The organism is Streptomyces sp. NPDC042102 (assembly GCF_055582305.1).
In genome coordinates this window covers 804,806-920,148 of the sequence record NZ_JBVJDL010000002.1, presented here as the reverse complement: position 1 = coordinate 920,148, position 115,343 = coordinate 804,806, and the positions used below count along the sequence as shown (strand labels likewise).

Annotated in this window: 91 protein-coding genes, 1 tRNA gene and 1 pseudogene (1 of these 93 cut by a window edge); 42 read left to right on the top strand and 51 right to left on the bottom strand. The window is 73.0% G+C overall.

All coding sequences use genetic code 11. From position 1 onward, the window contains the following. Positions 1-969: the 3' portion of a serine hydrolase domain-containing protein gene (locus tag ACZ6KO_RS12155; protein ID WP_469303351.1), read on the top strand. The gene continues 231 nt to the left of window position 1, outside the view; the window shows 969 of its 1,200 coding nt (coding positions 232-1,200); its start codon lies beyond the left edge, outside the window; it ends in the stop codon at positions 967-969. On the opposite strand, the gene ACZ6KO_RS12150 is transcribed toward ACZ6KO_RS12155, so the two are convergent. Then, positions 959-2,575 carry a helix-turn-helix domain-containing protein gene (locus ACZ6KO_RS12150; RefSeq protein ID WP_469303349.1) on the bottom strand — a complete coding sequence of 539 codons (1,617 nt, stop codon included), beginning with the start codon at positions 2,573-2,575 and terminating at the stop codon, positions 959-961. The two genes, ACZ6KO_RS12155 and ACZ6KO_RS12150, sit on opposite strands and share 11 nt — an antisense overlap. A 110-nt stretch (positions 2,576-2,685) precedes the next feature. Here ACZ6KO_RS12150 and speB point away from each other — a divergent pair, with 110 nt between their 5' ends. The 5 genes from speB to ACZ6KO_RS12125 all read left to right on the top strand — a co-directional run bounded on the left by speB (position 2,686) and on the right by ACZ6KO_RS12125 (position 11,658). After that, positions 2,686-3,660, top strand: coding sequence for an agmatinase (speB, locus tag ACZ6KO_RS12145; protein WP_319724128.1), 975 nt, complete (start codon positions 2,686-2,688; stop codon positions 3,658-3,660). Between the two features lie 6 nt (positions 3,661-3,666). Continuing rightward, positions 3,667-5,337: a thiamine pyrophosphate-binding protein gene (locus tag ACZ6KO_RS12140; protein ID WP_469303344.1), complete on the top strand. Its 1,671-nt coding sequence runs from the start codon at positions 3,667-3,669 to the stop codon at positions 5,335-5,337. Between the two features lie 286 nt (positions 5,338-5,623). After that, positions 5,624-9,481 (top strand): ABC transporter ATP-binding protein, encoded by a 3,858-nt coding sequence (locus ACZ6KO_RS12135; protein ID WP_469303342.1) that lies wholly within the window; start codon positions 5,624-5,626, stop codon positions 9,479-9,481. A 255-nt stretch (positions 9,482-9,736) separates the two neighbouring features. Further along, the gene (locus ACZ6KO_RS12130; RefSeq protein WP_469303338.1) at positions 9,737-10,087 is read left to right on the top strand and encodes a hypothetical protein; all 351 of its coding nucleotides are present in this window, start codon (positions 9,737-9,739) and stop codon (positions 10,085-10,087) included. Positions 10,088-10,224: 137 nt separating this feature from the next. Next, a complete protein-coding gene (locus ACZ6KO_RS12125) occupies positions 10,225-11,658 on the top strand; it encodes a S28 family serine protease (protein ID WP_469303335.1) in 1,434 nt (477 codons plus the stop codon). 88 nt (positions 11,659-11,746) lie between these two features. On the opposite strand, the gene ACZ6KO_RS12120 is transcribed toward ACZ6KO_RS12125, so the two are convergent. Beyond that, a complete protein-coding gene (locus tag ACZ6KO_RS12120) occupies positions 11,747-13,543 on the bottom strand; it encodes a glycoside hydrolase family 3 protein (protein WP_469303333.1) in 1,797 nt (598 codons plus the stop codon). A 9-nt stretch (positions 13,544-13,552) separates the two neighbouring features. Further along, the gene (locus ACZ6KO_RS12115; protein ID WP_469303331.1) at positions 13,553-14,503 is read right to left on the bottom strand and encodes a LysR family transcriptional regulator; all 951 of its coding nucleotides are present in this window, start codon (positions 14,501-14,503) and stop codon (positions 13,553-13,555) included. An 83-nt stretch (positions 14,504-14,586) separates the two neighbouring features. Between ACZ6KO_RS12115 and ACZ6KO_RS12110 the strand changes: the two genes are divergently transcribed. Then, on the top strand, positions 14,587-15,567 hold the full coding sequence (locus ACZ6KO_RS12110; RefSeq protein ID WP_469303329.1) for an EamA family transporter: 981 nt from the start codon (positions 14,587-14,589) through the stop codon (positions 15,565-15,567). On the opposite strand, the pseudogene ACZ6KO_RS12105 reads toward ACZ6KO_RS12110, so the two are convergent. Then, a pseudogene (locus tag ACZ6KO_RS12105) lies at positions 15,473-15,976 on the bottom strand (GNAT family N-acetyltransferase); the annotation flags it as partial. The gene ACZ6KO_RS12110 and the pseudogene ACZ6KO_RS12105 overlap by 95 nt on opposite strands. Positions 15,977-16,073: 97 nt before the next feature. Beyond that, the gene (locus ACZ6KO_RS12100; RefSeq protein ID WP_469303328.1) at positions 16,074-16,589 is read right to left on the bottom strand and encodes a DUF937 domain-containing protein; all 516 of its coding nucleotides are present in this window, start codon (positions 16,587-16,589) and stop codon (positions 16,074-16,076) included. Between the two features lie 290 nt (positions 16,590-16,879). Here ACZ6KO_RS12100 and recD2 point away from each other — a divergent pair, with 290 nt between their 5' ends. Together recD2 and ACZ6KO_RS12090 are read left to right on the top strand one after the other, a co-directional pair. Continuing rightward, positions 16,880-19,123 (top strand): SF1B family DNA helicase RecD2, encoded by a 2,244-nt coding sequence (recD2, locus tag ACZ6KO_RS12095; RefSeq protein ID WP_469303326.1) that lies wholly within the window; start codon positions 16,880-16,882, stop codon positions 19,121-19,123. 182 nt (positions 19,124-19,305) lie between these two features. Next, positions 19,306-20,595 (top strand): citrate synthase, encoded by a 1,290-nt coding sequence (locus ACZ6KO_RS12090; protein ID WP_469303324.1) that lies wholly within the window; start codon positions 19,306-19,308, stop codon positions 20,593-20,595. Positions 20,596-20,935: 340 nt separating this feature from the next. On the opposite strand, the gene ACZ6KO_RS12085 is transcribed toward ACZ6KO_RS12090, so the two are convergent. The 3 genes from ACZ6KO_RS12085 to ACZ6KO_RS12075 form a co-directional block, all read right to left on the bottom strand. Further along, a complete protein-coding gene (locus tag ACZ6KO_RS12085) occupies positions 20,936-23,221 on the bottom strand; it encodes a heavy metal translocating P-type ATPase (RefSeq protein WP_469303322.1) in 2,286 nt (761 codons plus the stop codon). Between the two features lie 92 nt (positions 23,222-23,313). Beyond that, positions 23,314-23,547 (bottom strand): heavy-metal-associated domain-containing protein, encoded by a 234-nt coding sequence (locus tag ACZ6KO_RS12080; protein WP_401450278.1) that lies wholly within the window; start codon positions 23,545-23,547, stop codon positions 23,314-23,316. 103 nt (positions 23,548-23,650) lie between these two features. Continuing rightward, positions 23,651-24,427, bottom strand: a complete 777-nt coding sequence (locus ACZ6KO_RS12075) for a TetR/AcrR family transcriptional regulator (protein WP_469303320.1) — start codon at positions 24,425-24,427, stop codon at positions 23,651-23,653. 127 nt (positions 24,428-24,554) lie between these two features. Between ACZ6KO_RS12075 and ACZ6KO_RS12070 the strand changes: the two genes are divergently transcribed. Beyond that, positions 24,555-26,831, top strand: a complete 2,277-nt coding sequence (locus ACZ6KO_RS12070) for an MMPL family transporter (protein ID WP_469303318.1) — start codon at positions 24,555-24,557, stop codon at positions 26,829-26,831. 24 nt (positions 26,832-26,855) lie between these two features. Here ACZ6KO_RS12070 and ACZ6KO_RS12065 read toward each other — a convergent pair whose 3' ends face one another. The 3 genes from ACZ6KO_RS12065 to ACZ6KO_RS12055 form a co-directional block, all read right to left on the bottom strand. Next, positions 26,856-27,056: a helix-turn-helix transcriptional regulator gene (locus tag ACZ6KO_RS12065; RefSeq protein WP_401450272.1), complete on the bottom strand. Its 201-nt coding sequence runs from the start codon at positions 27,054-27,056 to the stop codon at positions 26,856-26,858. A gap of 218 nt (positions 27,057-27,274) precedes the next feature. Further along, the gene (locus ACZ6KO_RS12060; protein WP_469303316.1) at positions 27,275-28,288 is read right to left on the bottom strand and encodes a Gfo/Idh/MocA family protein; all 1,014 of its coding nucleotides are present in this window, start codon (positions 28,286-28,288) and stop codon (positions 27,275-27,277) included. A gap of 105 nt (positions 28,289-28,393) precedes the next feature. After that, positions 28,394-29,305, bottom strand: coding sequence for a sugar phosphate isomerase/epimerase family protein (locus tag ACZ6KO_RS12055; RefSeq protein WP_469303315.1), 912 nt, complete (start codon positions 29,303-29,305; stop codon positions 28,394-28,396). 78 nt (positions 29,306-29,383) lie between these two features. Between ACZ6KO_RS12055 and iolC the strand changes: the two genes are divergently transcribed. The 4 genes from iolC to ACZ6KO_RS12035 are packed head-to-tail and all read left to right on the top strand — an operon-like array spanning position 29,384 to position 34,542. Continuing rightward, positions 29,384-30,316: a 5-dehydro-2-deoxygluconokinase gene (gene iolC / locus ACZ6KO_RS12050; protein WP_469303898.1), complete on the top strand. Its 933-nt coding sequence runs from the start codon at positions 29,384-29,386 to the stop codon at positions 30,314-30,316. Next, entirely contained in the window at positions 30,307-31,170 is an 864-nt protein-coding gene (gene iolB / locus ACZ6KO_RS12045; RefSeq protein WP_469303313.1) for a 5-deoxy-glucuronate isomerase, read from the top strand. The genes iolC and iolB overlap by 10 nt, the downstream gene beginning before the upstream one ends. Further along, the gene (gene iolD, locus ACZ6KO_RS12040; protein WP_469303311.1) at positions 31,158-33,032 is read left to right on the top strand and encodes a 3D-(3,5/4)-trihydroxycyclohexane-1,2-dione acylhydrolase (decyclizing); all 1,875 of its coding nucleotides are present in this window, start codon (positions 31,158-31,160) and stop codon (positions 33,030-33,032) included. The genes iolB and iolD overlap by 13 nt, the downstream gene beginning before the upstream one ends. Positions 33,033-33,042: 10 nt before the next feature. Beyond that, the gene (locus tag ACZ6KO_RS12035; RefSeq protein WP_469303309.1) at positions 33,043-34,542 is read left to right on the top strand and encodes a CoA-acylating methylmalonate-semialdehyde dehydrogenase; all 1,500 of its coding nucleotides are present in this window, start codon (positions 33,043-33,045) and stop codon (positions 34,540-34,542) included. Positions 34,543-34,693: 151 nt separating this feature from the next. Here the strand turns inward: ACZ6KO_RS12035 and ACZ6KO_RS12030 are convergent, their stop codons facing one another. The 6 genes from ACZ6KO_RS12030 to ACZ6KO_RS12005 all read right to left on the bottom strand — a co-directional run bounded on the left by ACZ6KO_RS12030 (position 34,694) and on the right by ACZ6KO_RS12005 (position 40,508). Then, positions 34,694-35,740 carry a WxL protein peptidoglycan domain-containing protein gene (locus tag ACZ6KO_RS12030; protein WP_469303306.1) on the bottom strand — a complete coding sequence of 349 codons (1,047 nt, stop codon included), beginning with the start codon at positions 35,738-35,740 and terminating at the stop codon, positions 34,694-34,696. 116 nt (positions 35,741-35,856) lie between these two features. Then, the gene (locus ACZ6KO_RS12025) at positions 35,857-37,152 is read right to left on the bottom strand and encodes a hypothetical protein (protein WP_469303304.1); all 1,296 of its coding nucleotides are present in this window, start codon (positions 37,150-37,152) and stop codon (positions 35,857-35,859) included. Positions 37,153-37,387: 235 nt separating this feature from the next. Further along, positions 37,388-38,650: a S8 family peptidase gene (locus ACZ6KO_RS12020; RefSeq protein ID WP_469303302.1), complete on the bottom strand. Its 1,263-nt coding sequence runs from the start codon at positions 38,648-38,650 to the stop codon at positions 37,388-37,390. Positions 38,651-38,781: 131 nt separating this feature from the next. Further along, the gene (locus ACZ6KO_RS12015; protein ID WP_469303300.1) at positions 38,782-39,195 is read right to left on the bottom strand and encodes a GNAT family N-acetyltransferase; all 414 of its coding nucleotides are present in this window, start codon (positions 39,193-39,195) and stop codon (positions 38,782-38,784) included. Between the two features lie 28 nt (positions 39,196-39,223). After that, positions 39,224-39,925: a 4'-phosphopantetheinyl transferase family protein gene (locus ACZ6KO_RS12010; RefSeq protein ID WP_469303297.1), complete on the bottom strand. Its 702-nt coding sequence runs from the start codon at positions 39,923-39,925 to the stop codon at positions 39,224-39,226. A gap of 88 nt (positions 39,926-40,013) precedes the next feature. Then, entirely contained in the window at positions 40,014-40,508 is a 495-nt protein-coding gene (locus tag ACZ6KO_RS12005) for a hypothetical protein (RefSeq protein WP_469303295.1), read from the bottom strand. A 318-nt stretch (positions 40,509-40,826) separates the two neighbouring features. Here ACZ6KO_RS12005 and ACZ6KO_RS12000 point away from each other — a divergent pair, with 318 nt between their 5' ends. Then, entirely contained in the window at positions 40,827-41,300 is a 474-nt protein-coding gene (locus ACZ6KO_RS12000; RefSeq protein WP_469303293.1) for a phospholipase, read from the top strand. Between the two features lie 67 nt (positions 41,301-41,367). On the opposite strand, the gene ACZ6KO_RS11995 is transcribed toward ACZ6KO_RS12000, so the two are convergent. The 9 genes from ACZ6KO_RS11995 to ACZ6KO_RS11955 all read right to left on the bottom strand — a co-directional run bounded on the left by ACZ6KO_RS11995 (position 41,368) and on the right by ACZ6KO_RS11955 (position 50,441). Continuing rightward, on the bottom strand, positions 41,368-41,904 hold the full coding sequence (locus ACZ6KO_RS11995; RefSeq protein WP_469303291.1) for a DUF4240 domain-containing protein: 537 nt from the start codon (positions 41,902-41,904) through the stop codon (positions 41,368-41,370). Positions 41,905-41,960: 56 nt separating this feature from the next. Continuing rightward, the gene (locus ACZ6KO_RS11990) at positions 41,961-44,504 is read right to left on the bottom strand and encodes a DUF4118 domain-containing protein (protein ID WP_469303288.1); all 2,544 of its coding nucleotides are present in this window, start codon (positions 44,502-44,504) and stop codon (positions 41,961-41,963) included. A 90-nt stretch (positions 44,505-44,594) separates the two neighbouring features. Next, positions 44,595-45,317: a response regulator gene (locus ACZ6KO_RS11985; protein ID WP_469303285.1), complete on the bottom strand. Its 723-nt coding sequence runs from the start codon at positions 45,315-45,317 to the stop codon at positions 44,595-44,597. A 67-nt stretch (positions 45,318-45,384) separates the two neighbouring features. After that, entirely contained in the window at positions 45,385-46,101 is a 717-nt protein-coding gene (locus ACZ6KO_RS11980) for a potassium-transporting ATPase subunit C (protein ID WP_469303283.1), read from the bottom strand. A gap of 5 nt (positions 46,102-46,106) precedes the next feature. Next, a complete protein-coding gene (kdpB, locus tag ACZ6KO_RS11975) occupies positions 46,107-48,218 on the bottom strand; it encodes a potassium-transporting ATPase subunit KdpB (RefSeq protein ID WP_469303281.1) in 2,112 nt (703 codons plus the stop codon). Further along, a complete protein-coding gene (kdpA, locus tag ACZ6KO_RS11970; RefSeq protein WP_469303279.1) occupies positions 48,215-49,879 on the bottom strand; it encodes a potassium-transporting ATPase subunit KdpA in 1,665 nt (554 codons plus the stop codon). Before kdpA ends, kdpB begins: the two co-directional genes overlap by 4 nt. A gap of 8 nt (positions 49,880-49,887) precedes the next feature. Continuing rightward, positions 49,888-49,977, bottom strand: a complete 90-nt coding sequence (gene kdpF / locus ACZ6KO_RS11965) for a K(+)-transporting ATPase subunit F (protein WP_350233201.1) — start codon at positions 49,975-49,977, stop codon at positions 49,888-49,890. Beyond that, positions 49,974-50,117, bottom strand: coding sequence for a hypothetical protein (locus ACZ6KO_RS11960; RefSeq protein WP_401448335.1), 144 nt, complete (start codon positions 50,115-50,117; stop codon positions 49,974-49,976). The genes kdpF and ACZ6KO_RS11960 overlap by 4 nt, the downstream gene beginning before the upstream one ends. Positions 50,118-50,368: 251 nt before the next feature. Next, positions 50,369-50,441 (bottom strand) — tRNA-Arg (locus ACZ6KO_RS11955). A gap of 333 nt (positions 50,442-50,774) precedes the next feature. Here ACZ6KO_RS11955 and ACZ6KO_RS11950 point away from each other — a divergent pair. From ACZ6KO_RS11950 to ACZ6KO_RS11935, 4 genes are all read left to right on the top strand, one after another. Beyond that, positions 50,775-52,391, top strand: coding sequence for a dynamin family protein (locus ACZ6KO_RS11950; RefSeq protein ID WP_469303277.1), 1,617 nt, complete (start codon positions 50,775-50,777; stop codon positions 52,389-52,391). A gap of 4 nt (positions 52,392-52,395) precedes the next feature. Then, positions 52,396-54,339 (top strand): GTPase, encoded by a 1,944-nt coding sequence (locus tag ACZ6KO_RS11945; RefSeq protein ID WP_469303275.1) that lies wholly within the window; start codon positions 52,396-52,398, stop codon positions 54,337-54,339. 90 nt (positions 54,340-54,429) lie between these two features. After that, a complete protein-coding gene (locus tag ACZ6KO_RS11940; protein ID WP_401448341.1) occupies positions 54,430-54,831 on the top strand; it encodes a single-stranded DNA-binding protein in 402 nt (133 codons plus the stop codon). A gap of 74 nt (positions 54,832-54,905) precedes the next feature. Continuing rightward, a complete protein-coding gene (locus ACZ6KO_RS11935; protein WP_469303895.1) occupies positions 54,906-56,171 on the top strand; it encodes a thioester domain-containing protein in 1,266 nt (421 codons plus the stop codon). 19 nt (positions 56,172-56,190) lie between these two features. Here ACZ6KO_RS11935 and ACZ6KO_RS11930 read toward each other — a convergent pair whose 3' ends face one another. Then, positions 56,191-56,730 (bottom strand): hypothetical protein, encoded by a 540-nt coding sequence (locus ACZ6KO_RS11930; protein ID WP_469303273.1) that lies wholly within the window; start codon positions 56,728-56,730, stop codon positions 56,191-56,193. Between the two features lie 111 nt (positions 56,731-56,841). Here ACZ6KO_RS11930 and ACZ6KO_RS11925 point away from each other — a divergent pair, with 111 nt between their 5' ends. From ACZ6KO_RS11925 to ACZ6KO_RS11905, 5 genes are all read left to right on the top strand, one after another. Next, the gene (locus tag ACZ6KO_RS11925; RefSeq protein WP_469303270.1) at positions 56,842-58,338 is read left to right on the top strand and encodes a phosphatase PAP2 family protein; all 1,497 of its coding nucleotides are present in this window, start codon (positions 56,842-56,844) and stop codon (positions 58,336-58,338) included. Between the two features lie 107 nt (positions 58,339-58,445). Continuing rightward, entirely contained in the window at positions 58,446-59,444 is a 999-nt protein-coding gene (locus ACZ6KO_RS11920) for a hypothetical protein (protein WP_469303268.1), read from the top strand. A 167-nt stretch (positions 59,445-59,611) separates the two neighbouring features. Then, complete coding sequence (ettA, locus tag ACZ6KO_RS11915) at positions 59,612-61,276, top strand: energy-dependent translational throttle protein EttA (protein WP_031145507.1); 1,665 nt, start codon at positions 59,612-59,614, stop codon at positions 61,274-61,276. A gap of 2 nt (positions 61,277-61,278) precedes the next feature. After that, a complete protein-coding gene (locus tag ACZ6KO_RS11910) occupies positions 61,279-61,719 on the top strand; it encodes an acyl-CoA thioesterase (protein WP_469303266.1) in 441 nt (146 codons plus the stop codon). Beyond that, on the top strand, positions 61,716-62,426 hold the full coding sequence (locus tag ACZ6KO_RS11905; RefSeq protein WP_469303264.1) for a DUF8010 domain-containing protein: 711 nt from the start codon (positions 61,716-61,718) through the stop codon (positions 62,424-62,426). Before ACZ6KO_RS11910 ends, ACZ6KO_RS11905 begins: the two co-directional genes overlap by 4 nt. A 78-nt stretch (positions 62,427-62,504) precedes the next feature. Here ACZ6KO_RS11905 and ACZ6KO_RS11900 read toward each other — a convergent pair whose 3' ends face one another. Further along, positions 62,505-62,909, bottom strand: a complete 405-nt coding sequence (locus ACZ6KO_RS11900; protein ID WP_401448359.1) for a globin — start codon at positions 62,907-62,909, stop codon at positions 62,505-62,507. Positions 62,910-62,994: 85 nt separating this feature from the next. Here ACZ6KO_RS11900 and ACZ6KO_RS11895 point away from each other — a divergent pair, with 85 nt between their 5' ends. Continuing rightward, positions 62,995-63,987, top strand: a complete 993-nt coding sequence (locus ACZ6KO_RS11895; protein ID WP_469303260.1) for a methyltransferase domain-containing protein — start codon at positions 62,995-62,997, stop codon at positions 63,985-63,987. Here the strand turns inward: ACZ6KO_RS11895 and ACZ6KO_RS11890 are convergent. The 14 genes from ACZ6KO_RS11890 to ACZ6KO_RS11825 all read right to left on the bottom strand — a co-directional run bounded on the left by ACZ6KO_RS11890 (position 63,968) and on the right by ACZ6KO_RS11825 (position 83,475). After that, positions 63,968-65,044, bottom strand: a complete 1,077-nt coding sequence (locus tag ACZ6KO_RS11890; protein WP_469303258.1) for an FHA domain-containing protein — start codon at positions 65,042-65,044, stop codon at positions 63,968-63,970. The two genes, ACZ6KO_RS11895 and ACZ6KO_RS11890, sit on opposite strands and share 20 nt — an antisense overlap. 45 nt (positions 65,045-65,089) lie before the next feature. After that, entirely contained in the window at positions 65,090-66,421 is a 1,332-nt protein-coding gene (locus ACZ6KO_RS11885; RefSeq protein ID WP_469303256.1) for a vWA domain-containing protein, read from the bottom strand. Positions 66,422-66,444: 23 nt separating this feature from the next. Then, a complete protein-coding gene (locus tag ACZ6KO_RS11880) occupies positions 66,445-68,172 on the bottom strand; it encodes a protein phosphatase 2C domain-containing protein (RefSeq protein WP_469303254.1) in 1,728 nt (575 codons plus the stop codon). A 3-nt stretch (positions 68,173-68,175) separates the two neighbouring features. Beyond that, positions 68,176-71,466, bottom strand: coding sequence for a serine/threonine-protein kinase (locus ACZ6KO_RS11875; protein ID WP_469303893.1), 3,291 nt, complete (start codon positions 71,464-71,466; stop codon positions 68,176-68,178). Positions 71,467-71,471: 5 nt separating this feature from the next. Further along, positions 71,472-72,731, bottom strand: a complete 1,260-nt coding sequence (locus ACZ6KO_RS11870; protein WP_469303253.1) for a hypothetical protein — start codon at positions 72,729-72,731, stop codon at positions 71,472-71,474. Positions 72,732-72,789: 58 nt separating this feature from the next. Next, positions 72,790-73,746 (bottom strand): glutamate ABC transporter substrate-binding protein, encoded by a 957-nt coding sequence (locus ACZ6KO_RS11865; RefSeq protein WP_469303891.1) that lies wholly within the window; start codon positions 73,744-73,746, stop codon positions 72,790-72,792. Positions 73,747-73,889: 143 nt separating this feature from the next. Further along, positions 73,890-75,257: a hypothetical protein gene (locus tag ACZ6KO_RS11860; protein WP_469303250.1), complete on the bottom strand. Its 1,368-nt coding sequence runs from the start codon at positions 75,255-75,257 to the stop codon at positions 73,890-73,892. A 173-nt stretch (positions 75,258-75,430) separates the two neighbouring features. Continuing rightward, positions 75,431-76,423: an N-acetylglucosamine kinase gene (locus ACZ6KO_RS11855; RefSeq protein WP_469303247.1), complete on the bottom strand. Its 993-nt coding sequence runs from the start codon at positions 76,421-76,423 to the stop codon at positions 75,431-75,433. Further along, positions 76,414-77,679: a 6-phospho-beta-glucosidase gene (locus ACZ6KO_RS11850; RefSeq protein WP_469303889.1), complete on the bottom strand. Its 1,266-nt coding sequence runs from the start codon at positions 77,677-77,679 to the stop codon at positions 76,414-76,416. Before ACZ6KO_RS11850 ends, ACZ6KO_RS11855 begins: the two co-directional genes overlap by 10 nt. 5 nt (positions 77,680-77,684) lie before the next feature. After that, positions 77,685-78,596 carry a carbohydrate ABC transporter permease gene (locus ACZ6KO_RS11845; protein ID WP_469303245.1) on the bottom strand — a complete coding sequence of 304 codons (912 nt, stop codon included), beginning with the start codon at positions 78,594-78,596 and terminating at the stop codon, positions 77,685-77,687. After that, positions 78,593-79,546, bottom strand: a complete 954-nt coding sequence (locus ACZ6KO_RS11840) for a carbohydrate ABC transporter permease (protein ID WP_469303242.1) — start codon at positions 79,544-79,546, stop codon at positions 78,593-78,595. The genes ACZ6KO_RS11845 and ACZ6KO_RS11840 overlap by 4 nt, the downstream gene beginning before the upstream one ends. Before the next feature lie 6 nt (positions 79,547-79,552). Beyond that, positions 79,553-80,887, bottom strand: a complete 1,335-nt coding sequence (locus tag ACZ6KO_RS11835; protein WP_469303241.1) for an ABC transporter substrate-binding protein — start codon at positions 80,885-80,887, stop codon at positions 79,553-79,555. 116 nt (positions 80,888-81,003) lie between these two features. Then, positions 81,004-82,245, bottom strand: coding sequence for an ROK family transcriptional regulator (locus ACZ6KO_RS11830; RefSeq protein WP_469303239.1), 1,242 nt, complete (start codon positions 82,243-82,245; stop codon positions 81,004-81,006). A 135-nt stretch (positions 82,246-82,380) separates the two neighbouring features. Then, positions 82,381-83,475 (bottom strand): mechanosensitive ion channel family protein, encoded by a 1,095-nt coding sequence (locus ACZ6KO_RS11825; RefSeq protein ID WP_469303237.1) that lies wholly within the window; start codon positions 83,473-83,475, stop codon positions 82,381-82,383. A 270-nt stretch (positions 83,476-83,745) separates the two neighbouring features. On the opposite strand from ACZ6KO_RS11825, the gene ACZ6KO_RS11820 reads away from it, so the two are divergent. The 4 genes from ACZ6KO_RS11820 (at position 83,746) to ACZ6KO_RS11805 (ending at position 86,853) form a co-directional block, all read left to right on the top strand. Continuing rightward, positions 83,746-84,291, top strand: coding sequence for an HNH endonuclease (locus ACZ6KO_RS11820; RefSeq protein ID WP_469303234.1), 546 nt, complete (start codon positions 83,746-83,748; stop codon positions 84,289-84,291). A 132-nt stretch (positions 84,292-84,423) separates the two neighbouring features. After that, complete coding sequence (locus ACZ6KO_RS11815) at positions 84,424-84,636, top strand: hypothetical protein (protein ID WP_469303231.1); 213 nt, start codon at positions 84,424-84,426, stop codon at positions 84,634-84,636. Between the two features lie 7 nt (positions 84,637-84,643). Next, the gene (gene malQ / locus ACZ6KO_RS11810; protein WP_469303229.1) at positions 84,644-86,596 is read left to right on the top strand and encodes a 4-alpha-glucanotransferase; all 1,953 of its coding nucleotides are present in this window, start codon (positions 84,644-84,646) and stop codon (positions 86,594-86,596) included. A 20-nt stretch (positions 86,597-86,616) separates the two neighbouring features. Then, complete coding sequence (locus tag ACZ6KO_RS11805) at positions 86,617-86,853, top strand: hypothetical protein (RefSeq protein ID WP_469303228.1); 237 nt, start codon at positions 86,617-86,619, stop codon at positions 86,851-86,853. 80 nt (positions 86,854-86,933) lie between these two features. Here the strand turns inward: ACZ6KO_RS11805 and ACZ6KO_RS11800 are convergent, their stop codons facing one another. Beyond that, complete coding sequence (locus ACZ6KO_RS11800) at positions 86,934-87,440, bottom strand: MarR family winged helix-turn-helix transcriptional regulator (protein WP_469303226.1); 507 nt, start codon at positions 87,438-87,440, stop codon at positions 86,934-86,936. Positions 87,441-87,664: 224 nt separating this feature from the next. Here ACZ6KO_RS11800 and ACZ6KO_RS11795 point away from each other — a divergent pair, with 224 nt between their 5' ends. From ACZ6KO_RS11795 to ACZ6KO_RS11775, 5 genes are all read left to right on the top strand, one after another. Next, a complete protein-coding gene (locus ACZ6KO_RS11795; protein WP_469303224.1) occupies positions 87,665-88,597 on the top strand; it encodes an EamA family transporter in 933 nt (310 codons plus the stop codon). 107 nt (positions 88,598-88,704) lie between these two features. After that, the gene (locus ACZ6KO_RS11790) at positions 88,705-89,595 is read left to right on the top strand and encodes a DMT family transporter (RefSeq protein WP_469303886.1); all 891 of its coding nucleotides are present in this window, start codon (positions 88,705-88,707) and stop codon (positions 89,593-89,595) included. Between the two features lie 10 nt (positions 89,596-89,605). Next, on the top strand, positions 89,606-90,493 hold the full coding sequence (locus ACZ6KO_RS11785) for a LysR family transcriptional regulator (protein WP_469303222.1): 888 nt from the start codon (positions 89,606-89,608) through the stop codon (positions 90,491-90,493). Positions 90,494-90,620: 127 nt separating this feature from the next. Then, positions 90,621-91,073, top strand: a complete 453-nt coding sequence (locus ACZ6KO_RS11780; RefSeq protein WP_469303220.1) for a hypothetical protein — start codon at positions 90,621-90,623, stop codon at positions 91,071-91,073. Between the two features lie 35 nt (positions 91,074-91,108). Continuing rightward, positions 91,109-93,898, top strand: a complete 2,790-nt coding sequence (locus tag ACZ6KO_RS11775; protein WP_469303218.1) for a tetratricopeptide repeat protein — start codon at positions 91,109-91,111, stop codon at positions 93,896-93,898. A gap of 88 nt (positions 93,899-93,986) precedes the next feature. On the opposite strand, the gene ACZ6KO_RS11770 is transcribed toward ACZ6KO_RS11775, so the two are convergent. Then, a complete protein-coding gene (locus tag ACZ6KO_RS11770) occupies positions 93,987-94,814 on the bottom strand; it encodes a helix-turn-helix domain-containing protein (RefSeq protein ID WP_469303884.1) in 828 nt (275 codons plus the stop codon). A gap of 104 nt (positions 94,815-94,918) precedes the next feature. Between ACZ6KO_RS11770 and ACZ6KO_RS11765 the strand changes: the two genes are divergently transcribed. The 4 genes from ACZ6KO_RS11765 to ACZ6KO_RS11750 all read left to right on the top strand — a co-directional run bounded on the left by ACZ6KO_RS11765 (position 94,919) and on the right by ACZ6KO_RS11750 (position 98,455). Further along, positions 94,919-95,461, top strand: a complete 543-nt coding sequence (locus ACZ6KO_RS11765) for an ATP-binding protein (RefSeq protein WP_469303216.1) — start codon at positions 94,919-94,921, stop codon at positions 95,459-95,461. A gap of 112 nt (positions 95,462-95,573) precedes the next feature. Continuing rightward, a complete protein-coding gene (locus ACZ6KO_RS11760; RefSeq protein WP_469303213.1) occupies positions 95,574-96,146 on the top strand; it encodes an RICIN domain-containing protein in 573 nt (190 codons plus the stop codon). A gap of 198 nt (positions 96,147-96,344) precedes the next feature. After that, positions 96,345-97,541 (top strand): NAD(P)/FAD-dependent oxidoreductase, encoded by a 1,197-nt coding sequence (locus ACZ6KO_RS11755; protein WP_469303210.1) that lies wholly within the window; start codon positions 96,345-96,347, stop codon positions 97,539-97,541. Beyond that, on the top strand, positions 97,538-98,455 hold the full coding sequence (locus ACZ6KO_RS11750; RefSeq protein WP_469303207.1) for an RNA polymerase sigma-70 factor: 918 nt from the start codon (positions 97,538-97,540) through the stop codon (positions 98,453-98,455). Before ACZ6KO_RS11755 ends, ACZ6KO_RS11750 begins: the two co-directional genes overlap by 4 nt. A 136-nt stretch (positions 98,456-98,591) precedes the next feature. Here the strand turns inward: ACZ6KO_RS11750 and pepN (ACZ6KO_RS11745) are convergent, their stop codons facing one another. Further along, positions 98,592-101,174: an aminopeptidase N gene (gene pepN, locus ACZ6KO_RS11745; RefSeq protein ID WP_469303205.1), complete on the bottom strand. Its 2,583-nt coding sequence runs from the start codon at positions 101,172-101,174 to the stop codon at positions 98,592-98,594. Between the two features lie 151 nt (positions 101,175-101,325). Beyond that, entirely contained in the window at positions 101,326-102,357 is a 1,032-nt protein-coding gene (locus ACZ6KO_RS11740; protein WP_469303202.1) for an aspartate-semialdehyde dehydrogenase, read from the bottom strand. A 281-nt stretch (positions 102,358-102,638) separates the two neighbouring features. Between ACZ6KO_RS11740 and ACZ6KO_RS11735 the strand changes: the two genes are divergently transcribed. Beyond that, on the top strand, positions 102,639-104,144 hold the full coding sequence (locus tag ACZ6KO_RS11735; protein ID WP_469303200.1) for a M28 family peptidase: 1,506 nt from the start codon (positions 102,639-102,641) through the stop codon (positions 104,142-104,144). A 78-nt stretch (positions 104,145-104,222) separates the two neighbouring features. Here the strand turns inward: ACZ6KO_RS11735 and ACZ6KO_RS11730 are convergent, their stop codons facing one another. Together ACZ6KO_RS11730 and ACZ6KO_RS11725 are read right to left on the bottom strand one after the other, a co-directional pair. Further along, the gene (locus ACZ6KO_RS11730; protein WP_469303197.1) at positions 104,223-107,540 is read right to left on the bottom strand and encodes a S8 family serine peptidase; all 3,318 of its coding nucleotides are present in this window, start codon (positions 107,538-107,540) and stop codon (positions 104,223-104,225) included. A 272-nt stretch (positions 107,541-107,812) separates the two neighbouring features. After that, entirely contained in the window at positions 107,813-108,373 is a 561-nt protein-coding gene (locus tag ACZ6KO_RS11725; RefSeq protein WP_469303194.1) for a CGNR zinc finger domain-containing protein, read from the bottom strand. 137 nt (positions 108,374-108,510) lie between these two features. Between ACZ6KO_RS11725 and ACZ6KO_RS11720 the strand changes: the two genes are divergently transcribed. Together ACZ6KO_RS11720 and ACZ6KO_RS11715 are read left to right on the top strand one after the other, a co-directional pair. After that, entirely contained in the window at positions 108,511-108,969 is a 459-nt protein-coding gene (locus ACZ6KO_RS11720) for a VOC family protein (RefSeq protein WP_469303191.1), read from the top strand. A 12-nt stretch (positions 108,970-108,981) separates the two neighbouring features. Beyond that, on the top strand, positions 108,982-109,893 hold the full coding sequence (locus ACZ6KO_RS11715; protein WP_469303881.1) for a pyridoxamine 5'-phosphate oxidase family protein: 912 nt from the start codon (positions 108,982-108,984) through the stop codon (positions 109,891-109,893). Here the strand turns inward: ACZ6KO_RS11715 and ACZ6KO_RS11710 are convergent. Both ACZ6KO_RS11710 and pepN (ACZ6KO_RS11705) read right to left on the bottom strand, forming a co-directional pair. Further along, entirely contained in the window at positions 109,869-110,834 is a 966-nt protein-coding gene (locus tag ACZ6KO_RS11710; RefSeq protein WP_469303189.1) for a hypothetical protein, read from the bottom strand. The genes ACZ6KO_RS11715 and ACZ6KO_RS11710 overlap by 25 nt on opposite strands. A 180-nt stretch (positions 110,835-111,014) precedes the next feature. Continuing rightward, on the bottom strand, positions 111,015-113,570 hold the full coding sequence (gene pepN / locus ACZ6KO_RS11705; protein ID WP_469303187.1) for an aminopeptidase N: 2,556 nt from the start codon (positions 113,568-113,570) through the stop codon (positions 111,015-111,017). Positions 113,571-113,703: 133 nt separating this feature from the next. On the opposite strand from pepN (ACZ6KO_RS11705), the gene ACZ6KO_RS11700 reads away from it, so the two are divergent. Then, positions 113,704-114,348: a mycothiol-dependent nitroreductase Rv2466c family protein gene (locus ACZ6KO_RS11700; RefSeq protein ID WP_469303185.1), complete on the top strand. Its 645-nt coding sequence runs from the start codon at positions 113,704-113,706 to the stop codon at positions 114,346-114,348. 124 nt (positions 114,349-114,472) lie between these two features. Here ACZ6KO_RS11700 and ACZ6KO_RS11695 read toward each other — a convergent pair whose 3' ends face one another. Continuing rightward, positions 114,473-115,129, bottom strand: a complete 657-nt coding sequence (locus ACZ6KO_RS11695) for a superoxide dismutase (protein ID WP_469303183.1) — start codon at positions 115,127-115,129, stop codon at positions 114,473-114,475. Positions 115,130-115,343 lie beyond the last annotated feature (214 nt).

Here is a 115,343-nt window from a genome sequence, read left to right as displayed (position 1 = left end):
CAGGACGCGACCGCCGCGCTGATCCGCGTCGGCGGGGAGGGCCGCTGGACGGGCAGCGCGGGCGTACGCGACCTGCGGACCGGTGCCCCGGCCCTGTCCGACGCCCGCTTCCGGGCCGGCTCCACCACCAAGATGGTCACGTCCGCCCTCGTCCTCCAGCTCGCCGCCGAGGGGAAGGTCGACCTGAACGCCCCCGTCGGCGCCTACCTTCCCGGCCTGCTCCCGGCCTCGTTCACCGAGCCGGTCACCGTCCGGAACCTGCTCAACTTCACCAGCGGCATCCAGGGCGGGCTCACCTTCGGCGACACCGTGGAGGAGGAGTTCCCGCACCGCTTCGAGACGATCACGCCGGAGCAGTCGGTCGCCGCCGGGGTGGCCAAGGGCCCGGCCTTCGCCCCGGGCACGCAGCAGGACTACAACAACATCAACTACACGATCCTGGGCATGCTGATCGAGAAGGTCACCGGCGACAAGTACGCCCACCAGGCCGAGGTGCGGATCTTCCGCCCCGTCGGCATGACCGCCACCTCCTTCCCGCGGGGCACCGATCCGCGCATCCACGGCCCCCACAACCGCGGCTACCAGCTGATCGGCGGCAAGACCGTCGACGTCACCGAATGGAACATGTCCGACCGCTTCGCCGCCGGCGACATGATCTCCACCACCCGCGACCTCGAACGCTTCGTCGTCGCCCTCTTCCGCGGCCGGATCGTCCCCGGACCGCAGCTCCAGGAGATGTTCACGGTCCCCGACGTCCCGGGCGCCACGCGCGGCGCGGGCCTGCAGCGGCTGGAGGTGAACGGCAAGGAGATCTGGGGCAAGACCGGTGCCCGCCCCGGCTACCACACGGTCGTCGCCGCCACCCGCGACCTGTCCCGGACCCTCGTCTACTCGGTCAACAGCACGGACGCCAAGGGCGACGGCCTGAAGATAGCCCAGCGCTTCGCGTTCCCCGCCTTCAACCGCTGAGCGGCCGGCGCAGGGCGAACCACAGCTCCATGCGGACGTCGGCGTCGTCGACGTCCCGGTCCAGGAGGGCCGCCGCGCGGGCGATCCGCTGGCGGACCGTGTTGCGGTGCACCCCCAGGGCGGCCGCCGTGCGGTCCCAGCTGCCATGGTGGGCCAGCCAGGCGCGCAGGGTGTCCCGCAGCACGGGGGAGAGCGGCCCGAGCAGGGCCTCGGCGTGGGCGCGGGCCTCGGCCTCGCCGACCAGGCCCGAGAGGCCGGGGTCGGTGTGCCGGGCGACCGGGGCGCGGGCGGACTCGGCCCGCTCCAGGGCGCGGCGGGCCTGCGCGTCGGCGGCCGACAGTGCGTCGGGCCCGGCCGGGGCGCTGACCCCCAGCCGCCATCCGGGCTGGGGGACCGGCTCGCGGTCGGTGAGGAGCCGGACGACGGGGCCCGCCGGATCCGCCAGTACGGTCCCCAGCGCGGCGGCGAGGGCCTGCGGGTCGGCGCCGCCGCGGGCATGGACGGCGTACCAGGGGCCGGGCCGGCCCAGCGCCTCGGCGGGCGAGCCGCCCAGCAGCAGCCGGGCGAGCGAGGCGGCCTCGGCGCCGGCCGGCCGGTCGGCGGTGAGCAGGGTCAGCAGGACCGCCGCGACCGAGGCGATGGTGTGGTCACCCGGGGCGCGGGCCGGGGTGGCGGTGCCCAGGGCGGCGTGCCGCCCGAGGGCGTAGGCGGCCAGGTGCCAGCCGCCGGCCTGGTCGGTGGCGGTCGCCGGGCCCTGGGCCGGGCCGCCGACCCGGCCCAGCAGGGCGTCGAGGGCGGGCAGCGCGCCCGACGCCTCGGGCGGTGGCGCGGCACCCGCCGACCGGCCGCCGGGCCGCAGCACGACGTGGCCGCCGAGGCTCGCCGCGAGGCGGGTCAGCACCGCCGGGACGGGGTCGGGGCGGGCCGCGGCGGCCGCGAGGGCCTGCTGGGCCTCGGTCACCCGGCGCAGCTCGCGGGTCCGGGCCTCGGCCATCAGCCGCCAGACGGCGCGGGCGACCGCGGTGAACGGGGTGCGCGGCGGGACCTCGAGCAGCGGCAGCCCGTGCCGCGCACACGCCTCGACCAGCCCGGCCGGCACCTCCTCATGAACGGGCGCCACGCCGAACCCGAGAGCGGCAACCCCGGCCGCCACCAGCCGAGCGACGTACAGGTCGTACCCCCCGTCCCCGCCACCCCCGGGGCCCCCAGCAGCGCCGAGCCCCCCGCCGGTTCCGGGGCGGCTGCCCGCCTCGTGGGCGCCGGTGGTGCCGGCTCCGGCGGTCAGGAGCAGCTCGCCGCCGAGCAGGTACGGGGAGGGGTCGGCCATCTCGGAGGCATGCACCCCGTGCACCCCGCCCCCGACGGGCCCGGCCAGCTGCCGCAGCCCCAGCTCCCGGTCCCCGACCAGCGCCGCGAGCGCCACGGGCGTCCCGGGCACCCCCGTGGCCCCGATGCCCACGGACCCTCCGGACGGCACCGGCCCTCCGACCGTCACACCCGCCGTACCCGGCACGGCAGCCGGGCCCGCGCCGGTCGGCGGCGCAGGGCCGGGGCCCGGGCCGGACGGGGCGGGCCGGGGCCCGGGGCGGGGGCGGGAAGGGGGCATGGATGCTCCGTACACAACAGCAGGACCGTATGGATAAAACGTACCCTTCGTGCCGCCCGCCCCGCGGCTTACGCTCGAAACACCGCACACCCCACAGGAAGGCCACCCCGATGAGCACGCAGCCGCGCGGCCCCGTCGACTCCTCCCGCATCCCGCGCTACGCGGGCCCCGCCACCTTCGCCCGGCTGCCCCGCCTCGACGAGGTCGGTTCCGCCGACGTCGCCGTCGTCGGCGTGCCCTTCGACTCGGGTGTGTCCTACCGTCCCGGCGCCCGCTTCGGCGGCAACGCCATCCGTGAGGCCTCGCGCCTGCTGCGCCCGTACAACCCCGCGCAGGACGCCTCCCCCTTCGCCCTCGCGCAGGTCGCCGACGCCGGTGACATCGCCGTGAACCCCTTCAACATCAACGAGGCCGTCGAGACGGTCGAGGCCGCCGCCGACGAGCTCCTCTCCGCCGGCTCCCGCCTCATGACCCTCGGCGGCGACCACACCATCGCCCTCCCCCTCCTCCGCTCGGTCGCCAAGAAGCACGGCCCGGTCGCGCTCCTCCACTTCGACGCGCACCTGGACACCTGGGACACCTACTTCGGCGCCGAGTACACCCACGGCACGCCGTTCCGCCGTGCCGTCGAGGAGGGCATCCTCGACACCGAGGCGCTCTCCCACGTCGGCACCCGCGGCCCCCTCTACGGCAAGCAGGACCTCGACGACGACGCCAAGATGGGCTTCGGCATCGTCACCTCCGCCGACGTCTACCGCCGCGGCGCCGACGAGATCGCCGACCAGCTGCGCCAGCGCATCGGCGACCGCCCGCTGTACATCTCCATCGACATCGACGTGCTCGACCCGGCCCACGCGCCCGGCACCGGCACCCCCGAGGCGGGCGGCATGACCTCCCGCGAGCTGCTGGAGATCATCCGCGGGCTCTCCTCCTGCAACCTGGTCTCCGCCGACGTGGTCGAGGTCGCCCCGGCGTACGATCACGCCGAGATCACCTCGGTCGCGGCCTCGCACACCGCGTACGAGCTGACCACGATCATGAGCCGCCAGATCGCGGCGGCGAAGGCGAACCCGAAGGGCGAGTAGGCGCACGTGACGCACGACCACGACCTGGTACTCCGTCCCACCGAGGCCCAGACGGCGGCCGCCCTGGCGCCGCCACCGGGCCGTACGGGCGGGGACCTGGTCGTGGAGACGCTGTGCGGCCTCGGCGCGACCACCGTCTTCGGTCTGCCGGGGCAGCACGCGCTCGCCCTGTTCGACGCGGTCGGCCGTTCCGACCTGCGCCTGGTCGGGCTCCGCGTCGAGAACAACGCGGGCTTCGCCGCCGACGCGTACGGCCGGATGACCGGCGAGGCGACCCCGCTGCTGCTGTCCACCGGCCCGGGCGCCCTGACCGCCCTGCCGGCCCTGATGGAGGCGGCGGCCGCCTCCGCCCCGGTCCTCGCGATCGCCTCCCAGGTGCCGAGCGCCGGTCTCGGCGGCGGCCGGCGCGGCCACCTGCACGAGCTGCGCGACCAGGCCGCCTCCTTCCGCGACGTGGTCAAGTCCGTCCACGTCGCCCGAACGCCGTCCCAGATCCCCACGGCGGTCGCGCAGGCCTGGGAATCGGCCCTCACGGCCCCGCACGGCCCGGTGTGGGTGGAGATCCCGGAGGACGTACTCCGCGCCGAGACCGTGATCCCGCAGGTCACGGGCATGGACGCGACCCCGCACGAGCTGGCGCCGCGCCCGGAGCTCACCGCGCTCGCCGCGCACTGGCTGCAGAACGCCGCCCGCCCGGTGATCATCGCGGGCGGCGGCGTGGTCCGCGCGGACGCGGCGGGCAAGCTCAGGCAGCTCGCCGAACGCCTGGACGCCCCGGTGGTCACCACCTTCGGCGGCAAGGGCGCCTTCCCCTGGACGCACCCCCTCTCCCTCCAGTCCTGGCTGGAGGACCGCCACATGACCGACTTCCTGGAGGACGCGGACGTCCTGCTGGTCGTCGGCAGCGGTCTGGGCGAACTCTCCTCGAACTACCACACGTTCGTCCCCGGGGGCCGGGTCGTCCAGATCGAGGCCGACCTCGGCAAGCTGGAGTCCAACCACGCGGCGCTCGGCATCCACGCCGACGCCCGCCTGGCGCTCCAGGCCCTGCTGGAGACGGTCGGCGAGCGCCGGGACCCCGACGCGCCCGCGCGCGTCGCGGCGGTCCTCGCGGAGATCGCGGAGCGCCTCTCCACGCAGGACGTCGCCCTGGAGCGGTCCCTGCTGGCCTCGGTCCGCGCGGCCCTGCCGCCCCGCTCGCCGTCCTTCTGGGACATGACGGTCCTGTCGTACTGGGCCTGGTCCGCGTTCGACGCCCGCCACCCCAACACGATGCACTCCGCCCAGGGCGCCGGCGGCCTCGGCTACGCCTTCCCGGCGGCGCTGGGCGCCTGCGTCGCGGAACCGGGCACCCCGGTCCTGGCCGTCTCGGGCGACGGCGGCGCGATGTACTCGATCGCCGAACTGGCCACCGCCCGCCAGCACGACCTGGACGTCACCTGGCTGATCGTGGACGACGGCGGCTACGGCATCCTGCGCGAGTACGGCTGCGCGACGGGCACCGACCTCACCCGCCCGGACTTCGCGGCCCTGGCCGCGTCCTTCGGCATCCCGTCGACCACGACCACGCCCGAGTCCCTGACGGCGGACCTGAAGAAGGCCCTGACCACCCCCGGCCCCTCGGTGGTCGTCCTCCCGGCCACCCTCAAGATGTTCGCCCCGACCCACCTGCCGTAGTCGCGTTGCTACCGGCGGTGAGTCCGGTCACCGCCTGATCGACACGTCGGCCGTGGTCCGCGTCCCGACCGATCCGGCCGTCCGCAAAGCCGGGCCGGCCGGGCGCCCGGCCCGGGCCGGGCCGCGTGCTCGGACGTGATGGGGTGGCGTACCCATACGGCCGTCCGCCGCTCGCCCGGGGGCACGGGAAATCGTTCGATTGTGTCAGCGGGATGAAAACCGCCGGTCGGGGCGTTGGGGCTTCCGGCAGGACGCACGGACGACACAGACGGACGGGGAGGCCCACGTGGCTGCGGCTGGGGCGAAGACGGGCGGGAAACAGGGCTGGGCCAGGAGGCTCGCGGGGTACGCCTGGCGGTACAAGGCCAACGTGCTGCTCGCGCTCGGGTCGTCGCTCGGCGGGATGGCCGTCATGGCCCTCGTGCCGCTGGTCACCAAGGTGATCATCGACGATGTCATCGGGGACCATTCGAAGAGCATGGCGGTCTGGGCCGGCCTGCTCATAGGCGCGGCGGCGGCCGTGTACGTGCTGACGTACATACGCCGGTACTACGGCGGACGCCTCGCCCTCGACGTGCAGCACGACCTGCGCACCGAGATGTACGACACCGTCGCCCGCCTCGACGGCCGCCGCCAGGACGAGCTGTCCACCGGCCAGGTCGTCGGCCGCGCCACCAGCGACCTCCAGCTCATCCAGGGCCTGCTCTTCATGCTCCCGATGACCATCGGGAACTTCCTGCTCTTCGGCATCTCGCTGGGCATCATGCTGTGGCTCTCGCCGCTGCTGACCCTGGTCGCCCTCCTCATGGCCCCCGCCCTGTGGTTCATCGCCCAGCGCAGCCGGATCAAGCTCTTCCCGGCCACCTGGTACGCGCAAGGGCAGGCCGCCGCCGTCGCGACCGTCGTCGACGGCGCCGTCACCGGCGTCCGCGTGGTCAAGGGCTTCGGCCAGGAGGAGCAGGAGACCGGCAAGCTCCGCGAGACCGGCCGCCGGCTCTTCGCCGGCCGGATGCGCACCATCCGGCTGAACTCCCGCTACACCCCCGCCCTCCAGGCCGTCCCGGCCCTCGCCCAGGTCGCCATGCTCGCCCTCGGCGGCTGGATGGCCACCAACGGCCGGGTCACCCTCGGCACGTTCGTCGCCTTCTCGACGTACCTCGCGCAGCTCGTCGGCCCGGTGCGCATGCTCGCCATGGTCCTCACCGTCGGCCAGCAGGCCCGCGCCGGCGTGGAGCGCGTGCTGGAGCTCATCGACACCGAACCGGTGATCGAGGAGGGCGCCACCGAGCTGCCGGCCGACGCGCCCGCCACCGTCGAGTTCGACGACGTCTCCTTCGGGTACGACCCCGCCCGGCCGGTCCTCGACGGCTTCAGCCTGAGCATCGCGCCCGGCGAGACCGTCGCCGTCGTCGGCGCCTCCGGCAGCGGCAAGTCCACCGTCTCCCTCCTCCTGCCCCGCTTCTACGACGCCACCGGCGGCACCGTCCGCGTCGGCGGCCACGACGTGCGCGAGCTGACCTTCGACTCGCTGCGCGCGGCCATCGGACTCGTACCGGAGGATTCGTTCCTCTTCTCCGACTCCATACGCGCCAACGTCGCCTACGGCCGCCCCGGCGCGACCGAGGAGGAGATCCGGGCCGCCGCCCGCGCCGCCCAGGCCGAGGGCTTCATCGAGGCCCTGCCCGCCGGCTACGACACCAAGGTCGGCGAGCACGGCCTCACCCTCTCCGGTGGCCAGCGCCAGCGCATCGCGCTGGCCCGCGCCATCCTCACCGACCCCCGGCTGCTGCTCCTCGACGACGCCACCTCCGCCGTCGACGCCCGCGTCGAGCACGAGATCCACGAGGCCCTGCGGTCGGTGATGGCCGGGCGGACCACCCTGCTGATCGCCCACCGCCGGTCCACCCTGGCGCTGGCCGACCGGATCGCCGTCCTCGAGCACGGCCGGCTCGCCGCCGTCGGTACGTACGAGGAGCTGGAGCGCGGCTCCGCGCTCTTCCGGCGGCTGCTGACCGACCCCGACGCGCTGGCCGCGGGCTCGCCCCGGCTGCCCGAGGCGGACGCCGAGGCCCTCGCCGAGCTCGACCGGGAGCTCGACCGCGAACGTGACCTCGAACGGGACATGGAGATCGAGGCCGAGATCGACTCCGAGCCGGTCAGCGCCAAGCGCCGGGCCGTCGACGGGGTCACCCCCGAGCTGTGGCGGCGCCAGGAACAGGACACGGTCCTGGCCCCCGCCGCCGGCACCGGCGCCCCCGCGGGCGGGCCGCCCTCCATGGCCGGCGCGGTCGCCGGCATGCCGGCCACCCCCGAACTCCTGGCCCAGGTGGCCGCGCTGCCGCCCGCCACCGACACCCCCGATGTCGACGAGGACCGGGCCGCGGCCGCCGAGAAGAACTACACGCTGCGCCACCTCCTGCGCGGCTTCTGGGCCCCGCTCGCCATCAGCCTCGGCCTGGTCGCGGTCGACGCGGCCGCCGGGCTGCTGCTGCCGATCCTGATCCGCAACGGCATCGACCAGGGCGTGGAGCGCGGCCTGCTCGCCGCGGTCTGGGCCGCGGCCGGCCTGGCCCTGGGCGTGGTCGTCGCCCAGTGGGCGGCGCAGTTCGCCGAGACCCGCATGACCGGCCGCACCGGCGAGCGCGTGCTCTACGCCCTGCGCGTGAAGATCTTCGCCCAGCTCCAGCGGCTCGGACTCGACTACTACGAGCGCGAACTGACCGGCAAGATCATGACCCGGATGACCACGGACGTGGACTCCCTGTCCACCTTCCTCCAGACCGGTCTGGTCACCGCCGTCGTCTCCGTCTTCACCTTCTTCGGCATCCTCGTCGCGCTCCTCGTCCTCGACGTCGAGCTCGCGCTGATCGTCTTCGCGACCCTGCCCGTGCTGGTCATCGGCACGATCGTGTTCCGCCGCAAGTCCGTCGCCGCGTACGAACTGGCCCGCGACCGCGTCAGCGTGGTCAACGCCGACCTCCAGGAGTCCGTCTCGGGCCTGCGCATCGTCCAGGCCTTCCGGCGCGAGCGCTCCGGCGCCGAGCGGTTCGCCGCGCGCAGCTCCTCGTACCGCGAGGCCCGCGTGCGCGGCCAGTGGCTGATATCGGTCTACTTCCCCTTCGTCCAGCTGCTGTCCTCCCTCGCCGCGGCCGCCGTGCTCGTCGTCGGCGCGGGCCGGGTCGAGGCGGGCACGCTGACCACCGGCGCGCTGGTGGCGTACCTGCTCTACATCGACCTGTTCTTCGCGCCCGTCCAGCAGCTCTCGCAGGTCTTCGACGGCTACCAGCAGGCCACCGTCTCCCTCGGCCGCATCCAGGACCTGCTGCGCGAGCCGACCAGCACACCGCCGGCGGCCCGCCCCCGCGAGGCCGGCGCGCTGCGCGGCGAGATCGCCTTCGAGGACGTCCACTTCGCGTACGGCACCGCCGCCGAACGCGGGGAGAAGGGCGAGGCGCTGGCCGGCATCGACCTGCGGATACCGGCGGGCCAGACCGTCGCCTTCGTCGGCGAGACCGGAGCGGGCAAGTCCACCCTGGTCAAGCTCGTCGCCCGGTTCTACGACCCCACCGCCGGCCGGGTCACCGCCGACGGCACCGACCTGCGCGAACTGGACCTGACGGGGTACCGCCACCGGCTGGGCGTCGTCCCCCAGGAGGCGTACCTCTTCCCGGGGACGGTGCGCGACGCCATCGCGTACGGGCGCCCCGGCGCGAGCGACGCGGAGGTGGAGGCGGCCGCCCGCGCGGTCGGCGCCCACGACATGATCGCCACCCTCGACGGCGGTTACCTGCACGCCGTCACCGAGCGCGGCCGCAACCTCTCGGCCGGCCAGCGCCAGCTGATCGCCCTGGCCCGCGCCGAGCTCGTCGACCCGGACGTGCTGCTGCTCGACGAGGCCACCGCCGCCCTGGACCTGGCCACCGAGGCCCAGGTCAACCAGGCCACCGACCGGCTCGCGGGCAAGCGCACCACCCTCGTCGTCGCCCACCGGCTGACCACCGCCGCCCGCGCCGACCGGGTCGTGGTCATGGACCGCGGCCGGGTCGTCGAGGACGGTACGCACGCCGAGCTGCTGGCCCTCGGCGGCCGCTACGCCGAGCTGTGGCGCACGTTCGTCGGCGAGGACGAGCGGGCGGCCGCCTGACCCGGCCCGCCGCCCGGCGGAACCCCGGGCGGGGCCGGTGGCAGCCGGCGGCCGTCGCGGAACGCAACCTTCCCGGGGGCTGACGCGTCGTACGGACGTACGTACGACGGTGTTCGTACGACCGACAGCGGGGGAGTCGTGGTGCACAGGTGCGGGAGGTCGGGTCGGCGGGCGGACCGGTGGGCGGGTCGACGGCCGGGCCGCCGGGCGGGCCGGTTCCTCGGGGTAGGCGCGGCCGGCCTGGCCCTGGCCCTGGTGGGCCTGCTGACGGCACCGTCGGCCCAGGCCGCGCGCCGCGGCTGCGAGGGCCGGCTGGTGCACACCATGACCGTCTCCGCCGGTGAGGTGCGGCTGTACAAGACCCGGACCCACGCCTGTGCAGTAACGATTGCGCACCGGCCGGTCCCGCGCGGCCAGCTGGGGGTGAGCATCCAGCCGCGCGGCGGCGTGCCCGTCCAGGCCTCGGGCGGATTCCGCGCGGACGGCCGCCAGCGCCCCGTCGGGCGGTTCGCGGGCCCCGTCACCGTCCACGCGATCAGCCGCTGCGTGTTCGTGCGCGGGCACGTGGGGGCGGAGCCGGTCTCCTCGGGCTGGATCCTGTGCTGATCCCCGCAGCCCGCCCCAGACGGGTTGCCCGCCCCTGACCGGTTGCGTGGCCGATTTCCGGCCCAACTTCCTCTGTTCACCAGCGTGTTCACACCGCTAGGTTCACGGCGACCGCAGTGAACTCCAGGGGAGGGTGAATGCGCAAGGCGTTCAGATGGCTGCTGGCGCTCGTGGTGCTCATCGGCACCATGGGCGCGGCCGGTGCGTCGGCACAGGCGGCGACCGCCGCCGGTCCCGCCGCCGGCCCGGACATCAAGGACCAGATCCTCGCCGTGCCGGGGATGAGCCTGATCGAGGAGAAGCCGTACTCCGGCTACCGGTTCTTCGTACTGAACTACGAGCAGCCGGTCGACCACCGGCAGCCGTGGAAGGGCACCTTCCGGCAGCGGCTCACCCTGCTGCACAAGGACACGTCCCGGCCCACGGTGTTCTTCACCTCCGGCTACAACGTCAACACCAACCCGCGCCGCAGCGAGCCGACGACCATCGTCGACGGCAACCAGGTGTCCCTGGAGTACCGGTTCTTCACGCCCTCGCGGCCCGATCCGGCCAACTGGGCCCACCTCGACATCTGGCAGGCCGCCAGCGACCAGCACCGCCTCTTCACCGCCCTGAAGAAGATCTACCCCGCGAACTGGCTGGCCACCGGCGGCAGCAAGGGCGGCATGACGGCCACCTACTACGAGCGCTTCTACCCGGACGACATGGACGGGGTCGTCGCGTACGTCGCGCCCAACGACGTCGTCAACAACGAGGACTCGGCGTACGACCGGTTCTTCAAGAAGGTCGGCACCAAGGAGTGCCGCGACAGGCTGAACGCGGTGCAGCGCGAGGCGCTGGTGCGCCGTGAGCCGCTGGAGGCCAGGTACGCGGCCTACGCGGCCGACAACGGCTACACCTTCACCACCGTCGGCGACCTGGACAAGGCCTACGAGGCGGTCGTCCTGGACTACGTGTGGGCCTTCTGGCAGTACAGCCTGGTCGCCGACTGCGCTTCGGTCCCGGTCGCCGCGACCGCGACCGACCAGCAGATCTGGGACTCGGTCGACGCGATCTCCGGCTTCTCCGCCTACACCGACCAGGGGCTGGCGACGTACACGCCGTACTACTACCAGGCGGGCACCCAGCTCGGCGCGCCTGACATCAAGCAGCCGCACCTGGGCAACCTGAGCCGCTACGGCTACCAGCCGCCGCGCAACTTCGTGCCCCGCGACATCCCCATGACCTTCCAGCCGTGGGCCATGGCCGACGTGGACCGGTGGGTCCGTGACAACGCCGACCGGATGCTGTTCGTGTACGGGCAGAACGACCCGTGGGGAGCCGAGCCGTTCCGGATCGGCTACAACGCCCGCGACAGCTACGTGATGACCGCCCCGGGCGCCAACCACGGGGCGAACGTCGCCAAGCTGATGGAGGGCGAGAGGGCACTGGCCACCGCGAAGATCCAGCAGTGGGCGGGGGTCGCCCCGGCGGCCGCCAGGCTGGACCCGGCCGGAGCGGCGCCGCTGGCGGCGCCGGACGCCGTCCTGGACCAGCAGGACCTCAGGCAGGAGCGGCAGCTGCGGCCGTAGGCCCGGCGTTCCTGCCCCCCCGGGCCTCCGCGCCGTGAACGGCGGCGGGGGCCCGGCGGGACCGCCTTGCAACATGGCGGGGGCCGCTCTAGTAGTCCAGGCCGTGGTCCAGCGGGTAGCGGCCCGGGACCGGGACGGGGAGGCGGCCCGCGGGGCGGACCGTGCCCGTCAGGACCCGGGCCGCCGCCCGCATCTCCACGTCCGTCCAGGCGTACGTCGCCACCTCGGCCGCGCACGCCGGCAGCCGGGCCGGGTCGTACGGGTTGCGCACGGCCACGACCACCACCGGGACGCCGGTCGCGACCAGGTCCGCCACCAGCGTGCGCTGCGGACTCCCGCCCTCCGGGACGTTGTACGTGCACACCAGCACCGCCTCGTGGTCCGGCGCCGCGGCCACCGCCCGGCCCGGCGGCACGGCCGTCGCCGCGCAGCCCAGTGCCGTGAGTTCCCGGGCCAGGACGGCCGTCGGCGGCCCCGTCGTGCCGCTGGGGGAGACCGGGTCGGCGCCGGTGACCAGCAGCTTCGGGCTCCCGGACGGGTCCAGTGGCAGCAGCCCCTGCGGGTTGGCCAGCACGGTGGTGGTGCCGGCCGCGATCTCGTCGGCGGCGGCCAGGTGTTCCGGGGTCCCGACGGTGGCCGCGACCCGTTCCGCCGTGGTGGAGGCGTCCTCGAACAGGCCCCGGCGGGCTTTCAGCAGCAGGATCCGCGTCACCGATTCCTCGATCCGCCGCTCCGTCAGCTCCCCCGACCGCACCGCCGCCAGCACGCTGCGGTACGCCAGCGGCAGGTCCGGCGGGTTCAGCAGCTGGTCGCAGCCGGCCAGCAGGGCCAGCACCGGCACCCGGTCGTCCCCGTACTTCTGGCGTACGCCGGCCATGTCGAGCGCGTCGGTGACCACCACCCCGCGGAAGCCGAGCCGTTCGCGCAGGACGCCCGTGATGATCGGCCGCGACAGGGTGGCGGGGTCCCCGGACGGATCCAGCGCGGGGACGACCATGTGCGCGGTCATGACGACGTCGATGCCCGCCTCGACCGCCGCCCGGAACGGCGGCTCGTCCAGCTCCTCCCACTGCGCGCGGCTGTGCCGCATCACCGGCAGCCCGACGTGGCTGTCGGTCTCGGTGTCCCCGTGCCCGGGGAAGTGCTTGGCCGTGGCGGCGATCCCGGCCCCCTGATAGCCCGCCACCTGGGCCGCCACCAGCGCGGCGACGGCCCGCGGGTCGGAGCCGAAGGACCGGACGCCGATCACCGGGTTCGCCGGGTTCACGTTCACGTCGGCGACCGGCGCGTAGTCCTGCCGGATGCCCATGGCCGCCAGCTCCGCGCCCGCGATCCGCGCGGCCCGGCCGGCGGCGGCCGTGGACCCGGCGCCGCGGGCCTGCGCGCCCAGCGCCATCGCGCCGGGGAACAGGGTGGCCGGCTTGCCGATCCGGGCGATGATCCCGTGCTCCTGGTCGGTGGAGAGCAGCAGCGGGATTCCTGCGCCGGCGCTCGCGGCCGCCCGCTGGAGCCCGTTGGACAGCTCGGCGATCTGGAGGGGGGAGCGGGTGTTGTGGGCCCAGGCGAAGTAGATGATCCCGCCGAGGTGGTAGCGGCCGATGAGCTCGGCGGCCGTGCGGACCCCGAAGTGGGTCAGGTTCGTCTGCGCGTCGGCCGGGTCCGGAGCGGTCGCCGAATGCCCGTACACCCGGCTGACGAAGAGCTGCCCGACCTTCTCCTCCAGGCTCATCCGGGCCACCAGCTCCCGGGTGCGGGACCGGGCGTCCGGGGGGTGCGCGGAGCCGTGCACATGGTGCCGCAGGGCCGCGGCGGAGGCGCCGACGGCCGATACGGCGGCCACGGCGGCCGCGGTCAGCAGGGTGCGGCGGGATGCGGGAGTCGGCATCCGGGCACGCTACTGCGCGCCGTCCGCCGCGGCTCCGGGGACACTCGCCGGGTCCCCCGTACGAGGCTGGGGCCAGTGCGCCCGGAGGATACGGACTGCCTCGGTGATCGCCGGCCGGCGGGCGGCGCCGGTGCGCCACAGGGCGTACAGGCGGCGTACGGGCGCCGGTTCGAGGCGGACGGCGGCCACCCCCGACGGCAGCGCGCCGGTGCCCAGCCGCGGTACGACCGCCACTCCGAGCCCGGCCGCGACCAGGGCGACGATCGTGTGGTTCTCCTCGGCGACGTGCGCGATGTCGGGTTCGAGGCCGGCGGCGCGCAGGGTGCGCATCAGCCAGTCGTGGCAGACCCGCCCGGGCGGCTGGCACACCCAGCGCTGCCCGCCCAGGTCGGCGCGGTGGACGACCGGCCGGGCGGTGAAGGGGTGCCCGGCCGGCACCAGGAGGTCGCACAGGTCGTCGCCGATGACCGCCTGCTCGATGCCCTCGGGGGCCGGCAGCGGGGCGATGTCCCAGTCGTGGGCGACGGCGAGGTCGGTGACGCCCTTGGCCACGAGGTCCACCGACAGGTGCGGGTCCACCTCGGTCAGCCGGACGTCCAGCGCGGGGTGCTCGCGGGCCAGCTCCGCCAGGACGCCGGGCAGCAGTCCGCGGGCGGCGGAGGCGAACGCGGCCACCGTCAGCAGCCCGCTCGGCCGCCCGCGCCGCTCCTCCAGGGTGGTCTCGGCCCGCTCCACGATCGCCAGCAACTCTTGGGCGGTCGAGGCGAGGTGGCGGGCCTCCTCGGTGAGCTGGACCCCGCGCCCGCGCCGCTCCAGCAACGTGGTGCGGGTCTCGCGTTCCAGCTTGGCGATCTGCTGGGAGACGGCCGAGGGGGTGTAGCCGAGGGCGGCCGCCGCGCCCGCGACCGAACCGTGGACGGCGACGGCGTGCAGGGCGCGCAGCCGGGACAGGTCGAGCATGGCCCAATCGTAAGCACTGCTTCATCCAACACGGAAGAGATCCGCGCTGGTGCTACATGGTCGGCGGGGCCGATGCTCGGAGCATGCGTCCCGCACACACCGCACTCGCCGTTCTCGTCGCCGCCGTCTGGGGAGTCAACTTCGTCGTCATCGAGATCGGGCTCGACCACTTCCCGCCGCTGCTGCTGTCCGCCCTGCGCTTCCTGGTCGCGGCCCTGCCCGCGGTGTTCTTCGTCGGACGGCCCAGGGCGGCCTGGAAGTGGATCATCGGGGTGGGGCTCGCCCTCGGGGTCGCCAAGTTCGGACTGCTGTTCACCGGTATGGCCGCCGGGATGCCGGCCGGACTGTCCTCGCTGGTGCTCCAGGTCCAGGCCGTCTTCACGGCCCTGTTCGCGGCGTGGGTGCTGCGCGAGCGCCCCGGTCCGGTCCGGCTGGCGGGCATGGCGCTGGCGCTCGCCGGGATCGCGGTGGCCGCCGTGGACGGCGGCGCGTCCGGGCCGGTGCTCGGCTTCGCCCTGGTGGTCGCGGCCGCCGCCTGCTGGGGCGTGTCCAACGTGCTGACCCGCAAGGCCGCCCCGCCCGACGCGCTCAACTTCATGGTGTGGGTGTGCACGGTGCCGGTGGTGCCGCTGCTGCTGCTCTCGCTGGTGCTCGAGGGTCCCGAGCGGGACCTGGCCGCGCTGCGCGCCCTGGACTGGTCGGGGGCGGCCGTCATCGGCTACGTCGCCTGGGTCTCCACCGTGTTCGGCTTCGCGGCCTGGGGCTATCTGCTGCGCCGTTACCCGGCGTCCTCGGTGGCGCCGTTCAGCCTGCTGGTGCCGGTCTTCGGGATGTCCTCGGCGGCGCTGCTGCTGGGGGAGCAGATTTCCGGGCTGCGCTGGGCGGCGGCCGTGCTGCTGGTCGGCGGGGTCGCGGTGACCTCGCTGGCGCCGGCGCGCGGCGCCCGTACGTCCGACGGGGGCCGCCCGGTCAGCGTGGTGAGTCCTCCTGGAGCGGGAGCCGCCAGTCCTGCCCGGTCAGGCTCGCTCCGAACGAGCGGTGCGGCCGCTCGGCGACCAGGATGAACCCGGCCCGCTGGTAGACCGCGCGGGCGGACTCCAGTACGTCGTTGGTCCACAGCACCAGTTCGCGGTAGCCGACGGAGCGGGCGAACTCCACCACCGTGTCCACCAGGAGGGCGCCGACGCCCAGGCCCCGGACCTCCGGCTCGACCAGCAGCAGCCGCAGCCGGGCGGTGCCCGGCGCGCCCTCCTCGCGCACGCACATCACCGAGCCGACCGGCCGGCCGTCGAGCTCGGCGATCCACACGCGTTCCAGGTACGGGTCGTGGTCCTGTGCGAAGTCGGCTACGAGCCGGGCCACCAGGCCCTCGAAGTCGGTGTTCCAGCCGTACTCGGCGGCGTACAGGGCGCCGTGGCGCTGGACGATCCAGCCCAGGTCGCCCGGCTCGGGATCGCGCAGTCGTACGTTCTCCAGGCCCGCCATGGCCGCAGTGTAGGCGGACCGCGGGCGGACCGGGCACCCGTACCGCCGACTTCCCGCCGTGGGTGGGGGGTTGCCTTCCCGGGGGCTACTTCCTGGCGCCGCCGAGGACGTCGCCCAGCAGGTCGCCCAGACCGCCCTGGCCGCCCTGGGCCCCTGGGGCGGCGGCGCCCGGGGCGGCGCCCGTCTTCCGGGCGGCCGCGCGCCTGGCGAAGACGGCCAGCACCACCGGGATCACCATCTCGATCACGCGGGAGACGGTGGGCGCTGGGATGCCGGTCTTCTTCGCGACGGCCGTGGCCACGGGCTTGCTCACCTTGGCGAGCACCCCGGCGAGCAGCCCGCCGCCCAGCAGCCCGCCGCCGAGCGTGGCGATGCCCTGCGGGGGCGGCTCGGCCGCCGCCGAGAGGGCCTGGCGGACCGCCTCGCCGTCGGCGTCGTCGGCGCCGGCCTTCTGCTGGAGGTCGACGGTCATGGCGTCGACGGTGGTGGCGACGGTCTCGCGGGCACCGGCTTCGTCGGTGCCGAGCAGCGAGGCGATCTCGACCAGCCTTTCGTCGTCGAGTTCGCCCACCACGTCGTCCTGGAAGGAGGTTTCGCTCATGCCCGAAACGCTAAGGCCCGGGGGGTGTGTCGGCACCTCGGACTCCGCTTTGGTAACAGAAAGATAAAGTCCGGCTCCGGCGTGCAACCGTCCGCGGGGGCCGCGGGTCGTATGTGGCGTCGGTACTTCCGGGAGGGGATCTGGGGGGATCGGGAAGTCCGACGAGGGAGGGGTAACCGTGAGGGGGTCCGGCCGCGAGGCCGGGCCCCCTTCATCGTGCTCCCGTGCCCGTTCCGCGGGTTGTCCACAGGGCCGACCCGGCTGTCGGAGCGCGGCGGTAACGTCGGGGCATGTCCTTGGAAGGCACAGTCAGTCTTGCGGTGGTCGAAGGGGTCCTGGAGCGGATCACCTACGCCAATGAGGAGAGCGGCTACACCGTCGCGCGGGTCGACACCGGCCGCGGCGCCGGCGACCTCCTGACGGTCGTCGGCTCCCTGCTGGGCGCGCAGCCCGGCGAGTCGCTGCGGATGCAGGGCCGCTGGGGCTCCCACCCGCAGTACGGCCGCCAGTTCACGGTCGAGAACTACACGACGGTGCTGCCGGCCACCATCCAGGGCATCCGCCGCTACCTCGGCTCGGGACTGATCAAGGGCATCGGCCCGCGGATCGCCGACCGCATCGTGGAGCACTTCGGCACCGACACCCTCGATGTCATCGAGAGCGAGCCCGAGAGGCTGATCGAGGTGCCGGGTCTGGGGCCCAAGCGCACCAAGCTGATCGGGGCCGCCTGGGAGGAGCAGAAGGCCATCAAGGAGGTCATGGTCTTCCTCCAGGGCGTCGGCGTCTCCACCTCCATCGCCGTGCGCATCTACAAGAAGTACGCCGACGCCTCCATCTCGGTGGTCAGGAACCAGCCCTACCGGCTCGCCGCCGACGTGTGGGGCATCGGCTTCCTGACCGCCGACCGGATCGCCCAGGCCGTCGGCATCCCGCACGACAGCCCCGAACGGGTCAAGGCGGGGCTGCAGTACGCGCTGTCGCAGTCCACCGACCAGGGGCACTGCTTCCTGCCCGAGGAGCGGCTCATCGCCGACGGGGTCAAGCTGCTCCAGGTGGACACGGGCCTGGTCATCGAGTGCCTGGCGGAGCTCGCCGCCGACCCGGAGGGGGTCGTGCGCGAGCAGGTGCCCGACCCGGACGGCGGTGATCCGGTCACGGCCGTCTACCTGGTGCCCTTCCACCGGGCCGAGTTGTCCCTGACGGGACAGCTGCGGCGGCTGCTGCACGCCGAGGAGGACCGGCTGCCGTCCTTCCAGGACGTGGACTGGGACAAGGCGCTGACCTGGCTGGCCGGCCGGACCGGGGCCGACCTCGCCCGCGAGCAGCGGGACGCGGTACGCCTGGCGCTGACCCGCAAGGTGGCGGTCCTGACCGGCGGTCCGGGCTGCGGCAAGTCCTTCACGGTGCGCTCCATCGTGGAACTCGCGCGGGCCAAGAAGGCCAAGGTGGTGCTCGCCGCGCCCACCGGCCGGGCCGCCAAGCGGCTCGCGGAGCTGACGGGTGCCGAGGCGTCCACCGTGCACCGGCTGCTGGAGCTCAAGCCGGGCGGGGACGCGGCGTACGACCGCGACCGGCCGCTCCAGGCCGATCTGGTGGTCGTCGACGAGGCCTCGATGCTCGACCTGCTGCTGGCGAACAAGCTGGTCAAGGCGGTGGCACCGGGCGCCCACCTGCTGCTGGTCGGGGACGTGGACCAGCTGCCGTCGGTCGGTGCCGGGGAGGTGCTGCGGGACCTGCTGGCCGAGGGCGGGCCGGTGCCCGCCGTCCGGCTCACCCGGATCTTCCGGCAGGCGCAGCAGTCCGGCGTGGTCACCAACGCCCACCGGATCAACACCGGGGTGCCGCCGATCACGGACGGCCTGCCGGACTTCTTCCTCTTCCCCGAGGAGGACACCGAGGCGGCCGGCCGGCTCGCCGTGGACGTCGCCGCCCAGCGCATTCCGGCCAGATTCGGCCTCGACCCGCGCCGGGACGTCCAGGTGCTCGCCCCCATGCACCGCGGCCCGGCCGGCGCCGGAAACCTCAACGGGCTGCTCCAGCAGGCCATCACCCCGGCCCGGCCGGACCTGCCCGAGAAGCGGTTCGGCGGCCGGGTCTTCCGGGTGGGGGACAAGGTCACCCAGATCCGCAACAACTACGACAAGGGCGCCAACGGCGTCTTCAACGGCACCGTGGGCGTGGTCACCGGTCTCGACCTGGTCGAACAGCGCCTGACGGTGCGCACGGAGGAGGACGAGGAGATCGGCTACGACTTCGCGGAGCTCGACGAGCTGGCGCACGCGTACGCCGTCACCATCCACCGTTCCCAGGGGAGTGAATACCCGGCGGTAGTGATCCCGGTCACCACCGGGGCTTGGATGATGCTCCAGCGGAATCTGCTCTACACCGCCGTGACCAGGGCGAAGAAACTGGTCGTGCTGGTCGGGTCCCGCAAGGCGCTCGGCCAGGCGGTGCGTACCGTTTCCGCAGGCAGGAGGTACACGGCGGTCGCGTCCAGGCTTTCCGGCCGTATACCGGTGGGAAACATCACCTAGATGATCGATCATTTTGGGTTCCTGCACCGGTGCGGAGGGGGCAGGATGAGCAGGTTGGCGGCACTCAGTGCCGTCAGTAGCACCAAAGGCCGACCCCGAGTGCACTCTCCTGCGCCAAATGGGGGAAGGTAGAGGCAGTCAGGGCACCTCGAAGAAGAGGCACTACGTCGGTGAGGGATGACGTGAGCGACAACTCTGTAGTACTCCGGTACGCGGACGGTGAATACACCTACCCGGTGGTCGACAGCACCGTAGGCGACAAGGGCTTCGACATCGCGAAGCTGCGGGCCCAGACCGGTCTGGTCACCCTGGACAGCGGCTACGGGAACACCGCGGCCTACAAGTCCGCAATTACCTACCTCGACGGTGAGCAGGGCATCCTGCGCTACCGCGGCTACCCGATCGAGCAGCTGGCGGAGCGCTCGACCTTCATCGAGGTCGCGTACCTGCTGATCAACGGGGAGCTGCCGACCGTCGACCAGCTCGCGTCGTTCCGCAACGAGATCACCCAGCACACGCTGCTGCACGAGGACGTCAAGCGCTTCTACGACGGCTTCCCGCGCGACGCGCACCCGATGGCGATGCTGTCCTCCGTGGTCAGCGCGCTGTCGACGTTCTACCAGGACAGCCACAACCCGTTCGACGAGAAGCAGCGCCACCTCTCGACGATCCGGCTGCTGGCCAAGCTCCCGACGATCGCCGCGTACGCGTACAAGAAGTCGGTCGGCCACCCGGTGGTCTACCCGCGCAACGACCTCGGCTACGTCGAGAACTTCCTGCGCATGACCTTCTCCGTGCCGGCCCAGGAGTACGAGCTCGACCCGGTGGTCGCCTCCGCGCTCGACAAGCTGCTGATCCTGCACGCGGACCACGAGCAGAACTGCTCGACCTCCACCGTCCGTCTGGTGGGCTCCTCGCAGGCGAACATGTTCGCCTCGATCTCCGCCGGCATCAGCGCCCTGTGGGGCCCGCTGCACGGTGGCGCCAACCAGTCGGTGCTGGAGATGCTCGAGGGCATCCAGGCCACCGGCGGCGACGTCGACTCCTTCATCCGCAAGGTGAAGAACAAGGAGGACGGCGTCCGCCTGATGGGCTTCGGGCACCGCGTCTACAAGAGCTTCGACCCCCGGGCGAAGATCATCAAGGCTGCGGCGCACGACGTCCTCTCGCAGCTCGGCAAGAGCGACGAGCTGCTGGACATCGCGCTCAAGCTGGAGGAGCACGCGCTGGCCGACGACTACTTCGTCGAGCGCAACCTCTACCCGAACGTGGACTTCTACACCGGCCTGATCTACCGGGCCATGGGCTTCCCCACCGAGATGTTCACCGTGCTCTTCGCGCTCGGCCGCCTTCCCGGCTGGATCGCCCAGTGGCACGAGATGATCAAGGAGCCGGGTTCCCGCATCGGCCGTCCGCGCCAGATCTACACCGGCGAGGTCCTGCGCGACTTCGTGCCCGTAGAGGCCCGCTGATCCGTCCCGGTCGAGCCCCGCTGAGCGGCTGAGACCAGCGAAAAGCGCCCCGCCGTCGATCCCCCCACGGGTCGACGGACGGGGCGCTTTCCTTTCCCCGGAACGGATTCCCCCCACGGGACCCGGACCAGGGCGTCGGTGTCTGCCGGGACCCGTACGGATCGGGAAGGCCGCTCAAAGCTTCCCTCGGGCACGTGCCCCGGCCTGCGGTGCCAGACGTCCCCCAAGACTTCCTGGCATCGACCCATTAGACCCATACCGGCCCCGGATGGTTACGTTCACATCACTGTGATCTGCGTCTCCTGTGAAGGAGATGTGGATGGATAGAGAAGGTGAACCCCTACCGGAACGACCTCAACCGCAGGCTGTTGGTCACCACGAACACCGATGAGAAGGCCATCGCCGCCCCCGCGATCATCGGGTTGAGCAGTCCGGCGGCCGCCAGGGGCAGCGCCGCCACGTTGTATCCGAAGGCCCAGAACAGGTTGCCCTTGATGGTGGCCAGGGTCCGCCGGGAGAGCCGGATCGCGTCCGCCGCCACCCGCAGGTCGCCGCGGACCAGGGTCAGGTCGCCCGCCTCGATGGCGGCGTCCGTGCCGGTGCCCATGGCCAGCCCCAGATCGGCCCGCGCCAGCGCCGCCGCGTCGTTGACCCCGTCGCCGACCATGGCGACCGTACGGCCCTGCTCCTGCAGGCGGCGTACGACGGCCACCTTGTCCTGCGGGAGCACCTCGGCGATCACCTCGTCGATGCCGACCTCGCGCGCCACGGTCTCGGCCACGGCCCGGTTGTCGCCCGTGAGCAGGACCGGGGTGAGGCCGAGGGCGCGCAGCCGGGCCACCGCCTCGGCGCTGGTCTCCTTGACCGCGTCGGCGACCGTCAGCAGCCCGCGTGCCGCGCCGTCCCAGGCGGCCAGGACCGCCGTGGCGCCGGAGGTCTCGGCGGCCTTCAGGGAGGCCGTCAGGTCCTCGGGGAGGGCGATCCCCGCGTCCGTCAGCAGCCGCTCGCGGCCCACCAGGACGGCGTGCCCGTCGACATGGCCGCGGACGCCGAGGCCGGGGACGTTCTCGAAGCCCTCGGGGACCGGCAGGGCGCCGACCCGCTCGGCGGCGCCGGCGGCCACCGCGCGGGCGACGGGGTGCTCGGAGGCGTGCTCCAGGGAGCCCGCCAGGCGCAGCAGTTCCGCCTCGGTCACGCCCGGCGCGGGGTGGACACCGGCGAGGGTCATCCGGCCGGTGGTGACCGTACCGGTCTTGTCGAGGACGACGGTGTCCACGCGCCGGGTGGATTCCAGCACCTCCGGGCCCTTGATCAGGATGCCCAGCTGGGCGCCGCGCCCGGTGCCGACCATCAGCGCGGTCGGCGTGGCCAGCCCCAGGGCGCAGGGGCAGGCGATGATCAGGACGGCCACGGCGGCGGTGAAGGCGGCGGTGGCGTCGTCGGTGGCCAGCAGCCAGACCACCCAGGTGCCCAGGGCCAGGAGCAGGACCACGGGGACGAAGACCGCGGAGATCCGGTCGGCGAGCCGCTGGGCCTCGGCCTTGCCGTTCTGGGCGTCCTCGACCAGCTGGGCCATCCGGGCGAGCTGGGTGTCGGCGCCGACCCGGGTGGCCTCGACGACCAACCGTCCGGACGTGTTGACGGTGGCGCCGGTGACGGTGTCCCCGACGGTGACGTCGACGGGTACGGACTCGCCGGTCAGCATGGCGGCGTCGACGGCGGAACTGCCCTGGACGACCGTGCCGTCGGTGGCGATCTTCTCGCCGGGGCGGACGACGAAGCGGTCGCCGACGGCCAGCGCGGCGACCGGGATCCGCACCTCGGCGCCGTCCCGCAGGACGGTCACGTCCTTGGCGCCCAGTTCCAGCAGTGCCCGCAGCGCGGCGCCCGCCTTCCGCTTGGCCCGGGCCTCCAGGTAGCGGCCGAGCAGGAGGAAGGTGACGACGCCGGCGGCGACTTCGAGGTAGAGGGCGGAGGAGCCGTCGCCGCGCCGGGTGGTGAGGTCGAAGCCGTGCCGCATGCCGGCCATGCCGGCGTGGCCGAAGAACAGGGCCCACAGGGACCAGCCGAACGCGGCCAGGGTGCCGACGGAGACCAGGGTGTCCATGGTGGCGGCGCCGTGCCGGGCGTTGGTCCACGCGGCCCGGTGGAAGGGCAGGCCGCCCCAGACGACGACGGGGGCGGCGAGGGTGAGGGAGAGCCACTGCCAGTTGTCGAACTGCAGGGCGGGGATCATCGCGAGCAGGACGACGGGGGCCGCGAGCACGGCGCTGACCAGCAGCCGCTCGCGCAGCGCGGCCAGTTCGGGGTCGCGCCCGGCCGCCGCGGCCCCGCCGGCCTGCGGCTCCCGCTCCGGGCCGGGCTCGGGGGCGGGGGCCGGCGGCGGGGGTTCCGCGGCCGTGTAGCCGGTGCGGACCACGGTCGCGATCAGGTCGGCGACCGCCACGTCCGCGGCGTAGGACACCTTCGCCTTCTCGGTGGCGTAGTTCACCGAGGCGGTGACCCCGTCCATCCGGTTGAGCTTCTTCTCGATGCGGGCCGCGCAGGAGGCGCAGGTCATCCCGCCGATCGTCAGTTCTACCTCGGCAGCTATGGGTCCGCCGTCGTGCACTGTGCTGCTGCTCATGTCACGTTCCGTCGGGGTGGGCCGGGCCGTACGGGACCAGCGGTGGCTGGCCGGGTGCGGCCCGGCGGGCGAGGAGGGGTCGGGTGCCGGTGCTACGCCTGGCCGGCGAGCTCGTACCCCGCCTCGTCCACGGCGGCGCGGACGTCGGCCTCGGTGAGCGGGTGCGCGGAGACCACCGTGACCTCGCCGGTGGCGGCGACGGCCTTGACCGAGCTGACGCCGGGCAGCTCCGCGAGCTCGGCGGTCACCGCGCCCTCGCAGTGCCCGCAGGTCATGCCGGTCACCCGGTAGACGGTGGTGGTCTGGGATTCCGTCTCGGCGGTCATCTCGTTCTCCTCTTCGGGGAAGTGTCCGGTCGGCGTCGGGGCGGGGGGCGCAGGAGACACCTGCGGGGCCCACCGTCCTCCCGCCACTCCCGACTATATACCCCTAGGGGGTATCGATGCGAGCAGGGCCGGGCGCCAGGGGGGTCGTGGTGGGCGCGGGCTCCATGTAGCGCAGCAGGACCGTCTTCAGTTCGGCGGCGTACGCGGCGCGCTCGGCTCCCTCGCTGGCCAGGATCAGGTCCAGGGACGACTTGAAGATGCCCAGGATCATCAGGGAGACCCGGGTGAGCTCGGCCGGCCCGGCGTCCGGGCGGAAGCGGCGCAGGATCACCTCGATACGGGACACCAGGCCGGCGTGCAGCTCGTCGTGCTCCTGGGTGATGCCGGGGATGCCGGTGCCGTGCATGAGGGCCCAGAAGGCCGGGTTCTCGCAGTTGAAGGCGATCACCGGGTCGAGGACGGCGTCGAGCAGCTCCGGCAGCGGCTTGTCGAGGTTCTCCGGGAGGAAGACCTGGCCGTGCATCTCGTGGGCGCGCCGCAGCAGCTGGCCGCCCAGCTCGATGGCGATGGCCTCCTTGTTCGGGAAGAACTGGTACAGCGTGCCGGGTGACACGCCGGCCTCGCGCGCGATCGCGTTGGTGCTGGAGGCGGCGTACCCGCTGCGGCAGAACACGCCCGCCGCGGCGCTCAGGAGCTGCTCGATCCGGCGCTCGCCGCGGGCCTGGCGACGGCGCGGCGCGGCGGGCGTCTTCGCCGTCTTCACCGTCCTCGCGGTCTTCGCCGCCTTCCGCCCGGTCGCCCGCTCGGCCCGCTGCTCGGTCCGCGACTCCGTCTCGCGCTCCGGTTCGCGCTCCGGCTGGTCGGTCGTCTCCGACTGCACTTCAACCCCTTGCGTCCTGTGGGTGATTGACAAACACGAGGAACCACTCGCATTCTTGAGAAACGCGAGCAGTAGCTCGTATTTGCCAGTCTAGATGGCCATGCCGGTCATAGGGGGACACTGCGCCATGCCCGCAGTCAAGAAGACGCTGGAGATCAAGCCACCGGGGGAGGGCCGCTGGACCCGTCTCGTCACCGGCCGGCCGCGGCTGTCGCTGCTGCTCGCCCTGGTCGTCACGGCCCTGGCCGTGTTCGCGGGAGGCGGCGTCGCCGACCGGATGGCCAGCGGCGGCTGGGAGGATCCCGACGCCCGGTCCACACTCGCCGCCGAGGCCCTGGAGCGGGAGTTCCCCGACTCCCAGCCCAACCTGCTGCTGCTCGTCGACGCCGGCCGGGCCGACGTGGACGACCCCGCCGTCGCCGCCGAGGCGGAGCGGCTCACCGCCGCGCTCGGCACCGAGCCGGGGATCACCGCCGCGGGGTCGTACTGGCGCACCCGCCTGCCCGCGCTCCGCTCCGAGGACGGGCACCAGGCACTGATCACCGCCCGGGTGCAGGGCGACGAGAAGACCACCGCCCAGGTGCTCGACCGGATAGCCCCCGCCTACCGGGGCACGCAGGGACCGGTGACGGTCTCCCTCGGCGGGCCCGTCGCCGTACAGCGCGAGGTGACCACCACCATCCAGGAGGACCTGCTGCGGGCCGAGCTGATCGCCCTCCCGGTCACCCTGGTGCTGCTGGTCCTCGTCTTCGGCAGCGCGGTGGCGGCCCTGCTGCCGCTCGGCGTCGGCATCGTCGCGATCCTCGGCACCAACGCGGTGCTGCGCGTGCTCACCGAGTTCACCGACGTCTCGGTGTTCGCCCAGAACCTCACCACCGCCCTGGGGCTCGGTCTCGCCATCGACTACGCGCTGTTCATCGTGCGCCGCTTCCGCGAGGAGAGCGCCGCCGGACGGGATCCGGTGACCGCGGTCGGGATCACCCTGCGCACCGCCGGGCGCACCGTGCTCTTCTCGGCGCTCACCGTCGCGGTCGCGCTCTCGGCGATGCTCTTCTTCCCGATGTACTTCCTGCGCTCCTTCGCGTACGCCGGGATCGCGGTCGTCCTGATCGCGGCGGCCGCGGCGCTGATCCTGCTCCCGGCCGCGCTGGTGCTCCTGGGGGACCGGGTCGACGCGCTGGACCTGCGGCGGCTGTGGCGGCGGGGCGGCCGGCCCGCCGAGGGGGCGGTCGCCGGGGGCGAGGGGACCGGCGCGGTGGAGGCCGGGCGGGGCTGGGCGCGCTCGGCGACGCTGGTGATGCGCCGGGCCCCGCTGTTCGCCGTGGCCACGACGGCCGGTCTGCTGCTGCTCGGACTGCCCTTCCTCGGGGTGAAGTTCGGCACGGTCGACGACCGGCAGCTGCCGAGGACGGCGGAGTCGCATGTGGTCCAGCAGCAGATCCGGGACGGCTTCCCCGGCAGCCCGGGTGCCGCCCTGGTGGTGCTCGCCGAGGGCCCGGCGACCGAGGCGGAGTACGGCGCGTACCGCGACCGGCTCCGGGCGCTGGAGGGCGTGATCCGCGTCGACGGCCCGGTGACCGCGCGGCAGCCGGGGACGTACGCGTACTTCAGCGTCCTCGGCGAGGGCGAGGCCGTGGGTCAGCAGGCCCAGGACCTGGTCGGCGAGGTGCGCGCGGTGGACGCCCCGTTCCGCACGGCGGTGACCGGGCAGGCGGCGCAACTGGTCGACGCGCAGGACGCGATAGCCGAGCAGCTGCCCCGGGCCCTGGCGCTGATCGTGGTCGCGACCCTCGTCCTGGTCTTCCTGCTCACCGGGAGTGTGCTCATACCCCTCCAGGCGGTGCTGCTCAACGCGCTGAGCCTGACCGCGATGTTCGGCGCGGTGGTGTGGGTCTTCCAGGAGGGCAACCTCTCGGGCCTGCTCTCCTTCACCGCCACCGGGGACATCGAGACCACCCTGCCGGTGCTGATGTTCTGTATCGCCTTCGGACTCTCCATGGACTACGGGGTGTTCCTCATATCCCGCATCAAGGAGGAGTACGACCGCACCGGCGACCACGAGGGGGCGGTGCGGACCGGGCTGGCCCGCACCGGCGGACTGATCACCGCGGCGGCCGTGATCCTGGCGGTGGTGATGGTGGCCATCGGCACCTCGCGGGTGACCAACACCAAGATGCTCGGGCTGGGCATCGCCCTGGCGGTGCTGATGGACGCGATGGTGGTGCGCAGCCTGCTCGTCCCGGCCGTGATGAAGCTGACCGGGCGGGCCACCTGGTGGGCACCCGGTCCGCTGCGCCGGCTGCACGACCGGTTCGGGCTGAGCGAGGGCGAGTCGGTCACCGCGGTGGCCGCGTCGCCGGCCGCGGCACCGGATTCGGGGAAGGTGACGGCCGGCAGCCGTTAGGACGGTCCGGGGGCCGCCGCGGGGTCAGTCCTCGCGGCGGCCGCGGTTGCCCGGGCGGCGGGCCACCCAGGCGCGGACGGTGTCGGCGTACCAGTAGGGCTTGCCGCCCTCCACATGGTCGGGCGGGGGCAGCAGTCCGTGCTTGCGGTAGGAGCGGACGGTGTCCGGCTGTACCCGGATGTGGGCGGCGATCTCCTTGTACGACCACAGCTTTCGGTCGGTCATGGCACACCTCCTGTGGCCACGCCCCAGGGGCGGCCGGGAGGCCGTCGGGGGAGCCGGGGCGTGGACGCTGATGCTGACGATCAGTCGAGTTGTGCCCGGAGAACGACGCTCGGTGAAGGCGGGGGAGGGGCTGTTGAACGCCTGTGACGGAAGACCCGCGTGATGCGGACACACGTGACAGGCGGCGGACTTCTGTGACGGATGTGGCACACGGGCCGTCAGCGGTACAGAGGCGGCCGTTCCACCAGGTCCACCGGGGTCCGGGTGCCGGTGCGCCCGGCCGTGAGGCCCGCCTTGGAGACCGCGGCCGCCGCGTAGCCGTCCCACGCGTCGGGCCCCTCGACGCGCCCGCGCAGGGTCGCCGCGACCCAACGGCGCAGCTGGCGGTCGTACGCGTCGGCGAACCGGACCGTGTAGTCCTGGACGATCTCCCCGCCCCAGCGGCCCGCGGACTGCACCACCATCGCGGCGCCGTCCCCGATGCGGGCGCTGCCCCGCTCGCCGACCGCCTCGCAGGTCACCTGATAACCGAAGCCGCAGTTGACGAAGATCTCCACGTCGACCAGGGCCCCGCCGGAGGTCTCCAGCAGCACCAGCTGGGGATCGCGCAGCCCCTCGGGGGCCGCGCCCGACGGCCGCGGGGCGAGGACCGACACCGCGGTGATCTCCTGCCCCAGCAGCCAGCGCGCCGCGTCCACCTCGTGCACCACCGAGTCGCTGATCAGCATGTCGCTGGTGAAGAAGGACGGCGAGGACGCGTTGCGGTGGCGGCAGTGCAGGAACAGCGGCCGCCCGATCCCGTCCCCGTCCAGCAGCTCCTTGAGCCGCTCGTACTCGGCGTCGTACCGCCGCATGAACCCCACCTGGATCCGTCGCCGGCCCAGCCGCTGCTCGGCCTCCATCACCCGCAGCGCGCCCGCCGGGTCCGGCGTCAGCGGCTTCTCGCACAGCACCGGCAGGTCCCGGGCCAGGGCCAGCCCGATGGCCTCCTCGTGCGCCGGACCGGGTGAGGCGATCAGCACCGCCGCCACCCCGGGCGCGGCGATCGCGGCCGCCGGATCGGTGTGCGCGCTCACCCCGTCCAGGCCCGCCGCCACCTCCTTGACCCGGTCCCCGTCCGGATCGGCCACGGCCACCACCCGGGCGCCGCCGACCGTCCTGCCGATCCGCCGGACATGGTCGGCGCCCATCCTCCCCGTACCGATGACGGCGATCCCGAGCACACTGCTCATACCGACTCCCCCTCCTCCCCTGGTCCGGATCTTCGCGGTCCGGAGCATCGCGGTCCGATCTTCGCGGTGTGGAACTGTGCGGTGGAACGCCGCGGCGCCCGCCCGTCAGGCACCGCACGAGCGCAGGTAGGCCCGGGTCCGCCGGGCGATCGGCAGCGGCCGGTCCGGGGAACAGGGGTACATGTCCTGCTCCACGATGGCGAACAGCTCCACGCCGAGCTTCTGCGCCGCGGTCAGCACCGGCTCCAGCGCGGGCACCCCGGCCGGCGGCTCGCACATCACCCCGCGGGCCACGGCCGGCCCGAAGGGCACCTCCCCGGCGACGACCTCGGCCAGGATCCGCGGATCCACCTGCTTGAGGTGGAGGTAGCCGATCCGCTCGCCGAAGGTCTCGATCAGCTCCACGCTGTCGCCGCCGCAGTAGGCGTAGTGCCCGGTGTCCAGGCAGAGGGAGACCAGGCCGGGATCGGTGGCGTCCAGGAACCGGGCCACGTTCTCGGGGGTGTCGATGTGGGTGTCGGCGTGCGGGTGGACCACGATCCGCAGCCCGTAGCGGTCCTGGACCTCACGTCCCAGCCGCTCGGTCTGCCGGGCGAGTTCGCGCCACTGGCCGGCGTCCAGCGTCCGCTCCTCCAGTACCGCGCCGGTCTTGTCGTCCCGCCAGAAGGAGGGGATGACGACCAGGTGCGCCGCGCCCGTCGCCCGCGTCAGCTCCGCGACCCGCGACACGTGCGCCCAGGTGTCCTCCCACACGGCGGGACCGTGATGGAGTCCGGTGAAGACCGTGCCGGCCGACACCCTCAGCCCGCGCCGCTCCGTCTCCGCGAGCAGCCGGGCCGGGTCGGTGGGCAGATAGCCGTACGGGCCGAGCTCGATCCACGCGTAGCCGGCGTCCGCGACCTCGTCGAGGAAGCGTTCCCAGCCGGTCTGGCGCGGATCCTCCGGGAACCACACACCCCAGGAGTCCGGTGCCGAGCCGATGCGGATACGGGTCAGCGCGGAAGGGGAGGACGTCATAACGGCCACCTTAGGTCGCTTCGTTCGCAGAGACTGGGAGGACTGCTTGTGACCACCGACCCGTTCGATCTGATCACGATGGGCCGGATCGGGGTGGATCTCTACCCTCTCAGAACCGGGGTACCGCTCGCCGAGGCCGACACCTTCGGCAAGTTCCTCGGCGGCTCGGCCGCGAACGTGGCCGTCGCGGCGGCCCGGCTGGGGCGGCGTACCGCCGTGATCACCCGGACCGGGGCGGACCCGTTCGGCGCGTACCTGCGGTCGGAGCTGCGCGGATTCGGGGTGGACGACCGGTGGGTGGCGGAGGTCGCCGCGTACCCGACGCCGCTGGCGTTCTGCGAGATCTTCCCGCCCGACCGGTTCCCGCTGTACTTCTACCGGCTGCCGAAGGCGCCCGATCTGGAGATCCGGGCCGGGGAACTGGACCTGGACGCGGTGCGCGCGGCGCGGGTGTTCTGGATGACCGGGACGGGACTGAGCGCGGAGCCCTCGCGGGAAGCGACGTTCGCGGCGCTGTCGGCGCGGGCCGAAGGCGCCGGCCGCGCCGGCGGCCCGACCGTCTTCGACCTGGACTGGCGTCCGATGCTGTGGGACGAGAAGCCGCAGCCGTACTACGAGCGGGCGCTGTCGATGGCGGACGTCGCCGTCGGCAACGCCGAGGAGTGCGAGATCGCCACCGGCTGCCGTGACCCGCGGGAGGCGGCGCGCGCCCTGCTGGCGGCCGGGCCGGCGCTGGCCGTGGTCAAACTCGGCCCGGAGGGGGTCCTGGCCGTCCACCGGGACGGCACGCAGGCGCAGGTGCCGCCGGTGCCGGTCGAGGTGGTCAACGGCCTCGGGGCGGGCGACGCCTTCGGGGGTGCCCTCTGCCACGGCCTGCTGGCAGGCTGGGAACTGCCCCGCGTCCTGCGGTACGCGAACGCGGCGGGCGCGATCGTCGCCTCCCGGCTGGCGTGCTCGACGGCGATGCCGCGCCCCGACGAGGTGGAGGAGGTGCTCGCGTCGTGCCGCTGATCGCCGAACACGGACTGGCACGCACCCGGCTGCGGGTGCTGGAGCTGGCGCCGGGGGAGACGTACGCGTACACCACCGGCACGTACGAGTGGATCGTCCTGCCGCTGGCGGGCGCCTGCACGGTCGCCTCCTCAGCCGCCTCCTGCCAGGAGCAGCGGACCGAGCGGTTCACCCTCCGCGGCCGCGCCGGCGTGTTCCACCGGGCCACCGACTTCGCCTACCTGCCGCGGGACGCCGACGCCGAGGTCCGGTCGGACGGCGGCGGCCGGTTCGCCGTCGTCGGGGCCGCGTGCGGGCGGCGGCTGCCCGCCCGGTACGGGCCGGCGGCGGACGTCGCCATCGAGATGCGCGGGCGCGGCAGCTGTTCGCGGCAGGTCAACAACTTCGCCGCCGCCGACGCCTTCGACTGTGACCGGCTGATCGCCGTCGAAGTGCTCACCCCCGGCGGCAACTGGTCCTCGTACCCGCCGCACAAGCACGACGAGCACCACCCGGACCAGGAGTCGGAGCTGGAGGAGATCTACTACTACGAGATCGCCCCGCACGGCACCACGCCCGGCGTGGGATACCAGCGTGTCACGCCCTCCCCGGCGGGGAAGACCGACATCCTCACCGAGGTGCGCAGCGGTGACGCCGTGCTCATCCCCGACGGCTGGCACGGTCCGGCCATCGCCGCGCCCGGCCACGACATGTACTACCTGAACGTGATGGCGGGCCCCGGCCCGGTCCGGGAGTGGCTCATCCGCGACCACCCCGACCACGGCTGGATCCGCGACACCTGGGCCGCGCAGGACCTCGACCCGCGGCTGCCCTTCTACCGGGCGCAGGAGGAGGAGCAGGCATGCGAAGGCTGACCGTGGCGCAGGCGCTCGTGGAGTTCCTGGCCCGCCAGTTCACCGAGCGCGACGGGCGGCGGCACCGGCTGATCGCCGCCACCTGGGGGATCTTCGGGCACGGCAACGTCGCGGGCGTTGGGCAGGCCCTGCTGGAGACCGGCGCCAAGGAGATGCCGTTCCTCCAGGGCCGCAACGAGCAGGCCATGGTGCACGCCGCCGTCGGCTACGCCCGCCAGAGCGGACGGCTCTCCGCGCACGCCGTGACCACGTCCATCGGTCCCGGCGCCACCAACCTCGTCACCGGGGCGGCGCTGGCCACCGTCAACCGGCTGCCCGTCCTGCTGCTGCCGGGCGACGCGTTCGCCACCCGGCCCGCCGACCCCGTCCTGCAGCAGCTGGAGGTGCCCCACGCCGGGGACGTCTCCGTCAACGACACCCTGCGCCCCGTCTCCCGCTATTTCGACCGCGTCACCCGTCCCGAGGCCCTGATCCCCGCCGCCCTCCAGGCCATGCGGGTGCTCACCGACCCCGTCGCCACCGGCGCCGTCACCCTCGCGCTGCCACAGGACGTCCAGGCCGAGGCGTACGACTGGCCGGAGGAGTTCTTCGCCGACCGCGTCTGGCACGTCCGCCGGCCCCGCCCCGACGCCGCCGAGCTCGCCGCGGCCGCCACGGCCGTACGCGCCGCCGCCCGCCCGCTGATCATCGCCGGCGGCGGCATCCGGCACAGCGGGGCCGAGGCCGCGCTGGCCGCGTTCGCCGAGGCCACCGGGATCCCGGTGGCCGCCACCCAGGCCGGCAAGGGCGCCCTGCCGTACGACCACCCGGCCGACGTCGGCGGCGTCGGCCACACCGGCACCGCGCCCGCCAACGACCTGGCCCGCGGCGCCGACCTGGTGATCGCGGCCGGGACCCGGCTGACGGACTTCACCACCGCCTCGGGGACCCTCTTCCAGCACCCCGGTGTCCGCTTCGTCGGCCTCAACCTCGACCCGTACGACGCCCACAAGCTGGCCGCGCACCCGCTGGTGGGCGACGCCCGCGAGACCCTGGACCTGCTGCGCGCCGAGCTCGCCGGGCACCATGCCGAGAGCCGCCATGCCGAGAGCCGCCATGCCGAGGCCAAGGCCGCCTGGGAGCGGCGCGTGGACCGGGCGTACGCCACCCCCGACCCCGACGCCGTTCCCACCCAGGTCCAGGTCCTGGGCCTGCTCGACGAGATCGTCACCGCCGACGACGTGATCATCAACGCCGCCGGCTCGCTCCCCGGCGACCTCCACAAGCTGTGGCGGACCCGCGCACCCGGCCAGTACCACGTCGAGTACGGCTACTCCTGCATGGGCTACGAGATCCCCGCCGCCATCGGCGCCGCCCTCGCCGAGCCGGGCCGCCCGGTGTGGGCCCTGGTCGGCGACGGGACGTACCTGATGAACCCCACCGAGCTGGTCACGGCCGTCCAGGAGGGCGTCCCGGTCAAGGTGGTCATCCTCGACAACCACGGCTACGCCTCCATCGGCGGCCTGTCCGCCGCCACCGGCGGCGAGGGCTTCGGCACCGCGTACCGCTTCCGGGGCGCGGACGGCGCCTACGACGGCGACCCGCTCCCGGTGGACCTCGCGGCCAACGCGGCCTCCCTCGGGATGGCCGTCATCCGCGCCCATACCATCCGTGACCTGCGAGAAGCCCTCTCCCGGGCGCGAGCCGCGGACCGTCCCACATGTGTCTACACACAGACCCGAACGCCCGACACTGTGTCGGGCCCACCCCCTGCGACGGCGTGGTGGGATGTTCCTGTGGCCGAGACCGCGACCCGTGCGTCGGCGTCGGCGGCCCGCGAAGAGTACGCCCGGCACACCGCGCAGCGACGTCGCCATCTGTGAAGGAGCAAGCATGAAGACCGTCAACCACTGGATCGGTGGCAAGACCGTCGAGGGCGCGTCGGGCAACTACGGCCCGGTCACCGACCCGGCCACCGGCGAGGTCACCACCCAGGTCGCGCTCGCCTCGGCCGAGGAGGTCGACGCGGCGGTACAGATCGCCCGGGACGCGTTCCTCTCCTGGGGCCAGTCCTCGCTGGCCGCCCGCACCAAGGTGCTCTTCGCCTACCGCGCCCTGCTGGACGCCCACCGCGACGAGATCGCCGAGCTGATCACCGCCGAGCACGGCAAGGTGCACTCCGACGCCCTCGGCGAGGTCGCGCGCGGCCTGGAGATCGTCGAGCTGGCCTGCGGGATCACCACCCAGCTCAAGGGCGAGCTGTCCACGTCCGTCTCCAACCGCGTGGACGTGTCCGCCATCCGCCAGCCGCTCGGCGTGGTCGCGGGCATCACCCCGTTCAACTTCCCGGCGATGGTCCCGATGTGGATGTTCCCCCTCGCCATCGCCTGCGGCAACACCTTCATCCTCAAGCCGAGCGAGAAGGACCCCTCCGCCTCCCTGAAGCTGGCCGAGCTGGCGAAGGAGGCCGGTCTGCCCGACGGCGTGCTGAACGTCGTCCACGGCGACAAGGTGGCGGTCGACGCCCTCCTGGCCCACCCGGGCATCGCGGCGGTCTCCTTCGTCGGCTCCACCCCCATCGCCCGCCACATCCACACCACCGCCTCCGCCAACGGCAAGCGCGTCCAGGCGCTGGGCGGCGCCAAGAACCACATGCTGGTGCTGCCGGACGCCGACCTCGACGCGGCCGCCGACGCCGCCGTCTCCGCCGCGTACGGCTCGGCCGGCGAGCGCTGCATGGCGATCTCGGCCGTGGTCGCGGTCGGCTCGATCGGCGACGAACTGGTGGAGAAGATCCGCGAGCGCGCCGAGAAGATCAAGATCGGCCCCGGCAACGACCCCACCTCCGAGATGGGCCCGCTGATCACCGCCGCCCACCGCGACAAGGTCGCCTCGTACGTCAAGGGCGCCGCCGACCAGGGCGCGGACGTGATCCTGGACGGTACGGGCTACACCGTCGACGGCTTCGAGAACGGCCACTGGATCGGCCTGTCCCTCCTGGACCGCGTCAAGACCGACTCCGACGCCTACCGCGACGAGATCTTCGGCCCGGTGCTGTGCGTGCTGCGCGCCGACACCTACGAGGAGGGCGTGGCCCTCATCAACGCCTCGCCGTTCGGCAACGGCACCGCGATCTTCACCCGCGACGGCGGCGCCGCCCGCCGCTTCCAGCTGGAGATCGAGGCCGGCATGGTCGGCGTCAACGTCCCGATCCCGGTGCCGGTCGGCTACCACTCCTTCGGCGGCTGGAAGGACTCGCTCTTCGGCGACCACCACATCTACGGCAACGACGGCATCCACTTCTACACCCGCGGCAAGGTCGTCACGACCCGCTGGCCGGACCCGTCCGAGGCCCCGGCCGGCGTGGACCTGGGCTTCCCCCGCAACCACTGACCCGGCCCGCCGCCGCCCCGAGCGACGGCCCCCGGCCCCTCCCACGGCCCGCCCCCGGGCCGCGGGCGGACCGGCGCGCCCCCCGCACCCTCACCGCGGGGGGCGCGCCCATGTCAGCGGGTGCCGGCCAGGTCAGCGGGTGCCGGCCAGGTCAGCGGGTGCCGGCCAGGTCCCGTGCGCCGGCGGCAGGTTCCGCCTCCCGCGGCGCGCGCCGGCGGCGACGTACGATCCGCACGCCCACGGCCCCGCCCGCCAGGACCAGCAGCGCGCCCACGGCCGGCCACGGGACGGCGACGAAGTCCCGCTCGGCCCGGGAGACCACCTCCGGGTACGCCGTGGCCGTCGCCGTCAGCCGTACGGTCACCCAGTCCGACTGCGGCGCGTCGGGCCACGGTTCGGTCAGCCGTACCCGCTGGCCCGGCAGCAGGACCAGCTTCGTCTCGCGCGCCGGACGGTCCAGCACCTGGCGCCCGAACAGCCCGCGCGCCCCCACCGCCACCTTCGGCTCGACCACCACGTTGCCCCGGTTGACCAGCGTGTACGAGATCGTCGCGGACGCGTCCCGCAGCCACGGCAGCAGCGGCGCGCGCCGGTTCACCTTCACCTCCTCCACGCTCACCGCGGGCGTCAGCGGCCCCGGCACCCGGAAGTACAGCCGCGCGCCGACCTGGCGCCGTACCCCGACCTGGACCTTGCCCTCCTGCTGTACGCCCTCCAGCTCGGTGCCCAGCGCGACGATCCCCCCGACGTGGTCACCGGGGGCCGCGTCCTCGGGCACCTTCACCGTGAACGGCACGTCCTTGCGCCCCTTCGGCGGGACCTTCACGACCTGCGCGGTCTCCGGCGGCAACTGGATCCACGTACCGACGTCCCTGGGCTTCTGGTCCACCGGCAGCAGGGCGAACGCCCCGCCGGCCGGGGTGTTCACGGCGTCGGTGGCGAAGACCCGGAACGTCAGCTCCCGGTCGGAGGAGTTCAGGAGCGTGACGCTGTCGGCGACGGTGGTCCCGGCCGCGCCCTGATGGAAGAAGTACGCGCGGTCGGTCATGGCGGCCCCCGCCGGGGGCGTCGGGAACACCCCCCAGGTCCCGTTGTCGGCGGCGGCCGCGCTGCCGGCGGGCAGCAGTCCCGCGCCGGCCAGGGCCAGCAGGCCGAGCAGAACGGACAGCGGGCCGTACAGTCGCGTGCGCGTGGGCATGGGCGGGTCTCCAGGGAAGGCGGGTGGGGTGGGGGGGGGGGGGGGGGCGGCGCCCCCCCCCCCCCCCCCCCCCCCCCCGGGACCGGCGGAACCGGGACCGGCTCCGGCCGGGTCGGTCAGGCGATCGAGAAGGTGACGACCGACCGGTAGGTGTCGGCGAACATGAACGGCGGGAGCTGGATCATCCCCGCGCCGCCGATCGCGAACTCGCCGCCCGTCAGCTGGTCCCCGCCGGCCGCCTGGGAGGCGATCTTCATCGGGGTGTCCGTGATCGCACCGGGCGCACCGGCGGTGCAGGTGCTCGGGCTGTCCGCGTTGGTGACCGTGCAGGCCGGCTGGATGCCGATCTGCGCCGTGGTCATGGCGTGCCCGGTGGTCTCGTTCAGGAACGGGGTACGGGTGGCCGTCACGTCCCAGCCGAGCGAGCCGCCGCGGAAGTCGTGCACGGCCATGGCGTTGAACTGCCCGACGATCGACTGCGGCTTGCCGTTGATGGTGACCTTGCCGAAGTCCACCGGCGGGTTGCCGGCCTGCGGGCCGATCCCGAGCGGACCGGGCAGGACCTCGACGTCGACCGGGTTCTTCACGCCCGGCACGTCCTCGACGAAGACGAAGGCGCGGCCGGCGCCGGCCGATCCGTTGATCTTGATCTCGTCGGCCTTCTTGGTGACCGTGAGGGAGCAGCTGGCGGCGCCGGAGGCGTCGGCGCTGCCGGATCCGGTGTCACCGGTCGCCGCACCCGCCAGCAGCGCGGAACAGGTGACGGGGCCGGCCGGGAAGTTGGCGCCGGTGGCGACGACGGCGGTGCCCGCCTTGCCGCTGTTGGGCGTCACCTTCGTGGTGACCGGGTCCTTCGGCAGAGCCTCGACCGCCACCGAGCCGATCGAGGCGCTGGGCCGCGGCGAGGGGGTGCACGTCGTGGTGTAGACGGCCCCGCCGATGTCCGCGTCGGTGATGAACTGGTCGAGCGTCACCTGCACGGTGGTGCCCTCGGTGCCGTCCGGGATCGTGATGGTGCCGCTGAACGCGGGCGGATCGGCCTTGACGCCGCCCTCCTGGTGGCTGGGTATCGCCGCGCTCGTGACGGTCTGGGCGGCGCCGCCGACCAGCAGCTTGGCCTTCATGACGTTGACGCTGTCGATGGTCAGCATCGGCACGATCGGCGACAGACCGGGGTCGATCGTGATCGGTACCGTGTCACCGGCCTTGGCGCCGTCCGGCAGCGTGACCGTGAAGTCCTGGCTGCCCTCCGCGTCCGGCTGGGGAGCGGGGGCGTCGCACTTCACATAGACCGGCGTGGTCCTGGTCGCCGCCTGCGCCGTCCCCGCCAGGCCCACCACGCCACCGGTCAGGGCCAGGGAGAGGGCTCCCGCCCCGGCCAGCACTCTTCGTCGGAACGTATCGGTACTCACTGGGTCGCGACTCCTTCGTCATGACGAATCCCCTCCCCCCACCCGTGTGTGCGGGGACGGCCGAGCCGGTGCGGTGGCGGCCATTGACGCGTCGCCGTGATGAGAAGTCAATGACTTCCTTTCGCCCGAAGCACACAGAAATTGATGTCCCATCAGGCCGGGGCGGTTACGGGGGTATATCCCCATGAATACCGACCGGTCGGTGAACCCGGGGCGCCGCGCCCGAGCGGGGTGGCTAAGGGGTTGCCGGGGCCGGGGCCGGGGCCGGGGCCGGAACCGGAACCGGGTCTGTGGCCGGGAGCGGGAGCGGGGCCGGGGCCGGGTGGTGGAGGAGGAGGTTGCGGGTGTTCGCCGGGACGCCGGTCAGCGCGTCCGGCAGGGCGTCGCGCAGCAGCCCCGCGCTCACCTGGGCCGGCGTGGCGCCCGGGTGCGCGGCCAGCAGCAGGGCCGCCACGCCCGCCACGTGCGGGGCGGCCATCGAGGTCCCGGACATCGACCGGACCGCGCTCGGCAGCCCCATCCACGCCGAGGTGATCCGGCTCCCCGGGGCGAACAGGTCCACGCACGGACCGTGGTTGGAGTACGCGGCCCGCCGGTCCTCGCTGTCGCTCGCGCCCACCGTGACCACCTCCGCGACCCGCCCCGGCGAGGATCCGCACGCGTCGGTGCCGGCGTTCCCGGCGGCCGCCGTCACGGTGAAACCGGCCCGGATCGCCCGCTGCACCGCGCTGTCCATGCTCTGGCTGCGGTCGCCGCCCAGGCTCATGTTGGCCACGGCCGGCAGCGCGCGGGTGGCGGTCGCGTCGTCGACCATCCAGTCCAGGCCCCGCAGGATCGACGACAGGCGTGCCGAACCGCGGCAGTTGGCCACCTTCACGCCGACCAGCTTCACGTCCTTGGCCACGCCGTACGTCGCGCCGCCGACGCTTCCCGCGACGTGCGTGCCGTGCCCGTTGCAGTCGTCCGGGCCCTCCAGGAACACGGCGCTCGTGCCCGCCCGGGCCCGGCCGCCGAACTCCCGGTGGTAGGTGTTGATCCCGGTGTCCACGACGTACACGGTGACGCCCGTGCCCGTCTGCCCGTACGTGTAGGCCGAGTCGAGCGGGAGCCCCCGCTGGTCCAGCCGGTCCAGCGGCCAGGGCGCCGCCGGCTGGGTGTCGCTGATCCGGTACTCGGTGTCCGGCTCGACGTACGCCACCCGCGGGTCGGCGGCGAGTTCGGCGGCCCGGGCGGCCGTGGTGCGGACCGCGAAGCCGTCGAGAACGGTCCGGTAGACGTGCCCGACGTCGTCGCCCGCCTCGGCGGCCTCGGTCGCGAGCGCCCGGGTGAGGGCGCGCGGGGCGACGGTCTCCTTGAGGACGACGACGTACGGTGCGGTGTCCTTCCCGGCCGCCGGCCGGCCGCCGTCCGGACGGCCGGGGGACAGGCCCGGGGCGGTGCCCAGGGCGGCCGTCGCCAGCAGGGCGGCAGCGGGGAGCAGTGCGGTGAGTGAGGTCATGCCGAGATGCTCGGCGAGCGTCCGTCCGGGCGCGCGGAGGGTGCGCCGAGTGGCCGCACGACACGCGGCCGGGGGGTGGTTTCCCGAGGAGCCGCCCCGGCCCCGATCGGCCCCGGTCGGCCGCGCCGGGCCTACGGTGCCAGGGGCCAGCCCCGCATCGTGAACTCGCCCTCGTCCTGTGCCCCGGCCGCCGTGTACGTGGCCAGCGCCGCCTCGTTGTCCGTGTCGACGCCCACCCACATGCCGTAACAGCCGCGTGCCCGTGCCTCCCCGGCGAGCGCGTCGACCAGGGCGCGCCCGATGCCGCGGCGCCGGTAGCCCTCGTCCACCGACAGCTCGTACAGGCACATCTCCGTGCCCTTGTCCGGGTGGCTCATCTCCACGCCCGAGACCATTCCGGCCGGGACGCCGTCCACGTAGGCGATGAGCATCAGATGACCCGCCGCGGCCAGGAACCGCTCGCTCCAGTCCTGCCGGGCCGGTCCGTCGAAGAGTCCCTCGGCCGCCGCGAGTTCGGCGGGTGTGCGCGCAGGGCGGATGTTCATGGCGGTCAGCGTAGGCCGCGCGGGGCCTTCAGGTGGCGCGAACCGCCAGGGCCGCCGCGTAGCCCGCCGGGGCGGGCAGGTCCGACAGGGTCCAGCCGGTGACCGGCGCCGGGTCGGGCGCGGAGCCGACGTACGGATCGGCCAGACCCAGGGCGAGGCCCGTGCCGGTGCCCTTGAGGTAGGCCTCCTTGCGGGACCACAGGCGGGCCAGGGCGACCGGCCGGCCGGTGTCGGGCATCGCCCGCAGTTCGGCGCTCTCGTCCGGGTGCAGGCTGGTCAGGACGTCCGCGACGGCGTCCGGGCCCGGTACGGCCTCCACGTCGACCCCGACCGGCACCCGGGCGAAGGCGAGGTAGGCGAGGTCCCCGCTGTGCGAGAGCGAGAAGTGGGCCGCGCCGCCGACGACGGCGGGGCGGCCGTGCGGCTCTCCGCAGCACGGGCAGTCCTCGCGGGTCAGTTCCACCCGCTCCGGGGCCAGGCCCAGGAAACCGCCGAGCAGCAGCCGCAGGCCCAGGTGCGAGGCCAGGTAGCGGTGCCGGTCGCCGGCGCGCAGCAGCTTCCCGGCCCGGGTGCGTTCGGCGCTGTCCAGCAGCGGCAGGGCGTCGGCGACCGGGTGCCCGCCGACGACGTCGAGCGTGGTGTCCAGCGACCACACGGACACGGCCCGGCCGGCGGGGAGCGCACCGGATCGCGGGGCGGCGGCGCCGAGTTGGTTCACGTACTCGATCATCCGACGAGCGTAGTGGAGGCGTGCCGTACGGGGCCCACGGGGCCCATGGGGCCCACGGGCCCCGGGACCGCCTGGACACCGACAGGATCTAGCCCCGGAACTTCGCGCCGGGCGGTGCGTCGGGGGACGCGTCGCCGTTCGTCCACGCGTAGACCCGCTTGCCCTTGACGACCACCTGGTACTGCAGGGCGTCCCGGCACTCCGCCCGCCCGCCGTGCCGGGCGTCGGACGGCCACCACTTCGCGGCCAGCTCCGGCGCCCCGACCGGCTTGGGCCGCGCGGCGCAGTGCGGCGCGTCCAGCGGGGTCCTGCCGAGCGTGAAGCGGATCAGCTTGCCCTCGCCGCTCGTACGGACCTTCACCTTCACGTTCTTGGCGTCCTGGGGTATCCACTGCGGCAGCGCGAACGCCCGGTCGCCGCGGCCGTGCGCGTCGGCGGCGGAGGCGAAGGACTGCTCCTTCTGCTGGAACAGGCGGTCGTGGACGGTCTGCGTCAGCGCGTTCGGCGGCAGGTTGGGCAGGGCGAACCCGGCGGTCGCGAGGACCCCGACGGCGGCGGCTGCGATGACGAAAGGACGCTTCATGTCTCCCAGGGTGGCCCGCGGGCCCCCTCCGGCGCATCGCTCCTCAGAGCCAACCCGGTCTCTGCCTCAAGTAGCACACGGGATACCTCCACAGGTGGACGCCGGCCCGCCGCCCGCCGTCGGGCCCGGCAGCGGCCCGCCTCACGCCCGGATCCATCAACAACCCATATCCGTACATGAGTTGACGGTTCGTAGTCATCGAGCCGAAGGGTCACGCAGCCGTAACCGATGCTTTAGCCGGGCCATACAGCTGCGCTATCGATCCGCGATATCCCTTCCTCCGACGGTGAGCACTCACCCGACACGAGGAGGAACTCGATGCGTCGCCATCTGGCCCCCGCACTGACGGCCGCCGCCATGGCCGGTGTCCTCGCCCTCGCCACCCCGGCGTCGGCGGTCCCCGCGGACAAACCGACGGTGCTGAGCAGCTGGACGCAGACCAGCTCCGCCAGCTTCAACGCCTGGGCCGCCGCGCGGGGGAACCAGGCCCGCTGGGCCGCCTACAACTTCAACTGGACCACCGACTACTGCTCCAGCTCCCCGGACAACCCGTTCGGGTTCCCCTTCCAGACCTCCTGCGCCCGCCACGACTTCGGCTACCGCAACTACAAGGCGGCGGGCATCTTCAGCGCCCACAAGAACCGCCTCGACGACGCCTTCTACGCCGACCTCAAGCGGGTCTGCGCGCAGTACTCGGGCGCGAAGAAGAGCTCCTGCGACGCCACCGCCTGGACCTACTACCAGGCCGTGCGCGTCCTCGGCGTCTCCCCGGAGAACGCCCCGGTCGGCTGACGGCCGGCGGCTCCCGCCGCGGCTCGTCCCGGCTGCCCCGCCCGCCCGCCTCCCCCTCGCGCCCGCCTCAGCCGTGCGCGAGGGCGGCCAGGCGGGGCAGCCTGCGCGCCATCTCCCGCTCGTCGTCGAAGTCGAAGCCCCAGTCGGGGTCGAGCGCCGGATAGCTGATGCTGAACGCCCCGTCCGGTATCTGCTGCCCCGTCGCCGACCGGTACGCCGCCCAGGCGATCCCCAGGGTGTCCTCGCACTCCAGTTCGCCGCCGCCGGCGAGACCCGCCACCACGCCCGCGAGCCCGGCCATCGCATCCGGATCGGCCACCGCCCGCTCGAAGACCTCCCGCCCCTGGGTGATCAGCCAGCCCCGGAAGCAGTCGAAGCCGTCGTCCGAGCAGCCGCCGTTGACCAGGTAGGCGGCGGCCCACAGCGGGCTGGTGCAGGAGACGGCCAGCAGGTCCCACAGCACCTGCTGGGCCCCGAGTATCTCGGGGACCGTCCGCCCCGCGAGGAGCGCGCTCGCGCGTTCGGCGATCTGCTCCCCGTCGGCCCCGTCCCCGGCCTCGGCGCGGGCCTCCTCGATCAGTTGCCAGAACTGCTGCGTGTCCATACGCCAGATGGTGGCAGTGGGGTCTGACAGTGCGGCCGAGGACGGCGGCGCCGCCCTCACGTGACCGCCGACGTCGGCAGTTCCGGCGTCACCGGAGCGGCGCCGCCCGCCGTCGGCAGGGTGAGGACCATGGTGAGGCCGCCACCGGGGGTGTCCTCGGCGGTGAGGGTGCCGCCGATGGCCTCGGTGAACCCGCGGGCGACCGCGAGGCCGAGGCCGACGCCCGCGCCGCGCGGGGCGTCGCCGTACCGCTGGAACGGTTCGAATATCCGCCCCTTGGCCTCGTCGGGGACGCCGGGCCCGCGATCCACGACCCGCAGTTCCACCCGGTCGCGCAGGGCACTGGCCGACACGTGCACGCACTGGCCGTCGGGGCTGTACTTGACGGCGTTCTCCACGATGTTGGCCACCGCCCGCTCCAGCAGCCCCCGGTCCACGGCGACCATCGGCAGGGTCTCGGGAATGTCGAGGTCGACGCTGTCCTCGGGGACCCCGCCCAGGGCCATGGGCACGACCTCGTCGAGGTCGGTCTCGCGGATCAGCGGGACCACGGTGCCCGTGTTCAGCCGGGACATGTCGAGCAGGTTGCCGATCAGCGCGGCGAGCCGGTCGGCGCCCTCCTCGATGCCCTCCAGCAGGTCGGCACGGTCGGTCTCGGACCACTCGACGTCGTCGGAGCGCAGCGAGGTCACCGACGCCTTGATCCCGGCGAGCGGGGTCCGCAGATCGTGGCTGACGGCCGCGAGGAGGGCGGTGCGGATCCGGTTGCCCTCGGCGAGCTCGCGGGCCTTCTCCGCCTCGCCCACCAGGCGCTGGCGGTCCAGGACCACCGCCGCCTGCGCGGCGAAGGCACCCAGCACGCGCCGGTCCTCGGCGGGCAGCACCCGCCCCGAGAGCGCGAGGGCCATGGTGTCGCCCATCGGCATGTCGACGTCCGCGTCCTCGGGCCGGCCCACGGGGTGCGGGCCCACGGACGCGGCCGTGCTCCAGGCGTCGACCTCGCTCGCCCGTTCCAGCAGCGCCACCGAGTCCATCGAGAACGTCTCGCGCAGCCGCTCCAGCAGGGCGTCCAGGGAGTTCTCGCCGCGCAGCACGCTGCCGGCGAGGAAGGAGAGGATCTCGGACTCGGCGCGCAGCCGGGCCGCCTGGTGGGTGCGGCGGGCCGCCAGGTCCACCACCGACGCCACCGAGACGGCCACGCCCACGAAGATGGCGAGGGCGACCATGTTGCGCGGATCGGAGATCGTCAGCTGGTACAGGGGCGGTGTGAAGAAGTAGTTGAGCACCAGCGAGCCGACCGCCGCCGACGCCAGCGCCGGCAGCAGCCCGCCCAGCAGGGCGGCGGCGACCGTCAGCGTCAGGAACAGCAGCATGTCGTTCGCGAGCCCGAGGCCGGGCAGGACCTGGCTGAGCAGCAGCGTCAGCAGCCCCGGCCCGACGACTCCGGTCAGCCAGCCCCAGATGATCCGCGAACGCCCCAGCCGCGCACCCCGCGCGATCGGCAGCCCGCGCCCCTTCGCCACCGCGTCGTGGGTGACCATGTGGACGTCGAGGTCCGGGCCGGACTCCCGGGCCACGGTGGCGCTCACACCGGGCCCGAAGGCGTACTGCCAGCTCTTGCGGCGGCTGACGCCCAGGACGATCTGGGTGGCGTTGACCCCGCGCGCGAACTCCAGCAGGGAGTGCGAGACGTCATCGCCTATGACGTGGTGGAAGGTGCCGCCGAGATCCTCGACCAGGGTCCGCTGGACGGCCAGTTCCTTGGGCGAGGCGGAGGAGAGTCCGTCGCTCGCCGCGATGTAGACGGCCAGGACCTCGCCGCCCGCGCCCTTCTCCGCCAGGCGCGCGGCCCGGCGGATCAGGGTGCGGCCCTCGGGGCCGCCGGTCAGGCCCACCACGATGCGTTCGCGGGCCTGCCAGGTGGTGCGGATGTTGTGCTCGCCCCGGTACTCCTGGAGGTACTCGTCGACCCGGTCGGCGACCCACAGCAGGGCCAGCTCGCGCAGGGCCGTGAGGTTGCCGGGACGGAAGTAGTTCGACAGGGCCGCGTCGACCTTGTCCGGCTTGTAGATGTTGCCGTGCGCCATCCGCCGGCGCAGCGCCTGCGGCGACATGTCCACCAGCTCGATCTGGTCGGCACGCCGGACGACCTCGTCCGGCACCGTCTCGCGCTGACGCACCCCCGTGATCGTCTCGACCACGTCACCCAGCGACTCCAGGTGCTGGATGTTGACGGTGGACACCACGTCGATGCCCGCCTGGAGCAGCTCCTCCACGTCCTGCCAGCGCTTGGTGTTGCGCGAGCCCGGCACATTGGTGTGCGCCAGCTCGTCCACCAGCGCGACGGCGGGACGCCGGGCGAGCAGGGCGTCCACGTCCATCTCGGTGAACGTGCCGCCCCGGTACTCGATCTCCCGGCGCCCCATGAGCTCCAGGCCGTGCAGCATCACCTCGGTGCGCGGCCTGCTGTGGTGCTCCACGAAGCCGACGACGCAGTCCGTGCCGCGCTCGACCCTGCGGTGCGCCTCGGAGAGCATGGCGTACGTCTTGCCGACGCCTGGCGCCGCGCCGAGGTAGATCCGGAGCTTTCCGCGTCCCATGCCGCCGGCTTCTCTTCCTTCGAGGGGGTTCGTGTGTGGGGGGAGTGGGGCCCGCCGGGAGTGGCCGGGCCCGCCGGGCGTGAGGGCACGTCAGGGACGGCCGGGCCCGTCGGGGACGGCCGGGCCCGGTGACAGCTCGAAGCGGTATCCCATGCCCGGCTCGGTGATCAGGTACCGCGGCCGGGACGGGTCGGGCTCCAGCTTGCGGCGCAGCTGGGCCATGTAGACCCGCAGGTAGTTGGTGTGTTCCGCGTACGTCGGACCCCAGACCTCCAGCAGCAGCCGGCGTTGGCTGACCAGGTGCCCGGGGGCGGCGGTCAGGATCTCCAGCAGGTGCCACTCGGTCGGGGTCAGACGTACGGGGCGGTTGCCGCGCAGCACCTTCTTGGCGACCAGGTCGATGGTGAAATCGTCGGTCGTGATCAGGGGCGGGGCGTCGGAGCGGACCGGCTCCTCCTGGCGCCGGGTGGCGGCGCGCAGGCGGGCCAGCAGCTCGTCCATGCTGAACGGCTTGGTGACGTAGTCGTCCGCGCCGGCGTCCAGCGCCCTGATCTTCTCCTCGGAGGTGTGCCGGGCGGACAGGACCAGGATCGGTACCCTGCTCCAGCCGCGCACACTTTTGATCACATCGACGCCGTCCATGTCCGGCAGACCGAGGTCCAAAAGGATGACGTCCGGCTTGCGGGCGACGATGCTGCGCAGGGCCGCCCCGCCGTCGGCGGCCTCCTCGACCTCGAACTTGCGCGCCTGCAGGTTGATCCTGAGCGCGCGCACGAGCTGATGGTCGTCTTCCACCACGAGCACCCGGGTCATGGGGTGTGCAGCCTTTCTTCGGTGCGGGGCACGACGGAGGGCAGCCCGGTGCGTAAGCGCCCGGGGTTCACCCCTTGACCAGGTCCCTGAGGGCGGTGTTCAGCTTGAGGACGTTGACGCGGGGTTCGCCGATGAAGCCCAGCGTGCGGCCTTCGGTGTTGTCCTTGACGAGCTTTTCGACCTGCTTGACGTCGAGGTTGTTCTGCTCGGCGACGCGGTGGATCTGGAGGTCGGCGTACTCGGGGGAGATGTTCGGGTCGAGGCCGGAGCCGGAGGAGGTGACGGCGTCGGCCGGTACGTCCTTGGGGTCGACCTTGTACGTCGCGGTGGTGTTGTCGGCTACGACGGCTTCCTTGGCTGCGACGACCTGGGCGCAGAGGGTTCCCTCTTTGGCGTCCTTGGTGCACGTGCCGTCGATCGCGCCGTTGTCGCCGGAGCGGTTGGTGGCGCCGGAGAGGATGATCGAGTACTGGGTGTTGACGCTGTTGGTGCCCAGGCCGTTGGAGGGGCGCGGCTGGAACCACTTCAGGTCCGGCCTGGCCGCCTCCTCCGCGTCGTCCGGGTTCTGCTTGGGCAGGTTGTAGGTCTGCCCGATCAGCTCGGAGCCGACGACCTGCCCGCTCTTGTCCTTGATCTCGGACCCGTTGGCGTTGTCGTTGAAGAGGGCCTGGGCGATGCCGGTCACGGCGAGCGGGTAGAGGACCCCGCACAGCACCGTCAGGACGAGCAGGGCACGCAGCCCGGCGCCCAGCAGGCGCGCGGTGTTTCCTACGGAGTTATTCATGGCCCTTAGCCGATTCCGGGGATGAGGGAGATGATCATGTCGATGAGCTTGATGCCGATGAACGGGGCGATCAGGCCGCCGAGTCCGTAGAGGCCGAGGTTGCGGCGGAGCATCTTGTCGGCGCTGGAGGGCCGGTACTGCACGCCCTTCAGGGCGAGCGGCACGAGCGCGATGATGATCAGTGCGTTGAAGATGACCGCGGAGAGGATCGCGGACTCCGGTGAGGCCAGGCCCATGATGTTGAGCTTGTCCAGGCTGGGGTAGGCGATCGCGAACATCGCGGGGATGATCGCGAAGTACTTCGCGACGTCGTTGGCGATGGAGAAGGTGGTCAGCGCGCCGCGGGTGATCAGGAGCTGCTTGCCGATCTCGACGATCTCGATGAGCTTGGTGGGGTTGGAGTCCAGGTCCACCATGTTCCCGGCCTCCTTGGCGGCCGAGGTTCCGGTGTTCATGGCGACGCCGACGTCGGCCTGGGCCAGGGCGGGGGCGTCGTTGGTGCCGTCACCGGTCATCGCGACCAGCTTGCCGCCGGCCTGTTCCCGCTTGATGAGGGCCATCTTGTCCTCGGGGGTGGCCTCGGCGAGGAAGTCGTCGACGCCGGCCTCCTCGGCGATGGCCTTCGCGGTCAGCGGGTTGTCACCCGTGATCATGACCGTCTTGATGCCCATGCGGCGCAGTTCCTCGAACCGCTCCCGCATGCCTTCCTTGACGACGTCCTTGAGGTGGATGACACCCAGGATCCGGGCGCCCTTGTCGTCCTCGACGGCGACCAGCAGCGGCGTACCGCCGGCCTCGGAGATCGTGTTGGCGAGGAGGTCGGCGTCGTCGGAGACGTGGCCGCCCTGCTCCTTGACCCAGGTGATGACGGATCCGGCGGCGCCCTTGCGGATCTTCCTGCCGTCGACGTCCACGCCCGACATGCGGGTCTGGGCGGTGAAGGCGATCCACTGGGCGTGGGCGAGTTCGCCCTGGTGGCGCTCGCGCAGCCCGTACTTCTCCTTGGCGAGGACGACGATGGAACGGCCCTCGGGGGTCTCGTCGGCCAGGGAGGACAGCTGGGCGGCGTCGGCGACCTCGGCCTCGGTGGTGCCCTTGACGGGGAGGAACTCGGCGGCCTGGCGGTTGCCGAGGGTGATGGTGCCGGTCTTGTCCAGCAGCAGCGTCGAGACGTCACCCGCCGCTTCCACGGCACGTCCGCTCATGGCCAGGACGTTGCGCTGGACGAGGCGGTCCATGCCGGCGATGCCGATCGCGGAGAGCAGCGCGCCGATCGTGGTGGGGATCAGGCAGACCAGCAGGGCCGCCAGGACGATCAGCGAGGTCTGGTCGTCGGCGCCGGCGTAGATCGCGAACGGCTTGAGGGTGACGACCGCCAGGAGGAAGACGATGGTGAGGGACGCCAGCAGGATGTTCAGGGCGATCTCGTTGGGGGTCTTCTGCCGGGCCGCGCCCTCGACCAGGTTGATCATGCGGTCGATGAACGTCTCACCGGGCTTCGTCGTGATCTTGACGACGATCCGGTCGGAGAGGACCTTCGTGCCGCCGGTGACCGCGCTGCGGTCGCCGCCGGACTCCCGGATGACCGGGGCGGACTCGCCGGTGATCGCGGATTCGTCCACGGAGGCGACACCCTCGACGACGTCACCGTCGCCGGGGATGACGTCGCCGGCCTCGCAGACCACCAGGTCACCGATCTTCAGGTCGGTGCCGGGGACCTGCTCCTCACCTTGGCCGTCCTTGGTCAGGCGGCGGGCGACGGTGTCGGTCTTGGCCTTGCGCAGGGTGTCGGCCTGGGCCTTGCCGCGGCCCTCGGCGACGGCCTCGGCGAGGTTGGCGAAGATCGTGGTCAGCCACAGCCAGGCGGTGATCGCCCACCCGAACCAGTCGGTGGGGTTCTTGACGGCCAGGACGGTGGTGACCACCGATCCGATCAGGACCACGAACATGACCGGCGACTTGATCATGATGCGCGGGTCGAGCTTGCGGATCGCGTCGGGGAAGGACTTGATGAGCTGCTTGGGGTCGAACAGGCCGCCGCCCACGCGTCCGGCCGGGGGCTTGTGCCCGGTGGGAACGTCCTCGTGTGGGGCACGGGTGGGGGTGATGGTGCTCATGAGGCGAGCCCTTCGGCAAGCGGACCCAGCGCGAGGGCGGGGAAGTAGGTCAGACCGGTGATGATGAGGATCGTGCCGACGAGCAGGCCCGCGTAGAGCGGCTTGTCGGTGCGCAGCGTGCCCGCGGTCTCGGGAACGGGCTTCTGCTCGGCCAGCGAGCCGGCCAGCGCCAGGACGAACACCATGGGCAGGAAACGGCCCAGCAGCATCGCGATGCCGATCGTCGAGTTGAACCACTGCGTGTCGGCGTTCAGGCCCGCGAACGCGGAGCCGTTGTTGTTGGCGCCGGAGGTGTAGGCGTAGAGGATCTCGGAGAAGCCGTGCGCGCCGGAGTTGGTCATGGAGTTGCCCGGGGTGGGCAGGGCCATGGCGGCGGCGGTGAAGCACAGCACGAGAGCCGGGGTGATCAGGATGTAGCAGGCCGCGAACTTGATCTCGCGGGTGCCGATCTTCTTGCCCAGGTACTCCGGCGTCCGGCCGACCATCAGACCCGCGATGAACACCGCGATGATCGCCATGATCAGCATGCCGTAGAGGCCGGAGCCGACACCGCCGGGGGCGATCTCGCCGAGCTGCATGCCCAGCAGCTGGATCCCGCCGCCGAAACCGGTGAAGGAGGAATGGAAGGAGTTGACCGCACCCGTGGACGTCAGCGTCGTGGCCACGGAGAAGATCGCGGAACCGGCGATGCCGAAACGGGTCTCCTTGCCCTCCATCGCCCCGCCCGCGGCCTCGAACGCCGGGCCGCGGCCCGCGAACTCGGTCCACATCATCAGCGCGGTGAAGACGATCCAGATGAACGCCATCGTCGCCAGGATCGCGTAACCCTGCTTCACACTGCCGACCATCTTGCCGAAGGTCCGGGTCAGCGCGAACGGGATGACCAGGATCAGGAAGACCTCGAAGAGGCTCGTGAACGGGGTCGGGTTCTCGAAGGGGTGGGCGGAGTTGGCGTTGAAGTAGCCGCCGCCGTTGGTGCCCAGCTCCTTGATGACCTCCTGCGAGGCCACCGCACCACCGTTCCACTGCTGGCTGCCGCCCATGAACTGGCCGACCTCGTGAATCCCCGCGAAGTTCTGGATCGCACCACAGGCCACCAGGACGACCGCGCCGATCACCGACAGCGGCAGCAGGATACGGAACACACCACGGACCAGATCGGCCCAGAAGTTGCCGAGCTCACCGGTACGCGAACGCGCGAAACCCCGCACCAGCGCCACCGCGACGGCGATACCGACGGCCGCGGACACGAAGTTCTGCACCGCCAGACCACCGGTCTGCACCACATGGCCCATGGCCTGCTCGCCGTAGTACGACTGCCAGTTGGTGTTCGCCACGAACGACGCGGCGGTGTTGAACGCCTGATCCGGATCGATCGAGGCGAAACCCAGCGAGCCGGGCAGACTGCCCTGCAGACGCTGCAGGGCGTAGAGGAACAGGACACTCACGGCCGAGAACGCCAGCACACCACGCAGGTAGGCGGGCCAGCGCATCTCGGCGGACGGGTTGGCGCCGATGGCCTTGTAGATCCACTTCTCCGGAAGGTAATGCTTCTCGGAGGAGTAGACCCGGGCCATGTAATCGCCCAGCGGACGGTACGCCAGCGCGAGCGCGGCGATCAGCGCGAGCAGCTGGAGCACACCAGCGGTTACGGGGCTCATTTCGGTGCTCAGAACCTCTCCGGGTACACAAGCGCAAGGACGAGGTAACCGAGCAGGGCGACGGCCACGACCAGGCCGACAATGTTCTCGACGCTCACAGCTTTGCCACCCCCTTGGCGACAAGCGCCACCAGCGCGAAAACCGCGACCGTGGTGACGACGAAGGCCACGTCGGCCATCGTGAGCTCCTGGATGAAGTGATGAGATGGGAATCGGCCGTCTTGGCCGATGACGAGCAAACCGCGCGCTCGTCCCCGCGTTAAGACGCTTTGACGCCCTCCATACGGCGCCCCCGGAACTCTTGACGCCGCCCTGACGCCGGGATGGCCGACCCGAGACCTTGCGAGCCCCCCGCCGCTGCCCCGTGAACGCCACCGTGCGTGTGCACCGTGGCCGGGCCTTACGCGACTGCTACCGGTAGCCCGCTAAGGTGCGCTGACCTGCGAAAAAGCCCTCCGGTCCGGAGGGACGGAGGGCTGTGGAGGAAGAGTGCCCCCGGCAGGACTCGAACCTGCGGCCAAGCGCTTAGAAGGCGCCTGCTCTATCCACTGAGCTACGGGGGCCGGAAGGTGACCGTGTGCGGCCTGGAGCCCCGAGGTGGGGGTGGGACTTCGGTCCGTGCCGGGTCAAGGATAGGGCTCCGGTCGCCTTGTCCCGGTTGCTTCACCCGCGTGCCACGATGTGGAGGTTCGGTGAAGCGGTCCCGATAATCGCAGGCAGGTGCGATTCTCGCACCGCTTTTGCGCCGCGGCGCCCCGGGTGTTGTGCACTCGTTATGCCTGCGTCCCACTCATCCCGTGTGTCTGTGATGTCCCTCCGGAGTCGCGGTCGGCGCGCAGAGGGCGTATAAGCTTCAAAAAAGGTCACAAATTGGGCATTCTTCGCATGTGGTGACCTTGGATGTTCGGCCTCAGCTGCTCGATGCCCTGTCCGCGCTGCGCGACCGGGTCGCCTCCGTGCGTCTCCCGCTGCCCCTGCCCGGCGCCCCGCGCGCCCGCCAGACCAGAGCCGAGCTGCTCGCGCAGCTCGACGACTACCTCGTACCGCGCCTCAAGGCCCCCGAGGCCCCGGTGCTCGCCGTCGTCGGCGGGTCCACCGGCGCCGGGAAGTCCACCCTCGTCAACTCCCTCGTCGGGCGGCAGGTCAGCGAGGCCGGGGTGCTGCGGCCCACCACCCGGACCCCGGTGCTCGTCTGCCACCCGGACGACCACCACTGGTTCGCCGGCATGCGGGTCCTGCCCGACCTGATGCGGGTCTGGCTGCCGCCGGGCGAGGAGGAGGTCGTCCCCCAGGACAGGAACCCCGCCCGCCGGGGCGCCAGGACGCGCGGCGGTGCCGCCCGCGAGCTGCGCATCGAGACCGTCAGCAGCCTGCCGCGCGGCCTCGCCCTCCTCGACGCGCCCGACATCGACTCGCTCGTGGTGGAGAACCGGACGCTCGCCGCCGAACTCCTCTGCGCCGCCGACGTCTGGGTCATGGTCACCACCGCCTCCCGCTACGCGGACGCCGTGCCCTGGTATCTCCTGCGCACCGCCAAGGAGTACAAGGCCACCCTCATCACCGTCCTCGACCGGGTCCCCCACCAGGTGCTCACCGAGGTCTCCCGCCAGTACGGCGCCCTGCTCACCCGGGCCGGGCTGGGCGACGTACCGCGCTTCACGGTCCCCGAGCTGCCCGAGTCCGCCGGCGGCAGCGGGCTGCTGCCCGCCAGCGCCGTCGCGCCGCTCGCCGCCTGGCTGCTGCACCACGCCCAGGACCCGGCCGCGCGCCAGCAGGCGGTCGGCCGTACCGCCATGGGCATGCTGGACTCCCTCCGCCGCCGGATGCCCGAACTCGCCTCCGCCGTCGCCGCCCAGCACGCCGCCGCCGTACGGCTCACCACCGCCGTCGAGGACGCCTTCAAGCGGGAGGGCAAGCGCGTACGGGCGCGGCTCGACGCCGGAGCCGTCCTGGCCGGGGACGCCCTCACCCGCTGGCGCGGCTACCCCCTCGACACCTCCGCCGACGAGCTGCTCGACTCGCTCGCCGAGAGCCTCGCGGCCCTCCTCCAGTGCGCCGTGGCCGCCGCCGACGAGCGGATCGCCCAGGCCTGGCGCCGGGAACCCGCCTCCGGAGCCGTCCCGCTGGCCGCCCCCGACCGGGAGGCCGCCGAACGCATCGGCATGGCCGTACGCCACTGGCGGCGCGTCCTGGAGGAGCTCGCCGAGGAGGAGGTGGCCGGGCTCGCCAAGCAGCCCGCCCCCGACCCCGACAGCGTGGCCGCGCTGCTGGTCGCCGCCCTGCTCGGCGGCAAACGGGCCCGGGCCGCCGGCGAGAAGCTCGCCGAACGGATCGGCGTCCAGGCCGCGCTGCGGCTGCGCGACCGCGGCGGCGAACTCGTCGGTGAACACCTCGACCAGGTGCTGCGCGCCGAACGCGACCGCCGCCTCGCCCCCCTCGACGCGCTCGAAGTCACCCCGGAGCTCCAGTCCGAGCTGATCGCCGCGCTGTCCGTTCTGCAGAAGGAGAGGTGACGCGGTGACCGCTCTGACCGACCGCACCGACGACCGCTGGGACGACGGGCTCATCGCCCGCTCGCGCCGCCCGGACGCCGACGGCGAACTCGGCGACGAGGACTGCGCCTCCGACGAGGCGCTGGTCCGGGCCGTCTCCGGGGCCGGCAGCGACGGCGGCAAGGCGTCCGCGCCGCCGCTCAGCCCCGAGGGGCAGGCGCTGCGCGCCCGCCTGGAGGCGCTGCGTCAGCTCGTCGGCCTGTCGCGCACCCGGCTCGACGGCAAGACCCTGGCCGAGGCCGGCCGGGTGCTGGACGAGGCCGCGGCGCGCCGCGGGCTCTCGCCGCAGCACACGGTCGTCGCCGTCGCCGGTGCCACCGGAAGTGGCAAGTCCACCCTCTTCAATTCACTCGCCGGGGTACAGATTTCGGAGACCGGACTACGCCGCCCCACCACCGCCGCGCCCATCGCGTGCAGCTGGTCGGACGGCGCGGCCGGGCTGCTGGACCGGCTGGAGATCCCCGGCCGGCTGCGCCGCCGGCCCCGCGAGAGCCCGGACGGCGAGGCGCTGCGCGGGCTCGTCCTCGTCGACCTGCCCGACCTCGACTCGGCACTCGGCGTGCACCGCGAGCACGTGGACCGGGTGCTCGCCCTCGTCGACGCCGTGGTGTGGGTGGTCGACCCCGAGAAGTACGCCGACGCCGTCCTCCACGAGAGGTACCTGCGGCCGCTCGCCGGGCACGCCGAGGTGACCTTCGTCGTCCTCAACCAGGTCGACCGGCTCCCGAGCGAGGCCGCCGACCAGGTGCTCGACGACCTGCGCCGGCTGCTGGACGAGGACGGGATCGCGCTGGGCGAGCACGGCGAGCCGGGCGCCACCGTGCTGGCGCTGTCCGCGCTGACCGGCGAGGGCGTCGGCGAGCTGCGCGAGCTGCTGGGCCAGTTCACCCAGGAACGCGGCGCCGCCAACCGGCGGATCTCCGCCGACGTCGACCGTGCGGCGGCGCGGCTGCGGCCCCTGTACGTCGCCGACGGACACGGCCGGCCGGAGATCGGGGAGAGCGCCCGCGCCGAGTTCGAGGACCGGCTCGCGGAGGCGGTCGGCGCGTACGCGGCCGGGCTCGCCGCGGAACGGTCCTGGCGGCGCAACGCCGGCAAGGCCTGCGGCACCCCCTGGCTGCGGCTGTGGCGCTGGTACGAGGGCAAGCGCGCCCCGCACCGGCTCAGCGGGCTGGCGGCGCTGGCGGCCCTCGGCGGGCGCACCTTCGGCGGAGAGCCGGAACCGCCCCCCGAGGAGGAGGTGACGGCCCGCCAGCGCGTGGAGCAGGCGGTGCGCACGGTCGCAGACGAGGCCGCCGCCGGGCTGCCCGAACCCTGGGCACAGGCCGTGCGGGAGGCGGCGGTGCGCGGCGCGGACCAGCTGCCGGAGGCGCTGGACGAACTCGCGGTGACGGTGGGCGTGCCGACCGGCAAGCCGCCGCGGCCCGCGTGGTGGCCGGTGGCCGTCCTCACGCAGGCCGCGATGACGCTGCTGCAGATCTTCGGCGGGCTGTGGCTGGTCGGGCAGATCGCCGGGGTGCTCCCGCCGCGGCTGCTGCCGCCGGTGCTGCTGATGGTGGCGGGCATCGTGGGCGGGCCGCTCGTGGAGTGGGCCTGCTCGATGGCCGCGCGGGGGCCGGCCCGGCGGTACGGGCAGGATGCCGAGCAGCGGCTGCGGCAGGCGGCGGCCGGGTGCGGGCGGGCCCGGGTGCTGGAACCGGTGGCGGCGGAACTGCTGCGCTACCAGGAGGTGCGGGAGCAGTACGTGAACGTGGCCGCGGGCGCGGTGGCGGGCCGTTCGGGTGGATCGGGCGGCGGCTCGGGCGGTTCGGGTGGTTCGGGCGGTGGCTCGGGCGGACCGGGTGGTGGCTCGGGTGGATCCGGCCGTTCGGGTGGTCTGGGCGCGAGGTTGTCCACAATCCGTCAGTAGTCCACAGGCGCGGGCGGGGTGAGGAGGGTCGGGCGCAGGCTGGTCTCGCGTGGTTCGCACGTGCCGGGACGATGAGGAGGGGACACCGGGATGAACGAGACCGTGGTGACGCTGGTGGGTCATGTGGCGACCCAGATCGACTACCGCGAGACGCCGAGCGGGCCGTCGGCGAGGTTCCGCTTCTGTGTGCAGCCGAGGTTCTACGACCGGCAGAAGGAGGCCTGGGCCGACGGGGCGGCCAGCTTCTACACCGTGTGGGCGCGGCGGACCCTGGCCGCCAACCTCGCGGCCTCGGTGTCGGTGGGGGAGCCCCTGGTGCTGCACGGGCGGCTGCGGGTGCGGGACGAGACGGACGACGGCAAGCGCTGGGTCACCGCCGAGGTCGACGCGTTCGCCGCCGGGCACGACCTGACCCGGGGGACCGCCGCGTTCCGCCGGGTGATCAAGGTGGGGGCACCCCTGACGGAAGCTCAGAGGGTGGCGGTGGTCTAGGTGTTCGAGACCTATAGGATTCCCCGGAATACACGGGCATCTGGGTCGTTGGCCCGAAGGGGAAGACTGTGTCGATTGCCGTTCCCGCTTCTTCTGTTCCTGCCGATTCCGAAGGGCCCGCCACCGATACCGCCGGCAGCGCCGGTGCGCGTGCCGGTGGTGGTGGAGTCCGGGCTGCCGCCCGGCGGCCGTTCGCGGTGGCACTGCTCGCCGCCGCGCTCGCGACCGCGCCCGGCGCCCCGGCCGCCGCCGCCGAAGGGGACGGCCTGGTGCAGCGGCCGCAGGAGGGCGCGAGCGCCGTGCTGGACGGCCTGAAGACGTACGGGCAGGCGGTCCTGCGCACCAGTGACGGCGCCGTGCGGCAGATTCCCGCCGGGCTGTACGAGATGCGTGTCGACGGCGGCGGGATGCTGCAGACGTACGGGGTCGGCCTGGCCGGGTCCGCGCAGCCGCAGGCCCGCTACACGGAGACCGCGTGGAGCGGCAGCCCGCTCGGCGGGAACGGCGAGGCGGGCCGGATCCGCTGGGTGCTGGAGCACTCCTACCCCCAGCTGAACGATCTGGCCGGGCTGGCGAAGGCGGCCGGCGCCGGCGCGCTCACCGCGGAGAGCGCGGCGGCCGGGACCCAGGTGGCGATCTGGCGGCTGGCCGACGGCGTCCAGGTGGAGGCGACCGACCCGGCGGCCCAGAAGCTGGCCGACTATCTGCAGAAGTCGGCCGGGCGGATGAGTGAGCCGCCGGCGTCGCTGAGCCTGGAGCCCGGGCAGGTCTCGGGCCCGGCCGGCGGCCGGATCGGGCCGGTGACCGTACGGACGGGTGCCCAGAGCGTGACGGTCACCCCGGACGCCGCCGCCCGGGCCATGGGCGTGCGGGTGGTCGACGCCGAGGGGCGGCCGGTCACCGCGGCCTCGCACGGCAGCCGGCTGTACTTCGAGGTTCCGGTGGGTACGCCGGACGGCACGGCCTCGGTGTCGGTCCAGGGGGCCACCCGGGTTCCGGTGGGCCGGGTGTTCACCAGCGGCGAGTGGTCGCAGGCCCAGATCGTGGCCGGGTCCAGCGCGTCGTCGGCCACGGCGGGCGCGACGGCGCTGTGGCCGCAGACCCGGACGCTCCAGACCGAGGCGCAGGGCGGTCCCGGCACGCCGGTCACCGTCGCGGCGGCCGCGGGCGCCTCGGGGGCGACCTCGCCGGAGGAGGACAGCGACGACCTGCTCGCGGCCAGCGGCAGCTCGGCGGCCACCCCGGTGATCGCGGCGCTGGCGGTGGGCCTGGTGGTGCTGGGCGGCATGGTGGTCCTGGTGCTGCGCAAGCGGCCGCTGGACGAGGAAGACGCCTCGTAGCACCCGGCCGGTCACGGCATCAGAGGGTGTAGGCCCTCAGCTCGACGCGCAGGGTGCCGTCGGGCAGGGTCCAGGCTTCGATCGCCGTCCTGTCGGCGAGGTGCCGTACGACTCTCCCCTTCGCGTCCGGCGGAGTGTTGTCGGCGGGCATGGTCACGTCGGCGCACAAGTCGGCCACGGGTGTGCAGCCACGGGGCGGCTTTGCGGTGGGGTAGGAGGCCCGGAGCCAGGCTTCGAAGTCCTCGCGGGGGATGCGGAACTCGCCCTTGTACTGGATGCCCAGCCACTGGCCCAGCCGGCAGTCGGCCTGGCGCGCGGCTGCCGGCAGCGGCTGGGCGGCGGCGAAGCGGGTGGCCTCCGCGCAGGGCACGGACAGGGTCCCGTTGAAGAGCTGGATGAGGACGCAGGCGTACCAGACGCCGGCGCCGAGGGTGCCCACGACCAGCACGGCCACCAGGCTCCAGATTGTCCTGGGCCGGCGCAGCGCGCGGACGAGCCGCGCCGTGGGGGTGGGGGTGGTCGGGGTCGGGGGCGTCGGCCCGGTGGTCGGGGTGGTCATGTGGCGCGGCTCCTCGCACGGTTCCTGCTGTCCGACTTGGTGATCGAACTGAACGCGTTCAGTGTGAACGCGTTCAAGATAGCGCACGGGGGAATCGGGTAGAGGTGCGGAATGACGACCGAGACACCTCATGGAGCGCCGCTGACCTGGCGGCACGCCCCCGCCGTCTGGGACCGGACGCTGTTCGACGTGGTCGCCCGGCGGCACTGGCCGGGAGCGGACCGGGTGCTGCCACGGCTCGGGCGCGCCGCGAACCACGGGCTGCTGTGGGGCGGGACCGCCGCGGCCCTCGCCATGTTCGGGTCGGCCACGGCGCGCCGGGCCGCGCTGCGCGGGATGGCCTCGCTCGCGCTGGCCTCCGGCACCATCAACACCGTCGGCAAGTGGTCGGTGCGCAGGCCGCGGCCCGTGCTGGACGGGGTCCCGGCGGTGCGCCAGCTCGCCACCCAGCCGACGACCACGTCCTTCCCCTCCGGGCACGCGGCCTCCGCGTTCGCCTTCGCCGCCGGGCTGGCCCTGGAGCACCCCGGCTGGGGCGTGGCGGTGGCGCCGGTCGCGGCCTCGGTCGCCTTCTCCCGCGTGTACACCGGGGTGCACTACCCCAGCGACGTCCTGGCGGGCGCCGCGCTCGGGGTGGCCGCCGGGTTCGGCGTACGGCGGCTGACGCGTGTCGCCGAGCGGGCGCGGGCGCTGCCCGGCGACGAGCGCCCGGCTGCCGGGGCCCCGGCGCTGCCGGACGGCGCCGGGCTGGTCGTGGTCGTCAACACCGCCTCGGGCACGGCCGCGGTGGCGGGCCTCGACACCGTGCGCACCGCGCTGCCCCGGGCCGAGGTGGTCGAGTGCGCGGGCCCGGAGCTGACGGCGGAGCTCGCCGCGGCCGCCCGGCGGGCCACCGTGCTCGGGGTGTGCGGCGGCGACGGCACCGTGAACGCGGCGGCCACCGCCGCCCTGCGCGCCGGGGTCCCGCTCGCCGTGTTCCCCGGAGGCACCCTCAATCACTTCGCCCTGGACTTCGGTCTCACCGGCCCCGAGGACACGGTCCGGGCCGTGGCGGCGGGGCGGGCGGTGCGCGTCGGCGTCGGCCGGTTCGCCCCGGGCCCGGAGCCGGACGGCGCCCCGGGTTACTTCCTCAACACGTTCAGCATCGGGGTCTACCCCGAGCTGCTCGGGCACCGGCTGCGCTGGACCCCGCGGATCGGCAGCGGTCCGGCCGCCCTGCTGGCCGCCGGCCGGGTGCTGCGGGCGCAGCGCCCCGTACGGCTGCGGCTGGCCGGCCGCCGCCGCGCGGTGTGGCTGCTCTTCGCGGGCAACGGCACCTATCACGGCACCGGCCCCGCCCCGCGGCGCCGGCTGAGCCTGGGGGAGGGGCTGCTCGACGTACGCCTGGTCTACGGCGGCGGCCGCCCCGGGCCGCGGCTGCTGGCCGCGGCGGCCGCGGGCCCGCTGAGCCGGTCGCCGGTGCACACGGCCACCCGGTTGCGCAGCCTGCGGGTCTCGGAGGTCCCGGAGGGCACCCCGCTCGCCTACGACGGCGAGTTCGCGCCCGCGCCGCAGGCCTTCGTCCTCGACCAGCTGCCGGACGCGCTCGTCGTCTACCGGCCGGAATGATCAGATCTCGCTACCGGTCGGTAATTATTCGGTCATGATCAGCCGATTTTGCCCTTAGGGTGACGGTGAATCGATCACCACGAGTCACACGAGGATGAGTGCTGTCTGTGAAGCTGTCCCGGATCGCCACAGCGGTCACCACTGCCGCCCTTGCTCCGGTCGTCCTGCTCGCCTCCCCGGCGTTCGCCGCCGACGCGGCCCCCGCCCCGGCCGTGCCGCCGCCGGCGCCGACCGTTCCCGACCAGGCGCCGGCCGGGACGCTGCCCGCGGACAAGCCGGCGGACAAGCCGGCGGACAAGCCGGCGGAGAAGCCCGCCGAGAAGCCGGCCGACAAGCCCGCCGAGAAGCCTGCCGAGAAGCCGGCTGACAAGCCCGCCGACAAGCCGGCCGGCCAGGCCTCCGACGCGGACAAGCAGGCCGAAGAGGACCGGATGGCGATCCTGCGGATCCTCGCGGACCCGAAGAGCACCGGGTACATGCGCGAGGCCGCGAACAAGGCCCTCGACGGCACCCCCGCCGACATGCGCCGGTTCCTGGAGAAGGACGTCCCCGGCATCCGCCTCGACGACGCCCGCATCGAGATCCTGCGCCTGTCGCACACCGCGGGTCCCATCCTCCGCCAGGGGATCGAGGACTTCTTCGACATGAAGCACACCCTGGCCGACGCCCGCCACTTCCTCGACGTCACCCAGCACCAGCTGCGTGACGAGGACAACGGCGTCCTGATCGCCCAGATCATCGACGGCGGCGGTGCCGAGCTGGTCAAGGCCGGCCGCGCCGCGCTCAAGGGCTCCGCCGCCGACCGGGCCGAGTTCCTCAGGACCGGCCAGCACGAGGCGCGGGCCAAGGACAAGAAGGCCCAGGAGAACACCGGCGGGTCCACCGACGGCGGCACGACCGGCACCGGCACCACCACGGTGCAGCCCGCCGTCGCCACCGGTTCGGGCAACGCGCACGTGAGCGCGAACGGCTCCGGCCAGTCCCTCGCCGCCACCGGCGCCGGCACCGAGACCCCCTGGGCCGTCGGCGGCGCGGGTGCCGCGCTCGTCACGGGCGCGGGCCTGCTGCTCGCCGCCCGGATGCGCCGCGCGGGCGCCGAGGGCTGACCTCCCGCCTCCCCGCCTCCCCGCAGGGGTGCCGCCCGACCCCGGACGGCACCCCCGCTCGGGCCCGTGCCGATCCGGGGCGCTGACCATACGGGTTTCCGCCAGGGGGTCGACGTCAGGCAGTATGGGGTGTATCTGCCCACCATCGATCTGCCGGACGGTTTCTCTTGGCTGAGTTCATCTACACCATGCGCAAGACGCGCAAGGCACACGGCGACAAGGTGATCCTTGACGACGTCTTCCTGAACTTCCTGCCCGGCGCGAAGATCGGTGTGGTGGGTCCGAACGGTGCCGGTAAGTCCACCGTCCTGAAGATCATGGCGGGCATCGAGCAGCCGTCCAACGGTGACGCCTTCCTCTCGCCCGGCTACTCCGTCGGCATCCTCATGCAGGAGCCCAAGCTCGACGAGTCCAAGACCGTCCTGGAGAACGTCGAGGACGGCGTCGGCCCGATCAAGCAGAAGCTCAACCGGTTCAACGCGATCGCCGAGGAAATGGCGACGAACTACACCGACGAGCTGATGGAGGAGATGGGCAAGCTCCAGGACGACCTGGACCACGCGAACGCGTGGGACCTCGACGCCCAGCTGGAGCAGGCCATGGACGCCCTGGGCTGCCCGCCCGGCGACTGGCCGGTCACCAACCTCTCCGGTGGTGAGAAGCGCCGCGTGGCCCTCTGCAAGCTGCTGCTGGAGGCCCCCGACCTGCTGCTCCTCGACGAGCCCACCAACCACCTCGACGCCGAGTCCGTGAACTGGCTGGAGCAGCACCTCGCCCAGTACAAGGGCGCCGTCGTGGCCGTCACCCACGACCGCTACTTCCTCGACAACGTCGCCGAGTGGATCCTCGAGCTCGACCGCGGCCGCGCCCACCCCTACGAGGGCAACTACTCCACCTACCTGGAGAAGAAGGCCGAGCGCCTCAAGGTCGAGGGCAAGAAGGACGAGAAGCGCGCCAAGCGCCTCAAGGAAGAGCTGGAGTGGGTCCGCTCCAACGCCAAGGGCCGTCAGGCCAAGTCCAAGGCCCGTCTCGCCCGCTACGAGGAGATGGCGGCCGAGGCCGACAAGATGCGGAAGCTGGACTTCGAGGAGATCCAGATCCCGCCGGGCCCGCGTCTGGGCTCGATCGTCGTCGAGGTCAACAACCTCTCCAAGGCCTTCGGTGACAAGGTCCTCATCGACGACCTGTCCTTCACGCTGCCGCGCAACGGCATCGTCGGCATCATCGGTCCGAACGGCGCCGGCAAGACCACGCTGTTCAAGATGATCCAGGGCCTGGAGAAGCCGGACTCCGGCGAGATCAAGGTCGGCGAGACCGTCAAGATCTCCTACGTCGACCAGGGCCGCGCCAACATCGACCCCAAGAAGACCCTCTGGGCGGTCGTGTCGGACGAGCTGGACTACATCAACGTCGGCAACGTCGAGATGCCCTCCCGCGCGTACGTCAGCGCCTTCGGCTTCAAGGGCCCGGACCAGCAGAAGCCGGCCGGCGTGCTCTCCGGCGGTGAGCGCAACCGCCTGAACCTGGCCCTCACCCTCAAGCAGGGCGGCAACCTGCTGCTCCTCGACGAGCCCACCAACGACCTCGACGTCGAGACCCTGGGTTCGCTGGAGAACGCGCTGCTGGAGTTCCCCGGTGCGGCCGTGGTCGTCTCCCACGACCGCTGGTTCCTCGACCGAGTCGCCACGCACATCCTGGCGTACGAGGGCGAGTCGAAGTGGTTCTGGTTCGAGGGCAACTTCGAGTCCTACGAGAAGAACAAGGTCGAGCGCCTCGGCCCGGACGCCACCCGTCCGCACCGCGCGACCTACAAGAAGCTCACGCGAGGCTGAGTGTGACCCGTCACATCTACCGATGCCCGCTGCGCTGGTCGGACATGGACGCCTTCGGGCACGTCAACAACGTGGTCTTCCTCCGCTATCTGGAGGAGGCCCGGATCGACTTCATGTTCCGGCTGGCGCCGGGCAACGGCTCGCAGTCGTTCCAGGGCGGGTCCGTCGTGGCCCGTCATGAGATCGACTACAAGCGGCCGCTGGTGCACCGGCACGAGCCGGTCACCATCGAGTCGTGGGTGACGAAGATAGGCGCGGCCTCGCTGACCATCGCCTACGAGGTCAAGGACGCGGACGTGGTGTACGTCCGCGCGTCCACGGTCGTCGTGCCCTTCGATCTGGAGTCGCAGCGTCCGCGCCGGATCACCGAGGAGGAGCGCAGCTTCCTCCAGGAGTACGTCGACGACAGCGCCGGCGGTCCCGAAGGGCACCTCGCGGCATGACCCAGCGCCTGCGCCTCGCCGATTCCGGGGAGGCGGCGGATCTCGCCGCCTTCCTGGGACGGCTGGTGCACTACGACCGCGCCGCCGCGGTCCGCCTCCAGGCGGGCGGCGGCGCGCTCGCCGTTTTCGGCCGGCCGCCGTCCTTCGAGGTGCTGGCCATCCGTACGGCCCGGCTCGCCGAGCCGGTGTCCCTGGACCTGACCGTCTCCGCGGGCGAACTGCTGGAGTCGGTGGACGAGGCCGCCGGGACCGCCGACGTGCCCGCCCCCGTCACCGGCCCGCCGTGGACCGGGGTGCTGCCGCCCCGCGGCGGCTGGCGTCCGGTGCCCGGACTGCCGGGTGCCGAGGCGATGCGGGCCGCGGTCGCGGCCGCCGTCCGTGAGTTCCGTGCCCGTGACGAGGCCCTGCCGGCCGACCGGCGCACCCGCGCCGAGCGCGACCGCATCGGCCGCGAGATCTGGTCCCGCACGCTCGGCGAGAGCGAGCTGCCGCTGCGCGCCGTGCACGCCGCGCAGTCCCTGGGCTTCCTGCGGCCGGTACGGGCCACCGTGCCCGCCCCGGCCCCCGCACCCGGCGCCCCCGGCCCCGTGGCCCTGTTCGCCGCCGGCAGCTGGCTGCGCCTGCGCACCCCGTACGGCTCGATCGCCACCCGGCGGCCGGGCGGCGGCCTCGGCGCGCTCCAGGTGAGCCCCGTCCGCCCTGCCTGACCGGCTAGGGGCCTGACCCGCTCGGGCGTTCCTCGGCACGGGGCGCGGACGAGGACGCCGGGACGCTCAGCCGGCCGCTCAGCCCGCCGTATTGATCATCGACGCGGCGGCGTACGTCAGGTAGCGCCACAGCTGCGCCTCCTGCTCCGGCGGCAGGGCCAGCTCGTCGACCGCCTCCCGCATGTGCCGCAGCCACGCGTCGTGCGCGGCCTGGTCCACCTGGAACGGGGCGTGCCGCATCCGCAGCCGCGGGTGGCCGCGGTTCTCGCTGTACGTGGTCGGACCGCCCCAGTACTGCATCAGGAACAGTGCGAACCGCTCCTCGGCGGGCCCCAGGTCCCCTTCCGGGTACATCGGACGCAGCAACGGGTCCTCGGCGACCCCCTGGTAGAAGCGCCGGACCAGGCGGCGGAAGGTCTCCTCGCCGCCCACCTGCTCGTAGAAGGACTTCTCCGGAAGCGTGCCCTGCGGAATCTCGTTCACCCGACCATCGTCTCAGACGCCCGGACGGAGGACCCCGGTCCTAGGACCGCTCGCCTTTGCCCCGCGGGCGCAGCACAGTGGACCCATGGGCGCACACAAGGCGCATGCGGTCGATCCCGAGGCGGCGCACGCCGCCCAGGTGCGGGAGCTGACCGCCGCCGGGGTGCTCGGCGACCCGCTCTGGAGGGCCGCTTTCGCGGCCGTGCCGCGGCACGTCTTCGTGCCCTGCTTCTACACCGGCCGCGGCGCCGGCCACGAGCGGCTGTGGGGCGAGGACCCCGACCCCGAGCTCCGGGCGCGCTGGCTGCGCGGGGTGTACGCGGACACGCCGCTGGCGACCCGGATGCGCGACGGCGAGCTGGTCTCCTCCAGCAGCCAGCCCTCCCTCATGGCCAAGATGCTGACCGCGCTGGACGTCCACGACGGGCAGAACGTCCTGGAGATCGGCTCGGGCACCGGGTACAACGCCGCCCTGCTCTGCCACCGGCTCGGCGACGGCCTGGTCACCACCGTCGACCTGGACGACGAGATCACCGAGTCCGCCCGTACGCACCTGGCCCGGCTCGGCTACCACCCGGCCGTGGTCACCGGCGACGGGGCGCGCGGCTGCCCGGCCCGGGCGCCCTACGACCGGATCATCGTCACCTGCACCCTGCCGCGGATCCCGCACGCCTGGCTCGGACAGTGCCGGCCGGGGGCGCGGATCCTCGCGCCGCTCTCGACCGGGCTGATCGCGCTCACCGTGCGGGACGCGGACTTCGCCGAGGGGCACTTCCTGCACACCTCCGCCTACTTCGTCCCGCTGCGCGGGGCGGGCGCGGCGGCTCCGGGGGGCGGGGTGCCGTACGAGCTGCTGGAGAACGAGCGCTTCCAGTTCATGCTGCTGCTCACGGCGGGCGCACTGCACCCGCGCGAGGCGCTGGACCTGTGGCGCGGCGAGGACCGGCCCGGCCGCGAGCGGTTCGGGGTGACGGTCAGCGCCGACGGGCAGTGGTCCTGGCTCGACGATCCCCAGGGGCCCTACGTATGGCCCCTGGGGGAGACCGAGGACAGCCCCGTCAGCCGCGGCGGACGGTGATGGTGGTCCAGGCGCCGACGTGCACGCGGTCGCCGTCGCCGAGCGGGACAGGGACGTAGGGCTGGATCGGCTCCTCGCCGTTGTTGACGGTGGTGCCGTTGGTGGAGTTCTGGTCCACCACCGCCCAACTGCCGTCGGGCTGCTCGACGAGGACGGCGTGCTGGTGCGAGACGCCCGGGTCCTCCGGCGGCACCGACAGGTCGATGTCGGGGGACTCGCCGGTGGAGGCGCGGCGGCGGCCGATCGTGATCTGGCCGCCCGCCAGCGGGAGGTGCTGCTCCGGGGAGTACGCGGGCAGGTTGAGCCCGGCCGCCTCGGGGCCGCTGCGCTGCATCATCGCCAGGAAGTACGTACGGTCGGGGCCGATGGTCGCGCTCCAGCCCCCGGACTGGTGCGGCACCTCCTGCGGCGGCTGCTGCTCGTACCGCGGCGGCTCGTACGCCGGGGGCCGCTCGAACGCGGACGGCCGCTCGTACGGGGACGGCTGCTCGTACGGGGACGGCTGCTCGTACGGGGACGGCTGAGGCTGCGGCTGCCGCGAGGGCGGCTGGAGCATCCAGTCGTCCTCACGGTGCAGCGGCTCGGCCGGGCGGTTGATCTGGGAGGGGCGCGAACCCTGGTACTCGAAGGGGTCCGGCTGCGGCGCGAAGCCCTGGCCACGGCTCTGGCCCTGCCCCTGCGAAGGGGCCGGGGGCGGCGGGGGCGGGGCCACGGGCGGAGCCGGGGCCGGGGGCGGCGGCGGGACCGCCGGGCGGCCCGCGGCCTGGGCGGACGCCGGGGGACGCGTGGCCGTCGGCGGCGCGATCGGCGTGTACGAGGTCGCCGTACGCGTCAGGAAGTTGAAGCGGCACTCCTCGCAGAACGGCGCCATGGCCTCGCGCGGGGTGCGGCACTGCGGGCAGAGTTCCGCCTGCGCCGTCGCGTCGCCGCCCGCGGACGGGAAGTCGTAGCCGTAGGAGGGAGGCGCCGCGGGGGCGCTCGCGGGGGCCATGCGGTGGCCGCAGACCTCGCACCAGTCGTCGGAGACCGATTGGTGCCCGTTCGGGCAGGTCGGCATGTCGGCCTTTCCCCCTTCTCCCTGCGTCGGGACGTCAGCTTCTCTTCAGCTTCTCTTCACTCGGACGGTCTGGGTCGAGCGCGTGTCGAGCGTCATCTCGTCGGCGTCGGCGACCGCCGCCTTCAGCCGCACAGTACCCGCCGCGGCGTCGACGACGTCCACCACCTTCGCCAGCAATTTCGCGGTGTCCGCGTTCCCGGAGGCCTGGGCCAGCTGGACGGCGCGGCCCAGTTTGGCCGTGGCACCGTCGGCATCGCCGAGTTTGCGGGCCCGCAGGCCCTGCTGGATGACCTGGGCGAGTTCCGCCTGACCGGTGTAGTGCGCCACGTGCGTGTTGATGGCGGTGGAGGCGGCCAGGTCGTCCGTCCACACGGCCCGGATCAGCGCCGGGCCCGGGGCCGCGGCCGGGGTCGTCGCCGTGACCGGGCCGGGCAGGACCAGCGAGAGGCGGGCGGCGAGCATCTCCTGGCCCACCGAGCCGCCCGCCGGGACCCGCACGCACACGTGGTACTCGCGCGACTCGTCGCCCCACGAGCCCGTCGGGTAGTCACCGGCGCGCGGACCGGCGTCCGTGCGGCGACCGGTCAGGTCCAGGACGGCCGGGGCCACCTGCTTGACGTACTGGATCTCCGCGCCGACCGGTGTCCACAGGCGCAGGGCGACGTCGGCGACCTCCTTGCCCATGACCTTCTCCATCATGTGCGTGAAGTCCTCGGTCAGGTGGGCCGGGTCGGCGACGATGTCGGCCGTGCCGAGGAGCGCGCTCGCGATGCCGGTCACCTCCTCGACCTCCCAGTCGGTGCCGACACCGCGCGCGTCACACGTGAAACGGCCCGCGCAGGCGTCGAGCCGGGCCCGCAGCGCCGCCGGCTCCTCGTGCTCGTTGCGCCCGTCGGTGAGGAGGATGCCGTGCCGGATGGTCGCGGAGGACCCCAGGAGCAGGGCGTCGGCCAGCCGCAGCCAGGTCCCGATGGCGGTACCGCCATCGGCCTTCAGCCCGCGCAGCGCCTCCTTGGCCCGCGCGCGGGTGGTGGCGTCGGCGAGCGCGAGGCGGCCCTGGCCGGGGTAGACCTCGCGGGCTTCGTGGGTACCGGCGATCACGGCGAAGGCGGTGCCGTCGCGCAGGGTGTCGATCGCGGCGGCGGTCGCCTCGCGCGCGCCGCGCATCTTGGTGGCCGGGTACTCCATCGAGCCCGAGCAGTCGACCATGATCACGACGGCCGCGCCGCCGGGGGCGACGGCGCGGGTGGCGGCGGCACCGCCGGTCGCGGTGACCGTGACGATGGCGTGGACGTCGCGGCCGCCCGCCGGGAGGAACTCGTTCTGGTACGCCTCCACGGCGAACCGCGGGACGCTCGGCTTGGCGAAGTTCGCCATCGTCTCCACTCCAGGGGTACGGATCAGGCCTCGGGGCTCGGGGGCACGGCGAACGGGACGACGGCCACGGTCACATTGTCGTGGCCGCCCCCGTCGAGGGCGTGCCCCACCAGCACCTGGGCGCTGTGCAGCGGGCGCCGCGCGGCGTCGGCCGGGACCACGTGGGCCATCTCCTGCGCGGACTCGGCGTAGTTCCACAGCCCGTCCGTGCAGACCACGACCACGCCGGGGTGGTCCGGCTTGAAGGTCTTGGTGTGCGGTTCCAGGTCGTAGGCGTCGGCGCCCAGCCAGCCCGTGATGGCGTGCGCGCGGACGTCGGCGTACGCCTCGGCCTCGCCCATCAGGCCGGCCGCGACCATCTGGGCGGCCCACGAGTCGTCCTCGGTCAGGCGCTGCGGGTGGGCGGCACGGTCGTCGGGGATCCAGTACGCGCGGCTGTCGCCGACCCAGCCGATGGTCAGCAGGCCGCCGCTGACGACGGCGCCCACCAGGGTGCAGGCCGGGGCGTTCTGCGCGCCGGGGGTCTCGGGGGCGAGCGCGTTGACCGCGCTCGCGGCGGCCAGGATCGCCTCGTGCATGGCCTCCTGGGGGTGCGTGCCCCGGGGGAGCGCGTCGAGCAGCGTCTCGTTGGCGGCCGCGGCGGCCGCGGCGGAGGCGTCGTCGGGTCGGCTGGCCGAGGAGACGCCGTCGCAGACGATCGCCACGGTCGCCGCGGACCCGTCCGGCAGCGCGGTCGCGGCGACCGCGAAGGAGTCCTCGTTGCGGTGATGGCGCAGGCCGCGGTCGCTGACGGCGGCCACGCTGCCGAGCTCCTCCTCCATGTGGTCGCGCTCGCGGGGCTGGGCGTGGCCGCAGTGCTCGCAGTAGCCGTCGGTGTCGACGTGCCCGGCCCGGCAGGCGACACAGGTCTTGGCCCCGTTGCCGTTGCCGTTGCCGTCGCCTGCGCCGTTGCCGTTGTCGCTCGCGCCCGGGGCGGCGGGCTCCGGCTCGGGGTGACCGGCGGGGCCGGTGGCGCCCGTCGGGCCCGTCGGGTCCGCCGGACCGGCCGGGTCCGGCGCACCGCCCGCGTGGGCGGCGGCCCAGGGGGCCTGGTGGGCGGCGTCGCCCGGTCCGTCGTACCGCGTCGGCCGGTCGGAACCGGGTCCGGGCCGCGCGCCCCCGGCCGGGTCGGCCGGCTCCGGGGACGGCTCGGCCGGCGGGCCGAAGCCGCCCGGGGTCGTGGCGGCCTGCGCGGGCCCGGTGGCCTGCCAGCCCGCCGCATCGCCGACCAGGGTGGGCGCCGCGTCGGACACGCTGCCCCAACCGGGCGCGGGCGCCTGGCCGTACCCGGCCGCGGCCGGTTCCGGCGCGGCGGCCGGGGGAGCCGGCGCGGGCGTGGCGGCGGCCGGCGCCGCGCCGTATCCGGCGACCGGTTCCGGCGGGGCGGCCGGGGGTGCGGGTACGGCGGGCGCGGTGGGCGGGAGCGGAGGAGCGGCCGGGGGCGCGGGCACGGCGGGCGCCGGGCCGTGCCCGGCGGCCGGTTCCCACGCGGCGGACGCGGCCGGCGGGGCCGGGGGCGCCGCCGGGGCCGGTACGGACGGTCCGGCCGCCGGTCCGCCGAGGCCGGGGGCCAGCGGGACCGTCGGGTGGTCGTCCGTGGACGGGGACGGCGGCGGCGCGGAGACGTCGTATCCGCAGACGCCGCAGAAACGGTCACCCTCCTCCAGGGGTTCAGCGCAGCTGGGGCAGCCCGACGGCCGATGCATCGACATCACTCACACCCACGTCCGGGGACGGAAACGGTTTGCCCGTTCCACCAGTTCGATCCTCTCCTCGCCCCGCTGCGCCAGCCGTGCGAGGACGCGGTACGAGCGCTCCAGGCCGAAGCGCAGGCCCCGCTCGTCCAGTTGACTGCCGAGCAGCGAGGTCCGGCCGGGGTCGGCACCCCGGCTACCCGACAGTACCCAGTCGAGGGCCGAGCCCAGAACTTCCGTGGCCAGCCGCTCGTGGCGCACCGCGTCCAGTCCGGCCCGTCCCAGCGCCTCCACCTGCGCGGCGGCCGCCGTCAGGTCGGGCAGCAGCTCCTCGTGCGGCGCCCGGTCGCGCAGGCGTGCCCGTACCGCTGCCACCCGTGCGGCCGTGTAGTGGATGGAGCTCTCCGGTACGGATTCCAGCGTGCGTACGGCCGCGGCCCGGTCCCCGGTGGCCAGCTGGACCCGGGCCAGCCCGAACGCGGCGCTGACGAAACCGGGGTCGGTGATCCAGACGAGGTGGTAGTACTCGGCCGCGTTGTCCAGCTGTCCCAGGATCTCGGCGCACAGCCCCAGCGCCAGCTTGGGCGCGGGCTCGCCGGGAAAGGCGTCGTAGATCGCGTCGAAGGACAGCGCCGCTATCTCGTCGTCGCCGGTGGCGAGCGAGACGATGCCGCGCGCCCAGACCACGCGCCAGTCGTCGGGGTGGCGGGCCTCCAGCTCGGCCAGCGAGCGGCCGGCCACGCCGAGTTCGTCCAGTTCGAGGCGGGCGCGCAGCTCGCGCAGCCGCAGCTCGGCGGAGTCGCCGGGCGCGGCGGCGAGGGCGGCCGCCAGGTCGGCGGGCGCGGAGGACTGCAGACCGGCCAGGAAGCCGGCGTTGGGGTCCCGCGGGTCGACCAGCGGCACGGGCAGCGCCAGCGCGGTGGCGCGGGCGTCGGGCACGGCCGGCCCGCCCGCGGTCGCCGGGGCCCGCCCCGGACCGGCCACCGCGGGCGGCGCGGCCGCGACGGCCGCCGCCGGCCGGGGCCCGGGCACGCCCGCCCTGGCCACATGCGTGGCGGTCGTCCCCAACCCCGTTCCGGCGCCGGACGCGTTCCGGGCCGCCCCGGGGTACGGCGGTGATGCCGGGGCCGCCGGGGCGCCCGCCACCGGGCCCGTCCCTGTGGCCGTGCCCGACCACGCCCCGGCCGGCCCGCCGGCGTACGGCACGCCGCCGGACGGGGGGCCGTCGGGGTGACGGGGTGATGCCGGGGTACCTGGGGCCGCCGGGGCGCCCAGGACCGGGTCCGTGCCGGGCCACGGTGCTGACGGCCCGCCAGGGTACGGGGCCTGCCCCGGCCCGCTGCCCGGGACCGGGCCCGGTCCGGAGCCTCCGCCGGGGTACGGCGCGGACGGCCCGCCGGGGTACGGCGCGGCGCCGGGCACGGGGGTCGCTCCGTGACCGGAGGCGGCCGGCGTGCCCGGCGTACCCGGAGCGACAGCCGCGACAGGGGCTGCCCCGTGGGTCGCCGGAGTGCCCGGGGCTCCGTGGGCCCCCGGCCCCGCCGTCCCGCCAGCGCTCACCGGCGTTCGGCCCGGGAGCCCGAACGAGGGATCAGCGGACGCCGGGCTCGGTGGCCCGGCCGCCGGACCCGCCGCAGGCCCCGGGGTCGGCGTGGTGTTCCGGCCGGTCGCGGACGCCGGGTCCGCGGCAGCCGTCGGCGCCGTTGCGGCCGGGCGGCGGCGGGGGAAGAGGGTGGACAGGCCTGCCCTCGGCGACGCCGCCGCGCGGAGGCCCAGGTGGGAGACCTCCGTGCCCACGCCGTCGGCGTACAGCTGGGTGTCCGGCACGCGAAGCTCCGGGCCGAACAGGGTCGACAGGTGCGGGCGCGGACGGGCGGTCTGGAGGGCGACGACCTCCCGCAGCACGCCCGTCAGCTGGTCCGCCATCTCCTGCGCGGACGCGAACCGGCGCCCCGGGTCCGGGTCCGTCGCCCGGACCAGCAGCCGGTAGAACGACTCGTACCGCCGGAAGACGTCGATGTGCTCCGGATCCGGCAGCGAGTCCGCGAACACGTTCGTGTAGCCCTGGAAGTCGAACGTCAGGACGGCCAGCGTGCGCGCGACCGTGTACAGGTCGGACGCGACCGACGGCCCGGCCTCCGCCACCTCCGGCGCCTGGTAGCCGATCGTGCCGTATATGGCCGACTCGGCGTCGTCCATCCGGCGCACCGCGCCCATGTCGATCAGCTTCAGCTGGTCCTGCTGCTGGATCGCGTTGTCGACCTTGAAGTCGCAGTACAGAAGGTTTCTGCTGTGCAGGTGCCCGAGCGCCTCCAGCGCCTCGATGCCGTAGGCGCACGCCTGCTCGACGGGGAGCGGGTCACGCCGGCCGTCCGGCCGGCGCCGCTCGTTCGCGATCTCCTTCAGCGACTTGCCGCCGACGTACTCCATCACGATGTACCCGTCCAGCGAGCCGGTCCGCTGGTCCAGGTGCTCCACGAAGTTGTAGATCCGCACGATGTTGGAGTGCTCGATCTCCGCGAGGAAGCGCCGCTCCGATATCGCCGCCGCCATCGCGTCCTGGTCGCCGGTGTCGAGCAGGCCCTTGAGGACCACCCACCGGTCCGACACGGCACGGTCGACCGCCAGGTACACCCAGCCCAGGCCGCCGTGCGCGAGGCAGCCCGCCACCTCGTACTGCCCGTGGACCACGTCGCCCGCCCGCAGCTTCGGCATGAAGGAGTACGGGTGGCCGCACTTGGTGCAGAATCCTTCCGTCCGCCCCGGCCGGTCGCCCCGCGCGCGCCCCACCGGCGCCCCGCAGTCCGACTTCGAGCAGAACCGCTTGCGCTCGGGCACCTCGGGGTTGGCCAGCACCGCCGCCGACGGGTCCGGACGCGGCACCTCCGGTACGGCGACCAGGCCGGCGCCCAGCCGGTTGCGGCCCGAGGACGCCGAGGAGGGGCCCGAACTGCGCACCGAGACCGACCGGGTGGACGTCGGCCCCGACCCCGACCCGGCCCCCGACAGGGCGCGCGAGAGCCGCCCCGACACCGAGCGGCGCGAGGACGACGACCGCGAGGAGCGTGACGAGCGTGACGAGTGCGACGCGCGCGAGGACGACGACTGCGAGCGGCCCGATCCGGCGCCGCGCGCCGCGCTCGTCATCCCGGTCGGCGGCGACACCAGCTCATCGGCCCCCGGCGACGCGGCAGCCGCCGCAGCCGCGGCACCGCCCGCCGGCGCCAGTCCGCACGTGTCGCAGTACAGCTCGCCGCCGCCCATGTCCTCGTACGCGCCCGGACAGCCGGCGCGGCCGCACGCGGTCCCCATCAGGCTCATGCGCCCTCCTCCTGCGGCCCGTCGGGCCCGTACTGCCGCGGGACCAGGACCTCGGCCGCCGCCTGCTGGTAGCGCAGCACGGCCTGCTCGGCCACCCGCAGGTCGCAGGGCGCGCTCCACAGCATCCGCCGCGCCACGTCGTACCGCTCGATCAGCAGCGGGTCCTCCGCCATCCCGTGCCGGGCCACCTTCGCCCGGTAGGCGTCCAGCCGTCCGCGCAGCTCGGCCCGTACCGCCAGGGGCGCGGTCACGGCCGTCAAGGACTCCCGGGCCCGGCGCAGTTCGTCCTCGGCCCGCTCCTCCAGGGACTCCAGCAGCGGTGAGAGCCGGTGCCACTGGGCGTTCCTGCGGTACTCGGCCGCCGCCGACAGCTGCTCCTGCAGCGCGGTGGGCGGGCCGCTGACCGCCGGCACCTCGGAGGCCGCGATCTTCGCGAGCACCTCGCCGCGCGCCGTGCGGGCCTCCGCCAGGGTCCGGTCCGCGCGCGAGAGGACGTCCCGCAGGCTGATCAGCCGTGCCTCGGCGTCCTGGCGGACCGCCAGCACCGCCTCGATCTCCCGCCGTACGTCCTCCAGCGCGCGCGCCGCCCGGTCGTAGCGCACGGTGTCCGGCCGCCCGCCGCCCGGCGCGGAACTGCCCGCCGCCGGGGTCCAGAAGGCCAGCGGGTCCGCGATCACCTCCGCACGCAGCGCCGTCAGCTCCGCGGTGATCCGCGCGAGGTCCTCGCCCGAGGGGTGCTCGCCGGGCCGTACCCCCACCGAGTGCGCGAGCGAGCGCGTGCGGTGCAGTTCGGCGGCGAGCAGGTCGATCCGGGCGGGCAGCGCCGACCAGACCGCGTCGGCGGCCACCACCACGTCCAGCGAGCGCGCGTACAGCTCGTTCATCCGGGCCACCAGCTCGGCCAGCGAGCAGCGTTCCGCCAGCGGGGCGCCCTCGGCGGCCGAGCCGGCGATCAGCACCCCGGGGCCGCGCAGCCGCTCGGTGAGCTCGGCCAGCTCCTCCCGGCCGGGCCAGCGGCGCCGCTCGCGGATCTTGCGGGCGGCGGTGAGCGCCCCGCTGTAGGCGTCGAAGTACGTCCACAGCCGGCCGATGTCCGCGTCCGCGGCCGCCCACCGCTCCCGGGTCACCCCTGTCAGCGCGGCCCCCTCCAGCAGCCGGCGCCCGGCATGGTCCTGGAGCGCCAGCAGCGAGGTCTCGACCGCCTCGTGCTCGGCCTCCAGCCGGGCCAGCGCACGGTCGACGTCGTCCCGGTCCATCACTGCCGAACCCGCCTCCGTATCCGCCGCACCCTGACTCTCCCTGCCCGCCACGCGCTCAGCCGTCCCGGTACTTGGGTGCCGGGGGAGCGGTGACTCCGGGCAGATCGTCCCGCAGATACAGGACGTACGCCTTCATCCACTCGCTGTTGTCGCCACCCGCACGGTAGTTCTCCAGCACCTGGTTGACGCGGCGCACCAGGTCGGTGGCGTCCTTGTTCATCGCCACACCGTAGAACTCCCGGGTGAACGGCCGGCCGACCAGCTTGACCGAGGGGTCCTGGGCGGCCTGGCCCGCGGCCAGCGCGTTGTCGGTGACGACGGCGTCGACCTCGCCGAGCTGGAGCCGTACCAGGCAGTCCAGCTGGTTGGGGACGGTGAGCAGCTGCGCGCCGTGCGCGTCCTTCTTCAGCTCGGCCTCCGCGGTGGAGCCGGCCGCCGTGCACACCCGCTTGCCCCGCAGGGAGTCGTCGAACCCGGTGACGGCCGAGTTCTTCGGGGCCAGCACCTGCTGCCCGGCCTCGAAGTACGCCGTCGAGAAGGCGACGTCCTCCAGCCGCTTGCAGTTGATGGTCATGGTCCGCACCACGATGTCGACGCGGCCCTCCTGGAGCGCGGGGATGCGCTGGTTGGTGGGGATGGCCCGGTAGATGACCGCGTTCTCGTTGCCGAGGATGTCCTTGGCTATGGCCTTGACCAGGGCGATGTCGAAGCCGTCGAGCTTGCCGTCGACCGGGTTGCGGTAGCCCCAGCGGAAGCTGTTCTGGTCCACGCCCGCGACCAGCTTGCCCGCCTTCCTGATGCGGGCGATGGCCTCGCCGTCCACCCCGCCCGGGCGCAGACTGGCCTCCGGGTCCGGGCAGGTGTCGGCCAGGGCCTGCGGTACGCCCGGAGCCCCGGGGGCGCCCGGCGCGGCGGGGGCCGCGGCGGCCTCGCGGACCGCGGCCCCGCCCGCGGCGTCCCGGGCCAGCGGTACCAGCACCGCGGCGGCGGTCACCGCGCAGGCGGCCGCCATGGCGCTGACCCCTCCCCAGCCGCGCAGCCGGGCCAGGCCCGTGCGGCGGCCCCGCGGTGCCGCTCCGGTTCCCGGACCGCCGCCCCCGGGAGCCGCCGCCGGTGTCCGGCCCACGTTTCGCCGCCCGCGCACGCGCATCCGCCTCACCTGTATTCCGAAAGCCTGCGACCGATGCCCAGGACGGCCGCCGCCGCGCCCGCCAGGGCCAGCACCGCCGCACCCGTCATCAGTCCGCCGAGCGCGCCCAGTCCGGCCTCGGCGGCGCGGGTGAACTCCCGCTGCTCGTGTTCCACCGCCTGCGCCAGCGAGGCGTCCACCACGTCGAAGGAGGCGCCGCTGCTGTCCTTGCCGCCGATCACCTGGGGCAGCGCCAGCTCGTAGTCGCCCCGCAGGTCCGTCTCGCGTGCCGCCGCGTGCCGTTCCTTCCACTGCTTCACGCCGTCCGCCGCCCGGGTGACCGGGCCGCGCCCCGCGTCGTCGTCGGCCAGCTTCAGCGCCGCCGTCAGCCCCGCGTCCAGCGCCTTGACGTTCGTGGTGAAGTCCACGTCGTACTTGTCGGACTTGTTGTCCTCGGCCAGCACCGCGCCCCGCGCGATCAGCGTCAGGTTCTCGCTGGCCCGTGCCTGGAGCGCCGCGATCCGGGCGTCGCCCAGCACCTTCAGCGACTCCTGCCCGTCGGAGCGGGCCTCGCCCAGCCCCGCCCGGGCCACCCCGTGCCCCACGGCCAGCCACAGCAGCACCACCACAGTGGCGGCCGTCGCGGCCACCAGCCCCTGGTTGAACACCCGGTGGGTACGCCGGTACTCGCGCCGCTGCGCCCACACCAGGCCCGCGATCGCCAGCACGCCGGCCGCGAGCGAGGCCGGCGGCCAGGCGCGGGCCTCGTCGTGGTCCCGGTGGAGCCGGCCGGTCTCGGTCTCGTACAGCCGCTGCGCCGCAGGCAGCAGCAGGGTGGTCATCTGCTCGTTGGCGTACCGCAGATAGGCGCCGCCCAGCGGCAGCCCCTGCCGGTTGGTGGCGCGGGCCTGCTCGACCAGCCCCGTGTAGCGGGGCAGCTGCTCGCCGAGCAGGGCGATCTCGCGCCGGGACTCCTCGTCGGCCCGCGTGCTGGCCGCGGCCTCCACCAGCAGCCGCGAGGCGGTCGCGATGTCCTTCTCGTAGCGCTCGCGTATCTCCCGCGGCTCCTGGCCGCTGGTGAGGAAGCCGCTGGAGGCCGCCGTGTCCGCGTCCGCCAGGGAGCGGTAGATGCTCGCCGCGACCGCGCTCAGCGGCTGGCTGCGCCCGACCACGTCCCGCGCGGCACTCGACCGGGCGGAGACCTCGGCGACCGTCACCGCGCCGAACAGCAGCACCAGGGCGGCCAGCACGGCGCCGATGATCCGCAGCCGCCCGGGCTCGGTCGTCGCGGCCGCGCGCAGCCCCTCGACGCCTTCCCGGAAGGCCGTGCCCCGCCGGGGCGGCGGCACGGCGGCTCCGCCTCCGGGCGCGGGCGCGCGCGTCGTGATGGCCACCGTGACCTCCCCCTCGGTCGTCGACTGTCCCCCAGCGCAGCAGTATGGCCGCAACGACGGTCCTCCACAGCACCCGGCCCCGGATCTTGTGCATCCGACGTCGGCCGCCCCTTCACCGTCAATACGTCCTGACGACCCTCACGGTTCCAGACCCGCCGTGCGCGCGGTCCCGATCACCCGAAATGAGCACGGAGTTTCGCGTACGTCTCCCGGGGCGCGCCCAGCGCGTCCAGCCCGAGCAGGGCCGCCCCCAGCACGGGCGGCGCGGTCACCACCGACACCCGGGCGTGCGGGGCGCGTTCGGCCAGCCCCGCTTCGATACGGCCGTTGAGCAGCGGGTTCCCGGCCGCCAGCACCCCGCCGCCGAGCACGACGGGCGCCTCCTGGTCCAGCAGGTCCAGCCGGGCCAGGGCCACCGCCGCCAGCGCCACCACCTCGTCGGCCTGCCGTTCCACGACCGAGCGGGCGGCCGGGTCGCCGGCCGCGGCGACCTCGAAGAGCACCGGCACCATCTCGTGGGTGCGCCGGTACTCGATGGTGCCCAGGTGCAGCGCCTCGATGAGCTCGTACACCGAACCCAGCCCGAAGTGCGCCGGCAGCGCCTCCCGCAGCCCGGTCGGACCGCCCCGGCCGTCCTCGGCCCGCGCCGCCCAGAACATCGCCTCCGCCGCGAGCCCCGCCCCGCCGCCCCAGTCGCCGGAGATCTGGCCCAGCGCCGGGAACCGCGCGGTGCGCCCGTCGGGCAGCATCCCCACGCAGTTGATGCCCGCGCCGCAGACCACCGCGACACCGCGCGGTTCGTCCACCCCGGCGCGCAGGATCGCGAAGGTGTCGTTGCGGACCTCGGTGGCCGCGCCCCAGCCGCGCGCACTGATCGCGTCGGCCAGCCGGCGTTCCTCGACCGGCAGGTCGGCGTTGGCCAGGCACGCGGCGACCTGGTCGGCGTACGGGGCGCCGGGGGCCGGCCGGGGCAGACCCGCGGCCTGGGCCGCCTCCGCCACGGCCTGCCCGACGACGTCCACGGCCGCGGACACACCCACCCGCGGCGGCTGGAAACCGCCCGAGCGGCCGGTGCCGAGGATCGTGCCGTCGGCGTCGACCAGCGCCACGTCCGTCTTGCTGTTGCCCGCGTCGACCGCGAGCACGGCGGGCCGCCTCACGCCCATGCCAGGTGCTCCTTGTTGTGCGCCAGCAGCCGGTCGGTGAGCGCCTCGGCCCGGTCGAACTGGCCGACCAGCGGGTGCGCGAGCAGCGCGGCGGCCACCCGGTCGCGCCCGCCGCGCAGCGCCGCGTCCAGGGCGAGGTCCTCGTACGCGCTGACGTGCGCGACCAGGCCGGCGTACAGCGGGTCCAGCCGCGGTACCGGCAGCGGCACCGGGCCGGCGGCGGTCACGCGGGCGGGGACCTCGACGACCGCGTCGTCCGCGAGGAACGGCAGGGTCCCGTTGTTGAGGGTGTTGACGACCTGTACCGGTGAGCCGCCGTCGCCCAGCAGGGCCGCCGTCAGGTCCACGGCCGCCTCCGAGTAGAAGGCACCGCCGCGCCGGGCGAGCAGCTCCGGCTTCTCGTCCAGCTGCGGGTCGCCGTACATGCGGAGGAGTTCCCGCTCCATCGCGGCGACCTCGGCGGCCCGCGAGGGCTTCGTCGCCAGCTCGCGCACCACCTCGTCGTGCGCGTAGAAGTAGCGCAGGTAGTACGAGGGGACGACGCCGAGGCGGTCCAGTACGGCCCGCGGCAGGCCCAGGTCGCCGGCGAGCGCCTCGCCGTGCGCGGCCAGCAGCTCCGGCAGCAGGTCGGGGCCGTCCGGGCCGCCGCGGCGTACGCCCAGCTCCCACGTCAGATGGTTGAGCCCGACGTGATCCAGGTGCAGCTCGCCCGGCGCCAGGCCCAGCAGCGCCGCGAACTTCCGCTGGAATCCGATCGCCACGTTGCACAGGCCGACCGCCTTGTGGCCGGCCCGCAGCAGGGCCCGGGTGACGATCCCGACCGGGTTGGTGAAGTCGACGATCCACGCGTCGGGGCTGGCGCGCCGTACCCGCTCGGCGATGTCGAGGACCACCGGCACCGTGCGCAGCGCCTTCGCCAGGCCGCCCGCGCCGGTGGTCTCCTGCCCCACGCAGCCGCACTCCAGCGGCCAGGTCTCGTCCCGCTGCCGGGCGGCCTGTCCGCCGACCCGCAGCTGGAGCAGGACCGCGTCGGCGCCGGCCACGCCCGCGTCGAGGTCGGCGGTGGTCGTGACGGTGCCGGGGTGTCCCTGCCGGGCGAAGATCCGCCGGGCCAGGCCGCCGACCAGCTCCAGCCGGTCGGCGGCGGGGTCGATCAGCACCAGTTCGTCGAGCGGCAGGGTCTCGCGCAGCCGGGCGAATCCGTCGATCAGTTCGGGCGTGTAGGTGGAACCGCCGCCCACCACTGCGAGTTTCAACGTCATCAGCCTTTCACTCCGGTCAGGGTGACGCCTTCGACGAACGCCTTCTGGGCGAAGAAGAAGAGGACGATCACCGGCGCCATGACCAGCACGGTGGCGGCCATGGTGAGGTTCCAGTTGGTGTGGTGCGCCCCCTTGAAGGACTCCAGTCCGTAGCTGAGCGTCCAGGCGGCGGGATTGTCGGAGGCGTAGATCTGCGGGCCGAAGTAGTCGTTCCAGAGCGCGAAGAACTGGAAGAGGGCGACGGCGGCGATCGCGGGCCTGGCCATCGGCAGGACCACCCGCAGCAGGGTGCGCACCTCGCCGCAGCCGTCGACCCTGGCCGCGTCCAGGTACTCGTCGGGGATGGTCAGCAGGAACTGGCGCAGCAGGAAGATGGAGAACGCGTCCCCGAAGGCCGTCGGGATGATCAGCGGCCACAGGGTGCCCGACAGGTCCAGCTGCTTGGCCCAGAACAGGTACATCGGGATGACCACGACCTGCGGCGGCAGCATCATCATGGCGATCACCAGCAGCAGCGACAGCTTGCGCCCGCGGAAGCGGAACTTGGCGAGCGCGTACGCGACGGGGATCGAGGACACCACGGTCAACAGGGTGCCGAGTCCGGCGTACAGCAGCGTGTTGCGCCACCAGGTCAGGAAGCCGGGCGTGTCCCACACCGTGCCGTAGTTGCCCCACTCCCAGGTGCGCGGCCACAGGTCGCGGGTCAGCGCCTGCTGGTCGCTCATCAGGGAGGTGAGGAAGAGGAAGACGAACGGCAGGATGAAGAAGAGGGCGGCGGCCACGCCCAGGGAGTGCACCGCGATCCAGTGCAGGACCGCCTGGCGCCGGGCGCGGCGGGCGGCGGCCGCCGGGCCGGCCGGGCCGGGGGGCTGCGGACCGCGCCGGGCGGTCCGTTCGATCACCTGGGTCATGCGTGGTCACCTGTCCCCATCAGGCCGCCCCGGCGCCGCATCAGCAGCGCGGTGAAGGCCATGCTCAGCGCGAAGAGGACCAGCGCGACGGCACACGCGGTGCCGTAGTCGAAGCGCTGGAAGCCGGCGTTGTAGACGAGCTGGGGGAGGGTGAGGGTGGACTTGTCCGGGTAGCCCGGCTCGAACTGCTGCCCCGAGCCGCCGATCACACCGGCCGCCACCTTCCCCGCGACCAGCGGCTGCGTGTAGTACTGCATCGCCTGGATCACGCCGGTGACCACCGCGAACAGGATGATCGGCGAGATGTTCGGCAGCGTGATGTGCCGGAACCGCTGCCAGGGCCCGGCCCCGTCCAGCTCGGCCGCCTCGTACTGCTCCTTGGGTACGTCGAGCAGCGCGGCCATGAAGATGACCATCAGGTCGCCGACGCCCCACAGGGCGAGCAGGGTGAGCGCGGGCTTGGACCAGTCGGGGTCCGTGAACCAGCCGGGCGTGGGCAGCCCGACCGCGTCCAGCAGGGTGTTGGCCGGGCCCGTGCCGGGGTTGAGGAGGAAGACGAAGGCGAGGGTCGCGGCCACCGGCGGGGCCAGGTAGGGCACGTAGAACAGGGTCCGGAACAGGCCCGCACCCGTCTTGATCCGGGTGATCAGCAGGCCGATGCCCAGGCCGAACAGCACCCGGCAGCCGGTCATCAGGACGACCAGCCACAGGGTGTTCCCCATGGCCGGCCAGAACAGCGGGTACTGGGTGAACAGGTACGTCCAGTTGTCCAGCCCGTTGAAGACGGGCGGGCGGAAGCCGTCGTACTTGGTGAAGGAGAAGTAGACGGTGGAGACGAGCGGGTAGGCGAAGAAGACGCTGAACCCGATCAGCCACGGGGACAGGAAGGCCGCGGTCCGCAGGGCGGACCGCCGGCGCTTCGTCCGCAGGGGGTGCGGGGAGGTGCTCATGGGGTGCTACTTCGCCTTCGCGATGTCCGTGTCGATCTGCTGGTCGGTCTTGGCGAGACCGGCCGCGATGTCGGCGACGTCGCCCTTCTCGACCGCGTACGCGAAGTCCGTGAAGGTCAGCTGGTAGGTGCCGCCGTCGGCCTGGGCCGGGGTGGTGCTGGACTTGGGGTGCCGGGCGATGTCCATGAACGTCTTGAACTCGGGCGTCACGTTCAGCTTCGGCGACTCCAGGGCCGCCAGCGTGGAGGGCACGTTGTGGATGCCGTTGGCGAAGGCCACCACCGCCTCGGTGTCGGTGGTCATGTACTTCACCAGCTCCCAGGCGGCGTTCTGCTTCTTGCTGCCCGAGGCGATGCCCATGATGGTGCCGGAGACGTAGCCCTTGCCGTAGTCGGCGATCTGGTCGTCCGGGACGGGCAGCGGCGCGGTGCGGATCTCGAAGCCGACCCCGGCCTCCTTGGCCATGTTCACCCGCCACTCGCCGTCGATCTGCATGGCGACCTGGCCCTTGTGGAAGGGGTGCTCGGCGCTCCACTCGTCACCGAAGCCGGCCCGGAACTTCTCCAGCTTCTCGTAGCCGCCGAGCTTGGCCACCAGGTCCTTCTGCGCCGTCAGCATCTTCGCGAAGGCCGGGTCCTTGGCCAGGTTGGACTTGCCGTCGGGGCCGAAGTACGTCGGGCTCCACTGCGCGGCCAGCCGCATGGGGGTGGTCTCGTAGCCGTGGAAGGTGGGCATCAGACCGACCTGGTCGTAGGAGTCGCCGTTGGGCTTGGTCAGCTTCTGCGCGACCTCGACGAACTGGCTCCAGGTGCGGGGCGGCTCGGTGATGCCGGCCGCCTTGAAGGCGTCGTTGTTGTAGACCAGCCCGTACGCGTCGTTGAGCAGCGGCAGCGTGCACTGGTTGCCGTTGAACTGGGTGTAGTCCAGCAGCGTCTTCGGGAAGATCTTGGTCTTGTCGATCTGCGCCTTCTTCAGGAAGGGGTTCAGGTCGATGAAGGCGCCCGAGTTGCAGAACTTGCCGACGCTGTCGGTGGTGAAGGAGGAGACCACGTCCGGCGCCTTGTCGCCGCCCGCGCGCAGCGCCTGGTTGATCTTCTCGTCGGTCATGTTGCCGGTGACGTTGACCTTGATGTTCGGGTGCGCCGCCCGGAACCGGTCGATGTTCGCCTCGATCGCCTTGACCTCGCTCGGAGCCGACCAGCCGTGCCAGAAGTTGAGGGTGACGTCGTCCTTCGGATCGTCGGCGGCCTCGTTCCCGCTCTGACCGGTACACGCGCTCATGAGCAGGGATATCGCGGTCAGCAGGGTCGCGGCGGTGGTGAGACGGCGGGCTCTGGGCATGACGGTGTCTCTCTTCCGTACGGGAGGACTTCCTGGCAGGCGGTGCAGAGGTGCGGGACGTGCGGGGGTGGGCCTCGGGCGGTGCGGGGGTGACGCTCGGGCGGTGCGGGGGTGGTTCAGCGGGAGGTGTCGAAGACCTCGTCGCGGGTGGCGGCCAGCGCGCTCTCCAGCGCGCCGCGCAGTACGGGCCGCTCGCACACCTCGCCCATGACCAGGCGGGGCCGCGAGGGGGCCAGTTCGGCGAGCTCGGCCTCCACGAGGCAGCGCAGGGGTTCGCCGCCCGCCGCGATCAGGGCGCCGGACAGCACCACGATCTCCGGGTCCAGTACGGCGACCAGCGAGGCCAGACCGGTGGCCAGCCCGGTGGCGTACGCCTGGAGGAACGCCAGGTGCGCGCCCTCGGGGTCGGCGGCGGCCGAGGCCAGCAGCGCGACGCCGGCGGCGACGGGTCCGGTTGCCTGGGGCGCGTACGCGGTGGCGGCCCCGGCCTCCGGGGCGGGCGGCAGGCCGACCCCGCACTCGGCGGCCAGCCGCGGCAGCACCTGGACGCCGGCCAGCTCCTGGTAGCCGCCGCTGTTGGCCCGGGTGACCTGCCGGACCAGCGGGTGGCCGGGCACCGGGAGGAAGCCGACCTCGCCCGCGCCGCCGGTCCAGCCGCGGTGCAGCCGCCCGCCGAGCACAAGGGCCGCGCCCAGGCCCTCCTCGTTCCACAGCAGGACGAAGTCCTGGTGGCCGCGGGCGGCACCGAGGCGCTGCTCGGCGACCGCGGCGAGGTTGACGTCGTTCTCGTACTCGACCGGCATCGGCAGGGCCGCCGCCAGCTCGCTGAGGAGGGTGGGGGAGTGCCAGCCGGGCAGGTGGCTCGCGTAGCGCAGCTGCCCGGTGTGCGGGTCGAAGGCGCCGGGGGTGGCGATGACCAGGCGGTGGATGTCGGAGCGCTGCAGCCCGGCGTCCTTGACGGCCTCCCCGAGGGCCTGGGTGACCTGTTCGACGACCGGGACGCGGGATCCGGCGGTGCGCAGCTCGAAGCCGCCGACGCGGTCGCCGGCGAGGTCGGCGACGGCGGCCAGGATCCGCTCCGGGGTGACGTCGAGGCCGGCGACGTAGGCGGCGCGGGCGTTGAGCGCGTACAGCTGGGCGTTGGGGCCGGGGCGGCCGGCGGCGGTGCCGGTGGCGACGACCAGGCCGGCGGCCTCCAGCCGGGCCAGCAGCTGGGAGGCGGTGGGCTTGGACAGGCCGGTCAGGCGGCCGATCCGGGTCCGTGACAACGGGCCGTGTGCCAGCAGCAGTTCCAGCGCGGCCCGGTCGTTCATGGCGCGCAGGAGGCTGGGCGTTCCGGGGGTGGTGCCGGCGGGCATGTCGGTCGTGTCTCCCTCAGGAATCCCTCGGCGAGGTGAACTGTTAGGTAAGTTTCCTATCGTGTTTTGAGGCGTGTCAATGCCGCTGCCCCCGCGGAAAAGGAACGCGGGGGCAGCGGCGCGGTGCGGATCCGGCTATTTGGTGATCTTGGGGCCGGCGGGCGCGGCCTGCGGCGGGATCGGGGTGGTCGCCAGCGACTGCGGCGAGGCCGGGTTGGCCAGCGCCGACGGCGCGGCCACGGCCGCCGCCGGGTCGGCGGCGGGCGCCTCGTCGTCCGCCGCCTCCGGCAGGCCGCCGACGATCTTGATGCCGGCCGAGTCGAACGCCTCCTTGATGCGCCAGCGCAGCTCGCGCTCCACGGCGAACTGCTTGCCGGGCATCGTCTTCGCCGACACCTTCACGGTCATCGAGGCCAGCAGCACCTCGTCCAGGCCGAGCACCTCGACCGGGCCCCACAGGCGCTCGTTCCACGGCTCGTCCTTGGCGAACGAGTCGGCGACCTCCTCGATCACCTCGCGGATCCGGTGCAGGTCCTCGGACGGCCGGACCTGGACGTCGACCATGGCGGTCGCCCAGCCCTGGCTGAGGTTGCCGATCCGCTTGATCTCGCCGTTGCGGACGTACCAGATCTCGCCGTTGTCGCCGCGCAGCTTCGTCACGCGCAGCCCGACCTCGATCACCTCGCCGGAGGCCACACCCGCGTCGATCTTGTCACCGACGCCGTACTGGTCCTCCATGATCATGAAGACGCCGGAGAGGAAGTCGGTGACCAGGTTGCGGGCGCCGAAGCCGATCGCCACACCGGCCACACCGGCGCTCGCCAGCAGCGGGGCCAGATCGATCTTCAGCGCGGCCAGCACCATCAGCGCGGCCGTGCCCATGATCAGGAACGAGGTCACCGACCGCAGGACCGAACCTATGGCCTCCGAGCGCTGGCGGCGCCGCTCGGCGTTGACCAGAAGCCCGCCCAGGGCCGTGCCCTCGACGGCCTCGGCGCTGGTGTTCATACGGTTTATCAGCTTGGTCAGGGCCTTGCGGACCACCGAGCGCAGCGCCAGCGCGATCACGATGATCAGCAGGATGCGCAGGCCGATGCTCAGCCAGGTGGCCCAGTTCTCCTCGATGAAGCTCGCGGCGTTGGTGACGCTCTCCTGAGCCTCCTTGACCGTGGCGGATGTGTCCGGAACCTCGGCTGCCAGGGGCAGCGCAGCGGCGGCGGGCCAGGGCACGACGGAAAACCTCCAGGTGTAGCGGCCTGCCCCGAAACGGGATGCGGGGGCAGGCCTTCCACACTAACGGGGCATTCCCCGTACCCCCTTGCCGGGAGTTCGCGGTGTTCGAGGGAGAGACGAGGCTCACCTGGGGATGAACGGGGTGTGGTTGAAAACACCTCCGACCCGTTACGGGCGCGTGGTGGCGCTCCGGCCAGCAGGAAGGAGAGACTGAAGGCAGATCGTCCCGGCGCGAGCCACGCGCCGCCGGCGTACAAGGAGGCATCCGTGCCGCATGTCCTGGTCCTCAACGCGTCGTACGAGCCCCTCGGCGTCGTACCGCTCCGCCGCGCGCTCGTCCTCGTCCTGGAGAACAAGGCCGTCTCCCTGGAAGAATCCGGCGCCTACCTGCACAGCGCGACCAGAGCCGTCCCCGCGCCCAGCGTGGTCAGACTCAAGCGTTTCGTACGGGTCCCCTACCGGGGGCCCGTTCCACTCACCCGGCGCGCCCTGTTCGCGCGTGACGGCGGCCGCTGCATGTACTGCGGCGGTGTCGCCACCAGCGTCGACCACGTCATCCCGCGCAGCCGGGGCGGTCAGCACGTGTGGGACAACGTCGTCGCGGCGTGCCGGCGCTGCAACCACGTCAAGGCCGACCGGCACCTGGTCGACCTCGGCTGGCGGCTGCGCCACCAGCCGGCGCCGCCCTCGGGCCTGGCCTGGCGGATCATCGGTACCGGGCACCGGGATCCGCGCTGGATGCCGTACCTCCAGCCGTACGGTGCGGACGACGCCCTCGCCCGCATCACGGCACCGGCCGTCGTGGCCTCCTGACGCCGGGCGGCCCCGGACGCCGGCGAGCGCCTGCCGCGCCGCCGGCGTTCGAGGCGTGCGGGAGCGGCGGTGGAGCCCCGGCAGGTTGTTGCCGCGGCAGGCGTGTGCGGGCCGCCCGTGGGTAAGGCTGCGATGTCCGCCGCACCCCCCCGCCAGGAGGCGTCCGTGCCCGCCACCGCCCGTGTCAGAGCGCTCGCCGTGCCCCGCCAGGTCCGGGGCCCGCTCACGAGTGAGCCCCCGCTTGCCGATACCGCTCATGCGCCGCTGACCAGCGAGCCGCCGCTCACCGACGAGGCACCGTTGACGAGCGAGCCCACCACGCCCGCCGCCGCTGCGGGCGACTAGACAGGGGATGCCGATGGACCTGGCCCGGCTCGCCGGCCTGCATGGCGTTGCCACCTCCTACCAGCCCTCCCGGGACGTCACCGTCCAGGTGCCCGAACGCACGGTCCACGCCGTGCTCCGGGCCCTCGGGGCCGACGCCGCCGAGCCCGGCACGCCGCCGCGGCTGCTGCCGCCGACGGTGGTGCAGTGGGCCGGCGGCCCCGCCCCGGCCGCCCTCACGGCACCGGACCTGACCGTCCGGGTACGGCTGGAGGGCGGCGGAGAGGTGCCGTGGCGGGAGAAACTCCCGCTGGGCGTGCACCGGGCCCACGCCACCGCGCCGGACGGCCGGACGGCCACCGCCACCCTCATCGTGGCCCCCGAGCGCGCCCCCGCCGTGCCCGGCCGGGCGCACGGGCTGCTCGTCCAGCTCTACTCGCTGCTGTCGATGCGTTCCTGGGGCATGGGCGACCTCGGCGACCTCGCCGAGCTGGCCGACTGGGCCGGGCGCACCCACGGCGCCGGCTTCGTGCAGATCAACCCGCTGCACACCGCCGTACCCGGGACGCCCACCGACCCCTCCCCCTACCGGCCCTCCTCGCGGCGCTTCCCGGACCCGGTCTACCTGCGCGTCGAGGACGTCCCCGAGTACGCCCGCTGCGGCGCGCGCCAGGCCCTGGCCGCGCTGGCGGACGAGGGGGCGCGGCTGCGGACCGAGGTCCTGGACAAGGGCGCCCACATCGACCGCGACGCGGTCTGGGCCGTCAAGCGCTCCGCACTGGAACTGCTGTACGCCGTCCCCCGCGAGCCCGCCCGCGAAGCCGCCTACGCCGCCTACCGCGCCGCCGCCGGCCCCGACCTCGACGCCCACGCCGCCTGGTGCGCCCGGGCCGAGGGGGCCGGCGAGGACCGGGCCGACTTCCACCGCTGGCTCGCCTGGCTGACCGACGCTCAGCTGACCGCCGCCCAGCGGGCCGCCAAGGACGCCGGGATGAGCGTCGGGATCGTCCACGACCTCGCGGTCGGCGTCCATCCGGAGGGCGCCGACGTCTGGGCCGCCCCCGGTCTGTACGCCCCCGGCATGACGGTGGGCGCCCCGCCGGACGCCTTCAACGCCCGCGGCCAGGACTGGGGGCTGCCGCCCTGGCGCCCGGACACCCTGGCCGCCGCCGGCTACGCCCCGTACCGCGCGCTGCTGCGCGCCCTGTTCCGTGGCGCCGGCGCCCTGCGCATCGACCACGTGATGGGGCTGTTCCGGCTCTGGTGGGTGCCCGAGGGCAGCCCGCCCGCCGAGGGCACGTACGTCACCTACGACGGCGAGGCCATGCTCGCCCTGCTGGTGCTGGAGGCGCACCGGGCCCAGGTCGTGGTCATCGGCGAGGACCTCGGCACGGTCGAGCCGCGGGTCCGGCAGGCGCTGGCCCGGCGCGGGGTGCTGGGCACCTCGGTGCTGTGGTTCGAGCGGGACTGGGACGGCGACGGGCGCCCGCTGGAGCCCGCGGCCTGGCGCGCGGACTGCCTGGCCACCGTCACCACCCACGATCTGCCGCCCACCGCCGCCAAGCTGAGCGGCAGCCACGTCGAACTGCGCGACCGGCTGGGCCTGCTGACCCGCCCGGCGGAGCAGGAGAAGGCCGAGGACGCCGCCGACACCGCCGAGTGGCTGGCGGTGCTGGCGGCCCACGGCTTCGAGACGGAGGGCGAGGAGGCCGCCGTCCGCGCGCTGTACGGGTTCCTGCAGCACACCCCGGCCCGGCTGGTCGGCGTATGGCTGCCGGACGCGGTCGGTGACCGGCGGCCGCAGAACCTGCCCGGGACCTGGGACCAGTACCCGAACTGGCGGCTGCCGCTCGCCGACGCCGCGGGGCGGCCGCTGACCCTGGAGGCGCTGCGGGCGTCGCAGCGGGCGAACGCCCTGCTCGGAGCGGTCCGGGAGGGGGCGGGAGCCCGTACGGCACCCCCGGGCGCGCGGTTCGTTTAGGTGTTCGCTACGTTTGCACCGTGGACAAGAAGAACGCTCTGCGCGCCGGCGCCGTCACGGCCGGAACGACGCTGATGATGCTGCTGATGACGTCTCCCGCGCTCGCGGTGACCCCCGACGACGGCGACGACCCGGGCGCGACCCTGAGCATGGCCGCGACCATCGGCCTGTTCGTGATCCTGCCGATCGTGCTGTTCCTGGTCATCGCGGGCCTCGTGATGATCGGCGACAAGTCGCGCAAGCAGCCGCAGGCCTGACGCCGGGCGTACCGGGCGCCGGAGGTCCAGGGGATCTCCGGCGCTTTGTCGTACCCTGATCCGCGCGCCGCGGCGGGGCTTCAGACGGCCGCCATCAGCCGGCGCAGCAGGCCGCCGAGCACCTCGACCTCCTCGGGCGACCAGTCCGCCAGCGCGGCGCGCTGCACCTCCAGGCCGGCCTCGACCGCCGCGTCCGCGATCTCGCGCCCGCGCTCGGTCAGGACCACCTGCAGGCCCCGCCGGTCGTGCGGATCGGGCTGCCGGTAGAGCAGCCCCGCCTTCTCCAGCTTGTCCAGCCGCCCGGTCATACCGCCCGTGGTGAGCATCAGCGTCGCCGAGAGCTGACGCGGCGACAGCGTGTACGGCTCACCCGAACGGCGCAGCGTGCCGATGACGTCGAACTCGCCGCGCGAGACGCCGTGGCGCCCGTACGCCCGTTCCATCTCGTCCCCCACGGTCCGGGCGATCCGGTAGATGCGGCCGAAGACGGCCATGGGGCCGGTCTCCAGCTCCGGGCGCACCGAGAACCACTGGTCGGTGATCGCGTCGACGGCGTCGCGGCGGCTGTTCGCGGGGGTCTCGCTCATGGACCCCAGTATCCGGTTCCCTCTCGATCGTTCGCAAGAAAGTGGCTTGACGGAAAGTAGCTTAGCGGTAAGCTACTTGCCAGTGATCTACTTCGATCCGACGCAGCCCGGCCCCGGCCGCCGCTTGAGTGACGGGACCCACGCTTGAAGTTCGCACCGATCGCGCTCGACAACGACCTCAGTCGCCACACCCAACAGCTGGACCCGTCCGGGGAGTTACCGTCATGAACCGCTTCGGCACCGTCGCCCTGACCGCCCTCGCTCCCGTTTCCTGGGGCTCGACCTACTTCGTCGCCACCGAACTCCTGCCGCCCGACCGGCCGTTGTTCACCGGCGTGATGCGGGCCCTGCCCGCCGGACTGCTGCTCACCGCCCTCGCCCGCACCCTGCCCAAGGGCGAGTGGTGGTGGAAGTCCGCCGTCCTCGGCACGCTGAACATCGGCGCCTTCTTCCCCCTGCTCTTCCTCTCCGCCTACCGGCTGCCCGGCGGTGTCGCGGCCGTCCTCGGCGCCGCGGGCCCGCTGTTCGTCGTCGGACTCGCCGCACTGCTGCTGGGGGAGCGGGCCCGGCTGCGGACCGTGCTCGCCGCCGTCGTCGCCGCGCTCGGCGTGAGCATGGTGGTGCTGACCGCGCAGGCCCGCCTCGACCTGGTCGGCGTCATAGCCGGCGTGATCTCCTCCGCCTCCATGGCCTCGGGCACCGTCATGACCAAGCGGTGGGGGCGCCCGGAGGGGGTCGGCCCGCTGGCCGTCACCGGCTGGCAGCTCACTGCGGGCGGGCTGGTCATCATCCCGGTCGCGGCTCTGATCGAGGGCGCACCGCCCGCACTCGACGGCCAGGCGTTCCTCGGCTACGGCTACATGATGCTGATCAACACCGGTATCGCGTACTGGCTGTGGTTCCGCGGCATCGGCCGGCTCTCCGCCACCTCCGTCACCCTGCTCGGCCCGCTCTCCCCGCTCACCGCGGCCGTCATCGGCTGGGCCGCGCTCGGCCAGGCGCTCGGACCGGTGCAGATCGCGGGCATGGTCATCGCCTTCGCCGCCACCGTGGTCGGCCAGCTGCCGGCCCGCGCCCCCAAGGAAACGTTCAGTTCTACTGAAGAAACCCGTCGGAACATTTCGATGGACCTGACGGATGAGCGGGTGCGACGGTAGGGCGCAGGAGCCGCCCGCCCCACGCCCAGCAGGAGGAGAGACCCGCCGTGCCCGTCCTGGACCGTGTCCGCACCACCGCCGCCACCGCGACCGCCACCACCGCCGCGATGTCGCAGCGCACGCCCAGGGCGAAGGGGGCGGCCGGACTCGGCGTCCTCCTCGCCCTGGTCGCGACGGTCGTCTGGTCCGGGAGCTTCGTCGCCACCCGCGGCATGGCCGACTCCGTACCGCCCGTCCAGGCCGTCTTCTGGCGCTGGGTCATCGCCCTGCTCGCCGTCGCCCCCTTCGCCGCCCGCGAGGCCTGGCGCCAGCGGGCGGCGATCCGCCGCCACTTCGGGTACGTCGCCCTGGCCGCCCTGCTCGGCGTCGCCCTCTACAACACCCTGGTCCACCAGGCCGGGCTGACCACCCCCGCCGGCACCATGGGCATGATCATGGCCGCCTCGCCGGTCATCATGGCGGTCTTCGCCCGGGCGGGCGGTGAGAAGCTCGGCGCCCGCCGCACGGTGGGGCTGCTCGTGGCCGCGTCCGGCGTCCTGCTGCTGGTCGGCGACGGCTCGCCCGGCTTCTCCTTCGCCCCCGGCGACCTGTGGATGTTCGCCGCGGCCCTGTCCTTCGCCTCCTACAGCGCGCTGCTGCGCCGCAAGCCCGAGGAGATCGGCGGACTCGCCTTCCTCTTCACCACCTTCCTGCTGGGCGCGCTGATGCTGGCCCCCGCCTACGCCGTCTCCGTCACCGTGCAGGGCGGCTTTGAGGCCGACGCCGGTACCGTCGGCCCGCTCCTCTACGTCGGGATCTTCTCGTCCGCCGTCGCCTTCTTCGCCTGGAACAAGGCGATCACACTGATCGGCGCCGCCCGGGCCGGGGTCGTCTACTACCTCCAGCCGGTGTGCGTGGCCGTCCTCGGCTTCCTGCTCCTGGGCGAACCGACCGGCCCCGCGCAGCTGCTGTGCATGGCGCTGATCCTGGGCGGGGTGGCGCTGGGGGCGCGCCGGTAGGTTCGGCCCCGTGACGGACTGGGACATCAAGAAGCTGCGGATCCTGCGGACGCTCGCGGACCGGGGCACGGTCACGGCAACGGCCGAGGCGCTGCACATGACGCCGTCGGCCGTCTCGCAGGCGCTGACCGGCCTGGCCAAGTCGCTGGGCGTGCCGCTCCTGGAACCCCAGGGCCGCCGGGTCCGCCTCACCGACGCCGCCGAACTGGTCCTGCGGCACGCGGAGGCCGTCTTCGCCCAACTGGAGCGGGCGGACGCCGAGCTTTCCGGGTACCGGGCGGGTGAGGCCGGCGAGGTCCGCGTCGGCGCCTTCCCCACCGCCATCCCGGCCCTGGTCGTCCCGGCCGTGACGACGTTGCGGGAGTCGTGTCCGGGGGTGTCGATCCGGGTCCGCGAGGCCGAGGCGGCGGAGGCGTACGAGCTGCTGGCCGCCGGTGAGGTGGACCTGGCCCTGACGCTGGCGGCCCACGCCCCGACGGCGCGGGACCCGCGCTTCACCCGGACCCCGCTGCTGGTCGACCCCCTGGACGTCGCCCTGCCCCCGGACCACCGGCTGGCGGGGGCGGCCGAGGTCCGCCTGTCCGACCTGGCCTCGGACCCGTGGATCTACGGGGGCTCCGGCCCGTGGTCGGAGATCACGCGGACGGCGTGCGAGGCGGCGGGCTTCGTCCCCGAGCAGGCCCATACGGCGACCGGCTGGACGGCCATCCTGTCGATGGTGGCGGCCGGTATGGGTGTCGCCCTCGTCCCGCGCATGGCCGCCACCCGGGTGGCCGGGGCGGTGGTCCGCCCCCTTCCCCACGACCGCCCCACGCGCCACGTCATCGCGGCCACCCGCACCGGCGCGGAGGCGGCCCCGGCGCTGTCCCGGGTGCTGGAGGCCCTGGTGAGGCGCTGACCTGGTTCTCCGGCGATGGGTGGGAACCGGGCGGCGGTGGCCGAGCGTTATCGGATTAAGACGCTGCGTACCAGCAAGTAGGACGCTACGGTCTCAGACCGAGTGAGCGACGGCAGGAGGGGACACGATGCTGCCCGAGGCGATGACGGCACTGGCCGCAGCGGGGGGAGCCGCGGTGGTACAGGCGGCGGGAAACGACGCGTGGTACGGGCTGCGCGGTCGGCTGGCGCGGTGGTTCGGCCGGGGCGACGCCGAACGCGAACGCGGGGAGCTGGAACGGCTGGACCGCAGCGCGGCCGACCTGGCCACCGCCGCCGACACCGACAGCGGCACGGCCGAGCGGGCCAGGACACGGCAGGAGGCCGTGTGGCAGACCCGTATCGAGGCCGTGCTGGAGGACATGGGCGACGAGGAGCAGCGCGCCCGGGCGGCTGCTGAGCTCCGGCAACTGCTGGAGGAAGCTGTGCCGCAGTCCTCTGGTGGGGTTGGCCTGGTGTCCGGGAACACCTTCTCCGGCCCGACCGCTGTCCAGGCCGGCAACCACAACCGGCAGGACGTCCGCTTCGGCCCCCAGGCATGACCGACGCGGCAACGGGCTCGGGTACGGCGGGCGGAGTGCACAACAGCACCTTCCAGGGTCCGACCGCCATGCAGGTCGGGCCCTTCTCGACCCAGCACGTCCAGTTCGTCTACCAGTGGAAGCCCGCCTACCGGATCGAGGACTTCCCCGGCGACGCCCGCCCGGTAGGCGCCCGGGTGCTGGCCGAGCAGCCCTCCCGGCTGCTGCGGGCCGCACACCAGGTGGTGCCGTTCACCGGCCGCCACCACGACTTGGGCGAGCTGGCCCGCTGGCGTGACGATCCGGCGGAGAAGCTCGCCGTCAGGCTGGTCCACGGACCGGGCGGCCAGGGCAAGACCCGCCTGGCCACCCACTTCGCGGGCGTGAGCCGCGAGGCGGGGTGGACGGTGTGGCAGGCCGCCGTCAACGAAACCGGCGCAGACCCCATAGGCACCAGCGAGCCCCCTCGAACCGGTACCGGAATCCTGCTGGTTGTGGACTACGCCGAACGCTGGCCCACAGCCGACCTGCGCAAGCTCCTGCAGGAACCGCTCTGGCGCCGCACCGGCTTGCCCGTACGCATCCTGCTCCTCGCCCGCCCGGCCGGAGCCTGGTGGGAGAGCCTGGAAACCTGGATCGGCGACACGCTCGACATACCGGCCGAACTCCACCCGCTGCCCCCGCTGGCCGACCACCCGCACGCGCGCGCCGACCTGTTCCACCAGGCCCGGGACCGCTTCGCCGACCACCTTGGACTGCCCCCGGACCAAGCCGACCGCATCGCCCCGCCCCCGGACCTGGACACCGACGAGGACTACGCCCAGGTCCTGACCATCCACATCGCCGCCCTGGCCGCCGTGGACGCCGACCTCCACCACGAGAGCGCCCCCGCCGACCCCGCCCGCGCCTCCGCCTACCTCCTCAAACGCGAACGCGCCCACTGGAACGCCCTGCACGAGCGCCCCTCTCAGCCGCTGGCCACCACCCCGGAGGCAATGGGGCGCACGGTCCTGACTGCCACCCTGACCCGCCCCCTGGCACGTCCCCATGGCTGGAGCGCCCTCCAGCACGTCGGGCTCGCCGACTCCACGGCGGCCGCCAACACCCTCCTGGACGACCACCGCTACTGTTACCCCGCGCCGGCCCATACCGTGACGGTGCTGGAACCGCTCTACCCGGACCGCCTTGGTGAAGACTTCCTCGGCCTGTCCACCCCGGCCGGTCCCGACGACACCCGCCACCCGGTGCCGGGGGCGGTCACCGACGACTGGGCCGATCAGGCCGCCCACCGCCTCCTGGCCACCGCCGACCCCAGCGCTCCCGTGCCATGGACCCGCGACGCGCTGACCGTACTGATCGAAACCGCCCGCCGCTGGCCCCACATCGCTACCGGCCAGCTCTACCCTCTGCTCAGGAACCGCCCCGAACTCGCCCTGCACGCAGGTGGCACCGCGCTGGCCGCTCTGGCAGGCCTCGACAACCTCGACCTGACCGTCCTGGAAGCCATCGAGCCCCACCTTCCCGCCGACCGGCACACCGACCTCGACGTCGGCATCGCCGCCATCACTGCACGGCTTGCCCACCACCGCCTGGCCACCACCGACGACCCCGCCACACGTGCCGGCACCCACGGGACCCTCGCGATCCGCCAGTACTACGCCGGACTACGCGACGAAGCCCTCACCTCAGGCCAACACGCTGTGGGAGTCTGGCGCGACCTCACGCGCACTGACCCCACGCATGAACCCAAGCTGGCCGCTGCGCTGACCAACCTGGGCGCATGGCTGTCGGGGGTGGGGCGGGGGGAGGAGGCCCTGACCGCCACTGAGGAGGCGGTGGATGTCTACCGTCGGCTGGCCGCCGGCGGCTCGGCCGCCAACGAGCCCAATCTGGCCGCTGCGCTGTCCAACCTGGGGGCATGGATGTCGGGGATGGGGCGGCGGGATGAGGCTCTGACTGCCACTGAGGAGGCGGTGGATGTCTGTCGTCGGCTGGCCGCCGGTGAACCGGACACCTACGAAGCCGATCTGGCTGCATCGCTGTCCAATCTGGGCAACCGGCTGTCGGGGGTGGGGCGGCGGGCTGAGGCTCTGACTGCTGCTGAGGAGGCGGTGGAGATCCGGCGTCGGCTGACGGCCGGCGACCCGGCCGCCCACGAACCCGACCTCGCTACAGCGCTGTCCAACCTGGGCAACCGGCTGTCGGGGGTAGGGCGGCGGGCTGAGGCTCTGACCGCCGAGCTGGAGGCGGTGGAGATCCGGCGTCGGCTGGTGGCGGGTAATCCGGCCGCCTACGAACCCGACCTCGCTCGCTCGCTGTCCAACCTGGGCAACCGGTTGTCGGGGGTAGGGCGGCGGGCTGAGGCTCTGACCGCCGAGCTGGAGGCGGTGGAGATCCGGCGTCGGCTGGTGGCGGGTAATCCGGCCGCCCACGAACCCGACATCGCTCGCTCGCTGTCTAATCTGGGCAACCGGTTGTCGGGGGTAGGGCGGTGGGCTGAGGCTCTGATCGCGGTTGAGGAGGCGGTGGAGATCGGGCGTCGGCTGGTGGCGGGTAATCCGGCTGCCTACGAACCCGACCTCGCCCTCTCGCTGACCGCTTGGGCATGGGTGCGTCATGAAGCACAGCAGAACCTCTCCGGCGCCCTCCGAGCGACGGGAGAAGCAGTGGAGATCTACCGCAGGCTCGTGACAGCCGTACCTGAGCGGTTCCTTTCACCGCTTTGTAATGCGCTGCGCCTCCAAGCGGGGCTACTCATCAGCCTCGGGCATCGGCGTGAGGCACGCGCCATCCACGTCTGGCTTGCAGCGAACGAACCGCAGACCGACTCGCAGCCCGGGGCGTAGCGGCCCTGGTCAGGCGGTGCCTGACGTCCCGTCCTTGACGCTGTCCACGAACGAGGCGAACGAGGCGGCCGATGCGGTGGCTCGGCCGTCACGGGAGGTCCTTGTGAAGCTGGCTGATCATGGTGACGGATGCCGCCTGGGAGAGCGCTTCGGCTTGTAGCTGATGGAAGGCCGTCAGCAGTGGCAGGACCGAGGCGGGTTCGCGGTCCACACATCCCTGTGCCTGCGACTCCGCGTAGGCGACCAAGGACCGGTCGGGCAGGGTCAGCAGGATCGTCGGCAGGCCGATGGTGCGGCGCTCACCCATGTCGAACGGCGCGATCTGGAGCACTGTGTTCGGTCGGGCGGCGAATTCGGTCAGCCGCTGAAGCTGTGCCTTCATGACCGAAGGGCCGCCAACAGTGCGCCGAATGCAGCTTTCATCCATGACGACGAAGACCATGGGCGGTCGGGGCTGCTTCAGCATTTCCTGACGTTTCGTCCGGACGGAGATCCGCTCCGCGGCCTGCTCTGGTCTGATGGCGCCCTGCTGTACCGCACTGTCGCTGAGCACTTGTGCATATTCCGGTGTCTGCAACAGGCCGGGAATGATGCCGATCTCGAACATCCTGATCTCGACCGCGTGGCTCTCGTACTCCAAGTACTCGGGAAATCCCTCCAGTAGGGCTCCGTTCTTGACCTCGCGTGCCTTGCGCTCGAGCAGGTCGCCCGTACCCAGGGCGCGGTCGGCACTTGCAGCGAAGTGGCGAGTTGGCGGGCGACGACCCGTTTCCACGGCGGAAATGTGCGTTCCTGAGCACCCCATGCGGGCGCCCAGTTCGTTCTGCGTCCATCCGCGTTCGTCTCGCAGCCTGCGTAGATGCTCGCCAAACGCTGCGACGCGCGACGTCCCGGGTTCCAGCTTCTTTCGGTTCAACGGCCGTCCGCCCAACTCTTCATTGCCGCACAAGTTGAAGACATCTGCACTGTAGGCCACGCTGATGCCGCCTGGTAGTGGGATGGCTACGGAGGGGAACGATCGTGTGGAGCCAGTTGTTCACCGCCAGCCGGCAGGGCGTCCGGCTGGCCCGGAGGCTTGCGGCGCTGGAGCTGGACGAGGCCGGGTACCCGTATGCGGGCGACGTCTCCGAGGGCGTCGTGCAGGTCGTCGCCGAGCTGGCCGCGAACGCCGCCACCCATGGCAGGGTCCCCGGCAGGGGATTCCGGGTCGCGGTCACGGAACTGGCCGAGGTGTTCCTGGTCGAGGTGTGCGACCCGCGTGGGGAGAAGCGGCCGTACCTGCGGGCTGAGGGCGCGCACGAGGGCGGTTACGGCATGCGGTTGGTGGACGCGCTGGCCAGCGACTGGGGTGTGTACGGGGCCACCGTCGGGAAGGTCGTCTGGGCCACGGTCCCCAAGCGGCCGGCGTCCGGGCTGGTGGCCGGGCTCCGGGCCGTCGCGGACCGGCGGCTCACCGAGGACGAGCGGGTGCTGCTGGACACCGTCCGGGCCGTGGACCGCGCCGGTGCGGCGCTGGTCACGCGGGCGGCAGCGGCCGTATCGGAACCGAGCGACGCGCGGTAGGACGTAAGACTTCCGTCATCGGTGATCGTCTGTCGGGGCGGGGGCCCGTGGCCGAGCATGGCTGGGGCGGTGCCAGCCGTCCAGCGTATCCATCACCGTGAGGGACCATCACATGAAGCGTGAACACATACAGCGGCGGCCGGGGCGATTCGGGCGACTCGTGGCGGTCGGCGTGTTCGGGACCGTCCTCGCCCTGGCCGGCACCGTGGCCACCCCCGCACCTGCGGAGGCGGCCACGCGCAGCGGGCTCCTGAAGAACGCCGAGACGGGCCGCTGCCTCGACTCCAACCACGCCGGGGACGTGTACATCCGCGCCTGCCAGCGCGGGAACGACTTCCAGACCTGGGACATCTCCGGCGACGGCATCGACGCCGCGTACAAGAAGTCCCTGGACGGGCAGCACTACCGGTTCCAGTTCCGCAACCGGGCGACCGGGAAGTGCCTGTCCATGTGGAAGGGGGCTGGCGACGCCAAGCCCGGGCTGGCCGCCGTCAACTGCGGGGAGCAGCCCGAGAGCACCTACCTCGACGGCCGCGGCCCGGGCTTCAACAGCCTGCACATCCGGGCGTGGTACCGCCTCACCCACTTCCACCAGGTCTGCGCCAACGGCTACACGCACGCGGCCAACGCCGCCATCTGCGACTACAACAGCGACCGCCAGCGGTGGAGCCTGATCCCTGCCTAAGTGGTCGGCTCCAGAGCAGGGGTGTGCTCGAGGGTGGCGTGAAAGCAGTAAGCCCTGCCGCTGACGCCGCGCGCGCCCGCTCTCTCTTCGTGATGTGCCACAGGTCACATTGATCCCATGTCACGAACAGAAGGGCAGCTTGCGTCTGCTGGTCGTCCGCACGGCGGGAACGACCGACACGAAAGAGGCAGCGGAGCGATGAACGCGACAGCAGCGCAGCAGCACGAGGTTCTGGTCCTGGGGGCGGGCTATGCCGGGCTCTCGGCCGCGATCCAGCTCGCGGCCCGCACCAGGAAGCGTGGGAACCTGCGAGTGACGCTGGTCAACCCGTACGACACCTTCACCGAGCGGCTCCGGCTGCACATGACCGCCACCGGCCAGGAAACCGCCGAGATGAACATCCCGGAGCTGTTGGACGGCACGGGGGCCGGCTTCGTCCGTGGCTGGGTCACCGCCGTGGACGCCGGGGCGAAGACCGTCCGGATCGACGACGACCGGATTCTGCGCTACGACACCTTGGTCTACGGCCTGGGCAGCATCGCGGACACCGTCGCCGTCCCCGGCGTGGACGACCACGCCTACACCCTCGACAGCCCGCGGGACGCCGCCCTCCTCGCCGACCGGCTGACCCGGCTCGACGCCGCCGGGACCGTCGTGGTCGGCGGCAGCGGCCTGACCGGCGTCGAGGCCGCGGCGGAGATCGCCGAGCGGCATCCGGAGCTCCAGGTGGTGCTCGTGGGCCGGCAGGAGCCGGGCGCGACCATGCACCCGAAGGCCAAGGCCCACCTGGATGAGGCGCTCGCCCGGCTCGGCGTGCGGGTGCGCAGCGGCGTCGAGGTGGTCAAGGTGCTGCCGGACGGCGTCGAGCTCGCGGACGGCTCCAGCGTCCCGGCGGACGCGGTGCTGTGGACCAGCGGCACCCGTGTCTCGCCGCTGGCCGCAGCCGCGGGCCTGACCGTTGATGAGCGCGGCCGTGTGGTCACCGACAGCGCGCTGCGCTCGGTCTCCCACCCGGACGTCTACGCCGTGGGCGACGCGGCGGCGATCCGTCAGGGCTACGGCGTGATGCACGGGACCTGCCAGAGCGGCATGCCCACCGGCGTGCACGCGGCTCTCTCGATCCTGCGGGTGCTGGCCGGCAAGGAGCCCAGGCCCTTCCGCTTCGGCTACTACCACACCCCCGTCAGCCTGGGCCGGAACGACGCCGTCGTGCAGTTCACCCGCCCCGACGACAGCCCGCGCCGGATCGTGCTGACCGGCAAGCGGGCCGCGAAGTACAAGGAGACGGTCACCGCCGCGCCGTGGCCGACCTTCGCCCGTATGAAGAAGATGCCCGCCTCGGGCGCGTTCTGGCCGCACGGCGGCCGCTACACCAGGATCAGGAGCGCCAAGTGACCCAGCCGCAGCAGGCCAGCACCGACGAGCTCGCCTTCCCGCAGTACCGCACCCTGCTCTTCTCCGTCGCCTACCGCATCCTCGGCTCCGCCGCCGACGCCGAGGACGTGGTCCAGGACGCCTGGCTGAAGTGGTCGGCGGCCGACCGCTCCCAGGTCGCCGACCCCAAGGCCTATCTGACCCGGATCGTCTCCAACCTGTCGATGGAGCGGCTTCGTTCGACCCGTCACCAGCGCGAGACCTACCCCGGGCCCTGGCTCCCCGAGCCGATACTCACCGGCCCCGACACCGCCGACAGCGCCGCGACGGCGGACTCGGTCTCCATGGCGCTGCTGGTCGTCCTGGAGACGCTGAGCCCCCTGGAACGCGCGGTCTTCGTGTTGAAGGAGGTCTTCGCCTTCAGCTACGCGGAGATCGCGGACGCGGTGGAACGCTCGGACAGCGCGGTCCGGCAGGCCGCACACCGCGCCCGCGAACACGTCCAGGCCCGCCGGCCCCGATTCACGGCGGACCGCGCCCGCCAACGCGACGTCACCGAGCGATTCTTCGCGGCGGCGACGGGCGGCGACATCAACACCCTGATGGAGCTGCTCGCCCCGGACGTGACGCTGTGGACCGATGGTGGCGGCAAGGTCCGCCAGGCCCTCAAGCCGGTCGTCGGCCTGGAGACCGTGGCCCGTTGGTTCGCGGCACTCGGCACGGTCACCTACCAGGGCATCGAGCCCGGACAGATGCGGGCAGAGCTCACCTGGATCAACGGCGGACCGGGCCTGGTGTTCCGCGGGCCGGACCGCGTGATCGCCACGGTGACCTTCGACTTCGACCCGGAAGGCCGCATCTCGACCATCCACAACGTGGCCAACCCCGACAAGCTCCACGCCGTCGCCGACGGTACTCGGCACGAACTCCCCTGAGCCGCCCGACGGATGGCGACGCCCGCCGTCATCCACGCGAGCGCCCGGCCCGCTGCGCCGGCACGGGCCGGGCCGGAACCGGCTCCCGCAGGCCGGGGTGCCCAGGCACAGGCCTGAGCAACCCCGGCCCCAGGGGTCAGGACGCGGCGGCAGCGTCCGCCGACTGGGCCTTCAGCGCGCGCTCGACGCCCGCGCGGGACTCCGAGACCAGGCGGCGCAGCGCCGCGTTCGGCTCGGCGGACGCCAGCCACGCGTCCGTCGCGTCCAGGGTCTCCCGCGAGACCAGCAGCGACGGGTACAGGCCCACCGCGATCTGCTGGGCGATCTCGTGGCTGCGGGTCTCCCAGATGCCCTTGACCGCCGCGAAGTACTTCGCCGCGTACGGCGCGAGCAGCTCACGCTGGTCGGTCTGGACGAAGCCGCCGATGACGGCCTCCTGCACCGCGTTCGGCAGGTCCGCCGACTCGACGACCGAGGCCCACGCGGCGGCCTTGGCCTCCGCCGTGGGGCGGGCCGCCCGCGCGGTGGCCGCGTGCCGCTCGCCCGCCGCCGTCCGGTCCCGCTCCAGCTCCGCCGCGATCTCCGGCTCGTCCGCGCGGCCGGTCGCCGCCAGCCGCTCCAGGAACGTCCAGCGCAGCTCGGTGTCGACGACCAGGCCCTCGACCGTCTGCGAGCCGTCGAGCAGCGCGGCGAGGAGGTCCAGCTGCTCGTCCGTACGGGCCGTCGCCGCGAAGGCGCGGGCCCAGGCCAGCTGGTGGTCGCTGCCCGGCGTGGCCGCCCGCAGGTGCTCCAGGGTCGCCTCGGTCCACGTCGCCAGGCCGGTCTCGCGCCAGGCCGGGTCGGCGTACAGGTCGATCGCCAGCTTCACCTGGCGGTGCAGCGACTGCACCACGCCGATGTCGGACTCCTTGGCGATGCCCGACAGGACCAGCGCCACGTAGTCGCGCGTGGCCAGCTCGCCGTCGCGCGTCATGTCCCAGGCCGACGCCCAGCACAGGGCGCGCGGCAGGGAGGCCTCGAAGTCGCCCAGGTGCGCGGTGACCTTGGCCAGCGAGGCCTCGTCCAGGCGGACCTTCGCGTACGACAGGTCGTCGTCGTTGAGCAGGACCACGTCCGGGCGGTGGTGGCCCACCAGCTCCGCCACGTCGGTCTTCTCGGCGGCCGCGATGTCCAGCTCCACGCGCCGCTCGCGCAGCAGCTTGCCGGTCGCGGCGTCGAGCGAGTAGAAGCCGATCGCGATGCGGTGCGGACGCAGGACGGGCTCGCCCTTCGCGCCCGCCGGCAGCGCCGGGGCCTCCTGGCGGACCGTGAAGGAGGTGATGACGCCCTGCGCGTCCGTCTCGATCTCCGGGCGCAGGATGTTGATGCCGGCGGTCTCCAGCCAGGCCTTCGACCAGGCGGTCAGGTCGCGGCCGGAGGTCTCCTCCAGGGCGCCCAGCAGGTCCGACAGGCGCGTGTTGCCGAACGCGTGCGCCTTGAAGTACGCCTGCACGCCCTTGAAGAACTCGTCCATGCCGACGTAGGCGACGAGCTGCTTGAGCACCGAGGCGCCCTTGGCGTACGTGATGCCGTCGAAGTTGACCAGGACGTCGTCCAGGTCACGGATGTCCGCCATGATCGGGTGCGTGGAGGGCAGCTGGTCCTGCCGGTACGCCCAGGTCTTCATGGAGTTCGCGAACGTCGTCCACGCGTGCGGCCACTTCGAGCCGTCCGCGTACGCCTGGCAGGCGATCGAGGTGTACGTCGCGAACGACTCGTTCAGCCACAGGTCGTTCCACCACTCCATGGTGACGAGGTCGCCGAACCACATGTGGGCGAGCTCGTGGAGGATGGTCTCGGCCCGCACCTCGTACGCCGCGTCCGTCACCTTCGAGCGGAAGACGTACTGGTCGCGGATGGTCACCGCGCCCGCGTTCTCCATCGCGCCCGCGTTGAACTCCGGCACGAAGAGCTGGTCGTACTTGGCGAACGGGTAGTCGTAGTCGAACTTCTCCTGGAACCAGTCGAAGCCCTGCCGGGTGACCTCGAAGATCGCGTCCGCGTCGAGGAACTCGGCGAGCGAGGGGCGGCAGTAGATGCCCAGCGGCACCGTCTGCCCCTTCGGGCCCTCGTACGAGCTGTGCACCGCGTGGTACGGGCCCACGATCAGGGCCGTGATGTACGTCGACATCCGCGGGGTGGGCTCGAAGACCCACACGTCGTCCGCCGGCTCCGGCGTCGGCGAGTTCGAGATGACCGTCCAGCCCGCCGGGGCCTTCACGGTGAACTGGAAGGTCGCCTTCAGGTCGGGCTGCTCGAAGGAGGCGAACACGCGGCGCGCGTCCGGGACCTCGAACTGGGTGTACAGGTAGGCCTGCTGGTCGACCGGGTCGACGAAGCGGTGCAGGCCCTCACCGGTGTTGGTGTACGCGCAGTCGGCGACCACGCGCAGCTCGTTGTCCCCCTGCTGGAGGTGGGCCAGCGCGATCCGCGAGTCGCGGAAGACGGCGGCCACGTCCAGCGACTTGCCGTTGAGGACGACCTCGTGCACGGCCGGGGCGACCAGGTCGATGAAGGTCTGCGCGCCCGCCTCGGCGGACTGGAAGCGGACGGTCGTCGTGGAGGGGTAGGTCCCGCCCTCCTGCGCGCCGCTCAGGTCGAGGTCGATCACGTACGAGTCGACGGTGAGCAGCTTCGCCCGCTGCTGAGCCTCTTCACGGGTCAGGTTCGTGCCAGGCACGCGTTCATCTCCTTCGATGGTGACGTTGCCGGGCCATCTTTCCACGGGCCCCGCCCCACCGCCCGGGAGTAATCCACGGGCGAACGCACCGCCCGGGGGAATGCCGGAGGGGCGGCACCGGACGGTGCCGCCCCTCAGACGTCCGGGCGGGTCAGCCCTGCTGGAGTTCCTCGGCCACCAGCTCCGCGATCTGCACCGCGTTCAGGGCCGCGCCCTTGCGCAGGTTGTCGTTGGAGAGGAAGAGCGCGAGGCCGTTGTCGACGGTCTCGTCCACGCGGATGCGGCCCACGTACGAGGCGTCCTTGCCGGCCGCCTGGAGGGGGGTCGGGATCTCGGAGAGCTCGACGCCCGGGGCGCCGGCCAGCAGCTCGTAGGCGCGCTCGACGCTGATCGGGCGGTCGAAGCGGGCGTTGACCTGGAGGGAGTGGCCGGAGAAGACCGGCACGCGCACGCAGGTGCCCGAGACCTTGAGCTCCGGGATCTCCAGGATCTTGCGGGACTCGTTGCGGAGCTTCTGCTCCTCGTCCGTCTCGAAGGTGCCGTCGTCGACCAGGTTGCCCGCGAGCGGGACCACGTTGTACGCGATCGGCCGCTTGTAGACCTGCGGCTCGGGGAAGTCGATCGCCCCGCCGTCGAAGGTCAGCTGGTCGGCGGCCTCGGAGACCGCGCAGGCCTGGCCCTTGAGCTCGGCGACGCCCGCCAGGCCGGAGCCGGAGACGGCCTGGTAGGTGGTGGCGACAAGCGCGGTCAGCCCGGCCTCCTCGTGCAGGGGGCGCAGCACCGGCATGGCGGCCATGGTGGTGCAGTTCGGGTTGGCGATGATGCCCTTGGGACGGTTCTTGATCGCGTGCGGGTTGACCTCGGAGACGACGAGGGGGACCTCGGGGTCGCGGCGCCAGGCGGAGGAGTTGTCGATCACGACGGCGCCCTGCGAGGCGACCTTCTCGGCCAGGGCCTTGGAGGTGGCGCCACCGGCGGAGAACAGCACGATGTCGAGGCCGGAGTAGTCGGCCGTCGAGGCGTCCTCGATGGTGATCTCCCGGCCCTCCCACTCCAGGGTGGAGCCCGCGGAGCGGGCCGAGGCGAACAGCCGCAGCTCGGCGACCGGGAACTTCCGCTCGGCCAGGATGCTGCGCATGACTCCGCCGACCTGACCGGTGGCTCCGACGATTCCGACCCTCACGGTGACTCCTTCTTCCTCGTACGACGCGGGCGCGCGTGAAGCCATCATGCGTTCGACCCCGGGCGACTTGTCCAATCCATTGTCCGAGGAACGGACGATGGCCGGAGTGTGTACGGGTGTGACGAGTGTGTGGCGGGCGTGTTGCATCGCCCCAGAACGGGCGTTTTCGCAGGTGGGAGCCGGTTACGGTCCGATTCTGCCGTGTTCGGACTCCGGACATGGCGTCTCGGCCATCGGACTGCCGATGGCCGACGACCACGACCGAATCGGGGAGATCCACCGTGCGCGCCCACCGCCACCGCCGCCGGACCATCGCGGCCCTCGCCGCCACCGCCACCGCCGCCACCCTGGCGCCCGTCCTGCTGGCCGCCGCCCCGGCCACCGCCCACACCCGCCCCTCGGACCGGCACGCCGACCGGCTCGCCAAAGAGCTCGTCGAGGAGGCCTCCGGCCGCTCCGCCTACCGCCACCTGGTGAAGTTCCAGCAGATAGCCGACGCCAACGGCGGCAACCGGGCCGCCGGCACCCCCGGCCACGCCGCCTCCGCCGCGTACGTCCACGACACCCTGAAGAAGGCCGGCTACCAGGTCTCCTACCAGGACTTCGACATCTTCGAGGCGAAGACGAGGACCGAGCGGACCACGGTGCCGGGCGAGGGCGGCGGCGCCGGGCGCGAGCTGGCCACCGCCGCCTTCACCTTCACCCGCTCCACTCCGGCCGGCGGCCTGACCGCCCCGATCGCCCTCGCCCGCGTGGACGACACCCCCGGCTGCGACGCGGCCGACTACCCGGCGGGCGCCTTCACGGGCAGGATCGCCCTGGTCAAGCGGGGCTCCTGCACCTTCGTGGAGAAGCAGAACGCCGCCGCCGCGGCCGGCGCGCTCGGCGTGATCGTCTACAACCACAGCGGCACCACCCCGGTGCGCGGCGGCTTCTCCGGCCCCGCCGACGGCCTGATCCCGAGCGCGGGCATCAGCCTCGCCGACGGCGAGGCGCTCGCCGCGGCCGCCGCGAAGGGCGAGGTGAAGGTACGCCTGGACCTCGACCAGGAGCACATCAGGAAGACCACCCGCAACGTGATCGCCGAGACGAGGGGCGGCCGCGCCGACCGCGTGGTCACCGTCGGAGCCCACCTCGACTCGGTCGCCGAGGGCCCGGGCATCAACGACAACGGCTCCGGCTCGGCCGGGCTGCTGGAGGTGGCCCTGAAGCTCGCGGACGAGGGCGCCAACAAGAAGGGCAAGGGTCCGGCGAACAAGGTGCGCTTCGCCTGGTGGTCGGCGGAGGAGCTGGGCCTGCTGGGCTCCGAGCACTACGTCGCGCAGCTGTCCGAACAGCAGAAGAAGAACATCGCGCTCTACCTGAACTTCGACATGATCGCCTCGCCGAACCCGGCGCAGTTCGTCTACGACGGCGACGACTCGGACAAGACCGGCGCGGGCGCCGGACCGGCCGGCTCGGCGCAGATCGAGGCGCTGATCAACGGTTTCCTCGACAGGAAGGGCAAGCCCCACGAGGGCAGTGACTTCGACGGCCGCTCCGACTACGGCCCGTTCATCGCCGGCGGCATCCCGGCCGGCGGCACCTTCACCGGCGCCGAGGGCATCAAGACGCCGGAGCAGGCGAAGCGCTACGGCGGCACGGCCGGCGCCCCGTACGACCCCAACTACCATGGCGCGGGCGACGACCTGAAGAACCTCGACCTCTCGGTCTTCGACACCAACGTGGACGTCATCGCGCACGCGGTCGGCACCTACGCGCAGGATCTGAGCTCCCTGGGCAAGTAGGCCCCACGCCGGGGGAACAGAAAGGGGCCGGTGCTCGCCGTCGAGCACCGGCCCCTTCCTCATGCGGTCAGCACACCGTTACGGGGTGACCTTCTCGATCTGCACGCTGCCGGTGCCCGCGGCGGTGCCGCGGCCGCTGAGCAGCTGCACCTCGCCGAAGAACTGACGGCCCTCGGGGGCGGCGCTGGTGACCAGCACGTTCGCCGAGACGTTCGCCGAGGCACCGCTCGCGAGGTTCACCGCGGCCGCCTCGTCCACCTGGACCGAGCCGAGCGCCGTGGAGAAGAACACGTCGCGGTAGTCGTACGTGGTGCTGCCGGCCGGGACCGCGTAGCCGATCACCTTGACGGTGTAGGTACCGGCGGCCGGGTTGGCGATGCTCACGGCCTCCTCGGAGTCGCCGTCCGCGGAGGAGGCGACCTTCACGCCGTCCTTGTAGACCTCGAGGTCGAGGTCGGCGCCCGCGTCGGAGACCTTGCCGATGGCGACGTCGAGGCGGGAGGCGCCCGCGCCGATGGTGACGGTGCTGGTGTGGGTCTCACCGTCGGCGATGGTCGGCTTGGCCACCTTCGCCGAGCCGAGCGCGCCGCCCTTGAGCTTGCCGCCGGTGATGCCCGCGGCCTCGTTCTTCACGGTCCACTGGACCGGCGCCGGGGTGCCCTGCTTCACCTCGGGCAGGACCTTGACCGCCGGGTCGAACGCCGCGCCGAGGAGGGAGACGTCCAGCTTGAACGGGTTGTCGAGCACCGGGGAGGTACGGCGCGCCTCGACCTCGATCTCCCAGACGCCGGGCTGCGGGTTCGCGTACGAACGCAGGTCCGGGCGGCAGGTGTTGGCCGGGTTGTCGTAGTTCGGGTAGCACATCGTCGTCGCCGTGTTCTCGACGGCCACACCGTAGGGGTGGATCGAGATGAAGCGGGTCTGCGCGCCGGCCGCGAGGCCGCTCAGGCTGACCTCGAGCGCCTTGGCGCCCGGCGGGACGGTCACGAAGTACGACTTGTGGGTGTTGCGCTGTACGGAGGAGGAGTCCGAGAAGCCGAACGACGGCTTCACCAGCGGGGCCGAGACGACGACCGTGGAGAGGATCTGCTTGTCGACGCCCTCGGTGGACTCGTCGTCCAGCTCCAGGATGGCGCTGTGCACGCCGGCCGTCTTCGCCTTGGCCTCGATCTTGATGGTGACCGGCTTGTTCAGCGGCAGCGTGGCGTAGTCGTAGCCGCCGAGGATCTTGAACGTGCCGTCGTTGTGGCGCAGGCTCAGGTTGTGGCGGGTGCCGTACTTCACGCCGGTGGTGCGGGTGACCACGACGTCGTACGTCTTCTTCTGGCCGACCTTCAGGCCGCCCTCGCGGTCGTAGACGCCGGTGCCGGAGCCCGGGGTCTTCAGGAACTGGTCGAGCGCGGTGTCGACCGGGGCCTTGACCGTGTAGTCGTTGGCGGAGGCGCCGCGCTGGATGGACTCCCACGCGCCGACGATGTCGATCAGACCCGCGCCCTGGGCGTGCGCCGGCACGTTGTCGATCTTCTTCGCGGTGCTGGTCAGCGCGGTGCGCAGGCTCGCCGGGGTGAGCTTGATGCCCTGCTGCTTGGCGGCCGAGATGAGCAGCGCGCTGGCGCCGGCCACCTGCGGGGCGGACATCGAGGTGCCCTGGAGCATGCCGTAACCGGCCGGGAGGCTGTAGCCGGCCTCCTTCACGGGCGCGCCGGGCAGCCACGTCTGGATGGTGTTGATGGACGCGCCGGGACCGGTGATGGTCGGCGTCATGCCGCCGTCCTCACGCGGGCCGCGCGAGGAGAACGGGAACATGTTGTACGGCGCGCTCACGCCGGAGCCGTAGTTGGCGGCCCAGGTCTCCTTGGAGACCGCGGCACCCACGGAGATGACCTTGTCCGCGAGGCTGGGGTCGCCGATGGTGTTCAGGCCGGGGCCGGAGTTGCCCGCGGAGATCACCAGCTGGACGCCGTACTTGTCGATCAGGTTGGTGTAGAGCTCGGCGCGCGCGTTGTTGCCGTCGTTCAGCGCCGGCAGGCCGCCGATGGACATGTTGACGATGTCCACGCCGCGGTTGACGACGAGGTCGATCATGCCCTCGGTCAGCGCGACGTTGGTGCAGCCGCCCGACCAGGAGCAGGCGCGCGAGGAGACGACCTTCGCGCCGGGCGCCGCGCCGTTCATCTGGCCGCCGAAGAGGCTGTTGGCGGCGGTGATGCCGGCGACGTGCGTGCCGTGCTCGGACTCGATGATGCCGACGTTGACGAAGTCGGCCTTCTTGCCGACCCAGTCCCCGCCGAACGGGTCCATCGGGACGTCCTTGCGGATCTCGATCACGAACGGGATGCGCTCGGCGACCTCGGTCGCCGGGTCGTCCGTGCCGAAGTAGCCGATCTGGAAGCCGTCCTTGTACGGCTTCATCGGCTCGTTGTTGGTGAAGTCGCCGTCCTGGTCGGTGTCGACGCGCACCGTGCCGGCCGCCGCGTCGTACAGCAGGCCGAACTGGTCGGTCTTGTCGCCGTCGCGGTTGACGTCACCGGCCATGTCGCCGGTCGCGGTGATCGACTCGCTGAAGCGGCTCCACTGGAACGAGCCCGCGGGGGCCTTCCAGCTGCGGCCGCCGGCGGTGAACTCGGTGCCGCTGACCGGGGTCACCTGCGGACGCCAGGTGGCGTCGGAGTCGGTGATCGGGTCGGTCGCGGTGACCCAGTCGACGATCTTGCGCTCGCCGGTGCTGGTCGTCTGCAGGGCCGGGTGGCCGAGGTCGACGCCGGAGTCCAGGACGCCGATGGTCACGCCGCGGCCGTCGGCCTGCGGGTTGCCCTTCACGAAGTCGACCGCGCCCGTCTCGAAGGACGGGTTGTACGGGTTCTTCGCGGGGGTGTTCTTGTCCGGCGCCGCGAAGCTCTCGGCGGCCGTCTTCTTCACCGTCCCCGTCTCGCGGTCGGAGTCCGGACGCGGGTCGGGCAGCTGGATCTCGTGGCGCAGGTCCATGCCGTGCACCGAGTCGAGCTTGGCGGCCGCCTTGAGGGCGTCCTTCGCCTTGTCGGTGGGCAGGGTGGCGCGGACGTAACCGAGGTCGTCGTACGTCTTGCCGACCGAGGCGCCCTGGACGGCGTCCAGCTGCTGGGCCACCTGCTCGGTCTGGCCGGGGGCGGTGGCGACCATCACGGTGACGGTCTTCTCGCCCTTGGCCTCGGCCTCCTGGAGGAGCTCGGCATCGGCAGAACCGAGCTTCTTGTCGGCCGACTTGACCGGTGCGGACGCGCCCGGGGTCTCGGCGGTTCCCGCCGCGAGAACGGGTGCGGCGCCGGTGGCCGCGAGCGCGGCGACCAGGCCCGCGGCCGCCGCGACGCGGGCCACGCGTCTGGCTCCGGATATGGAGCTGGGGGATTCGAGGGTCATCAGCATCCCTGTAAGTGGAAGAAAGGGTCCGGAATTCGGTGCCGGATGACCGGTCAGCTTTGCGCAAGTGACCGCTGTTTGGGGAGGGTTGCCGGAGAACGGTTCACCTCATGGCGGACTCTCGCCACCGCGGTGTATACGCCAGGACGGTCGTACCGGGACAGACCCGGACGACCTCGGGGTGCTGATGAGTCGATTTATCGACCTACAGGCCTTGTGTCAGCCATATGGCGGGATGATCCCGTGGGACAGGTGTGACAGATACCGATCGGTCAGCGCTCGCGCGTGCGCGCGTAGTGGCGGGAGGCCTTCGCCCGGTTTCCGCAGGCGGCCATCGAGCACCAGCGCCGGGTGCCGTTGCGCGAGGTGTCGTAGAAGTGCAGGACGCACGCCTCGGACGCGCAGCGCCGGATCCGGTCCGGCCCGGCGGCCAGCAGCCCGAGGTGCTCGCGCACGGCCGTCCAGGCCGGCCCCCAGGTCCGGTCGGTGAACTCGGCCCGCTCGCCCTGTCCGTCCGCCCCCACCGTGAGTCGGATGCGGCCGTGCTCCAGTACGCCGTCCAGCAGCGCCAGGGCCCCGGCGTCGGCGGGATCGGCGACCGCGCGGGCGATCGCCTCGCGCGCGGTCAGCAGGTGGACCAGGGTCGCGGCGTCGGCCCGGAACCGGTCGTCCAGGGCGTTGGACCGCAGCCAGAGGGCGAGGCCCTCGACGCGGGTGAGCCCGGCGGCCCCGGCGAAGAGGTCCTGCGGCTCGCCGTCCTGCATCCAGCGGGTGTTCAGCAGGTCCAGGGAGACCGGCTCCCCGGTGAGCGGGCGCGGATCCGTCGCCGTCATCTTCGTCCTCCGTGCGCGTCGACTAACCCTTCAAGACTACGTGACTGGTTGACATCCTCATGCCTAACCAGTAACTTCGATTTAGAAGGTTAGAGAATATCGAGGAGCCGTGAGGGCTCAGGGGAAAGGGATCCGCCATGACGACCGCCGTCAGCGCACTGCGCACCGGCCACGTGGGCCTCAACGTCACCGACCTGGCCCGCTCGCTCGGCTTCTACCGGGAGGCCCTCGGCTTCGACGTACTCGGCGAGGGCAAGGAGGACGGCCGCCGCTTCGCCTTCCTCGGCCTGTCCGGCGAGCTCGCCCTGACCCTGTGGGAACAGGCCGACGGGCCCTACGCCCCGGCCGCCGCCGGTCTGCACCACCTGGCGCTGTCGGCGGGCACCGTCGAGGAGGTCCGCGCGTACGAGCAGCGGCTGCGCGCGGTCGGCGTGGAATTCGCGTACGAGGGCCTGGTCGCCCACGGGGCGGGCGGGGCGTCCGGCGGCATCTTCTTCCACGACCCGGACGGCACCCGGCTGGAGATCTCCGCGCCCCTCGGCGCCGACGAGGCCCCCGTCCCCGTGGCCGATGCTCCGACCTGCGGTTTCTTCTAGGACGTGACCGTCATGCACACCACCATGGACACCGCCTACCACCCGGGGGCGCGGGAGCTCCAGGACCGGCTCGGGGTCCGTGAGCTCGCCGACCACGTCGGACGCTCCATCGGACCCGGCATCAAGGACGTCGCCGCGGTCTTCCTCGCCCAGCAGCCGTTCCTGGTCGTCGGCGCCGCCGACGCCGCCGGCCGACTGTGGGCGTCACTGCTGACGGGCCCGCCGGGCTTCGTGCGGGCGCGCGGCCCGCACCGCGTCACGGTCGAGGGCGGCGTGCCGGCCGGCGATCCGCTCGCCGGGGCACTGGCCACGGACGGTACCGCGGTCGGGACCCTCGCGCTCGACCCGCGTACCCGCCGCCGGATGCGGCTGAACGGCACGCTCGCGGCGGATCCGGTCGCCGGCCGTTTCGCCGTCCGCGCAGAGCAGGTATTCGCCAACTGTCCGAAGTACTTGCAGAAACGGCAGCCGCTGGAGGTACTGCCGCAGGGGCCCGGGGTCGTGCGGCGCGGGGGAGCGCTCACCCCCGGCCAGGAGCGGGCCGTCCGCGCGGCCGACACCTTCTTCGTCGCCACCACGGCGGCGGACGGGGTCGACGCCAGCCACCGCGGCGGCAACCCGGGCTTCGTCGAGGTGCGTTCGCCGCGCGAGCTGGCCTGGCCCGACTACCCGGGCAACAACATGTTCCTCACCCTGGGCAACCTCGCCGCCGATCCGCGCGCCGGACTGCTCTTCCCGGACTGGGAGACGGGCACGGTCCTCCAGCTCAGCGGCCGGGCCCGGACCGACTTCGGCGCCGACGGCTCCCGCACGGTGGTCTTCGAGATCGCCTCCGTCGTGGAGGGCCGCCACCCGGGGCGGCTGCGCTGGAGCGCGCCGGAATACTCCCCGGCCAACCCTCACCTCGGCAGCACCACGAGGTAGGCCGCCGGGTCGCGGTCGCCGGCCGCCGTCAGCGCCGTGCGGACGACCGCGGCCTGCTGCTCGGCGTGGTCGCGCAGCTTGCGCGGGGTGAGGTGCAGGACGGTCACGCCGAGGCGCTCCAGGTTCTCGCGCTTGCGCACGCACTCCGACCACTGGTCGTCCTCGCCCTGCCGCGGGGCGCGGGTGTCGATCTCGACGGCGACGGCGTGGTCGGGCCAGTAGGCGTCCACGCTGCCGAGGTGGGGGCCGCCGGGCACCCGGAGGTCCACGTTCCAGACCGGGTCCGGCAGCCGGTGGTCGCGCACGAGGGCGTACAGGCGGTCCTCGGCCATGGCCCGCCCCTCGGCGAGCAGGGAGTCCACGGCGTCGACGACGTGCGGCCGGTTCAGCAGCCGCGCCACCGTCAACTCGCGTACCAAGGCGCCCGGTTCGCAATGCCCGGCGCGTACGGCCTCGCTCAGCAGCCGGCGTACCGTGCCCGCGTCGCCGAGCTGGGCGACGGCGTCGGCCACCGCCCGGGCCACGGGCGCCACCGGCAGCCCGGTCACCTCCACCGGCCGGGGCGGCGTCGTCGCCCGCACCAGGCGTACGCAGCCCGCCGGCCGCAGCCGCCGGGTGCTCGGCACGAGGACGTCGATGTACTGGAGCGCCAGCAGCGGGGGCGCGGAGCTGAACCGGTACAGCGCGAGCGCCGCCAGCCCGGTGATCATCGCCTCCCCGCCGCGCCGCGCGGCGTACAGCAGGGCGGCGTGCAGCCGCTCCTCGCTGGTGGCGGGACCCGCGTGGAGCAGGAAGACCCCGGGCAGGATCTGCTGCCAGGGCCGCTCGGCGGCATCGGCGGCGGTGACGCCGTGCTCGCGCAGCTGGGCGAGGGTCAGCACGCGGGGACGGGCGCCGGCGCCGGTGAGGTGGCGGAGGGGGAGGGGGGTGTTGTGGTTCATGCGCTGGAGATTCCCGCCCGCCCCCGGCCCCCTAACCACTGTTACACGCCCGTCGCCAAACCCGGACAACCCCGCACTAAAGTACTGCCGTTCGACTGCCGATGGGCGGTGCGCCATCGCTGCCGCCGCTGCCCTCGGCGAGGAGGGGCCCCGCACCGCGGGGCCCCTCCCGGCCCGGACTCAGCCCGCGGCCGCGTCGCAGGCCTGGGCGCGCAGCGCCCGGGCGAGGTCGTCGCGGGACTCCACGACCAGGCGGCGCAGCGCGGGCGCCGCCTGCTCGTGCTCGGCGAGCCAGGCGTCCGTCGCGGCCAGGGTCGTCCCGCCGTCCTGGAGCAGGGGGTACAGCCCCTTCACCACGTCCATGGCGATCTGGATCGACCGCTCGCTCCACAGCCGCTCGATCACCGCGAAGTACGGCTGCGTGAACGGCGCCAGCAGAGCCCGCTGCGACGGCTGCTGCATACCCGCGATGGTGGCCTCCACCAGCGCGTTGGACAGCGCGTCCGACTCCACGACCGCCGCCCAGGCCTGCGCCTTGACCGCCTCCGAGGGACGGGCCGCCAGGCAGCGCACCTGGTGCCGCTTGCCCGAGGCGGTGTCGTCACGGGCCAGTTCGGCGTCCAGCACGGCCTCGTCGACCGCGCCGTGCGCGGCCAGCGGCAGCAGGAAGTCCCAGCGCAGCTCCTGGTCCACCTCCAGCCCGTCGATCCGCGCCGAGCCCTCCAGCAGCCCCAGCAGCAGCTGGAAGTCGCCCTCCGTCGCCGCGCACGCCGCGAAGAAGCGCGCCCACGTCAGCTGGTGCTCCGAGCCCGGGTCGGCCAGCCGCAGCTCGTGCAGCGCGCCCGCGGCCAGGTCCCGGCCGCTCTGCTCGCGCCGCTCCGGCGCGGCGTAGTGGGTGACCGCCGACAGCGCCTGGCTGTGCAGCATCTGGAGCACGCCCACGTCCGACTCGCGGCCCGCGAAGGCCAGCACCAGCGAGAGGAAGTCACGGGCCGGCATCAGCCCGTCACGGGTCAGGTTCCACAGCGCCGACCAGCACAGCGCCCGCGCCAGCGGGTCGGTGATGTCGCCCAGGTGCCGGCGCAGCGTATCCAGCGAGCCCTCGTCGAAGCGGATCTTGCAGTACGTCAGGTCCTCGTCGTTGACCAGGACCAGGTCCGGACGCTCGGCCCCGGCCAGCTCCGCCACGACGGTACGGGTGCCCGCCACGTCCGCCTCGGCCCGCGCGTAGCGCACCAGCGAGCCGTCGACGTCCAGCCGGTACAGGCCCACCCCGACCCGGTGCGGACGCAGCTCGTCGCCCTCCTGGAGCACGGCCAGCTCGGTGATCCGGCCGGCCGCGTCGTACGTCACCACCGGCGTCAGCGCGTTCACGCCCGCCGTCTGCAGCCACGCCCGCGACCATCCGGCCATGTCGCGGCCGGAGACCTCGCCCAGCACCGACAGCAGGTCGTCGAGCGTGGTGTTGCCGTACGCGTGGGCCTTGAAGTAGCGGCGCGCGCCCTCCAGGAACGCGTCCCGCCCCACGTACGCCACCAGCTGCTTGAGCACCGAGGCGCCCTTGGCGTAGGTGATCCCGTCGAAGTTCAGCTTGGCGTCCTCCAGGTCACGGATGTCGGCCGTGATCGGGTGCGTGGAGGGCAGCTGGTCGGCGCGGTAGGCCCAGGCCTTGCGGTTGTTGGCGAAGGTGATCCAGGCGTTGTCGAAGCGGGTCGCCTCGACCAGCGAGAACGTGCCCATGAAGTCCGCGAAGGACTCCTTGAGCCACAGGTCGTCCCACCACTTCATGGTGACGAGGTCGCCGAACCACATGTGGGCCATCTCGTGCAGGATCACGTTCGCGCGGCGCTCGTAGGAGGCCTTGGTGACCTTCCCGCGGAAGATGTACTCCTCGCGGAAGGTCACCAGCCCCGGGTTCTCCATCGCGCCGAGGTTGTACTCCGGCACGAACGCCTGGTCGTACTTCCCGAACGGGTACGGGTAGTCGAAGTGCTCGTGGAAGAAGTCGAACCCCTGCTTGGTGACGAGGAACACGTCGTCGGCGTCGAAGTGCTTGGCCAGCCCCTTGCGGCACATCGCGCCCAGCGGGATGGTCAGGTCCCCGCGCGTGTAGGTGTCGGTCACGTAGTGGTACGGACCGGCGACCACGCAGGTGATGTACGTCGAGATGGGCGCCGTCTCGGCGAAGTGCCACACCCCGCCCTCACGGGACGTCTCCGCGCCGTTGCTCCACACCTGCCAGCCCTCGGGCGCGGCCACCTCGAAGCGGTAGGGGGCCTTGAGGTCGGGCTGCTCGAAGTTGGCGTAGACGCGGCGGGCGTCGGCCGGCTCGTACTGGGTGTAGAGGTAGACCTCGCCGTCCTCGGGGTCGACGAAGCGGTGCATGCCCTCGCCGGTGCGGCTGTAGGCGCAGTTCGCGTCGACGACCAGGACGTTCTCGCTCGCCAGGTCCGCCAGCGCGATCCGCGCGCCGTCGAAGACCTCGGCCGGGTCCAGGGCGTGGCCGTTGAGGGTGACCGCGTTGACCGACGGGGCGATCAGGTCGGCGAAGGTGGCGGCGCCGGGTACGGCGGCCCGGAAGCGGATCGTGGTCACCGACCGGAAGGTGCGCGGGCCCTCGGCCGGTTCGGCCTCGTCGACCGCGGACCTCAGGTCGAGGACGACCTCGTACCCGTCGACCGACAGCAGCTCGGCCCGCTCACGGGCTTCGTCGCGGGACAGATTCTCTGCGGGCACCGGCACTCCTTCGTGCGTGATCACTGGGCTTCTGCCGCATCCTCCCATGGGGAATGCGGCGGGCCCGATGCCGGTTGGCGTTCACGGACGTGACCGGAGCAGACCCCCGTGAAGCCGTGTGTAGAGGAGAGACATGTCGGACATCCAGGTGCGCGAGAAGACCCCTGTCGACTTCTGGTTCGACCCGCTGTGCCCCTGGGCCTGGATGACGTCCCGCTGGATGCTGGAGGTCGAGCAGGTCCGTGACGTCGAGGTGCGCTGGCACGTGATGAGCCTCGCCGTGCTGAACGAGCACCGGCTGGACGAGCTGCCGGAGCACTACCGCGAGATGATGGCCACGGCCTGGGGCCCGGTCCGGGTGGTCACCGCCGCCCAGCAGAAGCACGGCGACGAGGCCGTCGGCAAGCTGTACACCGCGCTCGGCACCCGCATCCACAACGACGGCCGGGGCATCACCCCCGAGGTGATCGCCGAGGCCCTGGCCGAGGTCGGCCTGCCGGCGGAGCTGATCGACTTCGCGGACTCGGCGGACTACGACGTCGAGCTGCGCGCCTCGCACAAGGACGGGATCTCGCGCGTCGGCGAGGACGTCGGCACCCCGGTGATCTCCGTGCCCGGCGCGGACGGCGCCGAGGTGGCCTTCTTCGGCCCGGTCGTCACCCCGATCCCGCGCGGCGAGGCCGCGGCCCGGCTGTGGGACGGCACCCTGCTGGTCGCCTCCACCCCCGGCTTCTACGAGATCAAGCGCACCCGCACGGCGGCGCCCAGCTTCGAGTAGCCGACCGGAGCAGGACGACAGAAGGCCCCCGCGAGTCATGTCCTCGCGGGGGCCTTCCGTTACACACGCCCGCCGGTGAAGGGTGAGAAGACGATCACGAGGCGGACGGGTCCACGGGTGCCGCTCAGCCCTTGACGGGGATCAGCAGCGGGGTGTTGGCCTTGGCGTCGGCGTAGCGCCTGGCGACGTCCTGCCAGTTGACGACGTTCCACATCGCCTCGATGAAGTCCACCTTCTGGTTCTTGTACTGCAGGTAGAAGGCGTGCTCCCAGGCGTCGAAGACCAGGATCGGGGTGCTGGCGACGCCGATGTTGCCCTGGTGGTCGTAGACCTGCTCGACGACCAGACGGCCGCTGACGGGCTCGTACGCGAGCACGCCCCAGCCGGAGCCCTGCGTCGCGGAGGACGCGAAGGTGAGCTGCTTCTTGAACGTGGCGAAGGAGCCGAAGGACTCGGTGATCGCGTCCGCGAGGTCGCCCACACCGTCCGCGGCCGTCGGCTCGCCGCCGCCCTCACCGGTCTTCGGGCTGGCCATGTTGTGCCAGTAGATGCTGTGCAGGATGTGACCGGAGAGGTGGAAGGCCAGGTTCTTCTCCAGGCCGTTCAGCGCACCCCAGTTCTCCTTCTCGCGCGCCTCCGCCAGCTGCTCCAGCGTGGTGTTGGCGCCGGCGACGTACGCCGCGTGGTGCTTGTCGTGGTGCAGCTCGATGATCTGCGGGTTGATCACCGGCTCGAGCGCCGCGTAGTCGTACGGCAGCTCGGGAAGCGTGTAGATGGCCATGCGTCAGTCGGTCCCCTCGGCGTGCTCACTGCTATTGCAATCAATGCGCAACTGCACGCTAGCAGTATCTATTCCTGCAGGCAGCTAAGGGTTACCTCTGTAAAACGGCCGTGGGCCCCCTCCGACACCCCCCCCGGGCCCCCACGGGATGGGGGGCCTGTCCCCCCGTCACCCCCGCGGGAGCCCCCCGCCCCCCAACGGGATCACCCGGTTG

Bases quoted from the DNA above. Each gene is read 5' to 3' on its own strand.
- ACZ6KO_RS12150 (WP_469303349.1), bottom strand. From the start codon at position 2,575: ATGCCCCCTTCCCGCCCCCGCCCCGGGCCCCGGCCCGCCCCGTCCGGC.
- speB (WP_319724128.1), top strand. From the start codon at position 2,686: ATGAGCACGCAGCCGCGCGGCCCCGTCGACTCCTCCCGCATCCCGCGC.
- ACZ6KO_RS12125 (WP_469303335.1), top strand. From the start codon at position 10,225: ATGCGCAAGGCGTTCAGATGGCTGCTGGCGCTCGTGGTGCTCATCGGC.
- ACZ6KO_RS12120 (WP_469303333.1), bottom strand. From the start codon at position 13,543: ATGCCGACTCCCGCATCCCGCCGCACCCTGCTGACCGCGGCCGCCGTG.
- ACZ6KO_RS12115 (WP_469303331.1), bottom strand. From the start codon at position 14,503: ATGCTCGACCTGTCCCGGCTGCGCGCCCTGCACGCCGTCGCCGTCCAC.
- ACZ6KO_RS12110 (WP_469303329.1), top strand. From the start codon at position 14,587: ATGCGTCCCGCACACACCGCACTCGCCGTTCTCGTCGCCGCCGTCTGG.
- ACZ6KO_RS12100 (WP_469303328.1), bottom strand. From the start codon at position 16,589: ATGAGCGAAACCTCCTTCCAGGACGACGTGGTGGGCGAACTCGACGAC.
- recD2 (WP_469303326.1), top strand. From the start codon at position 16,880: ATGTCCTTGGAAGGCACAGTCAGTCTTGCGGTGGTCGAAGGGGTCCTG.
- ACZ6KO_RS12085 (WP_469303322.1), bottom strand. From the start codon at position 23,221: ATGAGCAGCAGCACAGTGCACGACGGCGGACCCATAGCTGCCGAGGTA.
- ACZ6KO_RS12080 (WP_401450278.1), bottom strand. From the start codon at position 23,547: ATGACCGCCGAGACGGAATCCCAGACCACCACCGTCTACCGGGTGACC.
- ACZ6KO_RS12070 (WP_469303318.1), top strand. From the start codon at position 24,555: ATGCCCGCAGTCAAGAAGACGCTGGAGATCAAGCCACCGGGGGAGGGC.
- ACZ6KO_RS12065 (WP_401450272.1), bottom strand. From the start codon at position 27,056: ATGACCGACCGAAAGCTGTGGTCGTACAAGGAGATCGCCGCCCACATC.
- ACZ6KO_RS12060 (WP_469303316.1), bottom strand. From the start codon at position 28,288: ATGAGCAGTGTGCTCGGGATCGCCGTCATCGGTACGGGGAGGATGGGC.
- ACZ6KO_RS12055 (WP_469303315.1), bottom strand. From the start codon at position 29,305: ATGACGTCCTCCCCTTCCGCGCTGACCCGTATCCGCATCGGCTCGGCA.
- iolC (WP_469303898.1), top strand. From the start codon at position 29,384: ATGGGCCGGATCGGGGTGGATCTCTACCCTCTCAGAACCGGGGTACCG.
- iolD (WP_469303311.1), top strand. From the start codon at position 31,158: ATGCGAAGGCTGACCGTGGCGCAGGCGCTCGTGGAGTTCCTGGCCCGC.
- ACZ6KO_RS12035 (WP_469303309.1), top strand. From the start codon at position 33,043: ATGAAGACCGTCAACCACTGGATCGGTGGCAAGACCGTCGAGGGCGCG.
- ACZ6KO_RS12030 (WP_469303306.1), bottom strand. From the start codon at position 35,740: ATGCCCACGCGCACGCGACTGTACGGCCCGCTGTCCGTTCTGCTCGGC.
- ACZ6KO_RS12020 (WP_469303302.1), bottom strand. From the start codon at position 38,650: ATGACCTCACTCACCGCACTGCTCCCCGCTGCCGCCCTGCTGGCGACG.
- ACZ6KO_RS12015 (WP_469303300.1), bottom strand. From the start codon at position 39,195: ATGAACATCCGCCCTGCGCGCACACCCGCCGAACTCGCGGCGGCCGAG.
- ACZ6KO_RS12010 (WP_469303297.1), bottom strand. From the start codon at position 39,925: ATGATCGAGTACGTGAACCAACTCGGCGCCGCCGCCCCGCGATCCGGT.
- ACZ6KO_RS12005 (WP_469303295.1), bottom strand. From the start codon at position 40,508: ATGAAGCGTCCTTTCGTCATCGCAGCCGCCGCCGTCGGGGTCCTCGCG.
- ACZ6KO_RS12000 (WP_469303293.1), top strand. From the start codon at position 40,827: ATGCGTCGCCATCTGGCCCCCGCACTGACGGCCGCCGCCATGGCCGGT.
- ACZ6KO_RS11995 (WP_469303291.1), bottom strand. From the start codon at position 41,904: ATGGACACGCAGCAGTTCTGGCAACTGATCGAGGAGGCCCGCGCCGAG.
- ACZ6KO_RS11990 (WP_469303288.1), bottom strand. From the start codon at position 44,504: ATGGGACGCGGAAAGCTCCGGATCTACCTCGGCGCGGCGCCAGGCGTC.
- ACZ6KO_RS11985 (WP_469303285.1), bottom strand. From the start codon at position 45,317: ATGACCCGGGTGCTCGTGGTGGAAGACGACCATCAGCTCGTGCGCGCG.
- ACZ6KO_RS11980 (WP_469303283.1), bottom strand. From the start codon at position 46,101: ATGAATAACTCCGTAGGAAACACCGCGCGCCTGCTGGGCGCCGGGCTG.
- kdpB (WP_469303281.1), bottom strand. From the start codon at position 48,218: ATGAGCACCATCACCCCCACCCGTGCCCCACACGAGGACGTTCCCACC.
- kdpA (WP_469303279.1), bottom strand. From the start codon at position 49,879: ATGAGCCCCGTAACCGCTGGTGTGCTCCAGCTGCTCGCGCTGATCGCC.
- ACZ6KO_RS11940 (WP_401448341.1), top strand. From the start codon at position 54,430: ATGAACGAGACCGTGGTGACGCTGGTGGGTCATGTGGCGACCCAGATC.
- ACZ6KO_RS11930 (WP_469303273.1), bottom strand. From the start codon at position 56,730: ATGACCACCCCGACCACCGGGCCGACGCCCCCGACCCCGACCACCCCC.
- ACZ6KO_RS11925 (WP_469303270.1), top strand. From the start codon at position 56,842: ATGACGACCGAGACACCTCATGGAGCGCCGCTGACCTGGCGGCACGCC.
- ACZ6KO_RS11905 (WP_469303264.1), top strand. From the start codon at position 61,716: ATGACCCAGCGCCTGCGCCTCGCCGATTCCGGGGAGGCGGCGGATCTC.
- ACZ6KO_RS11895 (WP_469303260.1), top strand. From the start codon at position 62,995: ATGGGCGCACACAAGGCGCATGCGGTCGATCCCGAGGCGGCGCACGCC.
- ACZ6KO_RS11890 (WP_469303258.1), bottom strand. From the start codon at position 65,044: ATGCCGACCTGCCCGAACGGGCACCAATCGGTCTCCGACGACTGGTGC.
- ACZ6KO_RS11885 (WP_469303256.1), bottom strand. From the start codon at position 66,421: ATGGCGAACTTCGCCAAGCCGAGCGTCCCGCGGTTCGCCGTGGAGGCG.
- ACZ6KO_RS11880 (WP_469303254.1), bottom strand. From the start codon at position 68,172: ATGTCGATGCATCGGCCGTCGGGCTGCCCCAGCTGCGCTGAACCCCTG.
- ACZ6KO_RS11875 (WP_469303893.1), bottom strand. From the start codon at position 71,466: ATGGGGACCGCGTGCGGCCGCGCCGGCTGTCCGGGCGCGTACGAGGAC.
- ACZ6KO_RS11870 (WP_469303253.1), bottom strand. From the start codon at position 72,731: ATGGACCGGGACGACGTCGACCGTGCGCTGGCCCGGCTGGAGGCCGAG.
- ACZ6KO_RS11865 (WP_469303891.1), bottom strand. From the start codon at position 73,746: ATGGCGGCCGCCTGCGCGGTGACCGCCGCCGCGGTGCTGGTACCGCTG.
- ACZ6KO_RS11855 (WP_469303247.1), bottom strand. From the start codon at position 76,423: ATGGGCGTGAGGCGGCCCGCCGTGCTCGCGGTCGACGCGGGCAACAGC.
- ACZ6KO_RS11845 (WP_469303245.1), bottom strand. From the start codon at position 78,596: ATGACCCAGGTGATCGAACGGACCGCCCGGCGCGGTCCGCAGCCCCCC.
- ACZ6KO_RS11840 (WP_469303242.1), bottom strand. From the start codon at position 79,546: ATGAGCACCTCCCCGCACCCCCTGCGGACGAAGCGCCGGCGGTCCGCC.
- ACZ6KO_RS11835 (WP_469303241.1), bottom strand. From the start codon at position 80,887: ATGCCCAGAGCCCGCCGTCTCACCACCGCCGCGACCCTGCTGACCGCG.
- ACZ6KO_RS11830 (WP_469303239.1), bottom strand. From the start codon at position 82,245: ATGCCCGCCGGCACCACCCCCGGAACGCCCAGCCTCCTGCGCGCCATG.
- ACZ6KO_RS11815 (WP_469303231.1), top strand. From the start codon at position 84,424: ATGTCCGCCGCACCCCCCCGCCAGGAGGCGTCCGTGCCCGCCACCGCC.
- malQ (WP_469303229.1), top strand. From the start codon at position 84,644: ATGCCGATGGACCTGGCCCGGCTCGCCGGCCTGCATGGCGTTGCCACC.
- ACZ6KO_RS11800 (WP_469303226.1), bottom strand. From the start codon at position 87,440: ATGAGCGAGACCCCCGCGAACAGCCGCCGCGACGCCGTCGACGCGATC.
- ACZ6KO_RS11795 (WP_469303224.1), top strand. From the start codon at position 87,665: ATGAACCGCTTCGGCACCGTCGCCCTGACCGCCCTCGCTCCCGTTTCC.
- ACZ6KO_RS11790 (WP_469303886.1), top strand. From the start codon at position 88,705: ATGTCGCAGCGCACGCCCAGGGCGAAGGGGGCGGCCGGACTCGGCGTC.
- ACZ6KO_RS11780 (WP_469303220.1), top strand. From the start codon at position 90,621: ATGCTGCCCGAGGCGATGACGGCACTGGCCGCAGCGGGGGGAGCCGCG.
- ACZ6KO_RS11760 (WP_469303213.1), top strand. From the start codon at position 95,574: ATGAAGCGTGAACACATACAGCGGCGGCCGGGGCGATTCGGGCGACTC.
- ACZ6KO_RS11755 (WP_469303210.1), top strand. From the start codon at position 96,345: ATGAACGCGACAGCAGCGCAGCAGCACGAGGTTCTGGTCCTGGGGGCG.
- ACZ6KO_RS11730 (WP_469303197.1), bottom strand. From the start codon at position 107,540: ATGACCCTCGAATCCCCCAGCTCCATATCCGGAGCCAGACGCGTGGCC.
- ACZ6KO_RS11725 (WP_469303194.1), bottom strand. From the start codon at position 108,373: ATGACGGCGACGGATCCGCGCCCGCTCACCGGGGAGCCGGTCTCCCTG.
- ACZ6KO_RS11720 (WP_469303191.1), top strand. From the start codon at position 108,511: ATGACGACCGCCGTCAGCGCACTGCGCACCGGCCACGTGGGCCTCAAC.
- ACZ6KO_RS11715 (WP_469303881.1), top strand. From the start codon at position 108,982: ATGCACACCACCATGGACACCGCCTACCACCCGGGGGCGCGGGAGCTC.
- ACZ6KO_RS11710 (WP_469303189.1), bottom strand. From the start codon at position 110,834: ATGAACCACAACACCCCCCTCCCCCTCCGCCACCTCACCGGCGCCGGC.
- ACZ6KO_RS11700 (WP_469303185.1), top strand. From the start codon at position 113,704: ATGTCGGACATCCAGGTGCGCGAGAAGACCCCTGTCGACTTCTGGTTC.
- ACZ6KO_RS11695 (WP_469303183.1), bottom strand. From the start codon at position 115,129: ATGGCCATCTACACGCTTCCCGAGCTGCCGTACGACTACGCGGCGCTC.